Source organism: Streptomyces flavidovirens DSM 40150 (assembly GCF_000429085.1).
GTDB classification, from domain to species: Bacteria; Actinomycetota; Actinomycetes; order Streptomycetales; family Streptomycetaceae; genus Streptomyces; species Streptomyces flavidovirens.
Genome location: NZ_AUBE01000002.1, coordinates 271,510 through 385,321, shown reverse-complemented (window position 1 = coordinate 385,321; position 113,812 = coordinate 271,510). Strand labels below are relative to the sequence as shown.

Here is a 113,812-nt window from a genome sequence, read left to right as displayed (position 1 = left end):
GCAGCAGGATCGATCCTGCGATGCCGGCCTCACTGTCCGTAATGCCGCCGAACAGGTCGCCGATGCGGTAGTCGCGCCCGAGGCGACCGTCGTACCAGGTACGGAAGGGGCTGAGCACGGCCGCCGTCGCTCCGACGAGAGCGAGGATCCAGCCGAGGACGCTGCGGAACATCGCGCCTCCTTGGGGTGGCTCTCGGTGACGACGCTACGCCCACGGTGCGGCGGCTGCCAGTCGCGGGCGGGTCGCCGCAAGGGCACCTTCGCCCCGCCGACACGTGTTTGCAGGCGTGTCCGGCGCCCCATAGGGTGACGTGCGCTTGTCAATCAAGAGCGCCACATTTTACGAATTCAACGGGGGTTGAAGCGTGCAGCTTCGCCATGTCCGCGCTGTCGCCGTCTTCGGTATCGCTGTCTTCGCACTGACCGGAGCGCGTGGTTCCGGCGGTGGTGGCTGCGACAACAACAGCAGCGGCAGCAGCGGTGGCAGCAGGTTCGACGGTTCGAGCAGCAGCAGTAGTAGCACCAGCAGTAGCGGCGGTTCGAGCTACACCAGCGGCGACACCACGACCGGCAGCAGCACCACCAGTGGCAGCACGACCAGTGGTTACACCACCGGCTCGTCCACCACCACGGGCTCGACCTCCGGCAGCCGCGGCAACACCAACATCACGGACGTACGGATCGACTCCTGCGTGTACGACCCCTCCCGCGGCATCGTCGCCGCTGTCAGCGCCACCAACAGCAGCTCCTCCGAGAACTACACCTACACCTTCACGGTCAGGTTCACCGACCCGAGCGGTGCGACCATCGGGACGCGCCACCCCAGCATGTACATGGTGCTCGCGGGCCAGACCGACAGGCTCGATGTCGCCACCCCGTACGTCGCCCGGGCGGGCGAGACCTCCGGCGGCAAGTGCGCGCTGAGCAACGTACGGCGCATCTCCGGCTGACGCGGCACGCCCAGGGCCTAATACACCTAGCGATACACCTAGCGCGTACGGAATCCGGACCGGCGGGCGGTGAAGAGTTCCGCCTGCCGGTCCGACGGCAGATTGCCGAGCGCCACCAGATGCGGTGCCTGCGCGAGCGCCTGATGGCGCGCTCCCTCCGTCGCCGCCCACACCGCCCGCACCGTGCCCTGCACGGCCTGCGTCGGGTACGACGCGATCACCTCGGCCGCGCGCACGGCCGCCGCCACTTCCTCCCCGCTCGGGACGACTTCCGACACCAGTCCAGTCTCGTACGCGCGCCGCGCCGACACCCGTTCGCGCGTCCCCATCAGCGCCATCCGGGCGACCTCCCCGAACGGCATCCGCTGCGCCATGTGGATCGTCTCGTACGCGCTGACCATCCCGTACGTCGTGTGCGGATCGAAGAAGGCCGCGTCCTCGGCGGCGACGACGAACTCGGCCTCCCCCAGCAGGTAGAACGCCCCGCCGCACGCCATTCCCCGTACCGCCGCGATCACCGGCTTCCACAGGTCGTTCGCCTTCGGCCCGATGGAGAGGAGAGGATCGTCGATGGAGTACGGCGACGGAGGCTGAGGAACGTCCACTCCCCGGTCGATTCCGCTGCAGAAAGCCTTGCCTCCCGCGCCGGTGAGCACGACGGCCCGTACGCTCTCGTCGAACCGGAACTCCCGCCAGACCTCGCCGAGTTGGCGGGCTGCGCCCAGGTCGATGGCGTTGTGCCGCTCCGGCCGGTCGAGGGTGACGACCGCGACGCCCGTGTCCTTGTCCCGTTCGACGCGGACACCGCTCACGACCGCTCCAGCAGCCACTGAGGTACCGTCACGCCGCTCGCGCCCGCGCTCGCGCCCGCGCCCTTCGTGAACGCGGCCTGCACTTTCGCGCCGATGCGCAGCCGCGCCGGATCGACGGAGTCGAGTGCGGCGCCGGGCTCGGCGACCACATTTCCCACGAGCCGGATGTGTGGGGCGTCGGCCAGTTCCACGACGACTGCGTTGTACGGGGCCTGGGCGGCGTAGGCGGGCAGAAGTGGCGGATGTGGCATGACGTACGACCAGATCCTTCCCTTGCCGCTCATCCGCTGCCATTCGCTCTCGAACGACTGGCAGTGCGGGCAGCAGGGCCGGGGCGGAAAGCGCAGCTCGCCGCAGCCGGTGGCGGCGCAGGCCTGGACGCGGAGCTCGCCCTGGGCGGCGTACTCCCAGAAGGGGGCGCCGTCGTCGTCGACAACGGGAACCAGCAGGCGGTCACGGTCACGGTCGGGGTGGTGGTCGCTCTCAGTGTGGCTGTCGCGCATCTCTCAACTCCTCAGCAGCAGGGCCGACGTCGGGACACCCTCGCCTGCCGTGACCAGGCAGGTGGCGGCGTCCGGTACCTGGGCGGTGCTGGTGCCGCGCAGTTGCTTTACGCCTTCGGTGATGAGGTTGAAGCCATGGACGTACGCCTCGCTGAGCCCGCCGCCCCCGGTGTTGATCGGCAGCCGTCCGCCGCTCTCCAGGGCGCCGCCTTCGGTGAACGCCGCACCTTCTCCCCGCCCGCAGAAGCCGTAGCCCTCCAGGGACAGCGGGATCAGCGGTGTGAAGGCGTCGTAGATCTGGGCCACGTCGACGTCGTCCGGGCCGAAGTCGGCCTGCTTCCAGAGCTGGCGGGCGGCGGTCCAGGCGGGGCCGGTGAGAGGATCGTCGTTCCAGTAGTTGACCATGCCGTGGTGCTGGGCGGGCAGGCCTTGGGCGGCGGAGTGGACGTATACGGGCCTGCGCCGGCAGTCGCGGGCGCGCTCGGCGCTGACGATCACGCACGCCAGTGCGCCGTCCGTCTCCAGGCAGTTGTCGAAGAGGCAGAGCGGGTCGCTGATCCAGCGCGAGTTCATGTACATGTCGCGGGTCAGGGGCCGTTCGTACATGATCGCGGCCGGGTTCTGGTTCGCCCGGTTCCGGCAGGCCAGGGCGACGTTGAAGAAGTGGTCGCGGGTGGCGCCGTACTGGTGCATGTACCGGCGGGCGAGCATGCCGATCTCGTCGGCGGGGCGCAGGAGGCCGAAGGGGCGGGTCCACTGGGCGGGGGTGGGGAGCTGCGCGGTGGTGTTCTTCCAGGGCCGCGGCCCCGACCCGCGCTTGCGCGAGCGCCACGCGACGCCGACGCTCGCCTGGCCGGTGGCGATGGCGGCGGCGAGGTGGGCGACGGTGGCGCAGGACCCGCCGCCGCCGTACCCGACCTTGGAGAAGAAGGTGATGTCTCCGGCGCCGATGGACTTCGCCACCTCGACTTCGTCGGTCTCCTCCATGGTGTACGAGGCGAGTCCGTCGACCTCGGACGGGGCGATGCCCGCGTCGTCGAGGGCGGCGAGGACGGCGCGGCAGGCCAAGGTCTTCTCGGACTCGGGGAGTTGCCTGGCGAAGGGGGTCTGTCCCGTACCGACTATCGCTGTCGCGTCCTTGAGCGTCGCCACGTCCGGGCACCTCCGCGATGGTCATGACTGCCGTCTCTTACTGCTGACAGGGCGTCAGGCTACCGCTAATCTGACGGTTAGTCAGCTAGTGGTGTGGGAGGGCTTGCCATGAGCGCAGCGGACGGCGGGGACGGCGGGGACGGTGGCGATGCCGGGGACGTCGAGTGGAGCAGCATCCCGGAGCTTGTGCGGAGTGCGGCGGAGCGGTACGGCGAGCGGGAGGCCGTGGTCGAGGGCCGGACGCGTGTCTCGTACGCCGGACTGGGCGAGCGCGTCGAGCGGGCGGCGGCGGCCTGCATGGCATCCGGCGTCGAGCCCGGCGACCGGGTCGCGGTCTGGGCGCCCAACACCCTCGACTGGATCGTGTCCGCTCTCGGCGCGGTGACGGCGGGCGCGGTCCTGGTCCCGCTGAACACGCGCTTCAAGGGCACGGAGGCGGCGTACGTCCTCTCCCGCAGCCGGGCGAAGCTCCTCTTCATCACCGGCACGTTCCTCGGTACGTCGTACGTGGCGTCCCTGCGCCGGGCGGACGTGGACCTGCCGCACCTGGAGCGGGTGGTGGTGCTGGCCGACGCGGCGCCCGACGAGTACCCCATGTACCGCACGTGGAAGGACTTCCTGGCGTCCGGCGAGGCGGTGTCCTCGGCGGACGTCCGTGCCCGTGCGGCGTCGGTCACGGGGTCTTGGCCTTCGGACATCGTCTTCACGTCGGGGACGACGGGCCGCCCCAAGGGTGCGGTGATCACGCACGCGCAGACGCTGCGCTGCTACGCCATCTGGTCTGAGCTGGCCGGCCTGCGCGAGGGCGACCGCTACCTGATCGTGAACCCCTTCTTCCACACCTTCGGCTACAAGGCGGGCATCATCGCCTGCCTGATGCGCGGTGCGACGATGGTCCCGCAGCCGGTCTTCAACGTGGACACGGTCCTGGCGAACATCGCGGCCGAACGCATCTCGGTCCTGCCGGGCCCGCCCACGCTCCATCAGTCACTCCTGGACCACCCGTCCCGAGACGCTCACGACCTCTCGGCCCTGCGCCTGGTGGTGACGGGCGCGGCGGTGGTCCCGCTCCGGCTGGTGGAACGCCTGCGCGGCGAACTCCACATCTCCACGGTCCTCACGGCGTACGGCCTCTGTGAGGCGTCCGGCATCGTGACGATGTGCCGCCGGGGCGACCCGCCGCAGACCATCGCGTCGACATCGGGACGCGCGATCCCCGGCACGGAGGTCCGCGTCCTGGCGGCCGGGCCCGGCACGCCGGGGGAGATCCTGGTCCGGGGCTTCAACGTCATGCGCGGCTACTACGAGGACCCGGCCGGGACGGCCGCGGCCATCACACCGGACGGCTGGCTGCGTACGGGCGATGTGGGCGTACTGGACGAGGCCGGCAACCTCCGCATCACGGACCGGGTCAAGGACATGTTCATAGTCGGCGGCTTCAACGCCTATCCGGCGGAAATCGAGCGGCTGCTGGGCCTGCACCCGGACGTGGCGGACGTGGCGGTGATCGGCGTCCCGGACGCGAGGCTGGGCGAGGTGGGCAAGGCGTACACGGTCCGCCGCCCCGGCTCCACGCTCACATCGGACGACCTGATCGCCTGGTCGCGCCGCGAAATGGCGAATTACAAGGTCCCGAGACAGGTCGAGTTCGTCAGCGAACTGCCGAGGAACGCGAGCGGCAAGGTCCTGAAGGGGGAGCTGCGGGCGCGGCGACTGTAGCGGCGCGGGGGGGCACGCGGCGGGGGGTGGGGTCGCCGAAGCCCCCCGCCCCCTGCCCCCGCCCCCGGACACGCGGCGGCCGCGGTGGCTCCCCCTCCGGGCCACCGCGGCCGTTCCCCGTCGAATGAAGTCTCAGTTGACCGGCTCGCTCGACATGTGGTCGTCCAGCGGCTTCACGACGTCCTTCTCCGCACCGGACATGTGGTCGTCCAGCGGCTTCAGGATGTCGCTCTCGGTGCCGGACATGTGGTCGTCCAGTGGCTTGGGGCTGCCCGTCGGCTGCTTCGCATCGCTCATCGTCGCTCCAAGGTTGTCGGCGAAACGGTCAGGTGAGCCCGCCCGGCAACTCCCCCGAGGGTCGCCGGACGGGCTGGGACCGTACAACTTAGTTGGCCGGTCCGTGCGTCAATCCGTCTGCCCCCCGACGCGACGGATCGATAGGAATGAGAGTGCCGGGCAGCGATAAACGAACGATGAACGCCTTGGTGGGGACGCGCCTCTAGGCGGCGGTCGCGGCGGTCGCCAGCAGAGAGCGGACCTCGGCGGCTTCCGGGGAGCCGAGCCCTTCGAAGATCGCGAGTGCCTCGCCCCAGCAGGCCCTGCTCCGGTCCACCTGGCCCAGGTGGTCGAGCGCCCTGCCGAGTACGGTCAGGACCGTGCCCCGGCGCCACTCGCCGCCGATGCCGCGAAGAGCGATGGCCTGCTCGGCATGCGCTGCCGCCAGGGTCGGGCGACGTGCGGCGAGGTGTACTTCGGCGAGCCTGAAGTGGGTCACTCCCTCCCACAGCGGCTGACGGTTCTCGTGGAAGATGCCGAGGGCCTGGGTGAGCTGTTCGAGCGCTTCGCCGAACTGCCCGGCCTGGGTGAGGGCCATCCCGAGTGCGTAACGTCCGTTCGCCAGCCGCAGGGTGAGGCCTTGCCGGTCGTAGATGTCGACGCCTTGCTTGGCCAGCTCCACCGCGCTGGTGGTGCGGCCCATGGCCAGGTGCGCGCGCGACAGGTTGCACAGCGCGCTGGCCTCGCTCGGCCGGTTTCCGTCGGCGCGGAAATTGTCTATGGCCAGTTGGAGGTACTTCTCCGCCTCGCTGTAGCGCTTCTGGTAGACCGCGATGAATCCCCTGATGTTGGGCGCGTAACCGCCCGGAATGGGATCTCCGTGCGCCAGGGCCATCGCGGCCTCGGCCTCGGCCTCCGCCTGGTCGAAGCGGCCCGCGATGTGAAAAACGTGCGTCAGGGCGGTACGAGCACGCCCCTCTGCCCGGAGGTTCTTCGCGCGCCGGGCGGCAGCGAGCACCAGGTGCGTCGCGTGCTCGTACCGCCGGAAGTTCGCACCGGACTCGGAGAGGTCCTTGGCGGCCAGCAGGAGGTCCACGGCACGCTGGACGGACGCGGCGCCCGTGGACTGCTGGGCGCAGGCCAGAATGCATTCGGCCTCGGTGTGGAGCCAGTCGAGCGCCTCGCTGCGTTCAGTGAAGTGCAGGCCCGCTCGCCCGGTGGGCTCCAGGTGCGCCACCAGCCGGTCCCCCGGCCGCTCCAGTGCGTACACCGCCGCCGCCGTGGCCAGGTAGAAGTCCAGCAGCCGCGACAGCGCCCGCTCCCGTTCCACCGGCGGTTGTTCGTCGCGTTCCGCGCAGGCGCGGGCGTAGAGGCGGACCAGGTCGTGGTAGCGGTAGCGGCCGGGGGCCGCGGATTCGAGGAGGGAGGTGTCGACCAGGGATTCCAGGAGGTCTTCGGTGTCCTGGACGGGCTGGTTCAGTACCGCCGCTGCCGCCGCCAGGGAGATGTCCGGGCCGTCCGCCAGGCCCAGCAGGCGGAAGGCACGGGCCTGCTGCGGCTCCAGTTGGCCGTAGCCGAGCTCGAACGTGGCCTTGACCGCCAGGTCGCCGGCCTGGAGTTCGTCGAGGCGGCGGCGTTCGTCCGCCAGCTTCGCCGCCAGGACCGAGACCGTCCACGTGCGGCGGGCCGCCAGGCGGGAGGCCGCGATGCGGATGGCCAGGGGGAGGAAGCCGCACGCGCCCACGACGTCCAGCGCCGCCTCGCGTTCGGAGCCGACCCGCTCGGCGCCCACGATCTTCGTGAAGAGCTGGAGGGCCTCCTCGGGGGACATGACGTCCAGGTCCACCAGGTGCGCCCCCGCCAGGTCCACCATCCGCGCCCGGCTCGTCACCAGTGCCGCGCAGCCCGTCGTGCCGGGGAGCAGGGGGCGGATCTGCGACGCGTCGCGGGCGTTGTCCAGCAGGACCAGGATGCGGCGGCCGTCGAGGGTCGAGCGGTAGAGGGCCGCGCGTTCGTCCAGCGTGTCGGGGATGGCGGTGTCGGGCGTGCCCAGGGCTCGCAGGAACGCTCCCAGGACGGTCTCTGGTTCCGCCGCGCGCGAGCCCGCGCCCTGCAGGTCCACGTACAGCTGGCCGTCCGGGAAGTGGGAGCGGGCCGCGTGTGCCACGTGCACCGCGAGGGTCGTCTTGCCCACGCCCCCGATGCCGGCCAGCGCCGAGACGGCCATGACGCCGGCCTCCGCCGTGGCCAGGCGGTCGCTCAGGTCGCGTACGAAGGACGAGCGGCCCGTGAAGTCCGGCACGGAGGCCGGGAGCTGTGCGGGCCGTACGACCGCCGGGGCCGCCGACGGCGCCGGTTCCACCGGGCGGGCCAGGTCCGCGTCGGCCTCCAGGATGCGCTGCTGGAGGTGCGAGAGCTCGGGGCGTGGGTCCACGCCCAGCTCGTCGGCCAGGAGGCGGCGCGTATCGGCGTACACGGCGAGGGCTTCCGCCTGGCGGCCGCTGCGGTAGAGGGCGAGCATGAGGAGTTCGCGCAGGCGTTCGCGCAGGGGGTGGGCGGCCGTCAGGGCCGTCAGCTCCGCGATCGCCTCCGCGTGGCAGCCGACCTCCAGGTCCAGGTCGAGGCGGGTCTCGGTGAGCTGGAGCCGCCATTCCTCCAGCCGCGTCCGCTGGTTCTCGGCGTACGGGCCGGGGACCGACGCCAGCGGTTCGCCGTCCCACAGGCCGAGCGCCTTGTTGATCAGGGTGCGGGCCTGGCAGCGGTCGCCGGAGGCGCGGCACTTCTCCGCGTCGGCGGCCAGGTCCTGGGCGACGGTCAGGTCGAGGGAGTCGGCGCCCGCCCGGATCGCGTACCCGCCGGACTCGCTGACGAGCACCCCCGGCTTCAGCGCCTTGCGCAGCCGGGAGGCGTACGTCCGTACCGCCGCCAGCGCCTGCGACGGCGGCTCCTCGCCCCAGATGGCGTCGATCAGCTCGGACGCGGTCGCGGTGCGGCCGTCGCGCAGGAGGAGGGCGGCCAGCAGGGCTCGTTGCTGCGGCGACCCGGTGTTGAGGGACTCGCCGCCGCGCCAGGCGCGGACGGGCCCGAGCACGGTGAAGCGCACAGGCTCGTCCGCGGGCGCGTCCGCGGGCGCGGGCTCGGGTGCGGTCTGGGGTGCGGCCTGGGGCTTGGGTGCGGCGGCCTCCGGTTCGTGGTGCCGGTGCTGCCGGCCCGTTCCCCGCTGGTTCTCGTGCCGGGTGTCCCCGTCGGGCTGCGGACCGGAAGCCGGAGTCCGCTGCTCCGGTGCCCGAGGTACGCCGTCCATCGCACTCCCCCTATTGCCTCTGCTGCCGTGTGCGGTCAGCCCTACCGCCCAGTCGCCCAGTCGCAGGAGCCAGTTTGCCTTGTCCATGGCGAATGCGTCAGCACCGGAAGGCGCCTGCCCATTTCCCACCCGCCTCTACCTAGCTGACGGATCGTCAGATCAGCGCTACCTTGGATCGCATGGAGACCTTCCCGAAGATCATCTCGGTGGACGACCACACGGTTGAGCCCCCCAACGTCTGGCGGGACCGGCTCCCGTCCAAGTACCAGCACTCCGGTCCCCGCGTCGTCCGCGCCCCCCTGAGGGAAATGAGCTTCCTGGGAGGGAAGTTCGCGCCGGTGATGGGTGCGAAGGGTGACGACGGGCCGGTCGGCGACTGGTGGGTGTACGAGGACCTGCACCGCCCCCTGACCAGGCTGGACACGGCGGTCGGTTACGACAGGGACGAGATCAGGCTCGAAGTCATCACGTACGAGCAGATGCGGCCCGGATCGTACTCCGTGCCCGACCGCCTCGCCGACATGGACGTCAACCACGTCCAGTCGGCCCTGTGCTTCCCCACCTTCCCGCGCTTCTGCGGCCAGACGTTCACCGAGGCCAAGGACCGCGAACTGGGGCTGCTCGGCGTCCGGGCGTACAACGACTGGATGGTGGAGGAGTGGTGCGGTCCGGATGCCCACGGCCGGCTCATCCCCCTCACCCTCATCCCGCTCTGGGGCGCCGAACTCGCCGCCGCCGAGGTCCGCAGGAACGCGGCACGCGGCGTCCGCGCGGTCGCGTTCTCCGAAATACCCCCGCACCTGGGCCTGCCGTCCATCCACACCGACGAGTGGGACCCCTTCCTCCGCGCGTGCGACGAGACCGGAACGGTCGTCGCGATGCACATCGGCTCCTCCAGCAGGATGCCGTCGACCTCGGCCGACGCCCCGCCGGCGGTGGGCTCGACGATCACCTTCGCCAACTGCTGCTTCTCGATGGTCGACTGGCTGATGAGCGGCAAGTTCGAGCGCTTCCCGAACCTGAAGGTCATGTACGCCGAGGGGCAGATCGGCTGGATCCCGTACATCCTGGAGCGCGCGGACGTGGTTTGGGAGGAGAACCGGGGCTGGGGCGGGGTGGCGGAAAAGGTGCTCCGGCCACCGTCTGAGCTCTTCACCGAGCACGTCTACGGCTGCTTCTTCGACGACGCCTTCGGGCTGCGGAACCTCGACGCGATCGGCGTGGGCAACGTCCTGTACGAGACCGACTACCCGCACTCCGACTCCACCTGGCCCAAGTCACGGGAGGTCGGCGAACAGCAGATGGGCCACCTGGACCCGGACGTGGTGGACCGGATCGTACGCCGCAACGCGATCGAGCTGCTGGGGCTGACGGGGGAGGGGCTGTGGGCGGGTTGACCGGGGGAAACCCAGCTCAGCGGCTGGCGGCGCATCTCATCCCGCACTTCCACCACGCGCGCGGCCAACTTCCGGAGATCGACCTCCTCGGAGCGAGACGCGCACTGTCTTGCCGACGTGTGGTCTCGGGTGCCAGGTGACTTCACCGCCGAGCCGGCGCATCACGAACAAACCCCGGCCGCTCTCCGCGTCCTCTTCAGGCTCGGAGAACGTGTCGAAACCCGGGAAATCGGCCACCGGGTCGGACACCTCGATGACCAGTGCGCCGCACTCCAGCATGACGAGCCTGAGGCGCAGTTCGTGCCCCACGCGCCGCCCGTGGTTGATCGCGTTCGACACCAGCTCAGAAACGATCAGCACGGCGTCATACGTGTCCCCGGCCCACCCCCAGATGGCCAGTCGGCGTAAGGCGTGCCGGCGTGTGAGAGCCACCGAGGCGTACACCATCGTGTAACCCATGGACCACTCTTTGGCTCTCCCTTTCGCCTGGGGGCTATGAGGAGCAGGACTGCTGGGGAGCGACATGGTGCCTCCTGCTTGCCCGGCCAGGCGGGCGTTTGGAGTCAACCCACAGCTGTGGCTGGGGGCGTGGCTTCTGCCACACCCCTCAGACTGGACCGGTGGACCGGTCCAGTCAAGAAATTGTCAGAGTCCGTACCCCATCGGGTAGTTGTCCGTGCGCTCCCACAGATCGGACGGCGTGACACCCTCCTCCACCACGAGCGGACGGTCCTCGTTGTCGTAGGCCACGTGCAGGTCCACCGCGACGGCGAGCGGGACCCTCTCGCCGAACCGGTCGGCCTCGGCCTCCACTGCCAGTCGTACCCGCGTCAGATCGCAGGCCCGCACTGGCGCCCGCCCGGTGGTCCGGGTCACGTAGTGCGTCGTTCCCTCTGCGATCGGTCCGGTCTGCGCCAGTCGTGGGCACGCATCGGCCACGTCCAGCGGGAACCATGCGGTCACCAGCGTCATCGGAGTCCCGTCGTCCAACAGGACAAGGCGGTCGCGCCGCAGTGCGGTGGCGCCGTCTGGCAGCTCGAGCAGTTCGGCGACATGGCGCGGAGGCTCCTCCCGCGTCGGGGTGCCGAGCCTGCGGAACGGGTGGGCTCCGGTCGTGCGGGTGCTGCCCGGTCTGCGGTTGCCGGCCGGGCGGGCGAGCGGCGTCTCGGTGACGCGGAAGCCGTGCCCCTGCTTCGCGACGATCAGTCCGTCGTTCCTGAGGATGTCGTACGCCTTGATGACGGTGGCCCGCGAGACGCCCCACTGTTCGCACAGGTCGCGGCCCGACGGCAGAAGTGCGCCTGCCGGGAACTCGCCGTCCGCGATGCGCTGCCGCAGTGAGTCGGCGATCTGCTCGTACTTCAAGGTCGGCATCGAGATGTACTCCTGTTCACTGGACAGGTGGACCGGTCAAGGTGGAGCATCCCTCACATGGGAACGGCCCCTCAAATCGCGCCCGAGATCTACGACTTCTACACCGACACCTTCGACGAAGCGACCCGCCTGACAGCCACTGCCGACGGCGCCCTCGAACTCGTCCGTACTCAGGAGATCCTTCGACGCCTCCTGCCTCCGGCTCCGGCGACCGTCCTCGATGTGGGAGGCGGGCCCGGCATTCATGCCCAGTGGCTCAGCGCCGACGGCTACAAGGTCCATGTCGTCGACCCCGTCGCCCGGCACGTCGAGCAGGCGGCAGCCCTCGGTGTTGGCGCGGAGATCGGGGACGCGCGGCAGCTCACCGCCGACACTGGTTCGTACGACGTGGTTCTCCTCCTCGGTCCGCTCTACCACCTGCTGGAGCGTGCGGACCGTGACCGTGCGCTTGCCGAAGCAAGGCGGGTGGTGCGGCCGGGCGGGCTGGTTGCCGCAGCAGCAATCGGGCGGTACGCGTCGCTGTACGAACACGTGGCGACCACGTTCCTCGGTACCGAGCGGGTCCGCGACGCCGTGGCGGACATCCTCCGCACCGGCCGCCATGAGCCCGGCCGGAAGGGGTTCACGGCCGCCTACTTCCACACCGCCGAAGGCCTTGAGGAGGAGATGGTGGCCGCCGGCCTGGAAGGCGTCGCCGTACACGGCATCGAGGGTCCCGCGTGGTCGTGCCTGAAGGCGGCCGAGCAGCACAGCGGTGAGCGGCTGATCGGATCCCCCATGTTCGTGGCCGCACTGGAGTCCGCCCGGTTGGCCGAGCCGTACCCCGCACTTCTTTCCTCCAGCTCACACATGCTCGCGACCGCGACCGCCGGCTCGCTGACCGGCTGTCGGCGCGAAGTCGGTTGACTCTCCGCGCTCGATGGAGCGCCGTGCGTACCGGTGGGGCGGGGGTGGTGGTACTGGGTGGCGCATGTGAGGGCGTCACGCCGGCTCGACCTGGTGCGGGGGCGGGCGCACGATGGTAGGAGGAGACGACGAGACGACTGGAGGTGGCGGGCGATGACTACGTTCATGGACGTCCACCACGACATGAAGGGCATCACGGCCGAGCAGCTCTCGGCGGCACACCGGGCAGATCTGGCGATCGAGGCGGAGGAGGGAGTGCACTTCGAGCGAGCGTGGGCCGACCCCGACGCGGGCGTCGTGTACTGCCTCTCCGAAGCGCCCTCTGCGGACGCGGTGAAGCGCGTCCACGAGCGAACCGGTCACCCGGCCGCCGAGATCCACCCCGTACCGCTTTCTGTCTAGTGCCGTAACCGCATAGGTTCGCCGGGGCGGCCACAACTGGAGCCTCTCCGGGCACCCCGAGCGGCACCCCGGCCGCCTACCACCGCACCCACGGCGTGCGGTACGTCCACGGCTGGCAGGGGGGCCTGCGTTGACGTCTTCTCCAGCCGGTGGTCATTCGATCCCAAGGGGCCCGATGCCCAGATCCTCACGCATGCGGCGGCGCATCTCAGCCATGGCCGTGCGGCGCTGTTGGATGAGGACCGTGTCCTCGGCGGAGCCGACTGTCACCCCGCGGGTATAGGCGTCGCGTATCCGGCGCAGGCTGTGGAACGCCTCGTTCCCGGCCGCGACAACGAGCGGCGGACCCACGAGCCAGAGCTGCTCGCTTGCCGTGTGCAATCCGGTCCCACGGAAGGCCTCACGCACCGCCGCGTCACGCGCCGACTCGGACATGTGATCGCCCAGCGCGACAGCCCGTATCTGTTCCCCCGCGTCCTTGAGGGCGGAGGTGTACTCGGTGTACACGGCGCGCCGCACTTCCAGAGCGTGTCGTGCTTCCTCGCGCCGCCACCTGTTGCGATCGGCGATCAGGGTGGCGGCGATGCCGATAGCGGCACCCACCAACGTGGAGAGCAGAGGCATCCAGTTCATGCGCCGCATGATGTCTGAGCCGCTGCCGCGACACCAGCGGTTCCTCACTGTCCGGCCGGGCGGCTGTCGGCTGAGGCGGCGCTCCTGCGGTCCAGTCGCAGAGCACCCTCTACGCGTGGGCCACCTGGACCCGGACGTGGTGGACCGGATCGTACGCCGCAACGCGATCGAGCTGCTGGGGCTGACGGAGGAGGGGCTGTGAGCGGGCGCGGGCCCGAGTCCTCAGCGCTGAGACGGCGGCCTGAACCGGTACGCCCGCACGGTGTCCCGCAGCCGGGCCGCCTTCCCCCGTACGACCTCGGTGGGCAGCCCGTCCTCGGGACGGTCGGGCACGCGGGGCTCACTCCGGCAGACGCGGCACAGCCCGCCGGGCAGCGATCCGGGTGTACCGGGCGCGCCGCAGTCGGTGCACTCCATGACGTACGTACCGGTGACGGGCGGGGGCGGCAGCGGCGGCAGCTTCGCCTCAAGCCGTGAACGTACGAATCCGTACGGGTGCTTCACCGGGTCCGGCAGCAGCAGCGTGATCGCCAGCGCGAGCTGCGTCTCGGTCGCCCCGCGCCGGAACCACTCCCCGGCGAGCGGCGCGAGCGCCTGGCACTCGGCGGCGGAAAGCGCGAGCCGGGGCTCACGGCGGCCGAGCCGGGCGAGGGCGTCGTGCCCCTGTACGTCGGGCTCCGGTGCGGCCGCGGCGTCGGCGTAGCCGCTGGTGGGGACGTGGTCGCAGAGGTAGGCGTTCCACCAGGCGTCGGCCCGTGGGGTCCGCGTGAAGAAGGTCCGAAACACCCACCGCACCTCCTCGCCCTCGCACACCGCCTGGCGCACGCGGCGCAGGTGCCCGGCCTCGGAGAGCCTGTTGAGCGCGGTCCCCACGGCGCACTGGCCGTAGTCGGCCAGCTCCCTGGCCAGCGTCTTGACGGAGATGTCGGCGCCTTCGGGAAGACGGTCGATGTACGCGGCGATGGCCGCTTCACGCTTGGGCAGATGTGCGAAGTCGCCCTTGCGGCGCGGTTCTTCGTCGGGCGCGCACCGCTTTCCGAAGCCGGGGTTGGCCATGGGATGGGCGGGGGCGTGCAGAGCGGGACTAAACTGCGAAACAGCCATTGGGTCGACCTGCTTTCGAACTGATGGTCAGACCCCTGTGCGGTGTTGGCGCACCCACGGGGGTCGTTCTATGAGGCGCACCGTACACGGCAACCGCACTGCGTGGCGACCCGATCACAAAAGGTCACCGCTCGGCAGGCGTGCGGCAACAAGGTGGGGTGGGTGGGTAGTTCCCTCCGTCCCATTCCTCGCAAAAGCGTCTCGACCCTCGTCCCCCGAAGCTCAAGTCACCGTCAGTGGCCGTCCAGGGCGCGCCGGGCGCGATTGATCACCGCGTGCGCGTCGGAGCCGTACACGGCGGATTCGTTCAGGGTGGACCAGACCTTGGAGTAGACGGCGATGGCGGCGGCGTCATCGATCCAGAGCTCGGCGTGCCAGTCCTCCACGATGGCCAGGCGGTCGTCGAAGATCCAGAACCCGTTGGCGGGTGGAATCCTCAGCGAGGCGGAGAAGGGGACGATGCCGAGCTCCACGGTGTCCAGCCCGATGACTCCGGCCAGCCTGTCGAGTTGCGCGGCGAGTACCGGGGGCGGGCAGACCTGGGCATGAAGTGCCGCTTCCCACATGACGATGCGGTACTTCGTGCCGGGCCGGTACAAGCTCTCCTGCCATCGCAGGCGTGCTCGTACGGCGTCCTCGGTGTCACGGGGCGACTGCTGCAGTTCGGAGTAACGGCTGAAGATGTTCCGGGCGTAGTCGGCGGTCTGGAGGGCGCCGACAACCATGGAGTTCTCCCAGGCGCGGAACGTCGTGGAGCGCGCGAACTCGGTACTGATCGCGTCCTGGACAGCGCGGTGTCCGGAGGCGAGCTGCCGACGCCAGGACCGGATGTGGGATTCGAGGCCGGCCAGCCGAGCGAGCAGCTCTTCGGCTGCTTCCGGGTGACCGGTGGCCTCGGCCCAGGAGCGCACGTCCTCGGCAGTGGCGGTCTGTCTCCCGTTCTCCAGCTTGCTGACCTTGGAATGCGGCCACCCGAGGTGCTGGGCGAGCCGAGACCCGGTGAGCCGACCTTCAGGGGAAGATTCGCGCAGTTCACGGAGGCGCACTCCGAGCGCGGCGCGAGCTTGTTGGAAGTCGGTGCTCACCAGGTCTCTCTCGCTACTTTGAGGCGGACACTCCGGCCGCGAACGATTCGTACGGTACGGCGTAGTGCCAGGCCGCATCACGCACTTGCGCGTAACGGTTGACTGCCGCAGGTTCAGTGATCAGCTCGACGTCGATCAGGTTGTCGGCGTCGTCGAAGCGGAGCAGGGCGACGAGCCGTGAGTCGATGAGCCAGAAGTCCTCTTCGGGCAGGTTCAGCCGTTCCGCGTCGGTGCGCCACAGGTTGCGGATGTCCTCACCCACCGAGGAGTTCCGCTTCGCGTTGTCGAGCAGGTAGAGCTGGCCGGGCGTCGGCGGGTCGTCGACGACGCGCACCCGCTCGAACCGCTTGCCCAGGGCCGACTGCTCGCGACGCTCGGCGCACCACTCGGGGTTGGCGCCGTCCCACACCACGGGCTCGCCCCTCATGAACTGGCCGTACGTGTCCGATACTTCGTCGGACGCGTATCGGCGCCGTGTTTCGAGCCGCCATGCGGTGTGCTTGAAAGAAGTGAAGAGCTTGTCGAACTCGTCCAGTCCGATGATGTCCGGCACTCGGTCTGCCTCCTTGGGGCCGAAGTCGATCAGGAGCTCTCGCGGTACGACGATGGCGGTCTCTCCTTCGGAGAGATGCTGAAGCTGCGTTGTCTCGTCGGGATCGGTGAGCGGTGGTCCGTGGACGATGATGTCCCCGGTGTCGAGGTCCTCGTGGACCTACGGGCATCCGTTCACGCCGCTGCCCGTGCCGTTGAAGCGCAACCGCCTCATAGCGGTCTCCTTTCCCTCGGGTGTCGATCCACTGCTCAGCATCCTGGGGTCACCGCTTTCGCGGTACAGCTTGTTGCCGGCCTTGTGGGAAAGATCGAGAAAGTCTGCGCGGCTTTCGAGAAACATGGAGAAACTTTCGCGCTCACCGTGAACGACTGTCCGTAACGTCCCATCCCCGTAGTCCAGTACAGGGCGGCGCAACCGCCCGCGCCCGCTGAGACGGACGGGCCCGATGCGCGTATGAGTCGTACCGGGGTTGCCGAGCGGAACAACCGAGTGAGGCCGTGATGACGGATCTGGGGCAGGGCCTGTACGCGCCCTTCGTGCGAGAGCGCTCCACCGGCTATCCCATGACAGCCGGCGCCGTGCGCCTGGCCCGGATACACACCCGCCGGCAGCTCACGATGTGGCGTTGGCCGGGGGATGTACAGGATGCCGTGCTGATCGTCTCCGAGCTGGTCACCAACGCCGTCCATCACGGCCGCAAGGTCGGCCACGAGCTGTGGGTGCGGCTCGCGGTGCTGGAGGACGGGGCGCTGCTGATCGACGTGTCCGATCCCGTCGAGGCGTTCGCCCGGTTCGGCGAGGACGGGGAACCGGCAGAGGGTGACGAACGAGGGCGCGGCCTGCGGCTCGTACGGGACGTCGGTGGGGAGGTGAGCTGGTTTCTCCGCCGGCACTGCGGCAAGACGGTCCGCGTGCGACTGGCGTCCGCCTGACCGGCCCGGCCTGATGAGCCGAGCCGGCCGCACGCCTCGAACCCCTTGCCTGATGGTCCGTCAGGTATGACGATGGCCCTTCCGTCCGCCAGTGACGGGTCATCAGCTCCGGAGGGGTTCTCATGGCGCGGGTCCTGCCCGAAGGGCGGCTGTCGTACGGGATGCAGCTCCCGGTCCAGTCGCAGAGCACCATCTACGCGGAGACGTGGGAGGCGGAGGCCGGTCCCGAGGACCTCGTCGAGGTGGCCAGGGCCGCCGACCGCTCCGGCTTCGCCTATATCGCGAGCTGCGACCACGTGGCGATCCCGCGCCGCCTCGCCGACGCGATGAGCACCGTCTGGTACGACCCCGTCGCCACCCTCTCCTTCCTCGCCGCCGCCACCGAGCGCGTTCGGCTGCTGAGCCACGTCGCCGTGGTCGGCCTGCGCCATCCGCTCGTGTCCGCCAAGCAGTACGCGACGCTCGACCACCTCTCCGGCGGCCGGCTGGTCCTCGGTGTCGGCGCCGGGCACGTACGGGAGGAGTTCGACGCGCTCGGTGCGGACTTCGACGGGCGTGGGGGCGTACTCGACGAGACGATCGACGCGCTCAGGGCGGCACTGGGGCCGGACGAGTACCCCGAGTTCGCGGGGGAGCGGTACGCCTTCAGCGGGCTCGGGCAGCGGCCTCGCCCCGCGCAGGAACGCGTGCCCGTGTGGGTCGGCGGGTCGTCGCCCGCCGCCGTGCGCAGGGCTGCCCTGCGCGGCGACGGCTGGCTGCCGCAGGGCGATCCGCGTGACCGGCTGCCACGGCGGATCACCCGGCTGAGGGCGCTCCGCGAGGCGGCGGGGAGCGTTGCCCCCTTCACCGTCGGCGCCATCACCGAGCCGCTGTACGTCGGCGACGCGGCCTGGAACGTCGGGCGGCGCACGGTGACAGGGAAGCCGGAGGCGATCGCCGAGTCGCTGCGCGCGTACGGGGCGATGGGTGTGGACCAGATCCAGGTGCGCTTCCGCAGCCGAGGCCGCACGGAGCTGACCGACCAGATGGCGGCGTTCGCCGCCGAAGTGGCCCCGCACCTGAACTGAGGGAGACCTGGTATGGGCAAGCTGGACGGGCGTGTCGTCGTCATCACGGGCGCGGCGCGCGGGCAGGGCGAGCAGGAGGCGCGGCTCTTCGTGGCGGAAGGCGCGAAGGTCCTCCTCGCTGACGTCCTGGACGAGCAGGGCAAGACGCTCGCCGGGGAACTGGGGGAGAGCGCCGCGGCGTACGTCCATCTCGATGTGAGCCAGGAGGCCGACTGGGTCGCGGCGGTGACCGTCGCGAAGGAGACCTTCGGGAAGATCGACGGGTTGGTCAACAACGCGGGGATCCTGAGGTTCAACGAGCTGGTGAACACGCCGCTGGAGGAGTTCCAGCAGGTGGTGCAGGTGAATCAGGTCGGCACGTTCCTGGGGATCAGGAACGTGGCGCCCGAGATCGAGGCGGCGGGCGGCGGGACGATCGTCAATACGGCGTCGTACACGGCTCTTACGGGCATGGCCTTCGTGGGCGCGTACGCCGCCACCAAGCACGCCGTCCTCGGGCTGACGCGGGTCGCGGCCGTGGAGCTGGCGGCGAAGAAGATCCGGGTCAACGCCGTGTGTCCGGGGGCTGTGGACACGCCGATGACGAACCCGTCGGCGCTCGATCCGGCGGCCGACCCGGCGGAGTCCAGGGCCGCCGTGGACGAGCTCTACCGGAAGTTCGTACCGATGGGGCGGATGGGGCAGCCGGAGGAGGTGGCGGCGCTGGCGCTGTTCCTGACCGGCGACGACTCGTCGTACATCACGGGGCAGCCGTTCGTCATCGACGGCGGGTGGCTGGCGGGCGTCAGCCTTTTCTGACGGCTCTGGCGGCTCTGGCGGGCGCCCGACCTACCTGACGGCGCATCAGGTGTTGACGGCCCGAAGGGGCAGTGGAACAGTCGTGGGCATCCATAACTGACGGTGTGTCAGTTTCTCCGAAGGAGAAGTACCTTGGAATTCGGGCTCTTTGTACAGGGGTACGTGCCGGCCGCGCGTGCCAAGGCCGACCCCGAGGCGGAGCACAAGGCGCTGATCGAGGAGACCGAGTACGTCATCCAGGCGGACAAGTCCGGCTTCAAGTACGCCTGGGCCTCCGAGCACCACTTCCTGGAGGAGTACTCGCACCTCTCCGCGAACGACGTCTTCCTCGGATACCTCGCCCACGCGACTGACCGGATTCACCTCGGATCGGGGATCTTCAACCCGCTGGCGCCGGTGAACCATCCGGTGAAGGTCGCGGAGAAGGTCGCGATGCTGGACCACCTGTCGCAGGGGCGCTTCGAGTTCGGCTCGGGGCGCGGGGCCGGCAGCCACGAGATCCTCGGCTTCATGCCGGGCATCACCGACATGAACCACACCAAGGAGATCTGGGAAGAAACGATCTCCGAGTTCCCCAAGATGTGGCTCCAGGACGAGTACGCCGGCTTCCAGGGCAAGCACTGGTCGCTGCCGCCGCGCAAGATCCTTCCCAAGCCGTACGGGAAGTCTCACCCGGCCATGTGGTACGCCGCCGGGTCGCCGTCGTCGTACGCCATGGCCGGGAAGAAGGGGCTCGGGGTGCTGGGCTTCAGCGTCCAGAAGGTCTCCGACATGGAGTGGGTCGTCGAGTCGTACAAGAACGCGGTGAAGGAGGCGGAGCCGATCGGCGGCTTCGTCAACGACAACGTGATGGTGACGTCGACCGCTATTTGTGCGGAGACGCATGAGAAGGCGGTGGAGATCGCGGTGGGCGGCGGGCTGAACTATCTGCAGTCGCTGCTCTTCCGGTACCACGACACGTTTCCCCGGCCGGAGGGGATTCCGGAGTGGCCGGAACTGCTGCCGGAGTACTCGGCGGAGATCATCGAGCTGCTCATCGCCGAGGAGCTGATGATCTGCGGGGATCCGGACGAGGTGCTGCGGCAGTGCGAGCGGTGGGAGCGGGCGGGGGCGGATCAGCTTTCGTTCGGGTTGCCGATCGGGGTGTCGCCGCAGGACACGATGACGACGATCAAGCTGATCGGAGAGCACGTCATCCCGAAGATCGACACGGACCCGGTCCACCGGACGACGCGGTTCCGGCAAGCGGCGCCGGCGAGCTGAGCGCGGCGGCGGTGCGTGCGTCCGCTGCGCGGGGCCTTCCCCGACCCGCCCCTTCCCGCTGTGACACTTTGCGGCTCCGCCGCGTGAGGGGCGCTGCCCCAGACCCCGGACGCCCTACGGGCGTGTCCTCAAACGCCGGACGGGCTGGATGGTGCTCAGCCACTTCCAGCCCGTCCGGCGCTTGAGGACCGGGGCCTGAGCCCCGGGCAGCGGCCAAACCGGCCCGCACTCGCACCCCGAGCCCGCCCGCGCGGCCCCCCGCCCCACCACCACCATCACCCGAAGGGACTCCCATGCTCGACCACCTCATCCGCGGAGCCACCGTCGTGGACGGCACCGGTGCCCCCGCCCGCGTCGCCAACGTCGGCATCCGGGGCGGCCGGATCGCCGTGATCGCCGCGCCCGGCAGCGTCGACGAGCCGGCCCGTACCGCCGAGAACGCCGACGGCTTCGTACTCGCCCCCGGCTTCATCGACCCCCACACCCACTACGACGCCCAGCTCTTCTGGGACCCGTACGCCACCCCGTCCCTCAACCACGGCGTCACCACCGTCGCCGGCGGCAACTGCGGCTTCACCCTCGCGCCGCTGCACCCCGACCGCCCCGAGGACGCCGACTACACGCGCCGCATGATGTCGAAGGTCGAGGGCATGTCCCTCGTCGCCCTCGAAGAAGGCGCCCCCTGGAACTGGCACAGCTTCGGCGAATACCTCGACGCCCTCGAAGGCCGCATCGCCGTCAACGCCGGCTTCATGGTCGGCCACTGCGCCCTGCGCCGCCACGTCATGGGCGAGGCAGCCGTCGGCGGGCAGCCCACCGAGCCGCAGCTCGCGCGCATGGTCCAGCTCCTCCACGACGCGATGGACGCCGGCGCGTGGGGCCTGTCCACCACCCAGTCGTCCACCCACTCCGACGGCGACGGGCAGCCCGTCGCCTCCCGCCACGCCAGGCCAACCGAACTCATCGCTCTCTCCCGCGCCGTCGGCGAACACGAGGGCACCCAGCTCGAGGCGATCGTCGCCGGCTGCCTCGACCAGTTCACGGACGACGAGATCGACCTCCTCGTCGACATGACCACCGCCGCCGGCCGGCCCCTCAACTGGAACGTGCTCACCATCGACGCGGCCGTGCCCGAACGCGTCCCCCGTCAACTGGCGGCAAGCGGGAGGGCCCGGCAGGCGGGCGGCCGGATCGTCGCCCTCACCATGCCGATCCTGACCCCCATGAACATGTCCCTCGGTACGTTCTGCGCCCTCAACCTCATCCCCGGCTGGGGCGACATCCTCGCCCTCCCCGTCTCCGAGCGCATCGAGAAGCTGCGCGACCCGGACGTACGCGCCGAAATGCTCCGCCGCGCCGACAGCAAGGAGGCCGGCGTCTTCCGTCGCCTCGCCAATTTCGAGCGGTACGTCATCGGCGACACGTACTCGGACGCCAACGAGGGCCTGAGCGGCCGCGTCGTGCGCGACATCGCCGCCGAACGCGGCCAGGACCCCTTCCACTGCCTCGTCGAAATATGCGCCAGTGACCGGCTCCGCACCGTCCTGTGGCCGATGCCGGCCGACAACGACCCGGCGAGCTGGGAACTGCGGCAGCGCACCTGGCAGCACGAGGACGTCCTGCTCGGCGGTTCGGACGCCGGGGCCCACCTGGACCGGATGTGCGGGGCGCCGTACACCACGCGCTTCATCGGCGACTGCCTGCGCGGCCGCGAGCTGGTGCCGCTGGAGCAGGCCGTGAAGATGCTGACCGACGACCCCGCCCAGCTCTTCGGGCTGCGCGAGCGCGGACGTATAGAGGAGGGCTTCCACGCGGACCTCGTGCTGTTCGACCCGGAGCGGATCGCGGCGGGCCCGGCGACGCTCGTGCACGACCTGCCCGGCGACAGCCCGCGGCTCGACTCGAAGGCGATCGGCGTCGTGTCCGTACGCGTCAACGGCGTCGAGGTGATACGCGACGACCAGGTCACGGGGGCGGTGCCGGGCACGGTGCTGCGCTCCGGCCGGGACACCAGGACGGTGGCGACCAAGTGAGCGGGGAGGAACCGCCCGGCCGGCCGCAGCGGCTGTTCATCGGCGGCGAGTGGACAGACCCTGACGGCGGCCACTACGAGGTCATCGACCCGGCCACGGAAGAAGTGGTGGGGCTCGCCCCCGAGGCGAGCCGTGAGCAGGTGTACGCCGCCGCGTCCGCCGCGCGGGACGCCTTCCCGGCCTGGGCCCGCACCGCCCCCGAGGAACGCGGCGCGATCCTCGACCGCGCGGCAGACCTGATCCAGCGCGACTCGGCCGCGTACGCCGGACTCGCCCGCGCCGAGACCGGCGCCACCGCCGCGACCGCGCTCGGCATGCAGGTCGCCGTCGGCGCCGCCCGCTTCCGGCGGTATGCGCGCGGGGCGCTGGAGCCCGTGGAGCGCGGGCTGCCGCCGCAGGTCAGTCCGGCGGGGGCGATGGGGAAGGCCGGGGTGTTCGGGGCCGTGGCCGTACGCCAGCCGGTCGGCGTCGTCACCTGCGTCACGTCGTACAACAACCCCTGGGCCAACGCGGCCGGCAAGGTCGCGCCCGCGCTCGCCATGGGCAACACCGTCGTCGTGAAGCCCGCCCCCCAGGACCCGCTGTCCGTCTACCGCATGGCGGCGGCGCTGGCGGAGGCCGGCGTACCGCCCGGGGTCGTGAACGTCGTCACCGGCTCCGGGCCCGCCGCCGGTGAGGCCGCCGTCGACTCGCCGGACGTCGACATGGTCAGCTTCACCGGGTCGACGGCGGTGGGGCAGCGCATCGCGGAGGTCTGCGGGCGCGGCATGAAGCGTCAGCTCATGGAGCTGGGCGGGAAGGGCGCGGCGGTGGTCTTCGACGACGCCGACCTCGACTCCGCCGTCCTGGGCATCGGTACGTCGTTCTCCTTCTACAGCGGGCAGATCTGTACGGCGCCGACGCGCGTGATCGCTCAGCGCGGGATCTGCGACCGGCTCGTCGAGAAGCTGACGGGCTACCTGCGTCTGCTGAAGGTCGGCGACCCCGGCGCCCCGGACACGGTCGTCGGCCCGGTGATCTCCGCAGCCCACCGCGACCGCGTCGAGTCGTACATCGACCTGGGCCGCAAGGAGGGCGCCCGGCTGGTCGCGGGCGGTGACAGGCCCGCGTACCAGAAGGGTTTCTACGTCGCCCCCACGCTCTTCGCCGACTGTACGAACGACATGCGCGTCGTCCGTGAGGAGATCTTCGGCCCGGTCGTCGTGGTCGTCCCCTTCGACGGTGACGAGGAAGAAGGCATCGCGCTCGCCAACGACAGCGACTACGGGCTCGTCGACTACGTCTGGTCGGGGGACGCGGCCAAGGCCTTCCGGGTCGCGCGGCGGCTGCGCGCGGGCGGTGTCGGGGTGAACACCGTCGGGCGCAACATGGAGGCGCCGTTCGGCGGGTTCAAGAAGAGCGGAGTGGGGCGGGACGTCGGCTCGTACGCGCTGCACGCATACAGCGAGACTCAGGCGATCGTGTGGACCGGATGAGCCCTCCAGAAAACGTTTGGGAAACTTTGAAAAAGGGCAAAATGGACAGCGTTGCGATTTCCGCACCTCGGAAGTATTGGTCTGCGGCCTGGCAATGGCCGCCCCCGGTTCTGTGAGAACCTTCAATCCGCAACCACTGAGGCGCTCGACCCGCGAAATTCAAGGATCTTTGAGCGGAGCGTTTGCCTCCGGATGTGGAAAACGCACGGGCTAACGTCCCGCATATGACTCAGGTAGACATGCGGCCCCAGGCCGGAGACACGGTAAGCGGCGCCTCCTCGGTGGAGAGTGGCGTACGCGAGAAGGGCCTCGGCGGCAATTCCGTCGGGCTCGTGGGCAACGCCGTCATCGGCATCTCCACCGTGGCACCCGTCTACTGCCTCACGGCCACGCTGGGCCCCACGGTCGGCGAGGTCGGGCTGCAGATGCCCGCGATCTTCCTCGCGGGGTTTCTGCCCATGCTGCTGGTGGCCTTCGCATACCGCGAGCTGAACAAGGCCGTACCCGACTGCGGCACGTCCTTCACGTGGTCGGTCAAGGCCTTCGGTCCCCGCGTCGGCTGGATGTGCGGCTGGGGCCTGCTGGTCGCCACCATCGTGGTGCTCTCCAACCTCGCCGGCGTGGCCACCTCCTTCTTCTACTTGCTCCTCGGTGAGCTGACCGGCAGCGCGGACGTCGCCGCGCTGGACGACAACAAGGCCGCGCACATCCTCACCACGCTGGTCTTCATCGCCGCCGCCACCGCGATCAGCTATCGGGGCATCACGGCCACCAAGTGGGTCCAGTACGCCCTGGTCGGTCTCCAGCTCGCCGTCCTGGTGATGTTCGTCTACATGGCACTCACCAAGTCCGACGAGGTCGCCAACTCGATCGACTTCTCCTGGTCCTGGATGAACCCGTTCGGCGTCGAGTCCTTCGCCGCCTTCACCGCGGGCCTCTCCCTCTCGATCTTCATCTACTGGGGCTGGGACGCCTGCCTGTCGGTCAACGAGGAGAGCACCGGAAGCGCCAAGACGCCCGGCCGCGCCGCGATGCTCGCCATGGTCGTGATCGTCGTGTCGTACCTGATGGTGGCCATCGCCGCCCAGATGTACGCCGGTGTCGGCGAGAAGGGCACCGGCCTCGGCAACCCGGAGACCTCGGACAACGTCTTCGCCGTCCTCGCCGAACCGATCATGGGCTCGGGCATGGGCATCCTGCTCTTCGTCGCCGTGGTCGCCTCCGCCGCCGCGAGCCTGCAGACCACCTTCATCCCGGTGGCGCGCACCGCCCTGGCGATGAGCACCTACCAGGCCATGCCGGCCTCGTTCGCCAAGGTCCACCCGCGCTTCAAGACCCCCGGCCGTGCCACGGTCGTCGCGGGCGTCGCGACCGGCGTCTTCTACTCGGTGATGACGCTTGTCAGCGAGAACGTCCTCGTCGACACGATCTACGCGCTGGGCCTGATGATCTGCTTCTACTACGCGATCACCGCCTTCGCCTGCGTCTGGTACTTCCGTGGGGAACTGCGCCACTCCCTGCGCAACCTGATGATCAAGGGGATCTTCCCCGGCGTCGGCGCGCTGATGCTCACCGCGGTCTTCGGCCAGACCCTGTACGACATGTGGGACCCGGCATACGGCAGCGGCAGCTCGCTCTTCGGAGTCGGTTCGGTCTTCGTGATCGGCGTGGGCCTGCTGCTGCTCGGCGCAGTGATCATGGCCGTCATGCAGCGCCGCAGCCCGGCGTTCTTCCGCGGCGAGGTGCTGACGACGGACACCCCGGCGCTGGTCGTCGAGGACTGACCCGTCCGAACTCCCGCTGCATACCTGAGTCACGAGAGGGCCGGGGAAGCCGAATACGGCTTCCCCGGCCCTCTGTCGTGTCCAGCGACGTTCAGGCGGGCGGACGCCCGGCCTGGCTGAGGCTCTGGAGCAGGGCGTTCCAGGCGGTGGGGGTCGTGCTGAGTACGGCGTGGGCCGGGTCCGCGCTCTCGGTGAGCAGGACCGTGCGGTCACTGGCAGCCACGTGTACGCAGGACTCACCCTGTCCGCAGAACGAAGACTTCTGCCAATCGGCCTCAGCGGATTGCATCAGTTCCCCTTCACAAGTCGTGGGTCAGTTTGTGGATGAGCTCGCGTGACGCGGAGGGCTCCAGGGCTACGGCTTCCATACGGGCCAGCAGAGCCCGGTACATCTCCAACTGGGCCTCGGCGTCAACAAGCGCCGGACCGTGCGACTGATCCAGCGAGACGGTGTCGAGCTGGGGCACGGGCCCGTGCGCGTACAAGATCGTCTGCCCGGTCAAGCAGCGCCTGTCGCTGGAGGCGGTGGTTCACGCGGTGCTCAACCTCGGTGCGCGAGAACTCTGGGACGACCTGCCGGAAGATCTCGCGGGCGTGGTCGGTGATTTGCAGCAGACCCGGAATGTGCGACGTGGTGGCGGACTGCAGCCGGGTCGAGTGGTGTTCCAGCTCGGCAAGGTCCAGCAGTGGCGTCGGGAGTACTTCTCGGAACGCGCGTCACGGTCCAACTCCCGACAGCGATCGGAAACTTCCATGGCCACCGTAACCCCGCCCTGGGCCTACACCCTCCACCTTCCGCACGATCCCCGCGCTCCCGGAATCGCCCGAGCGACGGGGCCTCCACCTCGTCCAGGCGTGCGCGGACAGGTGGGGTGGTTACCCCCTCGGCGGGGCGTACTACCCAGGGCGGCCGGGCGGCGGCAAGCTGCTGTGGGCGGAGTGCGGGCGCAAGGGTGAGGACTGGTGAGGCCGCCCGCGTTGCCGGTGGCGTCGGTTGCTGTCAGCGGCGGCCGGAAGCGGGACCGAGGAAGACGGGGTTGGTCATCGCCGCCAGGGCTCCCGGCAGGGTGGGGACCTTCGGTGCGTGGCGGACTTCCGCGCGTACGTACGTGGCGTAGTGCGGTGTCGTGCGCCATTCCACCGTGCCTGCCCCGGACTCCGGCAGCGGCGCGGTGTGCAGCGTGCCCTGGTCGGTGACGAAGTGGGCGGTGCAGCCCGGTGCGCCGGTCACCTCCAGGCGGACGGTGACGGGGGTGTCGGCGTCGACGTCCAGCCGGTCCCCGATGCCCGCGTGGCGGGCCCGGCCGCCCGAGGCGCCGAAGGTGAGGGACACGGCGGAGGATTCGGTGATGTAGGAGTGGCCGGCGCGGATGCCGTCGAGGATCGCCTCTCGGGTGAGGTCGTCGGCCCGTACGACCGTCTGCGGCATACCGACGAGCTGCGGCTCGCGGTGGGCGTCGCTGCTGCCCATGGCCGGGGTCCAGCCGCGGCCGCTGGTGAGCGTGCTGTCCCAGGACGCGAGTGCGACCTCGTCCTCGGGGGTGTACGGCCCGTTCCACACCTCCACCGCGTCGGCGTCCCCGAACCCGAACTTCCAGTTGCACCCGATGCAGGTGGCGTGCGGATGCGCGGGCACGACCAGGCCGCCCGCGCGGCGGATCTCGCGGGCGTAGTGCCCGAAGCGGTTCTCGCGGGCGCGGTAGCGCCAGTCGACGAAGGTGCCCGGCTCGGTGCCGACGGCGACGACATGACCGTTACGGGTGGTGACTTCCTCGCCGGTGAGGATGAGCAGGTCGTCACCCCACAGGCCCTGCCAGGCGCTGTGAGCGGCGTGGGTGTTGTGCTCGCTGGTGTTGATGAAGTCGAGCCCGGCGGCGCGGGCGGCTGCGGCAATCTCGGCCGGGGTGCGCTTTCCGTCGGAGTACACGGAGTGCAGGTGGCAGTCGCCCCGGTACCAGGCGCGCCCCCGCCCCCTGGCCCGCTCGGGCGGATGGACGGCGGCGGGGGTCCTGCCCGGTGCGCCGTACCGGAGCGTGATGGTCACGGCGTACGGCAGTCCCTCGGGGGCGGTCGTGTACGGGCCCAGCACGATGTTCCAGGTCCCCGCCCGGACGGGGCCCGCGATGTAGCCGGGCGTCGCGTCATCCGCGCGGATGAAGAACTCCGACCGCGCCCCGCCCGACCAGCCGCGAAAGCCCCGGCCGCCCAGGCCGGTGCCGCGCTCGTCGAAGATGCCGATGTCGAGGGCGTTGCCCTGGGTGCCGGGCGGCACGGGAGTTCTCTCGTACGCGTACGAGACGGCGATCTCCCGTACTCCGCGCGGCACTTCCACGGGCAGGTAGACGTAGTCGGGGGACCCCGGCGGGAGTGTGCCGCGTACGGTCCGGGTCTCCTCGCCGCCGGGCGGCGCGGCATTCGCGAAGCTCACGCTGCCCAAGGTAAGGGCGGCGGCGGCGCCGGTCACGAACAGTCCGCGCCGGCCGATGGTCCGGCCGGATTCGCTTGTCGGTCCGGTCATGCCGGCATCTCCCGAGGTTGAGCGTCGAGGGTGCTTCCTGCGTCCTGCGGGCGTACGGAGACCCTGGTATTGAGCCGTGAACTCCCCTGCAACGGAAGGGGTTCGGCAGCGGACTTCTACGATGAGATCCGGTTGATGCCGATCACGATGAGGAGCTCCGCATGCGGATTGCCACCACGATCTTTCTCACCGACGAGACGATCACGCCGGTACGGCTCGCACGCGAGCTGGAGCAGCGAGGCTTCGCCGGCCTGTACCTGCCCGAGCACACCCACATCCCGGTGTCGCGCGAGTCGGCGTACCCGGCGGGCGGTGAACTCCCGCGTGAGTACGGCCGTACGCTCGACCCCTTCGTCGCCCTCGGCCAGGCCGCCGCGGTCACCGAACGGCTCGGCCTCGGCACCGGCATCACCCTCGTGGCGCAGCACGACCCGATCGACCTGGCGAAGCAGGTCGCGACGCTGGACCACCTCTCCGGCGGCCGCTTCACGCTCGGTGTGGGCTACGGCTGGAACAAGGAGGAGGCCGCGGACCACGGCGTGGAGTGGACGACCCGTCGCGAGCGGACGCGGGACCGGATGGCGCTGATGCGGGCGCTGTGGTCCGAGGAACCGACGGCGTACGAGGGCGAGTTCGGTGCGGTACGAGCGTCGTACGCCCACCCCAAGCCGGTGCGGAAGCCGCGCGGCCCGGTGACGGGGCCGCGCACGCTGGTGGGCGGGGCGGCGGGTCCGAAGCTGTTCTCGCACATCGCGGAGTACGCGGACGGATGGCTGCCGATCGGCGGCCGGGGCCTGACGGAGTCGGTGCCGGTGCTGCGTACGGTCTGGGAGGAAGCGGGGCGTGATCCGCAGTCGCTGCAGGTGGTCCCGTACGCGGTGAAGCCGAGCGCCGGCAAGGTGGCGCACTACGCGGAGCTGGGCATCGAGGAGCTGGTGCTGCAACTGCCGCCCGCGGGGGAGGCGGAGGTTCTTCGCGTACTGGATGAGTACGCGAGGTTTATCTGACGTTTATGTGGCCAGTGCCGTCCGGCCCTCTGTGCCGCGCGCCCGGGCGCCGCTACCTTGGCCTTTCGGCATGGACAGCGCCCGGCCGCCCCGGCCGGACCTCGGGGGAGAGGGAACGCACGTGCAGAAAAGTCCGTTCAGCATTGTCGCGATCATTTTCGGCGTGGTGGCACTGTTCTTCTGCCCGCCGCTCTTCGGCGTCCTCGGTCTGGTATTCGGCGGGATCGCCAAGTCCAAGGACGAGCCTCTCGCGGTTACGGGCCTGATCGTCGCGGGAGCCGGCCTGGCCCTCGGCATGGTGCTGGGGTTCCTGGTCTTCAGCTCGATGTCGACGCCGTGAGGCCCTGAACCCTCGCCGGACCACCACGGGACGGAGTGCCTGTCCGCGTCGCTCGTATGCTCGGACGCATGACGACGAGCGCGAGCGCACCGAGGGGAAACGGGAACGAGGACGGGAACGGAAACGGAAACGAGGACGGGCCAAGGTCCGGTACCGTTTCCGCTTCCGGGAACGGGCAAGAATCCACCGGAGCCGCCACCGCAACACCCCACAGCCACGCCCCCACCCCCAACAGCATGCGGCGCGCCCTGAAACGTGCCCGCGACGGGGTCGCTCTCGACATCGCCGAGGCCGCCGTGCTCCTCCAGGCACGCGGTGACGACCTCCGCGACCTCACCGCCTCCGCCGCACGTGTACGCGACGCCGGTCTTGACGCCGCCGGGCGTCCCGGCGTCATCACGTACTCGCGCAAGGTCTTCATCCCGCTGACCCGCCTGTGCCGCGACAAGTGCCACTACTGCACCTTCGTGACCGTCCCCGGCAAGCTCCGCCGCGACGGCCACGGCATGTTCCTCTCGCCCGACGAGGTACTGGACATTGCCCGCCGCGGCGCCGCGATGGGCTGCAAGGAAGCGCTGTTCACACTCGGCGACCGCCCCGAGGAACGCTGGCCCGAAGCGCGCGAGTGGCTGGAGGCCGAGGGGTACGACGACACCCTCGCGTACGTCCGCGCCATGGCCATCCGCGTGCTTGAGGAGACGGGGCTGCTGCCCCACCTCAACCCCGGTGTCATGTCATGGACCGACCTCCAGCGGCTCAAGCCCGTCGCCCCCTCCATGGGCATGATGCTGGAGACGACCGCGACGCGCCTGTGGTCCGAGCCCGGCGGCCCGCACCACGGCTCCCCCGACAAGGAGCCCGCCGTACGCCTGCGGGTCCTCGAAGACGCCGGCCGCTCCAACGTCCCCTTCACCACCGGCCTGCTCATCGGCATCGGCGAGACGTACGAGGAGCGCGCCGACTCCCTCTTCGAGCTCCGCAAGACCGCCCGCGCCTACCACGGCATTCAGGAAGTCATCGTCCAGAACTTCCGCGCCAAGCCGGACACCGCCATGCGCGGCATGCCCGACGCCGAGCTGGAGGAGCTGGCCGCCGCCGTCGCCGTGGCCCGCCACATCCTCGGACCGAGCGCCCGCATCCAGGCCCCGCCGAACCTCGTCGACTCCGAGTACGCCCTCCTCATCGGCGCCGGCATCGACGACTGGGGCGGCGTCTCGCCGCTCACCCCCGACCACGTCAACCCCGAGCGCCCCTGGCCGTACATCGACGAGCTCGCCGCGAAGACCGCCGCCGCGGGCTTCGCGCTGCGCGAACGGCTCACCATCTACCCGGAGTTCATCCAGCGCGGCGAGCCCTGGCTCGACCCCCGGTTGCTGCCGCACGTACGGGCGCTCGCGGATCCGGAGACCGGGCTGGCGCGCGAGGACGTACGGCCGACGGGTCTGCCGTGGCAGGAACCCGACGAGGGCTTCAACGCGGCAGCGTCGGCAGCGTCGGCGACCGGCACCGGCCGCACCGACCTCCACCGCACCATCGACACCACCGGCCGCACCACCGACCGCCGGACCGATTTCGACGACGTGTACGGCGACTGGGACGCGCTGCGCGAGGCCGCCGCACCCGGCATGGTGCCCCAGCGCATCGACACCGACGTACGCCAGGCCCTCGCACAGGCCGCCGACGACCCGGCCAAGCTCACCGACGACGAGGCCCTCGCGCTCCTCCACGCCGACGGCCCCGCCCTGGACGCCCTCACCCGCATCGCTGACGAACTGCGCCGTGACGTGGTCGGCGACGACGTCACGTACATCGTCACGCGCAACATCAACTTCACCAACGTCTGTTACACCGGTTGCCGTTTCTGCGCCTTCGCGCAGCGCCGCACCGACGCCGACGCCTACACCCTCTCCCTCTCCCAGGTCGCCGACCGCGCCGAGCAGGCGTGGGACGTCGGCGCGGTCGAGGTGTGCATGCAGGGCGGCATCCACCCCGATCTCCCCGGCACGGCGTACTTCGACATCGCGCGCGCCGTGAAGGAGCGCGTCCCGGACATGCACGTGCACGCGTTCTCTCCGATGGAGATCGTCAACGGCGCGACCCGCACCGGCATGTCGATCCGTGAGTGGCTGGCGGCGGCGAAGGAGGCCGGGCTCGACTCCATCCCCGGCACCGCCGCCGAGATCCTCGACGACGAGGTGCGCTGGATCCTCACCAAGGGCAAGCTGCCGACCGCGACGTGGATCGAGGTCGTGAAGACCGCGCACGAACTGGGCATCAGGTCTTCGTCGACCATGATGTACGGGCATGTCGACCAGCCCCGCCACTGGCTCGGCCACCTGCGTACGCTCGCCCGCGTTCAGCAGGAGACGGGCGGCTTCACGGAGTTCGTGACGCTGCCCTTCATCCACACCAACGCGCCCGTCTACCTGGCCGGCATCGCCCGGCCCGGCCCCACGGACCGCGACAACCGGGCCGTCACCGCCATGGCCCGCCTTCTCCTCCACCCCCACATCACCAACATCCAGACGAGCTGGGTGAAGCTGGGCGCCGAGGGAGCGGCCGAGATGCTGCGCTCGGGCGCGAACGACCTCGGGGGGACGCTGATGGAGGAGACGATTTCCCGGATGGCGGGCTCCAGTTACGGCTCGTACCGCTCCATCCAGGACCTCGTCGCGATCGCGGACGCGGCGGGCCGCCCCTCGAAGCCGCGCACGACGCTGTACGGGGACGTACCGCAGGAGCGACAGCAGGCGGCGGCCGCGTCGGACGGTCACCTTCCGCAGTTGCTGCCGGTGCTGGAGTGAAGCGGCATTAAGGACGCGTCAAGATTGCTGGAACCCGGCAATGTTTTCTGTCAGTCGCGCATGAGACGATCCCTCTTGTTCAGAAGATCGGCGCGCGCGGGGGAGGCGAGCGGGATGACAGTTTTTCTCGGTCTCGGCATTGCGGGGATCGTGCTGCTGGCTCTCTCGTTGATCTTCGACGGGATTCTGGAAGGGCTTTTCGGGGGAGTCCTCGACGGCCTTTTCGACGGGCTTCTTTCACTGCCCGTCATCGCCGGGTTCATTTCGATGTTCGGCTTCGGCGGCGCCATCATGCTCGGCACCACGGGTCTGGGAGCCGCTGCGGCCACGGGAGTCGGGGTGGCGGCGGGGGTCGCGGCCGGCTGGCTCGCGTGGAACTTCAGCCGCGCGCTGATGCGTGACCAGACCGACGCCACCCCGCGCGGCACCGACCTCGTCGGCACCGCCGGGTCCGTCGTCACCGCCATCCCCGCCGACGGGTACGGCGAGGTGATGCTGCGGCTCGGCGGCCAGCCGGTCAAACTCGCGGCCAAGAGCGCGGTGCCCGTCGCACGGGGCGCCGAGATCTGGGTGGAGGCGTCCCTGTCGAGCACCTCGGTGACGGTGCGCCCCGTCGAACGCTGACACCGGTCCGCCCGGCCCTGCGTGACCCAACAGTCCTGCTTACGTTACGTTCCACTCCAACTGCTGCCGTCCCCTGGGAAGGCAGGGGGGAATTCATCATGAGTCCAGTCGTCATCGCTGTCGTGGGAGTCGTCGTACTCCTCGTCATGCTGGCCCTTGTCGTCATCACGCGCTACAAGGTCGCCGGCCCCAGCGAGGCCTTCATCATCACCGGTCGGCGCGGCAAGACGTCCGTCGACCCGGTTACCGGGCATACCTCCACCGACAACAGCGGCCAGAAGGTCGTCGTCGGCGGCGGCGTCTTCGTCGTGCCGTTCGTACAGCAGAAGTTCACCCTCGACCTCTCCAGCCGGCACATCCCGATCTCGGTGCGCGGCGCCGTCACCCTGCGTGGTGTGAAGGCCAACCTCGAAGGCGTCGCGATCGTCAAGGTCGGCGGCAGCGAGGACGCGATCCGGGCCGCTGCCCAGCGGTTTCTGCAGCAGCAGGACGGCATCGTCGGCTTCACGCAGGAAGTGCTGTCCGGTGCGCTGCGCGCCATCGTCGGCCGGATGTCGGTCGAGGACATCATCCGTGACCGCGCCGCCTTCGCCGGTCAGGTCGCCGAGGAGGCCGAGGCGAGCCTGTCCGGGCAGGGCCTGATCCTCGACGCCTTCCAGATCCAGGACATCACCACCGAGGGCTCCTACCTGGAGGACCTGGGCCGCCCCGAGGCCGCCCGCGCCCGTCAGGAGGCCGACATCGCCGAGGCCATCGCCAAGCGGGCCTCGGAGCAGGCCAGGCTGAAGGCGGCCGAGGAGATCGCCATCGCCGAGCGGACCTTCTACCTCAAGCAGGCCGAGATCCGCGTCGAGACCGAGGCCGCCGCCGCCAAGGCCAACGCCGCCGGCCCGCTCGCCGACGCCGCACGCCAGCAGGAAGTACTCGCGGAGCAGGAGAAGGTCGCCGAGCGCCAGGCCGCGCTGACCGACCGCGAGCTCGACACGAAGGTCCGCAAGCCCGCCGACGCCGCCCGTTACCAGGCGGAGCAGGAGGCCGAGGCCCGTCGTATCGCGCAGGTCAAGGAGGCCGAGGCGGACGCCGAGCGCTCCCGCCTCACCGGTGAGGGCGAGAAGCTGCACCGCGCGGCGCTCGCCGAGGCCGTACGGATCGAGGGTGAGTCGGAGGCCGCCGCCATCGCCGCGAAGGGCTCGGCCGAGGCCGAGGCGATGCGCAAGAAGGCCGACGCGTTCGCGCAGTACGGTGACGCGGCCGTCCTCCAGATGCTCGTCGAGGTGCTGCCGCAGGTCGTCGCCAAGGCGGCCGAGCCGATGAGCGCAATCGACAAGCTGACCGTGATCTCCACGGACGGCGCGAGCCAGCTCTCCCGTACGGTCACCGACAACGTCGCCCAGGGCATGGAGATGCTCAGCTCCACCACCGGGGTCGACCTCGCCGAGCTGCTCAAGGGCATCACGCAGCGCGGCACGAAGCCGGCGCCGGCCGACGCGAACGGCCAGATCCCGATCACGGACTGACCCGAGGGCGTGTCCTCGAACGCCGGACGGGCTGGATGGTTGCCCCCTGTGCGACTTTCAGCCCCTCCGGCGTTTGAGGAGCGCGGTCCGGTGCGGAGCCCCGGTTCAGCGCCGCAGGCACCGCACCCGCCCGCACCCCTGCCCCCTGAACACCTCGTTCCCCTTCGGTTACAGTGCTGCGCCAGACGCCACGTCGTTCGTACGCCGGCACACACGCGAAGGGCAGAAGCGGTGAGCGCACCACTCACATCCGTATGGGGCCGTGCCGAGCAGCAGGACTTCCGCAGCCGGGTACGCGGCTGCCTGCTCGGCGGCGCGGTGGGCGACGCGCTCGGCGCCGGAGTGGCCGCCCTGAGCCTGGAGGAGATACGTGCGGCCCACGGCATGGACGCCGTCACCGACCTCGTCCCCGCCTACGGCAGACGCGGCGCCGTCACCGCCGGCACCCAGTTGACGCTCTTCACCGTCGACGGCCTCATACGGGCCCAGGTACGCCGCGACACCGGCGCCTGGCACCCGCCCACCGACGTACACCGCGCGCACCTGCGATGGGCTGCCACCCAGCGCGACTGGGGCCCGGACGAACGCCGCAAGGACAACGGCTGGCTCGCCCGCGAGGAGTGGCTGTACGCCCGCCGCGACCCGTCCCGTGAATGCCTGACCGGCCTCGCCGACGAGACCATGGGCACCCTCGACCGGCCCAGAAACCCCACGGCCCGCGACTCCGGCGCCGTCACCCGCTCCGCGCCCTTCGGGCTCCTCGTCGGCTGGGAGCCGCAGCTCGTCTTCCAGCTCGCCGTCGAATGCGCCGCCCAGACCCACGGCCACCCCACCGCGTACCTCTCCGCCGGGGCCTTCGCCGTCATCGTGCACGGCCTGGCGCGCGGCGAGACCGTCGACGCCTCGGTCCAGCGCGCCCTCGTCCAGCTCGCCGCCCGCCCCGGCCACCAGCCCGTCACCGACGCGCTCAAGCACGCACTCGGCGCCGTGCGCCAGGGGATGCCGTCCCCGGCCCGTGTCGAGTCCCTCGGCGACGGCCGCACCGCCGAGGACGTACTCGGCGTCGCCGTCTACTGCGCCCTCGTCGGCGAGGACATCCGCCACGGCCTGCGCCTCGCCGTCAACCACGGTGGCGCCTCCGAGGCCACCGGCGCGCTGTGCGGCAGCCTGCTCGGCGCCCTGCACGGCGAGACCGCGCTGCCGCCGGGCTGGGTGGCGGAGCTCGAAGGGCGCGCCACGGTCCTCGAACTCGCCGACGACTTCGCGATGGAGATGACCCAGGGCCCCGCCCTCCACGGCCCCGCGATCAACGCTCCCGGCTGGCTGTCCCGTTACCCGAGAGCCTGAGCGCGCCCTTTCCCCTTCCGGCAGGGGCCGGGACCGCCGCACCCGCCGACGAGCCGTCGCCGCCGCCGTCACCGTCCCCGTCGTCGTCCGAGTTGATGCGCGCCAGCACCGCATCGCGCTCCGGAGTGTCCTCCGGCTTGATGAAGCCGATCACGACGAACAGCACCAGCGAGACGGCCAGCGGCACCGACACCTGGTACTGCGTCGCCACGCCGTCCATGCCGTAGTTCACCACCCAGAAGGCGAACAGCCCGCACGCCCACGACACCAGCGCGGCCGTCGGACCCGACTTACGGAACCGGGGCAGCAGTCCGAGCATGAACGGGATCGCGATCGGCCCCATCAGACCGGCGACCCACTTGATGACGATCGTGATGATGTCCTTGAACGCCGGCGAGTTGACCTGCGTCGCGATCGCCATCGACAGCGCCAGGAACGCCACTGTCGACAGCCGGGCCGCCACCAGACCGGCCCGCTGCGACCAGCCGCGCGCCTTCGCGGAGAGGGCGGGCGCGATGTCGCGGGTGAAGACGGCGGCGATGGCGTTGGCGTCCGAGGAACACATGGCCATGGTGTGCGAGAAGAAGCCGACGATGACCAGGCCCAGCAGGCCGTGCGGCAGCAGTTGCTCGGTCATCAGCGCGTACGAGTCCGAGGCGTCCGGCTTCTGCGCGTCGACCAGCAGCGGCGCGCACCACATGGGGAAGAAGAGAACCAGCGGCCACACCAGCCACAGGACCGCGGACAGCCGGGCCGACCGCGTCGCCTCGCGTGCGTTGGCCGTGGCCATGTAGCGCTGGGCCTGGTTCCACATGCCGCCGGAGTACTCGAAGGTCTTGATGAAGAGATAGGCCAGCAGGAACATCATGGTGAAGTCGCCGGTCAGCGGGTCGTTGTGGCTCTCCGGGAGCTCGTCCCACACCGTCCACAGCGAGCTGAACCCGCCGAGTTCCGCCATCACCGCGATCAGCATCGCCAGCCCGGCGAAGAGCTGGATGATGAACTGCCCCAGCTCCGTGAGGGCGTCGGCCCACAGACCGCCGACCGTGCAGTAGATGCCGGTGATGACACCGGTGATCAGGATGCCCTGGTTGAGGGAGATGCCGGTGAAGACGGTCAACAAGGTGGCGATCGCCGCCCACTTGGCCGCCACGTCCACGACCTTCAGCAGGACACCGGACCAGGCGAGCGCCTGCTGGGTGGGCAGGTTGTAGCGGTTCTTGAGGTACTCCAGCGGCGAGGCGACATGGAGCTTGGACCTGAGCCGGTTGAGCCTGGGAGCGAAGAGGCTGGACCCGATCGCGATGCCGATCGCGATCGGGAAGGACCACGTCACGAAGGATGTGACGCCGTACTTGTAGGCGATGCCCGCGTAGCCGGTGAACATGACGGCGCTGTAGCCGGACATGTGGTGGGAGATGCCGGACAGCCACCACGGCATCTTCCCGCCGGCCGTGAAGAAGTCACTGACGTTGTCCACGCGCTTGTGGGACCAGACGCCGATCGCGACCATGATTCCGAAGTAGCCGATGAGCACGGCCCAGTCGAGACTGTTCATGCCCCCTCCAGGGGTCCGCCATGTGAACGGGTTCCTGCTTCGTCAGTACGTCCGATTGGGCGGTGACCCCGTGCGGGAGCGGGGACTTTGGGGATTGAACCGGTTTTTGGGGCGACCGGTCAAGGCTTTCCTTAGCCAAGTATGTGAACTCAGATCAGGAAGCGGAACCTCTTTGCCTGTTCTTGACCTGCCGGGTCGTTGTCGTGAACGCGATGGCAGCCACACGATGGGCGGGCGCTTCGTCAGGCGCCTTACATGCGGCAGCGGCCGCGCGGGATGCGGGTCCCGTGCGGCCGGAAGATGGAAGGGAGGGGGGAGGGCAGCGACTGCTACCGCATCAGCTCACCCGCGTTGACGAGCAGCGACTGGCCCGTGATCGCGCGGGCCCGGTCCGAGGCCAGGAAGGCCACGGCCTCGGCCACATCACCGTCCGTGGCCGGCTCGGGCAGCGCCATGCGCTCGGTGAGCCGGCCGAGCACCTCCGGCTCGGGCACACCCTCGCTGTGCGCGGTGTACCGGACGTACTCCTGGACCGGCGGGCCCCACATCCACCCCGGCAGCACGGTGTTGACCCTGATCCGGTGTGGCCCGAGTTCGCGTGCCATTGAGTACATCGCCGAGGTGAGCGCGCCCTTGGAGGCCGCGTACGCCGTCTGCTTCACCTGGGACGGTGCGGCGATCGCCGACTGCGTACCGATGATGACTACCGAGCCGCCCCTCACCTTCAGGGCGGGCAGGCAGGCGCGGGTCATCCGCAGCGTGCCGAGCAGGTTGACGTCGAGCACGCTCTGCCAGGCGGCGAGGTCGGCGTCCTCCACGCCGCCGAAGTGGCCGTCCCTGGCGGCGACATGGGCCACCGCGTCGATCCGCCCGAAACGCTCGACGGCGAGCGCGGCCAGCGCCTCGCACTGGTCCTCGTACGTGATGTCGGTGGCCAGGTGGGCCGTGTGCCCACCGGCCGGGTCGATCTCGGCGGCGCACGTGACGAGGTTCGCCTCCGTGCGGGCGCCGAGCACCGCGTTGCCGCCGTCCCGTACGACGGCCGCGGCGATCCGGTGGCCGAGCCCGGTGCCGACGCCCGACACGACGACGGTCTTCCCCTGAAGGGGCGTGAGCGGCATCATCCGTCGCCTCCGCGCTCTGGATATCTATCTGACGAAGCGTCAGAGTAGGCCGGTCCGGCGGCGGAAGGAAGGGACCGGCAGCATGGACGACGAAGGCACGCGCAGTGAGGTGTACGCGGAACTGGCCGGCGTGGGGCCCTACGGGGTGCGGCCCGGACACGCCCTCATCACCATGGTCGAACCGCACCCGGGCCACGAGTACGCGTACAACCGCTGGTACGAGGACGACCACTACATCGCGGGCGCGATGGCCATGCCCTGGATGTTCGCCGGGCGCCGCTGGGTCGCCACCCGCGACCTCCAGCTCCTGCGCTACCCGGCGAAGTCCGCCGTCGCGCGGCCCGTCACCACGGGCTGCTACCTCTCGACGTACTGGGTGACGCAGGGGCGCTACGACGAGCACATGAAGTGGACCGTCGGCATCAACCGTCGGCTCAACCGCGACGGGCGCGTGTACCAGGACCGTAAGCACGTCTTCACGGCCTTCCAGGACCACGAGGCGACCGTCTACCGCGACGGGGCGGCCGGGCCGCGTGACTTCCACGCGCTCGACCATCCGTACCGGGGGCTGGTGCTGGAGGTCATCGACGCCGAGGGCCCGGAGCGGCGGGCGGAGCTGCTGGAGTGGCTGCGGAGCACGCATCTGCCGCAGCGGCTGGCGGGGACACCGGACTCCGGCTCACCGGCCGCGATGGTCACGGTCTTCCGGCCGACGCCGCTGCCGGGCGACCGGATGAGTTACGTGAAGCAGGTGGAAGGGGTCGACACCCGGCTGACCCTGCTCTGGTTCCTGGAAACCGACCCGCGCGAGGCGTGGGAGGAGCGCTTCGGCGAGCTGGACAGGGAGGTGGCGGCTTCCGGGCTCGGGCGGGTCGAGCTGGTGGCGCCGTTCATCCCGACGGTGCCGGGGACGGACCGTTACGTCGCCGAACTGCGCTGAGGGTGCGGCCGCGTCACGCCGAGCCGCGGGTACGCCGGAGCCCCCTCGGCCAGGACGGCGGACCGGTCGAGAGGGCTCACTGCGGTCGTGCTCGGCGCCTCAGCCGAGGTGGAACGTCCCCTGGCCGACCCCGCCCACGAACGCGCTCCAGGAGCCGGGGGCGAAGGTGATGGAAGGGCCCTCGGGCGCCTTCGAGTCCCGCACCGCGACAGCGTGCGCGACCGGGGACTTGACCTCTACACATGCGCCGTTACCCCCGGAGTACGAGGACTTCGTCCAGGTGTCCGTAGCGCCCTGATGGATTGCCATGTTCACTCCGTTTTGCTGGTCGAGGAGAGTGAGACGCCAACGTTCTTGCTGGCGTGATCGACGCTACTCGCGAACTACCTCACGTGAAGCGGCCGTTCACCCGACCGGATGGCATATTCCATGATTGGCTTCCGCTGCGGGGCGGCCACGGTGTACCGTTCCGGTTTTCCCGGCGGAAGCGCTGCTTCAGCGGGCGTATTCCTTCGCGATGTTCGCGATGAAGTGCCGCGAGGCCTCGACGTTCAGCGCCTGGGCGCGCAGATGCTCGTACATCACGCTGTACTTCTGTACGTCGTTCGCCTTCTCCAGATACAGGTCGCTCGTCACGCCCTCGATGTAGACGACGCTGGAGTCGGCCGCGTCCGGGAACTCCAGGATCGCGTAGTGGCCGCTGATGCCGGGATGCGCGCCCATGTCGAACGGAAGTATCTGGACCGTCACGTGCGGCAGCTGGGACTGCTCCACCAGATGTTCGAGCTGCTCCCGCATGAGCTGTCTGTCGCCGACGACGCGGCGCAGCGCGGCCTCGTCGATGACGGCCCACAGGCGCAGCGGCTGATCGGCCGTGAGGATGCGTTCCTGTCGGCGCAGTCTGACGTTGACCCGTTTCTCGACGTCGGAGACGGCCGTCTCGGGGAGCGCGCCGGTGATGAGCGCCTCGGCGTACCGCGGCGTCTGGAGCAGGCCGGGGACGATCTGGGGGTCGTACACGCGCAGTGAGGCGGCGTCCGTCTCCAGGCCGATGTACACGCTGTACGGGATGTCGCCGAAGGCGTGCCACCAGCCCTGCTGGCGGGAGTCCTTGGCCATCTGCATCAGCGAGTCGACGATACGGTGGTCCTCGACGTCGTACACGCCGCACAGGTCGCGTACGTCGCGCTGGCTGATGGAGCGGCGGCCGTTCTCAAGGCGGCTGATCTTCGACTGGGAGACCAGCAGGCGCTCCGCGACCTCCTCGGCCGTCATGCCCTTGAGCTCGCGCAGCCGACGGAGCTCCTGGCCCAATCGGCGGCGCCTGACGGTGGGATTGACGTTGGACGCCACGGGAACTGCACCTCCGGCTGATGCGTTGTGCGTACGTGCCGCTGGCACGCTCTACTGCGCAGCAGACTGCCACCAATGGTCATGTCCGCGCTGGGAAACGCCCACACAGGGTGCCGACGCGAGCGCGCGGGGTGGCGGTCCGGACCGTCCAGGATGGCCTGGGGGACCGGGTCCACTACCCCGCGCGCTCTGGTGCGGCTCCCGAACCGGGTCTTGGGGACGTCGGTGCGGCGTTGGTCGTACGAGTGGTGCTCAGGTGCGGCTCACGTGCTGCCGGCGCTGCCGGGTCCTGCTGGGTCCTGCCGGGTCCTGCCGGGTGCTGCTGTCCGTGCCGCGGCGGCGCGGCTCAGTGCGCCGCGACGCGCGCCATGCCGTCGCGACGTGACGGTGGCTGCCGCGATTGCGACTGCATCGGTACGGCCGACTGGGGCCGGCCACCCGGTGCGGGTGCTCGGCGCGGCTGTGCGGCCACACCGTTCTGGACGTCCATCACGGCGTGCGCCACGAGTCCGCCCATGGGGTCGTGCCTGATCAGGTCCCGGAGCCGGGAGCGTGATGAGCGCCCCTCGTTGCCGGGGTAGAGGTGCTTGCCGAGCCCCACTGCGTGAGCGAGCGCGGCGAGCGCCGCGGTCCGCGGGTCCGGCGGGACGCCGGTGCGGATCGCATTGTCCAGCCGGGACCTGATCTCCCGGCAGATCACCGATTCCGTCGCCTGGTAGCGAGTCGTCGGCAGCACCCCGCACATCTGACCCGCCACGGCATGCACCATGCCGCACCGTTCCAGATGCGAGAGATACGTCTGGCGGAGCCCCAGTCGGGGTCCGCCGATCCAGTGGACGGCCCGGACCGGGCTGCCGCGCCTGCGCAGCAGTTCCAGTGCGGAGTCCAATGTCGGATCTCCTGTCGGCCGTGCCATCACCACGGCGATACGATCCCCGTCTGGGGCTATCCGTCCTGCCAGAGCCAGCTCTACTAGCTGTGCCCCGGCCAGGCCGAGGTCGAGCGACTGCGGCTGCGCTGTGGTACCCGTTGTCGGGTCCAGAGCGAGCAGCAGAAGCTCCTCCGGAAGTGTTCTGCGGCTCCTGCCCATCCATGCCTCCCCGCGTGGATGAATGACAGGGTGACCCCTCTCACATTCATCTGTCGAGAGCGCCTGGGTGCTTCGTACGGGAACCGGCAGGTATGTCGTTCTCGTCTAGCGAGGGAGGCCGGGGTCTCAGACAGGACACTGGTACATGGTTCGGACATCGGACCGCGGACAGCGGGCGTGTGCGCGAGCGCGTATGAAGGAGGCATCGGTGGCGGGCGAGTCCCCCGACAAGTCGGAGCAGCGGAAGTCGTCGGGGGAGACGACCCCGGGCGAACGCGATCCGCGGCTCGCCGTTTTCCGGGAATCGGCCGCGAGGCCGGAGCCGGAAGGCAGCGACCGCGTGGACCAGCCGACGGCAGTCTTCAAACTGCCCCCGGAAGAGCGGCCGCCGGCCCCGGAGACGCTGGAGGCCGCGGAGGCAGCGGAGGCGGCGGAGCCCCAGGAGGCGACAGAGGCCACGGAGACCCCGGAAACCACGGAGACGCCCCGTGAGGGCGATGCGCGCCTCCGGGCGGCGGTGGCGGCGTGGGTCGCCACGACGGACGACGCGGAGGGCCCCGGCGCCGGCGCTCCGGGCGCGGGCCGCGACGGCGCGCGGGCGGCTGCCGCAGCCGAGGCGGGCCGTGCCGGTGGCCGGGCGGCTGCCGACGCCGAGGCGGGCCGTGACGGCGGCTCCTCGGCCGCAGCCGTGGAGACGAGGCCTGGCGCTGCCGAGCGCCCGGCGGGCGCGCCGGACCCGGACGGGAAGGTCGACCGGCCGTCGCCTGCCGACGCCGACCGTGACGCTTCGGGTGCGGGCCGTGGCGGTGATCGGGCGGCTGCCGACGCTGAGACGGGCCGTGGCGGCGGCTCCTTGGCCGCAGCTGGGGAGACGAGGCCTGGCGCCGCCGGGCGCGCGGTGGGTGCGCCGGACCCGGGCGGGAAGGTCGACCGGCCGTCGCCCGCCGGTGCTGACGCTTCGGGCGCGGGCCGTGCCGGTGGTCGGGCGGCTGCCGACGTCGGCGCGCGAGGCGACGGGCGTACGCCGGACACGGCTGAGGCCGCCGCCGAGCCGCTGAGCGGCGCCCGGCGTGACGACGCCGAGGCGCCGGTGAGCTCGCCGGACGTGGCCGAGGACACCCCCGGCTTTGACACCGGCCCGCGGGTCGGCTCCGACGGTTCGGGTGCGGGCCGTGAGGGTGACCGGGCGGCCGCACGGGCCGAGGGTGCGTCCAAGGGTGACGCTGCGGCGCGGAGTGACTCCGACGGCTCCGGTACGGGCCGCGAGGGTGGCCGGGCGGCTGTCGGCGTCGACGGTGCGTCCAAGGCTGACGCTGGGGCGCCGAGTGGTTCGGGTGCGGCCGGTGCGGGGCTTGCGGGTGGCGGTAGTCCGGCCGTGGCCGGTGGCGATGAGTCGTCGCGTGGTGCTGAGCAGGCCGGGGGCGGTGTCGATCAGGCCACTGCCGTGTTCAAGGCTGTGCGGCCGCGGCAGGCCGTGGACGAGCCGACCACCGCGCTGAAGGCCGTGGGCAAGCCCGAGTCCCCCGTCGAGCGCACCAGCAAATTCGTTCCGCTGAAGCGGGACGATGTCAGGCCGCCGGCCGGCAGGCCGCGCAGTACCCCTGCCGCAGCCTCCGCACCGGCACCGGCACCGGCACCGGCGCCGGCACCCGCCCCCGCGCCCCCGTCCGCCGCCCTGCCGGAGGCGGAACGTACCCGGCAGCAGCCGCTGCCGCCCAAGCCGCCGCTCGACCTGCTGGCCGAGCTGACGAACACCCCGCCCCCGCCGCAGACCCCGGTCAGGACCGCCGTGCGGCGGATCAAGATCTGGGCGCCGCTGGTGGTGCTGCTCGTGATCATCTTTGCGGTCGTGCAGTTCCTGCGGCCGCTTCCCTCGCCGACGCTGGCGCTGACGGCGAAGCCGACGTACACCTTCGGCGGTGACGCGCTCAGCATGCCGTGGCCCGAGCAGGGCCAGTCGGCCGTCGAGGTGCAGGGCGTCGGCAGCATCGGTACGCACGGGGAGCAGAAGCCCGCGCCGATCGCGAGCGTCGCCAAGACGATGACGGCTTACGTGATCCTCAAGGGGCACCCCCTCAAGGGCAACGAGACCGGCCCCAAGATCACGGTCGACGCGCAGGCCGAGAGGGAGTCCAAGCACAAGGACGAGTCGACCGCCCGGATCAACGAGGGGCAGCAGTTCACCGAGCGGCAGATGCTCCAGCTCCTGATGGTCCCCTCGGGCAACAACGCGGCGCGGCTGCTGGCCCGCTGGGATGCCAAGTCCGAGGAGGAGTTCGTCAAGAAGATGAACGACGCCGCCAAGGACCTCGGCATGAAGAACACGACGTACACCGACCCGAGCGGCCTTGAGGCCACCACGGTGAGCACCGCGACCGACCAGCTCAAGCTGGCCAAGGCGGTCATGGAGAACGACGTGTTCCGCGAGATCGTGAACCTGCCCGAGGTCGAGATCCCCGGCATCGACGGGAAGATCTACAACAACAACAACATCCTGCTCCAGCCGGGAGTCAGCGGCATCAAAACCGGGTCCTCCACCCCCGCCGGGGGCAACCTGCTGTGGTCGGCCAACACCGTCGTCGACGGCAAGGAGCGCCGCATCGTCGGTGCGGTGATGGGCCAGGAGGACGCCACGACGCTCGACGGCAAGCTGCAGCTCGCGATCAGCAGGAGCCTCAAGCTGATCCAGGCCGCCCAGCGGGACGTCACGTCGGCGACCGTCGTGAAGAAGGGCGATGTCGTCGGTTACGTCGACGACGGCCTCGGCGGGCAGACGCCGGTCGTGGCGACGAAGGACCTGAAGGCCGTCGGCTGGCCGGGCCTGAAGGTGGAGCTGACGATCTCCGACGCCGGGAAGCCGCTGCCGCACGCCGCGAAGGCGGGTGACGAGGTCGGTCAGGTGACCGTCGGCTCGGGACCGGGCCAGGTCAAGGCGCCGGTCGCGCTCCAGAAGGACCTGGTCGAGCCGGGCTTCGGTGACAAGCTGACCCGCGTCGGCTGAGCCGGCGTTGGGCCGATGAGCGGAGTGCTGCCGCCGGACGCGGGAACCGGCGGCAGCACCGCGTGTACCGCGTGTTAGCGTCCGGGCAACTACGGGACGCGGGGACGGCGTCCTTGCGCATGTCGGGGGCTGTTGGTACCCAGGGGGAGACGGGGAGAGCCGTAATGACCACCGCTGAGCCCACGCGCGCCGAGGGCGGGGACGGGGACGGGAACCTGGACAGGCACGGGAACCTGGACAGGCACGGGAACTTGGCCAGGCACGGGCACGAGGGCGGCCCTAACGGGCGTGCCTCCGGTGCGCGCACCGGTATACAGGAAGGTATACGCCCGGAGCAGGCACCGCGCCCACAGGTGCGCCCGTCGCCGGGCAGCCGGCCCGCGCCGGACGCCGACCGCCCGCGCCGCGCCCTGCGCCACCCCGTGACGATCGCGACGGCCGCCGCCGCGGTGGCCCACGTCGTGTGGTTCTTCTTGTTCGCAAACAGCGGCGGCGACCTCGCCGCGCAGGACGCCTGGGCCGAGTTCGTCGGCCGCCACCCGGACTCCGCGTACAACCTCGCCTGGTACGGCGGGATGCACCCGGTGTCGTACAGCGTGGTCTCGCCGTACCTGATGTCCGTCCTCGGTGTCCGTACGACGATGATGATCGTCGGCACCGTGTCGTCGGCCCTGACCGCGCTGATCCTGGTCCGCGTCAAGGCGGTCCGCAACCCCATGTGGTGCGCGCTCGCCGGAGTCTTCGCCTTCCTCTGCAACGCCCTGTCGGGCCGTGTCACCTTCGGCCTCGGCATGATGTTCGCGATCGGCGCGGTGGCCGCGGTCTTCTGCTGGCCGCGCCGCTGGGCGGCCAACCGGTGGGCGAAGGCGGCCGTCGCCGCCCCACTCGCCGGGCTCGCCACGGCGAGCAGTCCGGTCGCCGGCCTGTTCCTCGGCGTCGTGGCGGCCGCGCTGTTCCTCAACAAGCGCCGCCCCGGCGCCTACGCGCTCGGCCTCGCGCCGGTCCTCGTCGTCGCCCTGTCCTCCTGGCTGTTCCCGTTCTCCGGTACGCAGCCGATGTCCTTCGCGACGGCTTCGCTGCCGTGCCTGTTCGGCGTACTGATCCTCGTGCTCGTGCCCGGGGACTGGAAGACGGTCCGCACGGGAGCCGCCGTGTACTCCGTCGGGGTGCTGCTGACCTGGCTGATCGACTCTCAGATCGGCAGCAACGTGTCGCGCCTCGCGATGGTGTTCGCGGGCGTCGTGCTGCTGGCCGCGCTGCCGTTCGCCGTGCCCCGCACGGCCAAGTGGTACGCCCTCGTCGTGGCCTTCACCGGCTTCAACGTCTGGATCGGCTTCAAGACCGTCGACGACGTCATCCGTACCGCGCCGGCGGCGTCCTGGACGCGTGAGCTGGCCCCGCTGGTCAACCAGTTGCAGGAGGTTGGCGCGGAGAAGGGCCGGGTCGAGGTGGTCCCGGCCAGCAGCCACCGGGAGGCGTCGGCGCTCGCTCCGTACGTCAATCTCGCGCGCGGCTGGAACCGGCAGGCCGACATGGAGCGCAACCCGCTCTTCTACGACGACACGCTCCACTCCGACACGTACCGCGAATGGCTGGACCGCTGGGCCGTGCACTACGTCGTGCTGCCGACGGGCGGCGCACCGGACTCCGGAGCCACCCAGGAGTACGAGCTCGTACGCGCCGGGCAGCCGTACCTGGAACGGGTCTGGTCCGACGCCAACTGGCAGCTCTTCCGCGTCGACGACCCGACGCCGCTGGCCGACCCGCCCGCGACCGTGGACCGCGCGGGCGCCGGCGAGCTGACGATCCGGGTGAAGAGCGCGGGCCGGGTGCTGATCCGTATCCCGTACTCCCCGTGGCTCGGCCTGGTCGACGCCGAGGGCGAGCGGGTCGAACCGCCCGTCGAGACCCCCGAGTCCAAGCTGCGCGGAGAAGGGGAGGCGACCCGCGAGTTCACCAACGTCAACGGCTGCCTGATGAAGGCGGAGGAGGACGCGGCGGGCGACGAGTGGACGCAACTGCTGGCGCCACGGCCCGGCGTGTACCGGCTGGCGGCGCCGTACGGCCTGACCAGGGGCACGGCCTGCCCGGAGGAACTGCGCTGAGCCGCGAACCCCGGAGCCCCGCAGGGGCGTCCGGGCCCGGGGCCACCCGCTGGACAGGCCCTAGATGCGCTTGGCGCTGCGCAGGGTGCTCGCGTAGTAGCCGTTGCCGTCCAGGCGCGACGTGCCGCCCTTGTCGCCGATGGTCGGGCCGTTGACCTCTTCGCGGCTCGACACGAAGATCTTGTGCCCGTCGGTGTCGTGGCCCATGAAGATGCCGACGTGGTCGATCCGGTCCTTGGTGCGCCCGTCGAGCTTGAAGAACACCAGGTCGCCGGGCTGCAGTACGTCGATGGACTTGGGCCGGGACTCGGGGCCGACCCCCTTCAGCTCGATGACGTCGGTACCGAGCTTCGAGCGGGCCATGCCATTGGCGGTACGCGGCAGGCCGTCGCCCAGCTTGTCGGTCGCCATCAGCGGGAAGCGGGCACGGTAGCCGAGGACGGTACGGATGAAACCGGAGCAGTCCATGGAACGGGCACGCATCGCTTCGGGCTGCATCGTGGTGCCGTTGCGGAAGGTGTACGGGATGCCCAGGTAGTCGTAGAAGTCCGACTCCTCCAGGCGGTAGTCGTTACCGGGTGTGCCTTCGGGGTTGATGGGGCCGAAGTTGGCGTCACCGGCGTACGAGATGCCCTCGGAGTCCTTCTTCACAGGCGCCTGGTCGACGTACTGGAAGGCGATCGCGAAAAGGTCGTCCTCCTTGCTGCCGAAGAACTCCTTGAACCAGTCCTTGAACCACTGCTCCCGCTCGGCGCCCTTGCGCCACGGCTCCGGCATCAGCCGGACCCAGTCGTCGGTGACGACACGGGACTTGGTACTCGCGGGCTCCGTGAAGGAGCGGCTCGGGCCGGTGAGCGTGGCGGTGCGCGCCCCGTCGGTGAAGGTGGCCAGGATCTCGCCGCCCTCACCGCGCAGGAGCGTACGGGCGGGACTCCGCAGCCGTTCCCAGGTCTGCTTGCCGGAAGCCAGGCCCGCGCCGGAGGACTTCAGCGCCGGTGTGTCGGTGACCGCCTGGATGGCGGGGGCCTTCGCCTGCTCCTCCTTGCGCAGTTCCACGGTGAGGTACGCGCTGCCGGCGAGCAGGGCGATCACGGTGGTGGCGTGCAGGGCGCGGCGCGGGCCGCGCTTGGTCTTGGCACTCATGGGTCAGCTCCGTTCGGGACGGTCGACGGTCAGACGGACGGCAGCGCGCCGAGCAGGATTCCGGCGGTGAGGACGACGTACGCCATGAGCGTCACCGAACCGGTGGCGAGCAGGGTCGCGCCCTTGGGCTGGCGGACGAGCTGATAGGCGATCAGGCCGGGGACGATGAAGCCGAGCGTCTGGTTGGTGTACATCAGCGGGAATTCCATCGACAGCACGATCATCAGCGTCGCCTGGAAGAGGACACCGGTGAGGACGACGGCGGAGAACAGCCGCTTGCCGTAGAGGATCACCACGCGCTGGACGGCGAGGGTGGCGACGTACGTGAGGACGGTGACGCCGACGACCATGGCCGCGCGCTGGAGGTCCTCGACGAGCGTGAGGGCCAGCCAGCCCGGCGTGATCATGCCGCCGGGGGAGAGATTGGTCGTCAGATAGCAGACCAGGGAGAACATCAGGCCCAGCGCGATGCCGATCGCGGCGATCTCGGGCGTGAGTACGGAGGGGATCAACGGGGTTCTCCTGGGTTCTGCTGCTGGGCCTCAGTCACCGGCCGGGCCGGCTCGAACATGCCGCGCTGCGGCGGCCGTGGTGCGGGCTCCGCCGGTGCGGAGGGCGGTGCGGACTGGTACAGCGCGGGCTGCTGCGCCCGCTCCTGCGGCTCGTACGGGACGGGCGGCTGCTGGTGCTGCTGGTAGCGCGCCTCGTACGCCTCCGAGTACGGCTGGTACGGGTCGATGTACGGCTTGTACTGCTGAAGGGCGAGCGTCTCGTCGTCCCGGACAGCGGGCCGCGCGGACGCGGCGGGTGCCTGCGCGTCGGCAGGCGAAGCGGCCGGTGTACGGGCGGACGGGCCGGCCGCCACATCGACCGGGGTCTCGTCGGCCGGGAGCTCGGCGAGGTGCTCCAGCAGTACCTCGCCCTGGCCATGGATGTTGCCGATCGCGACGAGCGAGGAGTCCGGGCCGAGTTGACCGAGCAGCCGGCCCATGAACTCGTCCGCGGCACGCCGGTCGCCGCCGAGGTCGACCGCGCGGTCGCGCCATTCGGCGGGGATCGCGTCGATGGCGCTCTTCGCCGGGTGGCCGATGACGAAGACCTTGTCCGGCTGGAGGTCCGGGATGATCGCGCCCATCTGTCCGTTGCGCTCGACGCGGTCGGGCCGGCAGTTGATGACCACGTTCAGCGGCCGGCTGATGGCGTCCAGGTCCAGCAGCTGGTTGATGTTCATCAGCGTCGACTCGGGGTCGTTCGCCGCGAAGACGTTCGCGAACCGCAGCCGCTTGCCGTCGGGGGTGGCGTACCGCTCGACGGAGAGCACACCGGGGTCCGGCGGGGCATCGTACATGCCCTTGAGGGCGGTCTCGCGCTCCACGCCGAGGAGTCCGGCGACGGTCAGTGCGATCGCCACGTTCTCCTTGAAGGTGAACCAGCTGAAGCCGCGCAGCTCCTCGTCGCTGACGGTCTCCGGATCGGCGTAGATCAGCTCGCAGTCACGCGCGTCCGCCTCCTCCTGGAGGATGTGGAAGCGGTCCTGCTCGGCCGTGACGCAGATACCGCCGTGCGGCATGGAGCGGGACAGCGAGCGCGCCACGTCGTCGAGGGTCGGGCCCATCTCGGCCAGGTGGTCCTCACGCACGTTGCACAGCACGCCGATGGTGGACCGGATCAGCTTGGACTGGTTGATCTCCTGGAGCGCCGGCATGACGGCCATGCACTCGATCACCAGGGCGTCCGGGTTGTACGACGCGGCCCGCCGCACGATGCCGATCTGCTCCACCACGTTGGCGATGCCGAACTTGCGGTAGACGGGCTCCTCGGTCGCGTCCGGGTGGATGAACCGGGCCGCCGTGCCGGTGGTCTTGGCGACGGTGACGAGGTCACCGCCGCGCAGCGCGCCCGCGCACAGGCGGGTGATGGAGCTCTTGCCGCGGATGCCGTTGACCAGCACGCGGGTGGGTATGCGTTCGAGGTTGATGAAGTGCCGGCGCTGTTCGACGACGCCGGCGGCCAGCAGGACGCCGCAGCACACCATCAGAACGGTGTAGAGGAAGAGCACGGCCCGATCAGTTCCTTCCGGCGGTGGCGGCGGCTGGTGCGCCGTCCCGCTTGCGCTGTTCCTGGAGCTGCTGGCGCAGGAGTTCCAGGCTGCGGATGACCGCGCCCACTTCGTCGTGGTGGCGCGGGTAGAGCACGGTGCGGCGGTCCCCGTCGGCGAGCGCCTCGGCCTGGCGGGCGAGTTCCCGCAGCGGTCGTACGACCACGATGTGCAGCCACCCCAGGCAGGCGGCGGCCGCGGTGATGCCGAGCAGACCGGCCAGGACCGTGCGGTTCTGGAGGCTGTACTCGGGGATGGCGAGACCGGAGGCGGGCTGCCAGCTCACGACGGTCCAGCCGAGGGACTTGGCGGCGCCCCCGCCGACGAACGGCGCGGCGGCGGCGAGCTGTACGCCGTCCCCGCTGTCGCGGTAGAGGACACCGCCGGCGCGGGCGCTCAGACCGACCTTCTGGTTGCTGCCCGCGACGAACGAGTCGAGCCGTTCGTCGGTGAGCTTCTCGAAGGCGCGGTAGCCGGTGTTGCCCGCGATGATCTGCCGCTTGTCGTCGACCACCCGGACCTGGCCGAGGCCGGGCCGCTTGAGCAGCGAGTTGATGAAGTCGATACGGAACTCGCCGACCAGGCGCGCTCCGTCACGGCCGGGGATCTCGGCCTGACCGGCGATGACCGGCTCCTTGCCCGAGTCGTTGACGAGGCCGAGCAGCTTTTCGGCAGGCAGCTTGCCGGCCTCCTGGCGCGGCGTCTCGCCGGCGCTGGTGATGACCTTGCCGTCGGCCGACATGACGTACAGCGACTCGTAACGAAGATGCTCGGTGCGGGTGCGCTCCAAGACCTTCCGCATGTCGTCGGGCGACGTGCGGTCGCCGATGAGGGCCGCCACCGACACGAGGTCCGCGTGGCCTTCGTTGAGCGCGCGCCGGACCCGGTCGGTGAGGGTTTCGGTGCGCTCGCGCTGGTCGTTGACCATCTGCTCGGGTACGACGACGGTGGAGTCGGCGCGGTTGAGCAGCAGCAGCATCGGAGCGGACCAGGCGAGCAGCAGTACCGCGCAGACGGCGATCAGTCCGCGGCTGCCGAACCGGCCCGCCCTGCGCCGGCCCTCGGTCGCGGTGCTCTGCGCGGACTCGCCGAGGAGCTGGCGGCGTACCCGCTCCAGGGCGTGTCCGATCCGGGCCGCCTCACCGTGCGACGGAACGTTCACCGGGCGGGTCACGTCGCCGCGCGTGAGCCGCCTGCTTTCCAGGAAGAGCCGGATCAGCGGACGCTGGACCGTACCGAGGAGCAGAGCGACCGCCAGGGCGCCGATGACGAGCAGCGCGCCGGCGGCGAGCAGGCCGAAGAGCGGTCCGGCGGAACGGGTCGGGTCCTCGGCCACCTCGACCATGGCGACCACGGTCAGGCACGAGGCTGGTGGCGACGGTGCTCTCACCGGGCTCGGGGCCGACGAGGGTCGCGTATCCGGCGACGGCGCGGTCGCCCTGGAACTCGGTGCCGTACAGGCTGCCGCTCACGCCGAGGAAGCCGCCGGAACCGGGCTCCTTGGACTTGAGCGGGTGCTGCGCCGCCTTGTGGGCGGCAATCTTCGCGAAGGACTTCAGCTGCTTGTTGGACCGCTTGACGCCGTCGCGCTGCAGGTCGGTCAGTACCTGCTCCGGCTCGGGGATGCCGTCGCTGCTGAGGACGCGGCCCTCGGTGTCGACGACCGCGATGGCGCGGAACTGGCCCAGCGCGATGCCGGGGAAGCGCAGGCTGTTGGACGCGATCAGCAGTTGCTGGGGGCGGCCCTCCCAGGAAAGCAGGGCGAAGGAGAGCAGCCGGGTCTCGCCGTTCTGCAGCCGCACCATGCGGGGGCTGAGCCCGTCCTTCTCACGCAGCTTGCTGGTGTCGACCGCGGTCACCGGCACGTTCTCGCCGCGGGCGGCGAGCAGCTTGCCGGACTTGATCTCCAGTACGGCCGTGCCCGTCCACTTCTGGTAGACGCTGCCGATCTTGTCGAGTACGGCGTCGGGCGAGACCGGCTCCGAGGCGCTGAAGAGACCCGCGGTCCGGTTGAGGTCGGTGACGCTCTCGTCGATGGAGGCGCGCAGCGCGACAGCGCCGTCCTCGGCGAAGTGCTGCTGGGAGGTCAACACGGCCTTCGGTACGAGGTCCTGGTCGGCTTTTCCGAGGCCCAGGGCGGTGATGCCCGCCAAGGTGAGCAGCAGGGCCGACAGGGCCGCGATGGGCGGGCGTATGCCTCCCAGGAGCGACATGTCGGCCCGGCGACGGACCTTGCGCCGCCGCGCCGCGGGCGAAGCGGCCATGAGTGTTCACCTTCAGATTCTGGGTAACTGCGGGTAGACGGGTGAGCTGGGTGCGGCGCGCGGGCAGCGTGAGCTGCGTGGGTGTGACGCCGCGCGGGCGCCCCCGGGCGTCATGACTCACGAGGGCACGGGGATGGTTGTACGAAATCGGCCCGGTGTGACGCGCGTTACGTCCGGGTTACGGTCCTGTCAGCCGGGCAGCCCCTGGAGTGGCTTCAGGCCGTCCTTCGAGGCTCCCCGGTTGAACATGGTTCCCTGCGTGCGCTCGAAGGCGAGCCGGTAGCGGGCGCGCTCCTGGTCCGACAGGTCCTTGTTGTCGCGCAGCGCCTCGGCGACGTTCACCAGACGGTGGTCCTTCACGCCGGGCGTCTCGCCGCCGCTGTCCGCCCCGGCGCCCGGCGCGGCCGCGTCGGCCGATTCCTCGGGGTCCGGCGGGATGGTGACGAGCGTCGGCACGAAGCGTGCCTGCACATCCCATCCGCCGTCCTTCTTGCGGAACTCGAACCAGCCGATGGCGCCTTCCTCGGTGAGGCCGCTCGGCACGTCGTGGCGGGCCAGCTGGTTGCCGAGGCCGTAGGCGAACCAGGTGCCGTCGACCTTCTCCATCGGCTGCACCACGTGCGCGTGGTGTCCGATGACCAGGTTGATGCCGGTCTCCTCGGCGAGCCTGCGGGCCAGCTTGAGCTGCGGTGCGCTGGGGTCCGGGTGGTGCTCGCGGCCCCAGTGGATGCTGAGGATCACCACCTCGGCTCCGGCCTGGCGGGCCGTCTTCTCCGCTGCCGCGATGCTCTTGAACGAGTTCTCGTTGGCGAGCCACGGCTTGTCGGCGGGCACTTCACGGCCGTTGAAGCCGAACGCGTACGAGAGTTGGGCCACCTTGACGCCCTTCACGTCGAGGATGAGCGGCTTCTCGCTCTCCTCGCGGCTGCGCGCGGAGCCGGTGTGCTTGACGCCGGCCGCGTCGAGGGCGTCGAGTGTGCGCTTCACGCCGGCGGGCCCGTGGTCGAGCGTGTGGTTCGACGCGGTCGAGCAGGTGTCGTAACCCGTGTTCTTGATCGCCGTGGTGATCTGCGGCGGTACGAGGAAGTCCGGGTAGCTCTGGAACGGTCCCTGCGGCCCGCTCACGACCGGCTCGAAGTGGCAGATCCCCAGGTCGGCTTTGCTGATGACGGGCTTCACCCCGGCCATGGTCGGGTCGAAGTCGATTCCCTTCCCGCCCGCCTCCTTGGCGTCCTTGCGCGCCTGGTCCGTGAGCTGCGGGTGGATCAGGATGTCGCCTGCCGCCGCGACGGTGAACGTCGGAGCACCCGCCGCCCCGGCGGCGTCGTCCGTGTCCAGGAGGCCGCACCCTGTGGCTGTCGCCGCCAGAAGGCATAGGGCGACAGCGCGGGTTATGCCGGGCAAGTAGGGATGTCTCGTCACGATGGTATTTTCGCCGCTCTATGACACGGATCCCGGCCATGAAGCTCACCATTTTGGTAACTCTGCTGGTCACGGCTGCGACTGTGGCCTATGTCACCATGAATAATTCCTCGGAAAAGGGCATTTCACACTCAAGGGACAGATCGCCTGATGGCTCCCGTAACGCCCAGCAGGGAATCGATCTGGAGCGTCGCGTCAACGACTTCGCCACCGACGTCGTCGCGGATTCCGGTTACCGCCCGCCGACCCGTGCGGAGCGGCGCACCGTGGCCGAGGGCGTCGGGCTCCTCGTCGACGGGCGGAGCGCCGACGCCGGCCGCAGGCTCGCCGAGGTCGACTACCAGATCCGTACGCTGACGGACCGCGCCACCGGCCGGCGGTACGCCGAGATCGCCGACGCGGCGGGGGAGTCCCGTCGCGGCTGGGGCCGCGTGTACGTCGCACTCGGCGCACCCGTCCGCTGGTCGGTGCAGGTTCCGCATCCCGTGGCCGACATGGGCAGCGAGCGGCTCGGGTCCGCCGTACTGACCGGGCAGTCCGGCGGCGTACTGGTGGTCGCGGGGGCGCACCGGAAGGCGGGCCGGGGTGACGCGTCCGATGTCGCGCACCGGCGCGACACCGTCTTCCACGCGGTCTGCGACGAACTCGCGGAACGCCGGCTGCCGGGCGTGCAGCTGCACGGCTTCGCGGACAGCACCGAGCCGGACTACGACGTGATCGTCTCCACGGGCCTGGGCACGAGCACCGAAGCGCGCGAGAGCGGCCGCCGCCTGGCGCGGGCACTGGGCGGCCGGGACTTCACGGTGTGCCGGGCGTGGGCGCGCAAGTGCGTGCTCGAAGGCCGGACGAACAAGCAGGGGCGGGACGCCGCCGACCTGGAGGTGCCGTTCCTGCACGTGGAGTTCAGCCACTCGGTTCGCTCCGACGCGGCGAGCGCGGGCCGCGCGGTGGCGGCGGTGCGCAGCACGGTGGAGGCCTGGACTTAGGCCCGCGACCGGGGCTATGGCGCCACCGGGCGCCGCCCGCCCGCTACTGGACCGCCCCGTAAAGCCCCCCGCCCGGCGGCGCCGCGCACACCGACGGGACGCGCGGTGTGAGCAGTTCCCGGTGCCGGAGCGTCTCGTCGTCGAGCTGCTGGAGCAGGCCGGACAGCAGCTTCTTGTCCGCCGGCGCGGCGAGGAACTCCAGTACCGCGCGGTGGAAGGCGTCCCGTATCCCCGGCGGCATCGCGTCCGACGCGTCCGCGCACAGCCGCCTCGCGCCTGTCAGCGTCTCGTTGACCGCCCGGTTCGCCCAGGCGTCGCCGTACGAGCCGGCGGAGATGGGGAAGAACGGCCGGTTGCGCTCGGGCACCGCCTTCGCCCAGGTGGCGCGCGCCTGGTCCCCGGTGAGGAAGGTGAGGAGCGCCCGCGCGCCCTCCGTGCCGCGGAACAGCGCCGCCATGTCGCCCGCCACCTCGTACGCGCCGCGCTCGTTGCGGAGCCCGGCGACTGCCTTCGACGTCGGGACGTACGCGATGTCCTTGCCGTACAGCCGCCGGATGAAGCTGCCCTGGTGCTCGCGCCGGCATCCGTCACCGGACCGTTTCAGCAGCCCCTTGTGGTCGTTGCCGTCGAAGTCGTTGCTGAGAGCGGCGTCGGCCTGCGACCCGCCGCCGAGCAGCCGGCCCCATGTCTCCCAGGCCTCGCGGACCTCCGGGCTGCCCCATGGCAGTTCGCCGGTCGCCCACTGTTCGTAGACCGCCGGGCCTGACTTCTGGAGCAGGATGTCCTCGATCCAGTCACTGCCGGGCCACCCCGACGTCGCCCCGGAACCCATGCCGACGCACCAGTCGCCCCGTTGGGCCGAGCGGCCCGGATAGTGCCACACCACGCTCTTGAGGTCGACCTTGACGGGGGTCCAGTACGTGTTCTTGCGGCCGCGTACGGTCAGTTCGGGAGCCCATGGTTGCGGGGAACGCTCGCGGACCTGCTCGGGAAGCGGTACGAGCACACCCTGGTGCGCGTATTCCGTGAGCTCTCCGAGGCTGTTCAGTATGGCGATGTCGGGCGGCGATCCGGCCTGCACCTGGGCGAGCAGCGTCTCCCTCAGGGACGTCGTTCCCTGGTAGTCGTACGTGATCCCGGACTTCAGCGTGAACTCGTCGAGCACCTTCTCGAAGCTCTCCTCCTCGTCGCCGGTCCACGGACCGAGCACGCTCACGACCGGAGGCGGCTCCTCGGCGCAGGCGGCCGAGGTGAGCGCGAGCCCCGCGAGAAGGCCGAGGGTCAGCAGCAGCCGGGTGGCGCGGCGGCGGGCGCGGCGCGGGCGGTTCACCGGTGGCCTCCCGTGCGGCGCCGGGCAACGGCGTACTCGTCGAGCAGCGATTGAAGCGTCCACAGGATGACCCCCGCCATCAGCACGGCCGCGAGCGGAATGAACACCGTGCCGCGGGCCCAGACCTCGGTGTTCCCCTCGCCCACGGCCTTCTCCATGCCGGACTCGGCGTCGGTGATGGCCTTCACCTGCGCGTCGGCGGAACCGGTCGGCGTCAGTGGGCCGGCCGCCTCCTGCATCCGGGTCTGGCTCGCGTGCGCCTGCCACGTTCCGAAAGCGAGCACGGGAACGGCCGCCAGCAGCAGCGTCACCGCCGCCAGGGGGATGCTCAGCCGCAGCCGGAAGCGCTGCCGCAGGAACACCTGGGTGCCCACCAGCCGTACGCCGAGCAGCACACAGGCCGCGACCGCCACCGGCCAGGCCAGGAGAGGCGCGACGCCCCAGTCCTCCTGGTGGTCCAGCGCGGCGCTCTGCCGGGCCTGCAGTGCGGCGATCCGGGCGAGGATGCCGGTCTCCTGGGCGTACATCATCCCGCGCGCGTACGCGAGGTTGGCGCTGCTCAGCTTCGGCCGGTTCGATTGGGCCAGCGCCCCGTCGATGCGCAGGACGTAGCTGTCGACGATCCCGGACGCGATACGCAGCGTCTGCTGGTCCTCGCGGTTCAGGGCGCCGGTGGCGGCGGCCCGCGCGAGGCTGCTCTTCGCCTCGGCGACCTGGGTCCGGTACTCCTCGCCGCGCGGCAGGATGTCCGGCCATTGGTGCTTGTGCTTCTCGGTCCGGTAATCCAGGTGGTCGTCGGCGGTCATGTGGGCCTTCAGGAGGGAGGCGCGGGCCTTGGCCAGTTCGACGACGGCGGGGCCGGTGCGGTCGCGGATCGCCACCGAGTCGCTGTGGACTTCGTCGTACGCGCCGAAGAGCGCGCCCCCGCCGACGACGGTCAGCGCGACCAGCCATACGAGCTGACGGCGCAGGTACCCGACGGTGCTGACGCCGTCGGCTCCGCTGGCGGAACGCCAGAACTGGCGCGGCAGGTGTCTCATGACTCGCGGTCCTGCGGTTCGGGGTCCTGTTGCTGGGGGTGCTGTTGCGGGGGGTGCTGTTGCTCGGGGGCCTGCGGCTCCGCGTCCTGGGGCTCGCGCCGGGGCCTGCGCCGCTGCGGCAGCATCGTGCTGTGGGCGCGCAGCACCATCGCCGACTTGATGTCGAGTGGCCGGATGTCCCGGCGTATCTCCACCTCACCGGCCGCCGCGTCGATGATCCGTACGACGTCGCCGAGGCGTTGCAGCATGGGCTCATTGCCCATCGCGTGAGCCCGGCGCACGGCCTCCCCCCAGGCGGCGCGGGCGCGCGGCTCGTCACCGGCGCGCTGGGCGGCGCGGCCCTCTTCGAGGCCGCGGACCAGGGCGTCGTGGTGAGCGTAGTGCGCCACCTTGGGGTCGTACGCGCTGTAGAGGTCGCGGTGGCGGGTCCAGTGGACCAGCAGCGGGCGGGCCGGCGGAAGCCGCGGCGGCGGCGCGGCCCCGTCGTGCGACGGCTCCCGCACCACCTTCAGGTCGGCCAGCCACAGCGCCCGGTCGACGGGCTCCTGCGGCGTACGGGAAGCGGCGACGCACACCAGGTACTCGCGGGTCTCGTCACCCCACGGCGGCGTACGGAACTCCAGGCACCGCTCGCCCGCCGTCACGCGCTCGGGCAGCAGGTCGCGGCGCGTGGGGTGGACCTGCTGGACGGTCAGCGGGATGCTGCCCGGTCGGTGGGTGAGGCGCAGCCGCAGGCCGGTGAGGTACCGGCCCGCCGACTCGGCGGTGACGGAGCGGAACTCGCCGGGCAGCGCGTCGAGGTCGCGTACGGCGTCGGCCCTGCCGTCGAGGCTGTCGGCGACGAGCTGGAGCTCGTCGGGGTCCCAGTCCTCGCCGATCCCGATCGCGTCACAGGTGAACAGCCCTGCGCAGGCCGTGAGTTCGGCGGCAAGCGCGTCCGGTCGCTCGTGTTCGTTACGGCCGTCGCTGAGCAGCAGCGCATGCCGGATGGCGGGTCCGGGGCGGCGCCCGAAGAGCTCACGGGCGAGCGCGAGCCAGGTGCCGATCGCCGTGCCACCGCCCGGCACCAGGCGTTCGATGGCGTCCTGGGCCTCCATGCGGGTGGTGGCGTCGGCACGTACGAGAGCCGCCGACTGGCGGAGGCCCTTCGGGTAGACCGGCTCCGCGGTGTGGCGTCCGGCGACGATCGCGAAGTACGTGCCGTCGGGCAGCGCGCGTACCGCCTCCGCCGCCGCGTCCTGGGCGGCCCACAGCTTCTCGCGCGGGTAGCCCATGGAGGCGGAGCAGTCGAGCAGCAGCACCTCGGCCCTGGCCGGGGACGACGGGAGCGGCGCCCCGTCCTGTCCGGCGCCCGGGTCCACCGTCACGGTCACCACCGCGCACATGCGCGTCCCGCCCTCAGCCCCGCGGTCCGCCGAGACGTAGGGCTGCTGGCTCACTTCGAGGGAGACGGTTCCCGCCGCTGACGCTCCTGGGGCGCCTTCCGCGTTTCTCTCGTCCTGCGGATCTGCTGTGCCGTCCTGAGCCATGCGTGCTCCTTGTGTGTCCAGCGCAGTGGCCGAATCCCGTTGGCCAGGTCGAGCAGCGCGTGCGCCCGCACGTCGCCGGCCTGCTGGGAGAGGCTCCGGTACGCCTCCTCCAGGCGTCCGCGCAGTCTGTCCTCGCTGAGTTCCTGGTCCTGGACGCGTTCGCGCAGTCGCTCCAGCCGCCGCGCACTGGCGCCGGCGTCCGGGCCGCCGGGCGGCCCGAGGACCCAGTCGAGGACGACCTCCCTGATGTGCGTCTCCAGCCGCAGCACCGCGTGCCGGTCGGTCAGCCCCTCCTCCTCCCGCAGTTGCGTGACGCGGGCGAGCGCGGTGACGAGGGACTCCAGGGGTGGCGGTGAGCCGTCCGGGGGCCGCCGGCCCGCCAGGATCCGTACGATCGCGGTCCGCGCGGCGGTGCGGTGCCGGGAGTCCTTGGGCACCTGCTCCAGGATATCCAGGGCCTTGTCCCGCTCCTCCCGCGCGAGATGGATCCGCGCCAGCCCGAAGGCCGCGCTGCCCAGGGAGTGGTTGCGCAGCCACACCGCCTCGTAGTAGTCCCTGGCGCGGTCCGGTGCGCCGAGCCGTTCGTGGCAGTAGCCGAGGGCGAGCTTCGGGGCGTACTCGCCGGGGAGCGAGTCGTAGACGAGGTCGAACTCCTCGCGGGCGTCGGCGATCCGGTCGTCGTCGAGGTGCAGCAGCCCGGTGTGCCAGCGCAGGCGCCAGTCGTGCGGAGCCATGGTGCCCACCAGGTCGGTGGCGAGGGCGAGTTCGGCGCGAGCCCGCTTGTGGTGGTGGACGCGTCCCCCGGTACGGCGGGCGAACTCCCGGCGGGCCAGGCCCAGGTGCAGGCGGCAGCGCAGGAGGTGCAGCTCCGGCGACGGCTTCCAGTCCGCAAGCAGTTGCAGCAGGCCCGGTGCGTCGTACGAGATGCGGGCCAGGGAGGCCGCGTGGGGGTCGTCGGGGTCGGCCTTCGGCACGGGAAGGCCCGCCGCGACCTCGTGGGGAGACGGCCGGGCGGCGTTGAGGGGGAGGCGGTGGGTGCCGTACGCCCAGGTGTCGAGGGCGGGGGCCTGGCCGAGACCGCCGTCGAGCGCGGCCGACGCCGGGTCGAAGAGACGGGACGGCTCGAAGGTCTCCGTACCGAGCCGCAGGGAACGCAGTTCGCGGATGACACCGCGCAACTGGAGCGACATCTCGGCGGCCGTGGCGAACCGTTTGCGCGGCTCGTCGTCCGTGGCGCGGGCGAGCGCGCGGTGCAGCGACTCGGCGCCGAGGCCGGGGGCCGGGTGGTGCGCGGAGTCGGCGAGCTCGCGCAGGGTCATGCCGACGCTGTAGAGGTCGGACTGGGGGTACGCCCGGCCGTCCTGCTCGACCTCAGGGCCCTTGTAATCGTCGGTGTACGGTCCGGGCGCGCCGAACTCTCGCACCCCGCCCACATCGATGATCTTGATGCCGTCGCCGCAGTGCATGACGTTGTCCGGCTTCATGTCGCCGTACACCTTGCGCTCGTGCGTGTGCAGATAACCGAGCGCGTCGAGGATCCGGATCCCGTAACTGACGATGAACTCGTGCACGCGCGGCCCCGCGAACGGCTCCTCGTCGCGCGCGATCCGCTCCGCGATCTGGTGCAGCGCCATGCCGCCGGCGAACTCCATCACGATGTAGTCGGTGCCGGTGGGGCGGTGCGTCGCGTAGTTGATGACGCGGATGATGTCCTTGTGGTTGAGGTCGGTGAGGTGCCGGCGCTCGCGCAGCGCGACCTCGCGGGCCAGCGAACTGTGCTGGTTGCGCAGGCCCTTGAGGGCGACCGGCCGGTTGTAGAGCTGGGCGTCCTCGGCGAGATAGACCCAGCCGAGGCCGCCGTGCGCGATGGGCCCGACGACCTGGTACTGGTCGGCGAGTAAGTCGTCGCGGGAGAGCTGGGGCTGGAGCGCGTACGGCGTACCGCAGCTGCAGCGCCCCTCTGCCGTCACTACGCCGATGAGCTCCCCGCAGTCGGGGTTGCCGCACCGCATGACGTGGGAGGAGGACCGGTCCTCGACGGGCTCGACGAGGAGGGCGGGGTCGGGGACCTCGACGACGGGGAGGTCCATGAGGCGGTCGCCCGCGTCGGACAGGACGAACTGGGCGCTGCCGGCGGCGCTTCGCTGCGCCGCCCCGGCCCCGGCCCCGGCCCCGGCCCCGGCCCCGGCCCCAGCCCCGGCCCCAGCCCCGGTCCCGGCCTCCGCCGCCGTCTCCGCCTCGGCGTCGACGGGCAGGCCCGTGAGATCGCAGAACCCGGTTTCGGTGACCTGTCCGGTGCAGCCGGGGTGCGGACACGGTCTCATCTGTCCCCCTCCGTGCGGGTCGCGAGCGCCTTGCGGGCCTCCTGTACGAACCGGTCGACCGCCGCCTCCGCCACCCTGAGCTCGCACGGCCCGCCGGTCAGCAGCCGCTGCGCCTCCTGGTGCAGGGACGCAGCCGCCTCGGTGATTCCATGGGCGGCGAGGCGCGCCTGGTGACCGTCGAGGAGGCCGCGCAGGTCCTGGTGGCGGGCGAGCTGCCGGGTCAGCACCCGGTGGGCGGCCTCCGCCTCCAGGAGGGCGGTCTCCGCGGTCCTTTCGACGTACGACAGCTTGACGAGGAAGCCGGTCGTGCCCTGCCGCGGATCGGCTTCGAGGCGGGCCGCCTTGAGCTCCAGGTCCGGGGCGTACCGGGGGACGGGCGGGAGGGGACTGACGCAGGTGGCCGCTCGCCGGCGTAACTCCCGCGCGAGTTCTTCCGTACGGGCGAGAGCGCCGATGCGGCGGCCGACGCGCTCCAGCCAGCGCTGGGGGCGGGTCGGATCGAGGAGGAGTTCGTACGTACGGTCCAGGGCGGGCGATTCGAGCTGCCGGAACACGAGCAGGAGACGCCCGCCGCGCCGTACAAGCGTGTGCAGCAGCTCGACCGTCTCCAGCGGCTGCAGGGCGTCGTCCACACCGCGGGCCACGGTGGTCAGCGGCAGGGCGTCGGCCGCGATGCGCGCGGGCATCGGCAGCAGGCCGGGGCCGTCGAGCGCCATGCCCTCGGCGATCTCCTGGGCGATCTGCGCGGGCGTCTTGTCGCGGACGTCGACGGCCAGGTCGAGGCTGCCCGCGCGGGGGGTGGTGCCGGCGCCGTCGGGGCAGGAGGCCGTGACGGAGGTGCGGGGAGAGCGCTCGCGGTCGGCGAGGGTGAGGGTGGTGAGCAGCGCGAGGGCGGCGGCCTGGTCCTCGTCCCGTACGAACGTGATCTCCACGTCGGCCAGGTCTTCCTCACCCGCCAGCCAGCGGGTGAGCCAGCGGGCGAACCCGCGGTCGGGGAAGGTCCGGGGGGTGGGGCGGGGGGTTTCGTCGGCGAGGCCCGGGTGGGTGGGGCGGCCGGGGCTGGTGGTGAGGGCCGCTGCCTGGTCGGGACTGTCGTCGGGGCTGTCGTCGGGGCTGTCGTCGAGACCGCCGTCGAGCGGGGCCGGACCGCCGTCGAGGGCGGTGGGACCGGCGGCGAGGGTTGCCGGACCGGCGGCGAGAGTGGCGGGGTGGGCGGCGAGGGTGGCGGGGTCGGCTGTGAGGGTGGCCGGGACCGGGGGCCGGCCGCTGACGAAGCGCTCGCGCACGAGGTCGAGGTGCTTGACGATCGTGCCGGTCGGGATCATGTAACCGTGCCGGTAGTGCGCGCCCTCGCGTTCGGAGTCGAGCTTGCTGACGACGATTCCGATGACGCGGCCGGTGCGGTTGTCGACGACTCCGGCGCCGCTGAAGCGCCGCATGAGGGTGTCGGCTTCCGTGACCGGATCGATCTGCACCCACTCGTCGCCGGGTCCGCCGTGGCCCTTGATGAGCGCCTCGGCCCACTTGCCGCCGCTGATGCGCGAGGGGTAACCGGCGAAGTGGACCCGGCGGTTCCAGATGGGCGGCTGCCGGTGGAGGGTGACGTTCGAGGTGACGGGTGGCGGCCCGGCGAGCTGGAGGAGTGCCAGATCACCGCTGTGGTCGTCGGCGCGGGGCACCCAGTGCTTCGGTACGACGGTGGCGCGCAGACCGGCCGGATCGCCGCCGCCGGAGCCGGGGAACTCGACGATCACGAACGGATGGTGGTCGTCGGTCCCGGCGATCCTGATGACATGGGCGCAGGTCAGCACGAGTCCGTCGCCGAGCAGCACACCGGCCCCGAGCACCTGGCCGCGCGGGTCGCCCATGCGCAGCCGGGCGCGCCAATTCTCTTGATCAGTACGGAAGTTGGTCTCACTGATCGATGCCCCCATGCTGTACCAGCATAGTCGCGGTAGGTGACAATGGGGCCTCGGCTGCAGCGGGGGGATGTGAGCAACTTGAACATGGACGACGCGGCGCAGGGTGTGGAACTGGCGGACGTGATCAGCCAGGTACGAGCCGAACTGGAGGAGTCTCAGCGCCGGGGCAGGGAGAGTGGGCTGCGCTTCCGGGTGGACAAGGTGAGCCTGGAATTCACGGTCCAGGTCCGCCGCGAGACCGGCGGCAAGGGCGGGCTACGCATCGGGGTGGTCACGGCGGACGCGGGCAGGACGACGGCGAACGACAGGACCCACCGCATCCTGGTGGAACTGCAGCCACGGGGCCGGGACGGTGACGACTGGGTGGATGTGGGCGGCGATGCGGCAACCGATCCGGAGGACGACTGAGGAGCGGTGCGGGGCGCGGGGCTGAATACCGCGCAACCCGTGTCCCGCGCCGGTGACCTCATGCATAGTTGGTGCCTTAAACCACTGGCCGACTGTCGAGGATGATCCACAAGCTCCACAGGCCTCCACGGACCTCCACAGGCCTCCGCAAGCTCCACAGGCTCCACAGGCTCATAAGCTCGGGCGCGAGAAGGTCCTCATGGTGTGCGAACGGTGCGGTGGCGGACAAAGGGCAGCGCTGCCGGGCATGGGCTGCCCGGTCTGCGGGGCAGTCGCGGGTGACGGCCGGGTGGCGAGCGGTTCCTGGGTCGCCCGCGAGACCGTGGCGGGCCGGCTGTCCACACTTTCCCGCGCCCGGAAGGCGCTGCTGGTGACGGCAGTTGTCGTCGCACTGGCGGTGCTCGTCACGTCGGCCACGCTGCTGGCCGACACGGACGGCGACAGCGACGGCGGTACGTCGGGCGGCCCGGCGGGCAACGCGGACGACCTGGCCCGCGGAGTACCGACCCGGATCGGCCCGACCGGACCGCCCGGCACTCCGGCCGCGCCGCCGGGCACGGCGAAGCCGGCCCCGAGCCGGGACCGGAGCAGCCCGGCCGCCACGCCCCGCCCCTCGGAGAAGGAACCGAAGGCCCCCAAGAAGCCGCCGCCCGTCCAGCATCCGCACCCCTCCTACACGGCATGGGCGGGACCCGGTTGCTCCTCCGGCCACTACGAGGAGTCAGGCAGGTTCGAGAACGGCGACGCGGGCTGGTACACGGTCAAGTCCGGCGGCTGGGATGACGGTTCCTGCGACGGACGCTTCTCCGCCGTCCCCATGTCGGGCTCTCCCGACAAGGACCGCGACAACTCCGCGACCTGGTCCTGGCGGGTCGGCGACAACTTCGACGAGTGCGCGCTGTCCGTGTACGTACCCAAGACCCACCGGGACACCGACGTGTCGGGCAACCCCACGTTCTACCGGCTGCTCGCCGACCCCGACGACAAAGAGTCGGCGTACGCCGCCTTCGCCGTACGCCAGACCGTCCACCGGGGCAGCCTGGTGTCGGTCGGAAGCTACGAGGTCAGGGACGGCCGGCTCGCGGTACAACTGCTCGACCGGGGCCGTGACTGGGGCGACGCCGACTTGGTCGGCGCCCACCACGCGGCAGCCCAGATGAAACTGACCTGCCGCGAGTAACCCCCCCAGCCGCCCCCAGCCACTACCCCAGCCGCCAACTCACCCACCCACCCACTCCCCAACCGATGCCTCAGACCCCCGACGTGCCGTCGATGCGCTCCCGCAGGAGGTCCGCGTGGCCGTTGTGCCGGGCGTATTCCTCGATCAGGTGCACGTAGATCCAGCGGAGGCTTATCTCCTGGCCGCGGTACTGCACCGTCTCTGTCAGTGCCCGCCCGGCACTGATCTCACGACCACGCGCGATCTCGCCCCGCCAGACCCGCAGCGCGTCGTCGATGCCCCGCCCCTCGACGAGCCCGAACCCCCTGTCGGCCCCATCGCCGCCCGTGCCGTCGCCCTCGCCGTACACCACCGGGACGTCCAGACCCCCGACCACCCGCTGGAACCAGTCGCGTTCGACCTCGGCCATGTGCTGGACAAGCCCGAGCAGCGTCATGGACGAGGGCGCGACAGAGGCCTCCCGTAACCGCCGGTCGTCCAAGCCCTCGCACTTCATGACGAGCGTGGCCCGTTGAAACTCGAGCCAGCCTTCCAGTGTGGTCCGTTCGTCGGCGTTCATGGGCGGGATCGGACGTCCGCCAAATGTGTCGGCATTCATGTACGCAAGACTGCCACCCACCACTGACAGCCCGCCCTGCGCCCGGCGCCAAGACGCGGGACGCAGGGCCGCCAGTCCCCTACTCCTACTCCTACTCCTACTGCACGTCGACGTAGTCGCCGGCTGCCGAGACGGCCGGGGTGGTCGTCGTACCGGCGAAGCTCCAACGCCAGTAACCGTCCGTGGACGCGGTGACGGTGGTCGTGAGCCCACCGGTGCTGGAGGTGTTCACGGTCTTGACGGTGCTGTACGTACTGGTGCCGGCCTTGCGGAACTGAAGCTTGACCGGCTGGGCGGTGTAGCCCGCGTAAGCGCCGGTGTCCCAGTTCGCGCGGGACAGCTTGCCGGTCACGGTGAGCGTCTTCCCGCTGGCCACCGGCTCAGGCCCCGCGTTGACGGTCAGCGTGGAGTGCCGCTGTACGCGGGTGGTCGTGTAGGCGTCCCTGATGGCCCGGCTGTCGTCCTCGGCCCACACCTCGACACCAACCTTCCACGTCCCGGCGTCGGCGTTGGTGAGCCACCAGTCGGGCTCGAAGGTGAACGTCTTCGAGCAGGTCGAGGTGGTCGAGCCGGCGGCGACGCAGTCGGCCGGAGTGGTGTCCTGGTCGGGCGTAATGAAACCGTCGGGGTTGTCGGGATCGGAGCCGCGCCACAGGTAGAAGTCGGCGTCCCAGATGCCCGAGGGGTCGGTGGCGGTCACCGAAGCGGTGATTGTGGTGTCGGCGGTGCCGACGACTATGTTCTTGCCGCCGTTGACGGCGACGCCGGTGATCTGGATGTCACCGACGGTCTCGTCCGCGTACGCCGCGGGGACGGTAAGTCCACCCAGTGCGGCGGCAGCGGTGAGTACAGCGAAGATTGCGCGCTTGCGCATGAATCTCCCCAGAGTATGAAGACGCACCCGCCGGATACACGACACGGCGAGCGAATGAGCGGCCCACTGTAAACACCCACCCACGCCTCCACAACGCCGGGTCAGTCACCACTCGCGCACTGCGTCGGCGTGGCTCTGTCCGTGATCGCGAGACGGCCCTCCTGACGCTCTCGCTCGTCTCTTCCCCGTCGCCGCCCATGGCGCCCCAGCGGGCGCCGCCTCGCCTGATCCAAGCGAACGACGTAGTCCGGCACGGCGAGTTCGAGCAGCGTCGTCTCAAGGTGCGGGGGAGTCATCGGAACCAGGCCGCACCTCCGAAGAGTCGTGCGTTGTCCAGAGCACAGCACCGACAGTGGACGAGGATCAATACCCCTAGGTCTGCGATGGCCTTCTCGCGGCCATCGGGGGTGATCCATCGGTGCGGCAGTAGCCCGGCTCGTACCGCGTGCCCACGCGCCACCTTCGAGGACACCGCCCCAGAATCCGAGCCGGAGCCCGAGGCGCGGAGAAGTCAGGCCCGGAGCCCGTGCGGGATGATGCGGAGTTGTGCGGGGATCAACTCCCTGCCCGCTAACGCAAATGGCCCCGGACGAGGAGCCCGAGGCCGAATGGAGCGCCTCCCTGGGGGATCCCCAGGTCAGAGCGGCAATGCGTTGTGCCCCGGCAGGATTCGAACCTGCGGCAGCCGCTTTAGGAGCGAGGTGGGGCCAGTTGGGCCGTGACCTGCCGCATGACGGCTTCGGTGGATGTCTGCTGCCGTCCCTGCCGGTCACCGGGGCTCCCCGTGACTCCCCGCCCGATCTGGCGCGGACTGCAGTTGATGGAACTCTCATGAGAACGGTCAGCAACGGTGGCCCGTCAGCCTCCTGGGTTGAGGGGCCACCGTGAGCGGGCGAATGTCAGGCAGCCGCAGCGGCCAGCTTCGGGTTCGGGCCGTGCTCATTCTCCTCCGGCTTGCCGTCGCTGGCCAGGAAGACCAGCAGGACGATAGCTCCCACCAGCGGGACCAGGGCGATGAGCAGCCACCAGCCGGAGCGTCCCGTGTCGTGGAGGCGACGGACGCTGACTGCGAGGCTAGGGAGCAGGACGGCGAGCTCGTAGATCACGGCGATGACGCCGGTGCCAAGGAGGCTGATGTCGATGGCCATCAGCGCGATATAGATGATCAAGCTGATGAGCGTGAACATCCAGTATTCCTGGCGGCGGGCGCGCCCGCTGAATGCGGCGTACTTCTTGAGGACGTCGATGTACCAGTGCATGGGTCCCCCCAGGGACGAGCGGTGGGGGCCGGTCCGAAAGAACAAGCCAGCGCGGAATGTAGATGGCCTGATGTACACCGGTCAAAAAGTTATCGGGCAGCGGCCGATCGGTGACCAGGGATGGCCGATAAGTCCCGAGTTCACCTACTTTGAAATCCGTGATCTCGTAACGGATCAGGCCGGTCCCGGCGAGGCAGCCGTCGATGATCTGCCACGGTGTTGGATCTTTCCAGCTTGGGCTTTGCAGCAGCCTCCGGGTGGACGTTCGACGCGGGGCGCGAACCGTAGGCATGGAGGGGCAGTGGTGCCGACATCCGGCCGGCGCCGCCGCGCTGTCTGCATCTCCGCCTGGGCGCGCGTGACATGGCCACAACCAAAGCGAAGGGCCAGTTCGAGAAATTCACCCTCTGAACTGGCCCTTAGTGCTGTGCCCCCGGCAGGATTCGAACCTGCGACACCCGTTTTCTCTGATCAAGGTCGTGACCTGGGGAAACTCCGCCATGACCGCGTTTGACCTGGAGAAACATGTCTCGGTGGTTCTTGCAGGTTCCCAGGGTTTCCCGGCCTTATGTGTGCTGAATCCGTTCCGGGCCGACTGCAGGGGGGCGACCTCGTGCCACAGGTCGCGGGCGCGCGCGGCGTGGCCAGGGGGAGGCACAAGACGCGGAGGAGTACGCGCCCGTGTGGTGGATCATCACCACGTTCACGGGGCCCCAGTTGCCGTGCTGGTCGCGGTTGTGGGCGCGCCAGGATCCGTGTTCGACAACGCCAAGTCGTGCGTTCTTGAGAACGGACAGGAACTTGTCCGCGGACAGAGGGGTGGCCACCTTCGCTTCACCGTCACCCGGTGCGTCAGGGGCGGTCGGCCGTGCCCGGGGGCGCCGGACCGGTCCCTCGAGGACGAAGGGCACTTCGCTGCCGGCGGAGGGCCGTCCTGACAGCGGCCGGAGTCTAACGGCTCCCTGCGGCTCACCCACCTCGTCGGATCTGCTGCCAGGAGGGCCAAAAACAGGAGATGGCAGGACGAAGGTCCACAAGGCCGAGTACGTTCGACTCGGCCCGCTGGCTGCCGGACGGCATCGGGGTTACGCCGGCCGTCTCTCGCCCTCGCGACAGGAGTCGTTGCCCCATGACCTACCGGTTCAACCCGCCGCCCACCTGGCCCGCCCCGCCGGAGGGGTGGAGCCCGCCACCGGGCTGGGAACCGGATCCCGCATGGCCCACACCCCCAGGCTGGCAGATCTGGATCCTGGAAGGGGCCGTGCCGCAGCCGAGCGCACCCGTTCCTCAGCAGTCCCCCTACGGTCCCCAGGCGACGGTCCCGGCCACAGGTGGGGGTCTGTTCGGCCGGCGCCGTAAGCAAGCGGAGTCCGAGGCGGCGCGTCTGGCGGGCGAGCTGGCGCTGATGGAAACACAGGTACGCGGACTACAGGAAGACAACCGTCACCTGACGGAGCAATTGAGTCGTCTCATCGGAGCCGACAGCGCTCAGATAGCCGCCGAACAGCAGCGACTGCGCCGCGCGCATGAGGAGAAGCTCCAAGAGATCGGACGGATCGACGCTCTCCTCGACGAGAAGATAGAGCACGCCGCCGAGAGCGCCGCGCAGTCCCTGGTTGACGTGCGCCGCCAAGCCGACGACATGGCTCGCCAGACGGCGGAGGCCGAACAGCGCCTCACGGCCGCGCGCCGGCATCTGGTGCTCACCGATGAGACGCGGATGCTGCAAGAGGCCGGCATTTACGAGTACCGCCATCCGCTCGCCGACGCGCTCGCCTACAAGGACCGGCTCGACAGTCTCAAGGCCCGCTACAAGCAGTTGGCGAGGGACGATCGGGCAGTGCTCGGGAACCAGTACTGGATGGTGGACGGCTCAGCTGCCAAGGGCCGCAAGATGGTCCGTGACTTCTCCAAGCTGATGCTGCGCGCGTACAACGCCGAGGCGGACAACGCAGTGCGCGGCATGAAGCCGCACCGGCTCGACTCGCTGATCGACCGGCTCGGCAAGACGCGGGAGTCGATCGCCCGGCTCGGCGCCACCATGCAGATCCGCATCGGCGATGACTACCACCAGCTGCGGGTCCAGGAGTTGGAGCTGACGGCGGACTACCTGGTGAGGAAGGAGACCGAGCGGGAGGAGCAGCGAGAGCTACGAGCCCAGCAGCGCGAGGAGGAGCGCCTGCAGCGTGAGATCGAGCGCGAGCGGCAGCGGCTGGAGAAGGAACGCAGCCACTACGAGGGCGCCCTGCGCCGCCTGCGCTCCGGCACCGGCGATGAGGCCGCCATCGCCGAACTTGAAGAAAAACTCGCCGAGTTGGGCGCCGAACTGGAGACGGTCGAGGCCCGCGAGGCCAACATCCGGGCCGGATACGTCTACGTTATCTCCAACGTCGGAGCGTTCGGCGAACGCATGGTCAAGATCGGTATGACCCGGCGCCTCGATCCCATGGACCGCGTCATCGAACTCGGGGACGCGTCCGTCCCCTTCCGCTTCGACGTACACGCCCTGATCTTCAGTGAGGACGCCGTCGGCCTGGAACGCCGCCTGCACCAGGAGTTCGAGTCCCGCCGCGTCAACCGGGTAAACCTACGCCGGGAGTTCTTCTACGTCACACCGGCAGACGTACGCGCCGCCCTGCAGCGGCTCGCCGGACAGCACCTCCTGGAGTTCCAGGACACGCCCGAGGCTCCTGAATGGAGGGCCAGCCAGACCGCTGTCGGGCGGTGACGGGCTCGACTCAGTCAACCTCGTCGGGTGCGTCCAGACGGCAGGCGGCGCCATCCAGACTGATCCAGGTGACCTTGGAGGTACTTCCCGCCGCGAGGTGAGCGGTCACTTCTCCGGTTGCGGTGATCGCGAGCCACACGGACACCTACACCTCGCTGATGCCCCAGTTCGAGCAGGAGGCCGCCGACGCCCCCGTGGGGTCGGTAGAAAACCCCGTAACCAGGATGTCGCCTAGCGTTACGTCCCCGCACACACGAAAACAGCCCCTCGGAGATCACTCCGAGGGGCTGTTCGAAGCTCCGTGCCTGGTCAGGCACTGTGCCCCCGGCAGGATTCGAACCTGCGACACCCGCTTTAGGAGTTTTCCCAGGGCAGGGCTGTGACCTGCGCAAATGCAGCGTGCGGCACGCTTGACCTGGGAAGATACCCCTCTGTAGTTCTCACGTGTTCACGGGGTTTCCCGTCCTCATGTGTGCTGAATCCGTTCCGCTGGGCCAGATGCCTGACGGTGCATCAACTGCGCCGTAACTTGAGGCCGGACGCCTATGCTGACGTGCCGCAGCGGTTCCGACCTGCCAAAGACTCACGAACCGCCCTGTCAGGTGTGCCGGGCCCCGGCAGCCAGGGGCGCACTCAGCGCCGTCCCACCGGGTGCGACCCTCCCATCACCCCGCCCACCGGGTGCGACAGCCCGTGGGGCCGCGACCCGACTGGCGGTCAGGTATGGGCGCAGGGCCGTCCGGAGGCGTCAGGCGATGAGTACGCTGTTGCCAAACTCAGAGACGGTCGACTCCGCGGGAAGGATGACCTCGGTGACCTCGCCGCTACAGGCCGACCCTGAGTACATGTACGCGACTGTGTCCGTGTGGTTGGAGACGCTCAGGGGCCGGCGGTCCGAGTCGTAGCAGCCGCTGGGCCATTCGTACGCGGTGTCGTTGATGATGAGCATTCCATCGGCCGCGACGGCGGAGCCCGGGACCGCGAAGACCAGCATTCCCGCCGCCACCAGGGAGCCGACCGTGAGTGCGATACGAGGCATGGGCATTCCTCCTGCCTTCCGGGCTGCCGTCCGCAGCCCTCACGAACACCAAACATACGCGATCACGCACAGAGCGTCACCGGGCGTGTGGGACTCAAGATTCCCCGCGCACTGCGCCGTTCATGCCGCCGTATCAGGCGGCGGACCGCAGAGACCGTCCAGCTCGGGACGGGCCCTCGGCGGGGGTAGGTCAGGCAGTGCGGCGGCGGTGCAGCTCGAAAGCGGAAGCCCAGTGTGGGTAGTCCTCGATCAACTTGCGGGTGTACAAGGCGGTGAAGTTGTTGTCGAGCCCCCGTACGCCCTGGGGGAGGCTCAACGCAGTGCCTCGAAAACGGCCTTGACAGGGCGGTTCGTGAGTCTTTGGCAGGTTCTGTCGTCGCCTGATGGTTAAACGGATATCAGGTCACGAACCGCCCTCTAAGGTCAGTGGTGGTCGGATCGTGGCGCTTGGGGCTTGCGGTGCTTGCCGGTTCCTGGGCCGAGGGGATTGGGTGCCGACCCCGGAGCGGGGGAGCTTTCCGTAGTGTCCGGGTGGAGGATGCGCTGTGCTTCTGCGAGGTTCGACGCGATGGTGTGCAGCTCCCACGCATGGCCGTTCCACCTCTCGATGGCGCGGGGCGCATCGGGATTCACGTGGGAGCCCTTCGGGCCTTCGCTGTTGGTGACCGGCGTGGCGCGCAGTCGGCCGATCTTCGCGTCACGGCGCTCCGCCCAGTTGGACAGCGGCTCGTCGTTCATCGCGCTTCCCTATGGCTCGGCGGTTGCTCTCTCAGGAGGGTAGCGGCCCTCTTCGGCGCCGATGGTCAGGCGAGGGGGTGCTGCCAGCGCAGTGCTGGGGTGTCGCCGATCCAGTACGTGTGGGCTTTGGCGGTGATGTGGAGCTGTACGGCGGTGATGTCGGGGCTTCCCGCGTCCTGCCATGCGGTGAGCGCTTGCTCGATGTCGTCCCATAGGGCCACGGGGCCACCCTGCCGGACGGTCCAGTTGTCGCCGTCAGAGGTGAACTCGGCGAAGGACTCGCGCTCGGGATCGAAGACGTACAGGAGCTGGGCGCCGTCGTTCGTCGTTGCGCGGACGAACTGTGCGCTGGGGGCAGCGAGCTGGGCGAGGAAGGCGGGCATCCACTCCTCCAGCATGGAGGGCGCCACCCTCGCCTCCCGGACATTGTCGGCGTAGGCGGTGCGGGCGGACAGGTCGCCGGTCACCGGCACCACGGCTTGCGAGCGTGCCTGCATGAACGAGGAGCGGCCGATGATCCGGCCCGCGGCGGTGCCGTCCTCGCCGACGGTGACCTTCGCGAGGCCGGTGCCGTAGGACCACGCGCCGCCGACGGTGGCCAGGATGGTCCCGCCGGGCCTGGTCTGCCTGATCCAGGTGTAGGGGATGCGGCGGACGGCGCAGGTGGCGATCACTCGGTCATACGGAGCGCGGCGCGGGTGTCCGAGAAGCCCGTCCCCGGTCACCGTCCAGGTCGAGAACCCGGCCGTTTCCAGCGCGGCATCTGCACGGGCCGCCACGGCCGTGTCCACCTCGATCGTCGTGACGTTGTCTTCGCCGAGGCGGTGGCACATCAGCGCGGAGGAGTATCCGGTGCCTGTGCCGATCTCCAGGACGCGGTGCCCGTCCTCCACGTCGAGGTGCTCGATCATGTCGACGACGGTGACCGGAGTGGTGGAGGAAGAGGTGGGCGAGCCCGCGACGAGATCCGTGGTCTGGTCGGCGGTCAGGTGTCCGTCGAGCTGGGTGGTCAGGGACTGGTCGCTGTAGGCGATCTGTGCCCACTCCGCCGGGTCGGCTCCTACAGCGGTGACCGGCCGCCATCGGCCGCCGTCCACGGGAAGGAAGACGCCGGGGTTCAGGAAGAGTTCGCGGGGTACAGCCTCCACCGCGGCTCGCCACTGGGGTGTCTTGAGGACGCCGGCCTTCTCCAGCCGGTCGGCCAGGGCACGCCGCTCGCGCGCGGTATCGGTCATGGGGATTCTCCTTGTGTCAGCAGGTCAGCGAATGCGGCGGACATCTTGAGTCCGGTGTTCTCCTCCAGCCACCCCCATTGGCCATTCGGATTCAGCTCCAGCCACCAGTAGTCACCCGCCCGGTCCACGGCGAGGTCAAAGCTCCCGGACACCAGCCGGAAGTGGTCCAGATAGGCAAGGAGGGCCTTGGCCACGAGGTCGGGCAGGTCTACCACGGTGTAGGAAAGGGCGGAGTAGTCCTTGCGCCAGTCCAGCAGGCCGGAGTCGATCCGTACGGCGAACACCCGCCGGCCGACCACCAGCACCCGTACGTCGGCAACCTTGTCCACGCGGGCCTGGAACAAGTGCGGCGTCACGCGCACGCTGTCGTCGATCTCGGCGGCCGTGACCGGTTCCGCCCAGCCGGTCACCGGAACGCCATCTCGCTCGTACGGGGTCCACCGCAGCGTCTTGTAGATCACCTGTCCGTGGGCCGTGATGAACACGCGTGCCTCGACCGGATCGTTGGTCACGAGCGTCGGCGGGACCGTAAGACCGAGGCGCTGAGCGAGGGCGAGCTGAGCGGGCTTGTAGTCGGCGGCTGCGTTGCGGAGTGGATGGTTGACCCACAGCGGACCGTCGAGGGCGTACAGCGTGCCTCCCAGCCCGTAGCGGACCTGAGCAGCCGCGAACCGCGCATCGTCGTCGCCCAGGTGCTGGAAGGCGGGCCAGACGGGCCGGCGCCAGTACACCGCCCGTAATCGGGACAGGTCGGTGGTTCTCGACGGGGTACGGACCTGCCCGGCCACAGGGGCCGGGCAGGTGCCGAACCGAGCCGAGACCGTCAGCTCCCCGCCGATGTCGGCGGGATTGAACCTGACCACCGGCACACCTCGCCGGTTCAGTTCGGCGATCACCATGTCGGCGGTGATGTCGTCCGCTTCGGTGACCACCAGGACCGGCCTCTTCTCGGTCGCGTTCATCAGTCCTGCTGGCTGTCCTGGTCGTGGCCCTGGTCGGGCGCGGAGTCGGAGTTCGTGGTCGTGGAGGTCTCGGTGCCGGAGCTGGTGCCGTGCCGACCCATCTCGACCACCTGGCCGAGACGGTCGCGGTACACGCCGGTCTGCGTGCCGGGGTCGATGGTGACCGTGGCGTGCGGGCGGCGAACGGTGGTCGGGTACGGCGCGAGTCGGCCGACACCCCAAGGGCGGGCGGGGATGAGCTGTTCAGCGGAAGTGGTCACGAAAGCTCCTCAGAGTCGGTTCGGGTGGACTGATGGAGTTGGCGCTATCGGTGCTGTTACGCGAGGAGCACCGCGTACGCGCCGAGCGGCTCGGCGGTGTCGCCGTCGCCCTCGTCGTCGGCGGCGCCGTTTTCCCCCGGCTCCTCGGCGATCTCGATGTCGCTCTCGACGACGTCGGGCTTTTCCGTCTCGGTCGTCTCGGTGATCGCGCGCATCGCGTGACCTCCTTTTGTCGTCGTGCCCGTGCCCGGCTGGGCTCGGGGTGGCCCGTCCGTCACTACGGAGCGGGCACCCGCCATCGGTTGGGCTGCCGGCCGTGATGGGTACCGGCGCCTCGGGAAGTCCCCGCCGGTGGCGGAAGTCGTCGTTACTTCGGCAGGAAGACGCCGAGGGTCAGTGCCATGAGCACGCCCATCACGGCCAGGTAGGTGTAGAGGGCGTGGACCACGGCCGGGTTCTGCTCGCGGATGACCTTCAGGGCGGCGAACCCAGACTTGCCTTCGGCCTGCGCCCGGAACCCGAAGGCGGAAATCCGCAGGCACGTGCGCTCGGCCGGCATGTCGGCGCCGCCCATTTGCTCGACCATGGCGTCAACGGCGTCATAGGGCTCGAAGAGTCTCTGCATGGCCAGGTAGGTGCGGATGCGGCGCAGGCTCCAGAACTCCGACATGGCTTCCTGTTCCTCATTTCTGTGGGGTGTAGATCTGCGCCTCCCGAACAGGGGCGGCTCAGGGGAGGTCTACGACGGTGACCTTGCGCAGCTCCCGAATGAGCTGGGAGGCCAGCACGGTGCGCAGGCGGTCGTCTCCGTACTTCAGCCACGGGATCGTGCCGTCGGTCCGCCATCCGGTTCCGGTCCACTGGTAGGCGACCCCGGACACGCCCCAGAGCCGAGGCAGCTTGACGCGCAGTGGAACGAAGCGGTCAGAGTGCGGGCACTGCTCGACCGCCACCCGCGCGCACCCCGCGCACACCGGGGGCATGTTCGTGAGCGAACCTTCCGGCCACGTCGGCGGGTCCTGCGGCATGCGCCAGTCCAGGAAGAGCCAGCCGTCCTCGTTGCGGCTCGCGGGCTCTGAGCACACCTGGCAGAGCAAGTCGTACATGCATTCGCGCTGACGGTCGGCGTTCATGAGGTTGTAGAGCGGCCTTCCCTTGCGGGAAGTGCGCTCAACGCGCGCCCAGAGCACTCCTCCTCGGTCGCGCTCGCCGGGCTGCGGCACCCTGTACGCGAGTCGTGGCTCCGGAGTGAAGTGAATGATCAGGTCGTTCTCTGGCCCGCCCTGTTCGTCGTCGTAGGCAACGACGAATGGCGTCACGGTTGGCTTGGAGAGCATCTTCCTAGGCACTGAGCGGCTCCTTCGAGTCCGCCGGGGAGGCTTTCCAGCCTTCACGCGCCAACAGAGCCAGGAGGTCACGAGCCGTCTGGGCCGCGTGCCTGGCGCTCTTCCGGGACGGCTGGCATTCTTCGTCGGCAAGGGTCCGAGCTCGGTTGACCATCTCGCGGACGACGGCGCGGCCCGTGTCCAACTGCGCCTCCGCCTCCTGTGCGAGGGCGGAGAGGTAGCCCTGAAGCGTGAGTACGGTCGCGTTAAGCTCGCCATCCTCAGCCTTGTCCAGGTGGCTGCTGAGCACGTAGTCCGCCGTCTGCTGGATGGCCTCGGCCGTGATGGGCGTCGCCGGCTCGCTGCCCCGGTCCTGGACCTGCTGGCGCCGCATCGCGTCGAGAAACCGCAGGAGGAGGTCCGTGTCCGGCTGCACCTCCTCTGACACGGCGAATCCGCGCTCGGGCAGGGCGTGCCCCCATGCGGAGCCGGTCTCACGGCGGTCGGCGGACCCGCGAAGCGCGAGGCCGCGGGGAACGATGGAGAAGGACACCCGCCGCTTGGCGTGCCTGGCCATCAAGCGCTCCCCTCGGTGCGGAGATCGGCCCAGACGACCTTGCCCCAGGCGCGGTAGTCGACGCCCCAGTTGTCCGCCACGCTGTCAACGAGGAGCAGGCCGCGGCCGGCTTCCTCGTCCGTGTTCGGCGTTGCGGCAGCAGGCTTGGTCCGAGACTTGTCGGATACGGCCACCCGGACTCGGCCCCCTGCGGGGCGTTCCACGCTGACGCGCACGCTGTGGCAGTGACTGTGCTGCACAGCGTTCGCTACCAGCTCGGAAACGATGAGCTGCCCGTCATCGATCAGGTGGCTGAGCTGCCACGTGTGCAGGGCGGCGCTGACCAGCAGCCGAGCTTGGCTCGCGGATTCCGCCTCACACGGCAGCGTCTCGCTGTAGCCAGGGGAACCGGTGGCGTTGGGCCTTGTCGCGATCATGGTCACGAGGTCTTCCCTCCGGGGATGGTGGAGCAGCCGACCCCTCGGGGCGGGGTCGGTTGCTCTCCTCCGTGTCGCCGGGCTGGAGTGCCGTGGGAGGGCAGGCTGCCTGGCGACTCGGACCAGTCAACGACCGAGGGATGCTGAGAAACAGGAAGGAGTGTGTTCCGTTCAGGCGGCACCGACCGGAAAACTTTGCGTTCGCATTACTCCCGCTCTGGTGCGGGATGTACTGGTGCGGCTACGTTCGGTTCATGGGAGCGAACGCCATCCTGAGACGCCGGATGGAGGAACTTGGTCTCACGCAGGAAGAGTTGGCACGTCGGATGAACCAGGCCCTCCAGGAGATCACCGGGAAACCGGGGGATGTCTCGGCGCGTACCGTCCGCAACCTGCTGGGGGGCAAAACCAAGCGGCCTATCGGACGCAACTGTGCCGCGCTTGAGAGGGTTTTCGGGTGCCCGACTGAGGACTTAGGGTTCAGCCCACCACGCACCGCAGCTCCGCAGGAGGACCCCGTGCGGCGTCGCACCTTCATCACTTCGGCCGCAGGCACCACGGCAGCCGTTGCCGCACCAGCCCTCGCCTCCCCCAAGCGCGTTGGCCACAGCGACGTGGCCCGCCTTGAGGCAAAGTTTGCTGCGATCGTCGCCCAGGACCATCGGTACGGCGGGCGCGTGAGCATCGAGACCCAAGCCTCTGCCCTGGCAGGCGAAGCGCTGTCGCTACTCCAGCGGGGAGCTACCAGCCAGAGAGTGCGGAGCAGCATCTACACGTGCGCCGCGTCGTTCACCTCCAGCGCCCTATGGGCAGCGATCGACGGCCGCCGGTTCAATGAGGCGCAGCGCTATCTCGACCGCGCGTCCAGCCTCGCCGCGATGTCCGGAGATCCTGCCATCCAATTCCGCATCTGGTCCCATGCCGGCAGCCTCTATCGGCACCTCGGCCGTCCCATCGACGCCCTGGCCGCCAACGACGTGGCACGCACCCTCCCCATCACCAGACGCGACCCGCTCTTTGCCTCGCTGGGGCACGCACGCCATGCGGCGATCTTCGGCCTGACCGGTGACCGCATCGCCGTGAGGCGATCTATCGACAAGGCCCAGGCCGCCTACGGGCGCGCGGAACCCGACATCGAGCGGCCCACATGGATGACGGCCTTCTTCGATCAGGCCGAAATCGAAAGTCTTGCCCTCACCGCACACCTCGGCCTCGGCGACTACGCACGGGCCGAAGCACACGCTCACCGGAGTATCGCGCTGCTCCGTCCCCACATGCAGCGAAGCCGGGCTATTGCCACCGCCCGGCTCGCGCACGCCCAGCTTGGGCAGGGAGACCTGGAACCCGCTGTCTCGACCGCCATGACCATCACCAGCGGCGCCAGCAGCTCACACCCTCGGGTGGCTCGAATGCTCAACGAATTCGGCGACAAGCTCCGCTCCGCAGCGCTGCACAGCAAGGCAGCCGAGACTTGGGACCAATACATCCATGACTTTCGAAGGGACGCCTCGTGAAGACAGCGGGCATCGAACTCCGACACTTCTCTGAGGTGGAAGCGGTCTGGGACACGTTGATCGGGATCTACGCCGAGGTTCGAGCCGACCGTCTCCACGACCCTCACTACTCCGTCGAACGGTACGGCGAGCGCCTGGCTCGCCATGCCACGGAACCAGGCTGGGAAGCTGTCGTCGGGTATGACGGAGAGGAAGCTGTCGGCTACATCTACGCCAACCGTATCGAGCATGACGATCGCTGGTGGAAGCGGATCAACCACCCACTGTCCGAAGCCATCACCCAGCCCTCCACCCTGGCCATCAAGGAACTGATGGTCCGAGTGCCGTGGCGCAAGACAGGAGCCTCACGGCGCATCCACGACTCCCTCCTCGCACATCGCGCCGAGGAGCAAGTGACCCTTATGGTCAACCCCCTGGCCGGCGACGGAAAGGTCCACGGCCTCTACGAGTCATGGGGGTACAAGGACATAGGGCAGTCCCAGCCCTCACCTGATTCGCCGGTTCTCATGGCCATGGTGCGCGCCCGCCGCCAAGCAGGCTGAAGAGCGAAGGGGCACCCCGGCCGTCCGTCGCCAGTGGACAGCGAAGCGCCCCTCCGCCCGAGCAGCCGCCAGATGGAACCCATGACGTGCGCCGACACCGCCTAACTCCGCGGCCTTGCGTGTCCCGTTTCGGGACGGCTACCGTGCCGCCCGCGTTCCTCAGGCTGCGTCGTCCTCACGGCCGTAGCTGAAGGTGTCGACGCAGAGGGCTGCGAGGACGTGGCGCCGATGGGTCGCCTGCGTGCGGCCCGTGCTCGCTTGTTGGGCTGGGTGGTGATGCGCCAGTTGAGGACCTCGGCGGGGTGTTCTGCGGTGTCGAGTTCTCGGTGGGCGACGACTTCGGCCAGGAAGCGGCGGGGGTTGTGGCCGGCGGTTTCGGCGCGGGCGAGGGTGGTGGTCAGGGCGATCCAGGACGGGTCGGTGAGGATGCGGTCGGCGTGGTCGGGGATGGCCGCACGAAGATCGTCCTCGTAGCGGCGGATGGTTGTGGCGCGGGGAGCGCGTCGGGCGAGGTCTGCCAGGACCGGCTTGGCGGCCCGCTGGTAGCCGGCCTGCAGGTGGCGGAAGGCTTCCTCGGCTGCTGCGACCTGCTGCTGGTGGCCGCGTTGCTCGTGCCACTTCGCGGCGGCGCGCGCCAGGTGGAGGGCGGCGAAGACCAGGGCGATGGCGAGGCCGCCCGGCTCATGGGAGGCGTAGGCGAGCTCCTTGGCGGCCTCGCGCAGGGCGGTGGCGGCCTGGTGATCGGCGCGGACCGTCGAGCGGCGCGCGCGGTCGAACGCCCGCGCTGCCGCATGCAGTTCCGCCCGATGCGGGCCGGAGGTGGCGCTCGCCACGTTGTACAGGGCGTCGCCGAAGGCGGCCAGGTGGCCCTGGGCGGCGGCTTCGTCGCCGGAGTTAAGGATGGTGTGGGCGGTGTGCAGGGCGCTGGTGGTGTGCCGCCATGCCTCGTCGGGGTCCGCCACATGCTGCGGGCGGTCGGCCACATTCTGGGTGGGAAGGCGTTCGCGGAGGCGGTTGATGGACAGGTCGGGGGCGAGTTTAGAGCCGCCGTACCAGACCGGTTCGTCTTGGGCGGTGTCGCCGGGGGCGGCGAGGCTGTAGCCGATTACGTCGCCGGTCTCGGGGCCGATGCGGGTCTTGACCTGGATGCCCAAGGACTGCAGGACGGTGAAGTAATCCTCCACGGTGCGTACGGCGGCAGCCACGGCGTATGCCTGTTCGCGCAGCCACTGGCGGGCGGTGACCTGCTGGCCCTGGCGCTGGGCCTTGGCGCGCTCGGCGCCGGTCGGTGTGGGCGGTGCGGTGAGGTCGCCGGACTTCAGGCGGCGCAGTCCGAATTCGGCTTCGATCTTGCGGCACTCCTGCTGTGCCCGCTGGCCGTCGCGGTGGGTGCGGGGGCGGCGCCCGTCAGCGCGAACGGTGGTGGCCATGATGTGGATGTGGTCGTCGGCGTGCCGTACCGCGATCCACCGGCATGCTTTCTCGTCGCCCTCGGGCGCGATGCCTGTGGCGGCCACGATGCGGCGGGCGACTTCTGCCCACTCGGTGTCGGTGAGGTAGCGGTCGCCGGGTGCGGTGCGGACCGGACAGTGCCACACGTGCTGCGGCGGTTTGTGGCCGCCCAGTTCGCGGGTCCGCAGGTCGACGTGGTGGTCTAGGCGCCTGGCGAGCTGGGTGTAGGTGGCCTCAGGGTCGCGGCCGGGGTCGGGGGCGCCGGCCATGTCCCAGGCGGCGACGATGTGCGGGTCGGTGTGCTCGTCGCGGCGGCCGGGGCCGAAGAGGTAGACGATCAGTCCGCGTGTGTCGGAGCCGGTGGAGACGTCAGGCACCATGCGCAGTGCCCTCCGCCACGAGCTGGTCGATCAGCCGGTAGCTGCGCTGGACTGCCTGGTCGACGTGGTCCAGCACGACGTGCGCGTGCTCGGGGATCGCGCCCCGGTGGATGGCCCCGGTGATCTGGTTGAGGTTGCGGCCGACGCGGTTCAACGCGATGGTGTGTGCCTCCATGGCCTCGATCAGCGGGCGGATCGGATCGTCCTCCGGGCTGCCGGCCATGCCCGCCTTGCCGAGGGCGACGGCGAGCGCGGCGTCGCCGACGAACCCGGCGAACTTCTGACCACGCCGCTCGGCCTCCTTGGCGATGACGCGGACTGCGGTCGGGGTGAAGCGGATGGTCTTTTCCTGGTCGCGCTTCTCGGTAGTGCGCTTGCGGTTCATCAGCGCGGGCAGCACGGGGGCATCGATCTCGCGCCACGAAAGCTGCTCGACGGGCGGCTGGGCATCGGCGGGCGGTCGGGCATCGGCGGGCGGCTCGGCGGGCGGGGCGGGGCAGGCGGCAACGGGCGGGGGGCTGGGCTCGGGCATTCCCACCCCAGGCTCGGGCGCCCCCTGGCGCCCGGCCTCTTCCCCCGCCACCCCTGGGGCGGGGGCAAGCGCGGACGAAGCCTCGTTAGAGGCTCGTTCGCTCCAGCTTGCTGCTGATCGTCGGGCCAGGCCGAACAGACCCCTGCGGCGGTGGGTAAACGTGGTGTTGGTGGCGTGGTTGTCGGGCATGGGTGGTGCTCCAGTGGCGTGTGGGCAGGGCGACGTCACGTCCGTCACGTCCGTTGCGTGGCTGGTCAGCACAGGTACGGCCAGATGCGCAGGTACGGAGTGATCCGTATTGGCAAGGAAGATCGTCCCCGCGCTGACCTGCGCGGGGACGATCGTTACGGAGGGAGACGGACCCAGGGGAAGGTGGGTCAGCGGGCTCGGTTGGGGCCGGTGATGCCGCCGGGCGGGCCGATGGGCAGCGTGCCGGTCGGGGCAGCGGGCGGCTTGCCGTGTGCGGGCGGCGCGGGCGTGAACTCGTGCCCGGGTGCGGGGACCGTCTGGGCGGGGCCGGGGCAGTAGCGCGCCCAGGCGTCGAGGAACTGGTTGCGGGCGTACGCCTTTGCCTGCCTGCCGTTCTCGAAGCGCTGGTTGCCCGGACTGATGCCGAAGTCCCTCAGCAGGTTGGCCAGGTGGTGGGCGTTCAGGCCCTTGGTCCCGTACTCCGCCCACGGCGCCTCGGCGTCCTGGACCAGCGCCGCGAGCACATCCTGCGTACGCAGGGCCTCCTTGTTGCCCTCCTGCTCGAAGACGCGGCGGATGTCCCGCAGCAGCCGCGTCTTCAGGCTCGTCTGCTCATCCTGGACGACCTCGTGCCGCGTCATCGCCAAGCAGGCCGCACGCGCCTGCGCGGGCCAGTGGCCGCCGGCCAGGTCGGCGACGATGACCAGCGGCTCCCAGGTGTCCGCAGCCCGGTCCTCGACCGGCATCTTCGGCACGTAGGCCGCAGCGGCACTCCGCAGCGGGGTTAGCCACGCGGTCAGCCGGTCGCGCACCGCGTGCAGTTCCGGCACGGAGTACCGCGAGCGGAACGGGGTGATCCGCTCGCCCGGCTTGCGCTTCTGCATGCGGATGACGACCGCCCGGTCCATGATCGTGTCGGGCAGGTCGCCGATGCCGGCGAGGGCTGCCATGGCGAAGGTGGGGAACGCGGTGGGCTTGTGCTCCGGTCCGGAGATGCGCCAGGCGGGCCGGTTGCGCTGGTGCCCGGCGTTCAGCAGGCCGCGCAGATCCTCCTTCTCGCCCGCCTTGGGGCCGAAGATGGTGTCGGCCTCGTCCACCAGCAGCGTCGGCGGGTTCTTGCCGATGACACGGAAGACCACTGCCGGTGAGGTGTTCACCGTCATCATCGGCTGGTGCACGGTCTCGTGCAGCACGTCCAGGACACGGGACTTGCCGCACCCCTTCGTCGGCCCCACCACCGCCAGACGCGGCGCGTGCTGAAGGGCGGGCTGGATGTGAGAGGCCGCCACCCACAAGGTGACCGCCGTCAGGGCTTCCTGGTTCGGCAGCACTACGTACCGGCCGACCGCCGCCCGCAGCTCATCCAGCAGCGCGGCCCCGTCTGCGTCCGCCTCGACGCTGGGGCCTTCCCGGTCCCCGGTCCCCGACCCGGCGTCGGGGACCACGGTCCCCGCAGACTCGTGGGGACCCCGGTCCCCACCATCTGCCCGGAACGTGGTCCGCTCGTCCGGAATTCGGGGACCGCGTTCGGGGACCGGCTGACCGGAAGTCTCCACCTGGTCCCCGACTTCCGGTCCGCTCCCGCCGGAACCAGGCGACTGGTCCGGGCGCAAGGCGACCTCTGGTCCGCCCGGACCGGCGTGGTCCGCGTCGTTTGGTCCGGTCCGCACGCCGCTGACCTGCGCGTATTCCGCGCCGGGTGATATCCGGTCCGCGACCGGAAGGTTGGTCCGCGTCTCGCTGGCGGACCGGCCCCTGCCTTCCGGCGCATGCGGACCAACAGCACTGTGCGACTGGTCCGCGGTCCCCGAGGCGGCGGGGCGTGACTCCGCCCGGCCCCCGTTGCGCCAGGGGATCCCCTGGCCGGGGACCGCAGGGGCAGGCCAGACGACCTTGGGGGATGCGTTCGATGCGGCGGGGGACGTAGAGTCCTCCATAGACGTTCCTCTCTGGTGAGGGGCAGGACGGGCTAGGTCCGCCCCTCACCGGCTCAATCGTTCAGGGATGGGCGATGCGTAGGGGAATCTCCGACCCCTGGCGTTGGCGCGCCGAGGGGCCGCTCTGTTTCCCCGTGAGTCATGCCGTCAGGTCGTACGAGGTCTGCTGGTCGAGCCAGGCGTCGACCTCGCGCCAGCGGTAGCGCAGGTGCCGACCGACCTTGTGAACCTTCGGGCCGATACCCCGGTACTTCCACTGGTAGAGGGTCTTCACCGGCACCCCGAGGTAGGCCGCGATCTCAGCGGGCGTGGCGAGCGCGCCGCGCTCGGCGACCGTGGCAGGGCGAGGGAATCCGTTGGGCAAGTGCACTCCATATCAGTTTCGGGTGACGGGCATGGGTAAGAAAGCCACACGCTTCGAGCTCTGTCCACATGCCTCTCTGGGCATTCCGCAGCAGCCCCGAATGGCGGGGCAACCGAAGAGGGCATAACTGTAAGAGCGAATCGCCGGTTGACCAAAAAGTTCGCTGGCCCGTCCGGTTCGCGCTCGAAAAATCCGCGTACGTGCTCAGTGATCCGTCTCAGGGAAGTGGCAGGCCACAAGCCTGCTGCGGCGCCTGCCAATGCCCCGCCGCTTAAGCGGCGGGGACCATACCACGCGATTTGCGATACACCGAACCGCCCATTCCCGCCGAGGTCCCGTGCGCCTGCGAGTTCTGTAGAGTTCTAGAACTAACTATTGCCATGGACGCCGATTTCGAGTTACAGATATCCGTCATGGCTACTTACCCAATCGAAATCGGACCGGCCGGAATCGGCACCGCTCGCAATATCGAGGCAGCCCGTGTGGCGTGCCGCCTCACCCAGCGGCAGCTCGCCGAGCGCTGCACTGCGCTGGGCCGCCCGATGACCAACAACGTCGTGAGCCGCACCGAACGTGGTCGTCGCCGTTGCGACGTGGACGACCTCGTCGCCATCGCCAACGCTCTCGGCGTCTCGCCGCTGGCGCTGCTGCGGCCTTCCTCGGTCGACTTCTCGACCGCCGTGTCCGGCGGCGTCGCGGAAGGGGTCTGATGGCGCGCGTCTGGATAGAGGACCGCATTGGGCATGCGGCGTACGTGCGAGCTGTGGCAGCGGCCAAGCAGGTAGGCCGCACCCCTCCTGGGCGCTACCGCGTGCGCTGGTATGACCCGGACGGCAAACCCAAGATGAAGACCCTGACCCGAAAGGTCGATGCCGAAGCCGAGCGGACGAGGGTGGAGTCCCGGATCGCCGATGGCACCTACCGCGACCCGGCTGCGGCACGGGTGAAGTTCGCCGAGGTGGCGGAGTCCTGGCTGGCTGCGCAGGTCCACCTCAAGCGATCAACTCGCAACCGCTATCGAGGCGTTCTCGACGTCCATGTGATCCCCAAGTGGGGCACCACGCCGCTTGACCGCATCCGTTTCGAGGACATCGCCGAATGGTTGGCGGACATGCTGTCGGGTGAGGCTGCGGGAGGAAGAAAGCTCAGCGCACGCTCGGTGCGCAAGGCGTATGTCGTCCTCAGTCGGGTACTCGGCTTCGCCGTCAAGTCCCGTCGCCTGGCGTTCAACCCGGCATCCGGCGTTCCCTTGCCAAAGCCGGTACCGGCTGACCACGTCTACCTTGACGACCTCCAGGCCGAAGCGCTCGCCGACGCGGCGGGAGCGTACCGGGTTTTCATCCTGCTGCTGGCCTACACGGGGCTGCGCTGGGGCGAGGCGTCCGCGCTGAAGGTGGGGCGCGTCGACCTCGATGCCTGCCGGGCGCACATCGTTGAGGCGTACGTCGAGGACAACGGCAAGCTCTACCTCGACTCGCCGAAGAACCACGAGCGCCGATCCGTCCCGATCCCTCGGTTCCTCGCCGAGGAGCTGAAGCACCACGTCGAGGGGCGAGGGGAGGGGGAGCTGCTGTTCACCGCTCCGCAGGGCGGACCGCTGCGGGCGCGCAACTTCCGCCAGCGGTTCTTCGCGCCGGCGGTCACCAAGGCGGGCCTTGGCCACCTCAAGCTCACCCCGCACAAGCTGCGGCATACGGCCGCCTCGCTCGCCATCGCCAGCGGAGCGGACGTCAACGTCGTCCAGACCATGCTCGGCCACAAGTCCGCGACCCTGACGCTGGACACGTATGGCCACCTCTTCCCGGACCGCCTCGACGAGGTCTCGAAGAAGATGCACAAGCGCCGCTCCAGGCAACTGGCCAAGGCCAAGGCCAAGCTGGAGAAGGCAGAAAAGAAAGCGCGCAAGGCTGCCGCGACTGTGGCCGTCCTCGAAGACGCTGCCGCGTGATGGGGAAGGACCTCGCCTGCCGGGCTGTCGCGCCGAGTGCATGACAGCCCGATCCTGCGCCGTTGGCTGAGCGCAAGCCAGTGGCGCAGACGGGCTTGCTAGTGCTGTGACCACATAGGGTCGCCGGGCGACATGCCGGGCAAGGTCGCCGACTTCCTCCACGCCGCTGACCTGGAGCCCGTCGAGCGTGCCGTGCTCGACCAGGGAGTAACCGTGCGGCTCGGCCAGGGCTACACGCTGCGCGTCACCGCCGTTCCTGCCGTGCACCGTCAGCTCCTTGCCCGCTGTCTGCCTCTCGACGGCGGCCAGGGCGTCCCGGCGGTCCCGGCCCAGCGCAAGGCCCGACGCGAGTACGAGAACCGGGTCAGTGCACTCGTGCCGCCCGGACCATGATCGTTCTCAGCGCCAACGGCTGTACCGATGCTCCAACCGCCGTCAATAGATCCGCCCGGACGGGTGTATCTACTTCTCGACGAACTGGAAGTCCTCCAGCAGGGTGGGGCCGTCCGGGCCCATGGTCAGCGCGTTCTGGTTGTTGTCAACGGGCTGGCCATCGTTCGTCGTCAGGACCATGTTCCTCGTGGTGATCTGCGGTCCTGCGGGTCCGGCGGTGTAGATGGCGACCGGGGTGCCGCTGGCGTCCACGACGGTCAGGGTGGCCGGGATCGTGTTCCCGCCGACGGCAACCAGCACGGTGGTGCCCCCGCGGGCGCCCAGCGTTACGGTGGCCGGCTTCGGCTGTGGCTTCGTGTTTGAGGGTGCCTCGGTCGGCTTGGGGTTGTGCTTGTCGCTCATGTCAACATCCTCCAGAAATCAAGGGGGTACCAGCTCGCCTCACCATACGAACAAGACGCAGATTCGCAGGCTTACCCCGGGCCCGAACACCAACTGTTGTCAAGGCGCCCGGGCGGGAAGCGCGACCGCCCGGGCGCCTGGTCGTGTTCACCGCACCCACTCGTACTCGTCGTCAGCGTCCCATCCGGCGTCGCGGTCGCCTTCGAGCAGATCGTTGATCCCGTCCTCGGTGAGGACATCGCGCACATCGTCCATGGACATCATGGTGCCGAGCAGTCCCCGGCCGTTCAGGCGGCCGTGCCGAAGCCGGCCGCGGCCGGGTCCGTCTCGCGCAACGGGGCGAAGTCCACGTCCAGGTTCGGGTCGTACGCCTGCGGCTGGATACCCAGCTCGTGCGTGCTGTACTCGCCGAACCAGTTGATGTGCTCGGTCAGGTACGGCGAGCGAGATATGCGCCAGGTCCTCCCACTCGATCGTCCAGCCCTCCTCCAGCAGATGGCGGACGATCTCGGCGATGTCCAGGGCGCTGTGGAAGATCACCGCGTTCGTGAGCAGTGCGTTGCATTTCATCGCCTTCTCCTGATCGACGGGGTCGTTGTCGGCGATGACGCCGCGGTTGCCGAAGCCGACCCACTGGGAGAACCGGTTGAACGACCGAGTCCAGTCGGTCCGGGCACCGACGCCGCCAACCCGGCGAACCTATGCAGTCAGAGCACTAGAGCCTGTTTGGTGGGTCGGTGACAATCCGGGCAGCCGATCGTTCAGAGCAGTGTGGGGCGGGGAGATCTCACCGATACAGAATGGGCGCGACTTGAGCCGCACTTACCGAAGAGCGTCGGCCGGGGCGGGCGGTGGAAGGATCACCGGCAGGTCATCAACGGGATCTTGTTCCGCCTGCGGACCGGTATCCCGTGGCGGGACCTTCCGGGTCGGTTTGGAAGCTGGCAGACCTGTTACGACCGGCATCGGCGCTGGTCAGCGGATGGCACTTGGCAGAGGATCTTTCGGAGTGTGCGGGCCGATGCCGACCAGCAGGGCCGCATTGACTGGTCCATGGTGAGTGTGGATTCCACTGTCTGCCGGGCACATCAGCATGCCGCTGGTGCTCGCAAGGAGCCTCCACGGGTGCGTGGCGGGCGCAGCTGGCCCGTTCAGCACCGGTCAGATGAGGCTCTGGGGCGCTCACGCGGGGGCTTGAGCACGAAAATTCACTTGGTTGGTGAGGGCGGGCTGCGGCCCCTGTCTTTGCTGGTGACGCCAGGCCAGTACGGCGATGGCCCGCAGATGATCCCCGTATTGGAGCGTGTACGTGTCTTCCGGCACTGCGGGGGGGCACCCGCGCACTCGACCAGACCACGTCAGCGGCGACAAAGCATACAGTTCCCGCCGCAACCGACGTTACCTGCGCCGCCGTCAGGTCAAGCACACCATTCCCGAGCGCCGTGACCAGCGGGCTCATCGACGACGTCGTGGCAGCAACGGCCGCAGGCCCGCCGGTTTCACCCCGATGCACTATGCCCGCAGGAACGAGGTCGAGCGCCTGATCAATCGGCTGAAGTCCTTCCGGGCCGTGGCCACCGGGTTCGGCAAGCGAGCCTTTGTCTTCCACGGCACCGTGACTGTTGCGGCTGTGAGGCTGTGGCCCCGCTCGTGACGGGCTTGCCCGCTTGTGGCCATGGCAGATTCTCGCCCTATCACGCTGTGCTCATGCGCTCTAATCTCTGGTGATCGCCTTCGCTGGGCTTCGGCGCAGCGGGCACAGGCGACTACCTCAGCACGTTCCGATGCCCGGAGGTGTACTGCATGGTCGATACCGCGGTGAAGTACGGAGCCCTTCAACTGTCCTTCGCGAACCAGTTTTCGTTCGCATGGAACGACAAGGACACCGGGTCGAAGTTCAAGAACGACATCGCCTTCTGGAGGCCCGGCCGTTTCTCTTCCACTGCCCGTCCACCGGCAGTCGGGAACCTGGTCGTCAAGGACTTCCACGACCCGCACGGGCGGTTCAACTACCTGTTCCTGGACGAGGCCGCAGCCGGCGGGCAGATGCTCAAGGCGCCGGTGGACTACCGGTTCCTGTGGAACGACAGGGGGACCGGGTCGAAGTTCTACGGCACGATCTGGCGTCCGATTCCGCCGCCCGGCTACGTGGTACTGAGCGACCTGTTCTGGCCCGGGCGGGACAAGCCGCCGCTCAATGCCGTCTCCTGCGTCCGCAAGACGCTCGACGGACGGAACTATGTCCGCCCGGCCGAGATCGGCCATGAGGTGTGGAACGACCGCGGGTCCGGGTCGAGCGGCGACGACATCGCCCTGTGGTCGATCGACGCGCCGCCGCTGTTCGACAACGACGGAGAGCGTCTGATCGTCCCGGTCGGCGGCTTCACCTACGTCCAGCACTACAACACCCCTTCGCCGAACGAGGTGTGCTGGGTACTGGACCTGCCAGCCGTGGTGGAAACCAACCCTGGCCCCAGCACCCCACAGCTGACAAGCTATGCCAGGCCACCGGCCACCGAGCAGATCACCGACCGTGTCCTGACCGTCCCGCACACCATGGTCAAGGACCCCGACCGCGACGCGGCCTGGCAGTACACGAACTCCCCCTTCTACAAGGTGCGGCGCAAGCGCCGGTTCACGCTGATCGTGCACGGCCACAACACCACCTCGCAGACCCAGACGCCGGAAGAGGAGGTGACCACGGGCGTGACCAAGGAGAAGTCGGAAGCCTTCAGCGTCAAGACTGGCATCTCGGTGACCACCAGCGGTGGCGTCTCTCTCGGTTTCGCCGAGGCCAGGACCGAAATCAGCATCTCTCTGGAGATGGGCTACGAGTCCAGGACCTCCCTGAGCATCTTCGAGAGCAAGACACTCAGGCGCGGCATCGCGATCGCCCCGAATTCAGCGGGCGCCCTGTGGTGCGACCACCACGAACTCAACCTGGTCCGCGCAGACGGCAGCGTCGTCGGCACCGGGCAAGACATGGACATGAACATCCCCAGCTACTACTGGGCAGCATTCCCACAGGGATCCGGAGGTGGGCCAACGGGCGAACTGGACCTCGCCGAGGCACAGCACCAGGTCTGGCAGGCCCCCGCGCCCGACACGGACTTCGAGCTGCTGGCAAAGGCTGGCCCCCCACCCGGGGCCGTAGACCCTCTGCCTGAAGAGAAGGCCAGCACCTGACCGGCCCACCGCGCTCGGCAAGTGAGGGGTAACGGACGAACCATCTGTTACCCCTCAACTTGCCCTTCTGGCCCGGTCGCAGCTACCTCCTAAGAAGCCGACCCAACAGGATCCCGACCCATCAGACACGCCCTAGGTCGCGCACCAGCCACGGCGAGGACGACATCGCCCTGCTCATGGCCCGCGTCCAGGGCCTAGCAGGATCCCGTGCGCGACCATTGGCTCGTCGGGACAGTGGAGGGTGCATGGACATCGCCAGATGGGCGTCTCTTGGAGCGGTCGGGGTCGGGTTCGTAGCATTCATCGGCTCGCTCCGAAGCACCGTGAAGGCCCGCGTCAAGCAGATCGAAGACGACTACATCGGCCGTTACTGGCACCTTCTCGATCTGCTTCCCGCGGAAGCCTTGGTCAACCAGCGTCCGCGAAGAACATCTGACGAAGCCCGCCGCGTGGCTCGCCTCTATCTGCGCCTTTGTGAAGACGAGATGACCCTCCGGGCGATTGGGTGGGTCAGCCGCGACACCTGGAGCGAATGGCGGGGCGGGATCCGTGCTCAACTTCACCGGTGGCCAGTCGCAGACGAGTGGCAGCGCATGAGCACCGGGGACCTGGCCCAGGCAACCCGTGACCAGTTTGAACGCCTTAGGCGACTGGACAGCAATCCAGGCTATGACCCTTGCGAGCGGATTTGGGTCATCCGCAAGTGGCGTGGCCTGTGAGGCAGCGATGCTGATCGATCTCGGCCAGCACGATGGCGGAGTGAGACAGGGCGGCCAGGCTCACCGATGCTCCCGCCAAGCCTGGTCCATCGCTTCGGCCGCAGCCTTCTCTGCAAGCTGCTCGATCTCCTCGGGCACCTCCCGCTCGTCGAGCACGAAGAGTCGACCGCCCACGAGCGTCGTTGTGGGCTGCCAGCCGAGACGGCGGCCCGCCTCTCGGGCTGCACGCCGGACGTCTTTCAGCTCGCCCATCTCCGCGAGGTGGTCGGCGCCCAGGATCAGTTGTCCGTAATAGCCCTGGTACTGCGGCTTGAGGCCAGCCCTCATCAGCGACTCCAGGCGGTCGACGAGGTTTTGGTGCCGGCGCCGGGCCAGCTCGTCCTTCGCGGGCATCGTCTGCTGCTCCCCACCCTCCGCGCGCACCCATGTGTGCCATATATGTGCTGCGAGACCGGAGGCCCTGCCGCCCACTCGGACGACAGGGCCTCTGACCTGGTGTTTCTCGGTGCCCCCGGCAGGATTCGAACCTGCGACACCCGCTTTAGGAGAGCGGTGCTCTATCCCCTGAGCTACGGAGGCGTGGCCCGGTGGTGTGGGCCGAGGGTTAGCGTACCGGGTCGGGGGGCCGGTGTGGGAATGGGTTCTGCGGTGTGGTGGCGGTGGGGTCGTGGTGGGGGGCGGGAGAAAGGTGGGCCATGCATCGACCTTGACCGGGGGTGGGGGCGGGCGTAGCGTCCAGGGGGCTGAGCAAGCGCTTGGAGAGGTTCTTTCGTGCCGAACAGTGATCCGTTGCGCGCCGCCGAAGCCGCGCTGACCGCCCCCGGGGCGCCCTTCGAAGTCGTGCGTGCGGAGGACGGGAGTCCGCTGTATGCCGGTGGGCCGCGGACGCTGCGGGAGTTTGTCGAGGCGGTCTGGGCGTACGGGGATCAGGCTTTTCTCGTGGCGGAGAGCGGGACTTATACGTACGGCGAGTTCTTTGCCGCTGCTTCAGCTTTGGCCCGGCGGTTTGTCGAGGAGTACGGGCTTGCTCCCGGAGATCGCGCCGTTATCGCCATGCGTAATCACCCTGAGTGGCAAGTCGCCTTCTGGGGCGCCCAGTTGGCCGGGCTCGTCGCCGTGCCGCTGAATGCCTGGTGGACCGAGGCGGAGTTCGCGTACGCCCTCGACGACTGTACGCCGCGCGTCGTACTTGTTGACGGGGAGCGGTTGGCGAGGGTTGAGGCGTGGCTCGCGGGAAGGTGGGGTGCGCAGCGGGACGGGCAGGAGGGGCGCCCGGAGCGGCCGCGGGTTGTTGTGTTTCATGGGGGCGGCGGGAAGTGGGGTGAGGCGTACGAAGGGATTCGGGCGGCTGATCCGCTGCTCGGGCCGCCCGATGTCGACGTACGGGCCGAGGACGACGCCACGATCATCTACACGTCGGGCACCACCGGGCGGCCCAAGGGCGCCGTCGCCACCCACCTCGCCCAGGCCGGCGCCGCCACCCACCCCCGGTTCCACGCCGCGCTCTCCGCGCTCGGGCGCGGGCAGGTTCCGGGGCAGGGTTCAGCCCCCGTATCGCTCATGACGTTCCCCTTCTTCCATGTCGCCGCTTTCACCGCCCTGTACTCCGTCATGGCGGCCGGCGGCACCCTCGTCCTCATGCGCAAGTGGGACGCCGCGCAGGCGCTCGCGCTGATCCGCGAGCACAAGGTCACGCACTACGCCGGTGTCCCGGCCACCGCCCTCCAGTTGCTCGACGCCGCCGAAGCGGCCGGGGACGAACTGGCGAGCCTCACCATGCTCAACACCGGCGGGGCCGCCGCGCCCGCCGAGCTCGTAGGGCGGCTCACCGCCCGGTACGGCGAGCGCATCGAGCCGCGCAACGGCTACGGGCTCACCGAGACCAGCGGTGGAGTCCTGGCCAACTTCGGGGCGGCGTACCGCGCGTGTCCCGGCAGTGTCGGCCGGCCTGCACCGGGCGTGGAAGTGCGCATCGCCGGCCCGCAGGGGCAGCCGCTCCCCGAGGGCGAGGGCGAGGGCGAGGGCGAGGTCGGTGAGCTGTGGCTGCGCGGGCAGTCGCTCATCAGGGGGTACTGGAACGACCCCGACGCGACCTCGCAGGCATTCGCCGACGGCGGCTGGTTCAGGACCGGGGATCTCGCGACCGTGCGCGACGGCCGCGTCAGCATCGTCGACCGCATCAAGGACATGGTCATCCGCGGCGGCGAGAACGTGTACTGCGTCGAAGTGGAGAGCGTGCTGCACGACCATCCGGACGTGCTCGACGCCGCCGTGCTCGGCGTCCCGCACCCCGTCCTCGGGGAGGAAGTCGCCGCCGTCGTGCAGTTGCGGCCGGGCGCCACGGCCGGCGCGGACGAGCTGCGCGCACACGTCGGCAAGCACCTCGCCGCGTTCAAGGTGCCCGCCCATCTGCTCGTACGGGACGAACCGCTGCCCCGCAACGCCACCGGGAAAGTTCTCAAGAGGGAGCTGCGCACCACCGCGGGCCTCCTCGTCAGCGGCGGGTGACGCGCACCCGGAAGTTGCCGCGCGCGTCCTCGTCGGTCACCGAGATCCGCACCCCGTACTGCCGGTCCTTGAACGTCTCGCCCTCCCCGAACGGCGCGTCCGACAGCTCCGCGTGCACATTGGGCCGCCGCGTGCAGCCTCCGCTGTCGCGCTCGCTGTCGGCGACGGTCACCGGGCCGTTGCCCGTGTCGACGTCGGCGTCGACCCGGTAGATCAGGACGCCCGCCTTGCAGACGGCCTCGTCGTTGCCCGCCCGGGTGCGTACCTCCACCGCGTATCCCGTCTTCTCGGTCAGGGGTACGAACACCAGCTTCGCTCTGCCGTCGCCCCCGCCGCGCGCGGCGAGCGGCGCCAGGACGTGCTCGCTGGTGCCGGGCGCGGACGCGCAGCGGATCTGTTCGCTGTCGAGCCACCCCAGCTTCCACTTGTGCCAGCCCAGCAGGTCGTTGTTGGCGCCCCAGTCCTCGGACATGATGTCCCAGTGCCCGACCGCGCCCCCGCCGTCCACGGTGTAGAGGTCCGGCAGCCCGAAGACGTGGCCGTTCTCGTGCGGCAGCACCCGGTAGCCGGTCTCGCCGTACGAGCCGGAACCGTCGTCCTGGCGGCTGTAGACGAACGACGTGTTGGCGAGCGGGACACCGTCGGCGCGCGGCGCGTCGTCGTTGCCGGAGAAGGTGACGGACAGGACGGTGTCCAGGGCCGAGGGGCCGGCGTTGGGCGTCACCAGGACGTTGACCAGGTCGTACGCGCGGTAGTTCACCCGGTCGTCGGTCTTCGCGATGATGTCCTCGACGAGACTGCGGTAGCCGGGTTCGTACGGTGAGCCGCGGTCTATCCCGTACGCCGCGAAGGGCATCGGCATCCGCACCCAGTCGGTGAACGGCGTGACGGGCCGGTAGCGCAGCCGCCCGTACGAGCTGGTCGCGAACCACTTCGTCGTCTGCGGGAAGAACTCCTCGAACCGGTCGCGCGCCGGGCTCTTCCCCGGCGCGTCGGAGAAATCGATCATGAGGGTGAGGGCGCGTACGTCGCCCGTGGAGCGGGCGAATCCGGGCGGCGTCGGCAGTCCTTCCGACATCTGTACGCCCATGGTGCCCGAGATTTTGCACGGCTTGAGGGCGGCTTCGTCGGCCACCGACACCGCCTGGTCGGCGGCGGCCACCGGGCCGGCCGACGCCTTCGACCCGTCCGCCAGCGGGGAGTCCGCGGAGGTCAGGGAGGTGAAAGCGAGGCCGGTGAGGGCGGCCACGCTGACTATGTGGCGGGGCTTGCGTATCCGGGGGCGGGTCTGCTGCATAGATTCGCCTTCGGGTCCGCGGCAGCCGGCCGTCCCTGACTGCTCTCGTTCGATCACCCTGTGCCGGGGGCCGTCCGGGCGCCCGCTGGGTGGCCCGATCGTGGGAATTTCCGGGCGCGGCAGTGATGTGGGTCACAAGTGCGACTTCGGGAAATAACCGGGGACGGTCTCCCCGTTTACGCCTGTGTTCGCCGAAGCGGGGACTCGGTCCCCGGTTCGGGTCGGTCCTCGATTACGTACGAGGATTACTTAGGGGAGGGAGCGCCGTGGTCACCGTCACCCGCACCGAAACCGCGCAGCGCACCGAAACCGCGCAGCGCACCGAAACCGCGCAGCGCACCGAAACCGCGCAGCGCACCGAAACCGCGCAGCGCACCGAAGCCGCGCAGCGCCCGACGACGCGGTCGGCGCGCCCGCGTGCCGACGCCGTGCGCAACCGGGAGCGGATCGTCGCGGCCGCGCGCGAGATGTTCGTGGAGTTCGGCCCCGAGGTGCCGCTCGACGAGATCGCCCGCCGCGCGGGCGTCGGCAACGCGACGCTGTACCGCCACTTCCCCGACCGCGACGAACTGATCCGCCACGTCGTCGTCTCCGTCATGTCCCGCACCACGGACCAGGCGGAAGCGGCGACCGCCGAAGAGGCCGACGCGTTCGACGCGCTGCGCCGCTTCGTCCACGCGGCCGCCGACGAACGTATCGGCGCGCTGTGCCCGATGCTCTCCGGCGGCTTCGACAAGGACCACCCCGAACTCCTCGCCGAGCGGGGGCGCCTCGAAGAGGCCGTCGACCGCCTCATGACGCGCGCCCGGCAGGCCGGGCGGCTCCGCGACGACGTGGCCGTCGGCGATCTGATGGTGGCCCTCTCCCAGCTCACCCGGCCGCTGCCGGGCAGCGCCTGCATGAACTTCGACCAGTTCGTACACCGCCACCTGCAACTTTTCCTCGACGGCCTGGAGGCGCCGGCCCGCTCCGTGCTCCCCGGCTCTCCCGCGACCTTGGAGGACCTGCGCCGCGAGTCGTGACGCTCTCCGGGCTCCCGCCCCGGCCCACACAATTACGTACCTTTTCGCCTCTTCGCACCCTTAGGTGGATACCTCCATGCCAAAAACGCCCGACACCGTCCTCCCTGACCCCAACCGCTGGAAAGCGCTGGTGTTCATCGCCCTCGCCCAGCTGATGGTCGTGCTCGACGCGACGATCGTGAACATCGCGCTGCCGTCGGCCCAGCAGGACCTGGGAATCTCGGACGCCAACCGCCAGTGGGTCATCACGGCGTACGCCCTGGCCTTCGGCGGCCTGCTGCTCTTCGGCGGGCGCATCGCCGACCTGTGGGGCCGCAAGCGCACCTTCGTCGTCGGCCTGCTCGGCTTCGCCGCCGCCTCCGCGCTCGGCGGCGCCGCCACCAACGAGGCGCTGATGCTGGGCTCGCGCGCCCTCCAGGGCGCCTTCGGCGCGCTGCTCGCCCCGGCAGCGCTCTCGCTGCTCGCGGTGACGTTCACCGACGTACGGGAGCGGGCCAAGGCGTTCGGCATCTTCGGCGCGATAGCGGGTGGCGGTGGCGCGGTCGGCCTGATCCTGGGCGGCTTCCTCACCGAGTACCTGAACTGGCGCTGGACCTTCTTCGTCAACATCCCCTTCGCGATCGTCGCCGCCGCGGGCGCGTACTTCGTGATCCGCGAGCCCGCCGGCGGCCGCAACCGCTCGCCGCTCGACATTCCGGGCGTCGTGCTCTCCACGCTGGGTCTGGTCGCGCTGGTGTACGGCTTCACGCGCGCCGAGTCGGACGGCTGGGCGGCGGGTGCGACGATCGGCCTGTTCATCGCCTCGGCCGTGCTGCTCGCCGCCTTCGTGGTCGTCGAGTCGAAGGTCAAGTCGCCGCTGCTGCCGCTGCGCGTGCTGATGGAGCGCAACCGCGGCGGTGTCTACGCCTCGCTCGGCCTCGCCGTCATCGCGATGTTCGGCCTCTTCCTCTTCCTGACCTACTACCTCCAGATCGTGAAGGGCTACTCGCCCGTCATGACCGGCTTCGCCTTCCTGCCGATGATCGCGGGCATGATCACGGGCTCGACCCAGATCGGCGCCCGCCTCATGACGCGGGTCCCGCCGCGCCTGCTGATGGGCCCCGGCTTCCTCGTCGCGGCGCTCGGCATGCTGCTGCTGACGCAGCTGGAGATCGGTTCGTCGTACGCCGGACTGATCCTGCCCGCGCAGCTGCTGCTGGGTCTGGGCATGGGTACGGCGTTCATGCCGGCCATGTCGCTGGCGACGCACGGCATCGAGCCGCGTGACGCGGGCGTGGCCTCGGCCATGGTCAACACCTCGCAGCAGGTGGGCGGCGCGATCGGTACGGCGCTGCTGAACACCATCGCCGCCAGCGCCACCACGGCGTACATCGCCTCGCACGCCGCCGGTGCCACCAACGAGCAGCTGCTCCAGGCGCAGGCGATGGTGCACGGCTACGCGAGCGCCATCTGGTGGGCGGTCGGCATCCTGGTCGTCTCCGCGACGATCGCGCTGACGCTGATCAACACCGGCCGTCCGGGTACGACGACGATCGCCGGCGGGGGTGCGGACGCGGACGCGGGCGCCGAGGGCGAGGTGAAGATCCCCGTCATCGCGCACTGACCTTGGGGTACGGGTGACCTTTGGGTGCAGGTGACCTTCGGGCACAGGTGACCTTCGCGTACAGAACAGCCGGCCTGCCCTGGCGCCGCCTCAGCGGAGCCAGGGCAGGTCCGCTTCCGTGTCCTTCGGCTGGAGTCCTTCGGCCATGACCTGCATGATCTCGCCGAGCTGCCGCACCTGTTCGGGCGTGAGCCGGTCGAACATCGCCTGGCGGACCGTGGCGACATGGCCGGGCGCGGTCTGCTTCAGGACCGCGTACCCCTCGTCCGTCAGTACGGCGTTCTGCCCGCGCCGGTCGGACGGGCAGTCCTCGCGGCGCACCCAGCCGTTGCGCTCCAGGCGGGCGACGGCGTGCGAGAGCCGGGAGCGGGTGATCTTCGCGATGCGGGCGAGCTCGGTCATCCTCAGCCGCCGCTGCGGCGCCTGGGAGAGCTGTACGAGCAGGCCGTAGTAGACGTGCGGCATGCCCGCGTCGCGCTGGAGCTGGCGGTCGAGGTGGTCCTCCAGAAGCGTGGTTGCCTGGAGGTAGGCGCGCCACGTGCGCTGTTCCTGTTCGCTGAGCCAGCGGGGTGCCGTCGTCATGCTCACCACTCTACGACCCGCTTCTTGAAACTTAAACTAGATGCGGTTGGCGTCATATACGAGCAGAGCTTGCTGCGCGGCGCCCGGCGCGCCCGTCCAGGACTTCCCGGACCGCGGGCTCGACCACGGGGCGTACGTGCCGCTCGTCGAGATCTACCGGCGGCCGACATCCCCGTACTCCAGATTTCCATGCCCACCCTCGACCCGCGGCGGCTGATGGGCATCGGGCGCAAGCTCGCGCCCCTGCGGGACGAAGGTGTACTGATCGTCGGCAGCGGCTTCTTCTCCCACCCGCGCACCGAGCACTTCGCGCCGCTGTTCGTGACGATGGGCGCGGCGGAGGGCGAGCTGGGGACTCAGCGCAAGGTGATCGACGGCTTCTGGATGGGACTGGCGAAGCGGTCGGTGCAGTTCGGCTGAGGCCGAGGCCGGGCCGAAGCCGAGTCCGACGCTCAGTCCGCGGTTCCCAGCTCCTTCTCGTACCAGGCCACGTCCCAGTAGCGGCCGAACTTCCGGCCGACCTCCCGGTACGTACCGACATGGTGGAAGCCGAAGCGGGTATGCAGACGGTCGGAGGCTTCGTTGGGCCGGGCGATGCCGGCGTACGCCCTGTGTACGTCCTCGCCCTCCAGGGCCTCGAAGAGGGCCTTGTAAAGGAGTGTGCCGATGCCAAGACCCCCGGCGTCGGGCGCGCAGTACACGCTGACCTCCACCGAGGTGGCGTAGGCCGCCTTCGCGCGGAACGGGCTGCTCGTCGCATAACCCAGAATGCGGCCGGAACGGACATCGCGAGCAACCAGAAGGCGGTGCGGGCCGTCTTCAGGGTGAGAGCGCAGCCACGGGCGGCGCTGCTCGGGCGTGAAAACGGCGGTATCGAATGTGATCGCCGTCTCACGGACGTAGTGGTTGTAGAGGTCCGTGAGGGCGCCGAGGTCGGGCTCGGCGCCCGGTGTGACCTGCACCTCTGTGTACGGCTGCGGCATGCGTCCCCCATCGGCGGTCCGACAGGGTACTGCAAGATCACGAAATTGAATGCACTCCATGGGAATTCTGTCCGGATTCCGGTCGTTGTTTCCATCGGAGGCAGGGCACCCGTAGGGAGTCCGGCAGCCAACCAACCGCGACCTACTTACGCAAGGGAGCACGCATGGCAACCCGTGCCGTCGCCCGTCGTCAGACCGCCACCGGCGGATCCGGCGGGGTACGCAGCGTTCGCGCCGCAGGCGGGGAGATAGCCGACCGTGACCTGGTCGGCATGTACCTCGACGAAATCGCACGGACGCCGCTGCTCGACGCCGCCAAGGAAGTCGACCTCTCACAGACGATCGAGGCGGGTGTGTACGCCCAGCAGATCCTCGACAAGGAAGTGACATCAGCCGTCGCCTCGCCGGGGGAGAACGGGGCGGACGGAGCTTCCCGCGAGGAGCTCGAAGCGCTGGTCGCCCAGGGTGAGCGCGCCAAGGACCTCTTCATCCGCTCCAACCTCCGCCTTGTCGTCGCTGTCGCGCGCCGCTATCCGCGCAGTGGCCTGCCCCTGCTCGACCTGATCCAGGAGGGGAACGCGGGCCTGGTGCGCGCGGTCGAGAAGTTCGACTACACCAAGGGCTTCAAGTTCTCGACGTACGCGACCTGGTGGATCCGGCAGGCCATCACCCGGTCCATAGCCGACCAGTCCCGCACCATCCGGCTCCCCGTCCACCTCGTGGAGGAACTGGGCCGCATCCGGCGCGTGCAGCGCGAGTTCAACCGCATGCACGGGCGTGATCCCGAGCACGAGGAGATCGCGGCCGAGCTGGAAGCCAAGCCGCAGCGCATCAGCGACGTCCTGGACTGGGCGCGTGACCCCGTCTCGCTCAACATGCCGGTCGACGACGCCGGCGAGACGCAGTTCGGAGACCTGCTGGAGGACACCTCGGCGGTCTCGCCCGAGCAGTCGGTGCTCTCGCTGCTGCGCAGCGAGGAACTGGAAAACCTCATAGGTCACCTCGACGAGCGCACGGCCTCGATCATCCGCATGAGGTACGGCATCGAGGACGGCCGCGAGCGGACGCTGACCGAGGTCGGCAAGCAGCACGGCCTGACGCGCGAGCGGATCCGGCAGATAGAGAAGCACGCTCTGCTGGAGCTGAAGCGCCTGGCCCACGACACGGGCTTCGAATCGGCGGCGTAAGCGCTCCGGGCGAGCGCGTTACGTGCCCTTCCCGGGCCGAGCCCCGGCGCACTCCCCCCGGCGCCGGGGCTCCCGGCTGCGCGGGGGCAGGCGGCGCAGGCGGCCGCCGCGCCCCGCGCCCCAGCCGTGCATTCGCCGAGCCGTGCGCCGTAATCACTCCCCGCCGTAATCACTCGCCGCTGCTCTTGCTCCCGGCTGCTACGGCTCCCGGCCGGCGGTCGCGCGGCTGATCCGGCCGCCGAGCTCGGCCAGGAAGCCGACGAGCTCCGGCGGCCCCGACACCGTGAACTCGCAGTCCACCAGGGCGAGCCGGACGCCCAGCCACTCCATCGAGTCGGTGGAGGTGACATCGATCCGGCAGCGGCTGCTGTCGCCCTCCACCGGCTCCGGCGTCCCGAGCGAGCCCGGCAGCCGGGCCGCGACGAACTCGGCGGGCGCGTCGAACGTCGCCACCACCCGGTACTGCGACTGGAAGCGGTTGAGGGACTGCCGGATGAACTCGGCGGCGTTCCCGCTCGGCAGCCCGCGGGGCGTGAAGCGTGCCCCCGTGGCGAACGGCTCGCTGACCCGGTCTACGCGGAACGTACGCCAGCCGTCCCGGTCCACGTCGTACGCGACGAGATACCAGCGCCGCCCCGTGCTGACCAGCCGGTGCGGCTCGACCAGACGCTTGCTCCCGGTCCCGTCCCCCGAGCGGTAACCGAACCGCAGCCGTTCCTGCCCGGTGGCCGCACCCGCCATCACGGTGAGAGTGTGCGGGTCGATGGTCGCGCCGTCGCCGCTGGTCAGCGGGATGGTGGCGGCCTGGAGCGTCGACACCTGCCGGCGCAGCCTGGACGGCAGCACCTGCTCCAGCTTCGCCAGCGCCCGTACGGACGCCTCCTCGATCCCCTCGACGGCGTGCCCGGCCCCCGCCCGCAGCCCCACGGCGATGGCGACGGCCTCCTCGTCGTCGAGCACCAGCGGCGGCATGGCCTTGCCCGCGACGAGCCGATAGCCGCCGTCCGCGCCCATCGTCGCCTGCACGGGATAACCGAGCTCGCGCAGCCGGTCGATGTCGCGCCGCACGGTCCGGCGGCTGACGCGCAGCCGCTCGGAGAGCTCACTGCCCGGCCATTCGCGGGGCGCCTGGAGGAGCGAGAGCAGTTGCAGCAGCCGGGCCGGGGTGTCGGTTGTCATGTTTCAAGGATGGCGCGCAAGTGGGACACGATCCGTCCTACATGAGCCCTAGTCTCGCTCGTATGACTTCAACAGCCCCGCCCGATCGCCGCCGCTGGTTCGCGCTCGCCATCGTGATGACCGCCGCCTTCATGGACCTCGTCGACGTGACGATCGTCAACATAGCGATCCCCAGCATCCGGCAGGACCTGGGCGCCACCTTCGGCGCGATCCAGTGGATCACCGCGGGATACGCCCTGGCCTTCGCCGCCGGGCTGATCACGGGCGGCAGGCTCGGTGACATCTACGGCCGCAAGCGACTCTTCCTGATCGGCATAGGCGGCTTCACGCTCGCCTCCGCGCTCTGCGGATTCGCCGGCAGCGCGGACATCCTCGTCGCCTCCCGCATCCTCCAGGGCGCCATGGCGGCCCTGATGGTGCCGCAGGTCCTGTCGATCGTCCACGCCACCTTCCCCGCGCACGAGCGCGGCAAGGTCTTCGGCCTCTTCGGCGCGATCGTCGGCCTCGGCGCCGTGTCGGGCCCGATGCTGGGCGCGCTGCTCACCGAGTGGAACCTGTTCGGCCTGGAATGGCGGCCGATCTTCCTGATCAATCTGCCCGTCGGTATCGCGGGCCTGATCCTGGGCATCCGCTTCATCAGCGAGTCCAAGGCCCCCAAGGCGCTGCGCCTCGACCTCGTCGGCGTAGCACTCGCGACGCTCGGCCTGCTCATGCTGATCTACCCGCTCATCCGCGGCGAGGAGCTGGACTGGCCGCTGTGGGGCCACCTCTCCATGATCGGCAGCCTGGCGGTCTTCGCGGTCTTCATCGCGTACGAGCGCTACAAGACCCGCAAGGACGGCTCGCCCCTCGTCGAGCTCTCCCTCTTCAAGGTGAAGAGCTTCGCGGCGGGCATCGCGGTGCAGCTCACCTTCGGTGTGGCGCTCGGCATCTTCTTCCTGGTCTGGACGCTCTACATGCAGGTCGGTCTGGGCTGGAGCGCGCTGCACGCCGGCACGACGGGCATCCCGTTCTCCATCGCGGTGTCGCTGGCGGCAGGCATCTCCGTACAGAAACTCGTCCCGCGCTTCGGCCGGAAGGTCCTGCAAGCGGGCGCGCTGACGCTGGCGGCCGGACTGCTGCTCTACATCTGGGAGGCCGACCGGTACGGCATGGCCATCCACTCCTGGCAGATGGCGCTGCCACTCGTGGTGATGGGGCTGGGCATGGGCCTGATCGTGGCGCCGCTGACGGACGCGGTGCTGTCCGAAGTGCCGCGCGAGCACGCGGGTTCGGCGTCCGGCCTGATCAACACGATGGGGCAGATGGGCAACGCGCTGGGCCTGGGCCTGGTGTCGGTGGTCTTCTTGGGCGTCATCGACGACGGCCTGGCGCTGACCGCGGTGGGCATGGCCTTCGTCGACGCGTTCCAGAACGCGCTGTGGTGGACGGTGGCGGTGCTGGTAGCCATCTTCTGCCTGATGTTTGCGCTGCCGGCCAGGCCGCGGGTGGGGGCCGAGGGCGACGCCGTCGCCGACCTGGACACCTCACCGGCCAAGGAGCCGGTGCTCACACCCTGACGTGTACGCCGTGTAAGCCGTGTACGCCGCCCGACGGCGCCCGTGTCTCACCGACACGGGCGCCGTCGGCGTTTGAGCCCGAACATGTCCGATTGCTTGCCCGAATCTGTTTACATGGCCGAAAACTGGTCGTAGTCTCCCAGTGAAACCACAGGTTCGGGCAGCGAACGGATGTAATCCCACATGTACGCACCGGAGCGCCAGCAAGAGATCCTCCGCCTGGCACGCGAGAGCGGACGAGTGGACGTGCTCTCCCTGGCCGACACCTTCCGGGTCACCGCCGAGACCGTCCGCCGCGACCTCAAGGCCCTGGACCGCGCGGGCCTCCTCCGCCGCGTACACGGCGGAGCGATCCCCGCCGGCCGCCTGGACTTCGAGCCGGACCTGGCCGAGCGCGAGTCGACCGCCGCCGACGAGAAGGACCGCATCGCACGGGCCGCCCTCGCCGAGCTGCCGGACGCCGGCAGCGTCATCCTCGACGCCGGCTCGACGGTCGCCCGCCTGGCAGCCGACGTACCGCTGGAGTGCGGACTCACCGTCGTCACCCACGCGCTGCCCGTCGCCGCCCGCCTCGCCGACCACCCCGGCATCGACCTGCACCTGGTCGGGGGCAGGGTCCGCCACCGCACGCGCGCCGCCGTGGACGCATGGGCACTGCGCGCGTACTCCGAGATCCGCGCCGACGTCGTGTTCCTCGCCACCAACGGCTTCTCGCCCGACAGCGGCCTCACCACCCCCGATCTCGCCGAGGCGGCCGTGAAGCGCGCGCTCGTCGCGGCCGCCCGCCGGGTGGTGCTGCTGGCCGACTCCGCCAAGCACGGGCAGGAGCATTTCGCCCGCTTCGGTGACCTCACCGACGTAGACCTGCTCATCACCGACACCGGTCTGAGCCCCGAAGACGCCGCCGCCATCAAGGCAGCCGGCACCGAAGTGCAGTGTGTTTAGGAACGACATGATCCTCACCATCACCCCCAACCCCAGCCTGGACCGGACGTACGAAGTCCCGGCCCTGGAACGCGGCGAAGTGCTGCGCGCCACCGCCGACCGGATGGACCCCGGCGGCAAGGGCGTCAACGTCTCGCGCGCGGTAGCGGCGGCCGGCCACCGCACCATCGCCGTCATGCCGCTGGGAGGGGCGCCGGGAGCACTGGTGGCCGAGCTCCTCAACGCTGACGGCATCGATGTCGCTCCGGTGCCCGTAGCCGGCCACACCCGCTCCAACATCTCCATCGTCGAGCCGGACGGCACCCTCACCAAGATCAACGCGCCGGGCCCCGAACTCTCCGCCGCCGAATCCGAGTCGCTCCTCACCACGGCACAGGACCAGTCGGCCGACGCCCGCTGGATCGCCTGCTGCGGCAGCCTCCCGCCCGGCCTCACCCCCGCGTGGTACGCCGAACTGGTGGCCCGCGCCCACCAGGCGGGCGCCCGTATCGCCCTGGACACCTCGGGCGCATCCCTCCTCGCGGCACTCCGTGAACGCCCCGACGTAGTGAAGCCCAACGCCGACGAACTCGCCGAGGCCGTGGGCCGCCCCCTGACCACCGTCGGCGACGCGCTGAAGGCGGCGCAGGAACTGCGGGACGCCGGAGCACGCACGGTGCTCGCCAGCCTGGGAGCCGACGGACAACTCCTCATCGGCAGCGAAGGTACGTACTACGCCACCGCTGAAGTCACCGTCATCCGCAGCAACGTAGGGGCGGGCGACGCTTCCCTGGCCGGCTTCCTGGCGGCGGGAGGCGAGGGCCCGGACGCCCTGGCCTCAGCGGTCGCGCACGGCGCGGCTGCCGTGCAGCTCCCCGGCAGCGTCATGCCGGCGCCCACCGATCTGGACCTGTCAGCAGTCACGGTGACCGCGGACATTCCACTGAGCCGCGCCCTGACGGAGCCGGCCCCCACACCTCGTCCCCCGCACTGCGAGCGAAGGAACCCGCGATGAGCCAGATGATCACCGCGGACCTGGTCGATCTCGACCTGTCCGCCCACACGAAGGAAGAGGCGGCGCGTTCGCTCGCCGAGCGCATGGTGGCGCTCGGCCGCGTGACCGACCTCGACGGTTTCCTCGCCGATGTCGCGGCGCGCGAGGCGCAGATGCCGACCGGCCTGGACGGCGGTATCGGCATCCCGCACTGCCGCAGCGAACACGTCACCGAGCCGACGCTCGCCTTCGGGCGCAGCGCACAGGGCGTCGACTTCGGCGCCCCGGACGGCCCGGCGGACCTGATCTTCCTCATCGCGGCCCCGGCGGGCGCGGACGACGCGCACCTGACGATCCTGTCGAGCCTGGCCCGCCACCTGATGGACGAGGACTTCACCGCCGCACTGCGCGGGGCCGGGGACCCCGCGTCGACAGCGGCCCTGATCCGCGGCGAGGACGCCCCCGCCGCGCAGACCGAGGTGCCGGGAGGGGACGCGGTGGGGCGCTCCCCGCAGGGTGTCGAACGCAACCACCGCGAACGAACCAACGCGCTGCCCGAACGTTCGGCACCCGAGGAGACGCCCCAACGCGGCCCCGCCCCAGAAGCCACGGCCTCCCCGGGCACCGCCCCCGAAGCCACCACTTCCCCGGGCACCGCCGCACCGTTCAGGATCGTCGCCGTAACGTCCTGCCCCACCGGCATCGCACACACCTACATGGCCGCGGAGGCACTCGAACGGGCCGGAAGCGATGACGGCGTCGAGCTGGCCGTCGAGACCCAGGGCTCCGCCGGCTTCATCCGCCTTGACCCCGCCGTGATCGCCGCCGCGGACGGCGTGATCTTCGCGCACGACGTCCCCGTACGCGACAAGCACCGCTTCGCGGGCAAGCCGACGGTCGACGTAGGCGTAAAGGCGGCCATCAACCGCCCGGCCGAGCTCATAGCCGAAGTACGCGCCAAGTCGGAGCGCGGCGAGGTCACTTCGGCAGCGAAGGGCTCCCCGGTCGACGAGACCGGAGAACCGGGCGAAGGGTACGGAACCAAGCTCCGCAAGTGGCTCATGTCCGGCGTCAGCTACATGGTCCCGTTCGTAGCAGCAGGCGGCCTGCTCATAGCCCTCGGCTTCGCCATCGGCGGCTACGAGATCAACAAGGCGCCCTCCGTCATTGAGCACTTCGCCTGGACAGACACCACAAGCTGGGCCGCCCTGATGTTCCAGATCGGCGGACTGGCCTTCGGCTTCCTGGTCCCGGTGCTTGCCGGTTACATCGCGTACGGAATGGCGGACAGGCCAGGACTGGTCCCCGGCTTCGTGGGCGGCGCGATCGCCGTGACCATCAACGCCGGCTTCCTCGGCGGCCTGGTCGCCGGTCTCATCGCGGGCGCGGTGGTGATGGCGATCCAGAGACTCAAGGTGCCCGCCCCTCTCCGCGGCATCATGCCGGTAGTGGCGATCCCTCTGATCTCGTCCATCGTCGTCGGCTTCCTGATGTTCCTGGTGGTCGGCGAGCCGATCGCGAAGCTCCAGAGCGCGCTCACCGACTGGCTGTCCAGCCTCTCCGGCGCCAACGCGATCATCCTCGGCGTCATCCTCGGCCTGATGATGTGCTTCGACCTCGGCGGGCCGCTCAACAAGGTGGCGTACGCCTTCGCGGTCGGCGGCCTCGCCAACCCCAACGAGGGCAGCCTCAAGGTCATGGCAGCCGTCATGGCCGCGGGCATGGTCCCGCCGCTGGCGATGGCGCTGGCCACCGTCGTGCGCGGCAAGCTCTTCACCAAGGCGGAGCGCGAGAACGGCAAGGCGGCCTGGGTACTGGGCGCTTCGTTCATCACCGAGGGCGCGATCCCGTTCGCCGCGGCCGACCCGCTGCGCGTGATCCCGGCGGCGATGGCGGGCGGCGCGGTCACGGGCGCGCTGTCGATGACCTTCGAGTGCACGCTGCGCGCCCCGCACGGCGGCATCTTCGTGGTGCCGCTGATCGGCAACCCGCTGCTCTACCTGATCGCCATCCTGGCCGGTACGGCGGTCAGCACAGCCCTCGTCGTACTCCTCAAGGGCCTGCGCAAAACACCGCAGCCGACCGACGCGACAGCGGCCACGCAGCCCAAGGTGGCGGTAGCCGCCTGACCCGCACCGCCTGACCCGCACAGCCTGACCCGTACCGCACGACAACGCCGCCCGGTCGGCGCCACCCCCGCTCACCGCACCTGCGCGCGAAGCTCCATCGCTTCGCGCGCGGCGCGCTCCGTCTCGTACACCTCGCACATGTGACGGCCGTCCGGCGTCGCCGTGTGCTCGACCTCCCAGAGGCTGACCTCGCTGCTGTCGCGCAGCAGGAACGCGTGCTCGTACAGCGTGAAGCCGGCGTCCCGGCCCTCCACGCTGCACTGGCGCCCGAAGGCCTGGGTGATCTGGTGGGCGACAGCGGTGCCCAGGCGCAGCGCCGCATCCGGCCCCGGCCGGTCGGCGTTCTCGGCGCGGCGGAGCACCCGGCGTGCGTGGTCGGCGGAGTTGTCCGGGATGAAGATGCGCGGCGCGGGGGACGGCCGCGTGGCCATGAGCGCGGCGAGGATCTCCAGGTCGGTGTCGAGCCCCGCGTCCTCGCCCTGCGGATCCCGCCCGTCCGCATCTGCACCGGACACACCGAACGCGTCGGCGGCGCCCTGGCGCGGCAGTCTGGACGCGGCCAGCCGGACATCGGCCGCCTCCGTGTACAGCTCGTGCTGCGTGGCGCCGTCGCGTCCCGCGTTGTGCGCCAGCTCCCACAGCGTGAGCGAGCTGCCGTCGGACAGCAGGAAAGCGTGCTTGAACGTCTCGCGGTGCAGCCCCGCACTGTGGTGCGAGGAATGCAGAGAAGTGCTGTGTGCCAGCGCCGATTCGAGCCGCTCCACCGTCGCGTCGGGCAGGTCGAACGAGTTGAGTGCGCGCCCCAGGAGTCGCTCGAGGTGCTCCTCGGTTGTCTCGTACGGATCGCTCAAGGGTTTCTCCAGGCCGTCGCCGCTTGTTACTTGCCGAGTGCTCAACGTAGCCCCTGGGTCTGACAACGTCGCCGGGGTTGAGCAAAACGAAGAGGGACCGGGCAAGGTTCCAGCACCCCCCGGCCAACTCACCACGGCGGTACGTCAGTAGAGGTCCCGGTACGCCGGGTAAACGCCACCGGGCCCCTCGACTCCCTCCGCCGCGAGCACGGCTTTCACCACCGCACGGGTCAGCGTGTCCGCCCCCGCCCCCAGCACCTCGTTGAGGGCGGCGACCCCCGCCTGCGCGGCGAACGCGGGCTCCGGCGAGTCGACAGCCGGCAGCGGCTTCGCGCCGGTGGACAGCGCGAAGACAGTGTCGCCGTCGGTGAGCAGATGCACGGGACGCACGGCACGCGCGAGCCCGTCATGCGCGGTCCCGGCGAGCTTCTGCGCCTGCGCCCGCGTCAGCTCCGCGTCGGTGGCGACGACAGCCAGGGTGGTGTTCAGCGGGCGGCCCGAGGAGCCGGCCGTGCGCCGCTCGGTCTCTGCCCGCGCCTCGGCCAGCCTGCGCTGCGCCGCCGCGTGCACCCGCGCCTGCGGATATTCGCTCCGCCCCTGGAAGTAACCCCCGTAGAGGGCACCGGTCAGCGGATCGACGACGGAACCGGCAGCGTTGACGACGACGAGCGCCCCCACCGTGATACCCGAGTCGAGCACCACGGAGGCAGTCCCCACCCCGCCCTTCATCGCACCGGCGACCGCACCCGTCCCCGCGCCCAGCCCGCCTTGAGCCACGGGCGCCCCGATGCCGGTACGGGCGGCATCCTCGACGGCGGCCCGGCCGGTCGCGGCGTCCGGCCTGGCCCGCCAGTCGCCGCCGCGCCCCAGGTCGAACAGGCACGCGGCCGGGACGACCGGCACCACCTGCGCCGGGTCGGGCCCGACCCGGAAGCCCCGGCCGTGCTCCTCCAGCCAGGCCATCACCCCGGACGCGGCGTCGAGACCGTAGGCGCTGCCACCGGTCAGGACGACGGCGTCGACGCGCTGCACCAGGTTGCGGGGGTCGAGAGCGTCGGTCTCGCGGGTGCCCGGGCCACCGCCCCGTACATCCACGGCGGCCACCGCCCCGCCCACCGGCGCCAGCACGACAGTGGTGCCGCTGAGTGCCCGCTCACCCGGCACACGCGCGTGCCCGACCCGCAGTCCGGCCACATCGGTCAGGGCGTCAGCCCTCGTCTGCTGTCCCATGAAGTCCTGCGTATCACGCGAGAGTCCTTCCGGAGGTGCGAGCCGGGGTTACGCCAGAGCCCTCCTGGGGTGCGAGGTGGCGGAGGCTGCCGAGGTATCCGGACCGGCCGTCCGCCGTACCCTGGAGACATGAGCACCGCCCCCGCCCACGGACCGCGCGATCCGGAGCAGACGACCGAGCAGAAGGCCGAGCGTAAGCCGCGGCCGAAGCCGGCGCTGGACTTCGGCGATCCACTGGACCAGCAATCAGCGGACGACACGGACCGAGGGTGGGGCGAGCGGCCTCCCGGCAGTGGCGGCAGCGCGGCCGATCTCGCCCGGTTCCTGGACGAGAAGCCGCCGCACCACCTCTGAGCGACCCGGGCTACGGCGTGTTGTCGTGGCCCGAGCCGCGCTGGGCGACGAGCGCGTCCCTGATCTGCTTCAGCAGTTCGATCTCGGTGACCTCCATGACCTCCGTGGTGGCCTCCTTCGCCTTGTCCCGTGCCGCCCGCCTCGCCAGGTACTTGGCCATGGGCAGCACCATGAGGAAATAGACGACCGCCGCGGTGATCAGGAAGCTGAGGGCCGCGCTGAGGACCAGGCCCCAGTTGATCGGGATGCCCTGCATCACGCCGTTCCTGTCCGGCTTGCACGGCTGCTTCAGGCAGGAGCTGTACTTCTCCAGGTCCTGCGTGCCGAACGCACCGACCAGCGGGTTGATCACACCCTTGACGATCGAGTTCACGACGTTGGTGAACGCGGCGCCGATGACCACCGCGACAGCCAGGTCGATCACATTGCCGCGCATCAAGAAGGCCTTGAAGCCCGCGAGAACGCTCTGCTTCTTCTCCTCGCTCACGAATGAGCCTCTTTTCACATGTACCGGGGGCGGAGCAAACAGTTCCGAAACCTACGTCAGCAGGTGGCGGCCCTGTCCAATCGCCTTCCCCGTACTGATGACATGAGAGTCCGTCAGTTCTGCTCAGCACAGCGTCACCGCCAGTTGGGACGTCGGGCCCACACCGGCCAGTGCGGCGGCAGTCGTGCGCGGTACGGACAGGACGACCAGCGCTCCGCCGCCCTCGCCGGCGGAGGTCTCGCGCGCCTTCGGAACCTCGGCCACGCGCGCACCCGCGGCCACCACACGTGCGTCCGGAGCCTCTTCGCCCGGCATCGGCGGGCCGCCCGCCGCAGCGATCACATCGACCCGGTCTCCCCTGCGCAGCAGCCGCACCGTCGCGGCGTCCGCGATCCGTACCGGAGCGGACACCATCTCCACCGGCGGCCGCTCGCGCCGCGGCGACGCCCCGGCCGCGTCGGCCCGCGCCTGATCCGGTGCCTGCGACCCCGCGTGTGCCGCACCCCCCGCACGCCCCGCGTCACGCGCCCCCGAAGCGGCCAGCGCGGCGGCCGTCATCGCAAGGCCGGCCGCCATCGCTCGCCTCCTGCGGCGCACCGCGCGCCGGAGCCGGTGCCTGCCGCCCCGCACCCGCAGCGGGGCGAACTCGGGCACACCGCACGGATCCGGACCGGGAAGGGGCGTCGGGGGAGTGGGGACGTAGGGGTAGAGGGACACGGTGACCACCGCCTGCAACGAGGAGTTCCGCCTGAACGCTCCTCACGATCCACGCTCCGCCCGGATCCCGCCGAGCCCTGTGGACTACCCCCGCACTGTGGACAACTTGGTCACCCACGCACCCCCACACCCGCGCACCCGACCCACAGGCCACACACCCCACACACCCACACACCGTCACACCCACCCGCGCAACCCCGCTGAGGCAGCGCGTCCCCCTAAGGCAGCGCGATCCCCGTGTCGATCCCGTCCAGCGCGTGCGAACACAGGCAGTCGCGCGCCTCGTCCGCAGGCAGCCCCGCCACCGCGTCGAAGAGCACGTCGCGCAGCCGGTCCACATTGGCCCCGAACACCTTGAGCACCTCTTCGTGGGAGACGCCCTCGCCCGTCTCCGCCCCGGCGTCCAGATCCGTCACCAGCGTCAGCGACGTATAGCAAAGCCCGAGTTCCCTGGCGAGCACGGCCTCCGGGTGTCCCGTCATGCCGACCACCGACCAGCCCGCCTCCGCATGCCACCGCGACTCCGCCCGCGTCGAGAAGCGCGGCCCCTCTATGACGACCAGCGTCCCGCCGTCCACCGGCTCCCACTCGCGCCCGCGCGCCGCCGCGAGCGCCGCCTTGCGCCCGTCGGGGCAGTACGGGTCGGCGAAGGTCATGTGCACGACGTTCGGCAGCTTCCCGTCCACCGGCGTCTCACCGTCGTAGAACGTCTGCGCGCGCGCCTTCGTGCGGTCCACGAGCTGGTCCGGTACGAGCAGAGTCCCCGGCCCGTACTCGGCCCGCAGCCCGCCCACCGCGCACGGCCCGAGCACCTGGCGCGCACCGACGGAACGCAGCGCCCACATGTTGGCGCGGTAGTCGATGCGGTGCGGCGGCAGGTGGTGGCCGCGCCCATGGCGGGGGAGGAAGGCGACGCGCCGCCCCGCTATCTCACCGAGGAAGAGCGAGTCGCTCGGCTTCCCGTAGGGGGTGTCCACCTCGATTTCGGTCACGTCCTCCAGGAAGGAGTAGAAGCCGGAGCCGCCGATTACGCCGATCTCTGCGTTCGCGTTCGCCATGGCGGTCACAGTAGCCGGGCGCGAAAACGCCGAGGACCCCGCCGTCGGAAACGGCGGGGTCGCACAGAAGCGTGGGGCCCGGGTGTGTCCTAGGCGGCCGAGGTGCTGCTGGAAGAGCTGGACGAGCTGCTGGACCCCGAGGACGACGAGGACGCGCTCGACGACGAAGCGGCCGGCTTCGAGTCGGACCCCGACGACGCGGACGACGTGCCGGCGGCCTTCGAGGACGATGTGGCCGGCGTGCTGCTCGACGAGGAGCCGCGGCTGTCGTTCCGGTAGAACCCGGAACCCTTGAAGACGATGCCGACGGCGGAGAACACCTTCTTCAGGCGCCCCTCACAGGCGGGGCACACGGTCAGTGCGTCATCGGTGAACTTCTGCACCGCCTCGAGGCCTTCGCCGCACTCGGTGCACTGGTACTGGTAGGTCGGCACTTGCTCCTCCTGGCACTCTCACTCAATGAGTGCTAACGACGTTCCATAGTGACGTATTCCGCGGGATCAGTCCACCGTCACAGGCACTCGGTGACTCACGCCACGTGCGGTGACCCGTCCCGGAGCCCTGGGTGCGAGCCGCGAGCGCAGTGCCACCAGGGTGGCCAGGGCGAGCGCGGTGCCCACCAGCGGCACCAGGAATCCGGCGCTCGCGCCGTTCGCGTCCGCCAGCCGTCCCGCGACGGTGACGCCTGCCGCCTGGCCGAGCGCGACAGCGCCGGTCAGCCAGGTGAAGGCCTCGGTACGGGCCGAAGCCGGCACCAGCGTTTCGACCATCGTGTAGCCGGTGATCAGCGCGGGCGCGATGCACAGGCCGACCAGCAGCCCCAGACCGGCGAGCAGCGGCACGGAGTGCACGGCCCACAGCCCGGAGGCGGCCAGTGTCAGCGCGGCGTACCCGACGATCAGGCGGCGACGGGGGCCGACCTTCCAGGCGATCGCGCCACACGCGATGCCGGCGAGCATGTTGCCCGCGGCGAACGTTCCGTAGAGCAGTCCGTTCACGCCGGGGTTGCCGATTTCCTCGGAGAACGCGGTCAGGGAGACCTGCATTCCGCCGAAGACGGCGCCGATACCGAGGAAGGCACCCGCGAGCACCCGTACGCCGGGCACGGACAGCGCGGACACACGCGGCCCGCCGGTCATGGACAGGCGGCCCGCCTGCGGCTGTGTACGCCGCTGCACGGCGAAGAACAGGCCGCCGACCAGGGTGAGCGCGGCCTCGGCGATCAGACCGGCCGCCGGATGCACACCGGTGCACAGTGCGGTCGCGAGAACGGGCCCGACGACGAAGGTGAACTCGTCCGTCACGGACTCGAAGGCCGCGGCGGTCGACATCAGCGGTGAGCCCTCCAGCTTGGCGGCCCACCGGGCCCGCACCATCGGGCCGATCTGCGGAACGGACGCACCGGTGGGAACGGCCGCGACGAAAAGGGCCCACATGGGCGCTCCCGAGAGCGCGAGCACCGTCAGCGTGACGACGGAAGCGGTGTGCACCAGAACGCCCGGAATCAGAACGGCGCTCTGCCCGAATCGGTCGGCGAGCTTGCCGCTCTGCGGCGCGAACAGTGCCATGGAAACGCCGGTGACGGCCGCTACGGCGCCCGCGCTTCCGTACGACCCTGTGGTGTGCTGCACGAGCAGCACGATGCCGATGGTCAGCATCGCGAAGGGCTGGCGTGCCAGGAACCCGGGCAGCAGGTACGTCCAGGCTCCAGGGGTGCGGAGCAGCTGGCCGTAGCCGGGGCGGGTGGTGGTGACCGTGTCGGACACGGTCCTTGCCTTTCTGCCGCCTGGTGACGCTCCCCTGTGCACGCGGATGTGTGGGCGTGCGGGAGCCGTCGAGAGCTGTCCTCTTGCGCAGGACCGGCGGTAGATACCAGGACACCCACTGGAGGGGGCCGGCCGCCGTACGGTCGCGCCAGCTCTGCGTCAGGCAGAGTTGGTCGATCAGTAGGCCTTCATGTTACAGGGCATCCGCACTGGCGCACCTGTGATTGCGTACGGATTGCGTCACACCGCCTGTGATCAGGCCGATCCAGGGAAGGTGCAGGGAGGTCAGTGCCGGGGCCCGTTCCCGTTCGTCCCCAGCCACCCCGCCAGCTTGCCGCCCTGTCCGACGGCCCGCAGCCGCCGCTCGGCGGCGTCCCGTACCGGATCGGTTGCCACCACGAGGAGCTCGTCGCCGCGCCGCAGCACGGTCGTCGGCAGCGGTACGAAGCTGGTTCCGTCCCGTACGACCAGGGTGACCGCGGCCCCGTGCGGCAGCCGCAGCTCGGCCACCTCCACGCCGTGCATCCTCGACCTCTCGGGGATCGCGACGGACAGCAGGTGCCCGCGCAGCCGCTCCAGCGGCGCGGACTCGATGCCCAGGTCGGCGGTCTCGGAGGGGTCGTCGCCGAGCCGCAGCCACTGCGCCAGCCAGGGCAGTGTCGGCCCCTGGACGAGGGTGTAGACGACGACCAGGACGAAGACGATGTTGAAGACCCGGTCGCTGCCCTCGATGTCCGACACCAGGGGGATGGTCGCCAGGATGATGGGCACCGCGCCGCGCAGTCCCGCCCACGACATCAGGGCCTGCTCCTGCCACGGGATGCGGAACGGCACCAGGCTGATGAGCGCCGACAGTGGCCGCGCCACCGTCGTGAGCACCAGCCCCACCATCACCGCGGGCCAGAAGTCGGCCAGCAGCTCGTGCGGCGTCACCAGCAGGCCGAGCAGGACGAACATGCCGATCTGCGCGAGCCAGCCGAGCCCGTCCGCGAACCCGCGCGTGGCCGGCCAGTGCGGCAGCTTGGAGTTGCCGAGCACCATCGCCGCCAGATAGACGGCGAGGAACCCACTGCCGTGCGCGATGGCTCCCGCGGCGTACGCCGATACGGCGATGGCCATGACCGCGATCGGGTACAGACCGGACGCGGGCAGCGCCACATGCCGCAGTGCGTACGCGCCGAGCCAGCCCATCGCGAGACCGATGCCCGCGCCGATCGCCAGTTCCAGCACGATCGTGCCGACCAGGACGTACCACTCGTCCACCGGGCCGACCGTCGAGAAGGCGACCACCAGGATGACGACAGGGGCGTCGTTGAA

At 70.1% G+C, this 113,812-nt stretch carries 101 protein-coding genes, 1 tRNA gene and 5 pseudogenes (2 of these 107 running past the window's edge); 43 read left to right on the top strand and 64 right to left on the bottom strand.

Features of this window, described 5'->3' with window-relative positions:
* Positions 1-172, bottom strand: partial view of a hypothetical protein gene (locus tag G412_RS40425; protein WP_028811006.1) — the 5' portion only. It extends 485 nt beyond the left edge of the window; 172 of the gene's 657 nt are visible here — the first part of the coding sequence; it begins with the start codon at positions 170-172; its stop codon lies off the left edge, out of view.
* A 193-nt stretch (positions 173-365) separates the two neighbouring features.
* On the opposite strand from G412_RS40425, the gene G412_RS33300 reads away from it, so the two are divergent.
* Complete coding sequence (locus tag G412_RS33300; RefSeq protein ID WP_051338129.1) at positions 366-950, top strand: hypothetical protein; 585 nt, start codon at positions 366-368, stop codon at positions 948-950.
* A gap of 38 nt (positions 951-988) precedes the next feature.
* Here G412_RS33300 and G412_RS0104480 read toward each other — a convergent pair whose 3' ends face one another.
* From G412_RS0104480 to G412_RS0104470, 3 genes are read right to left on the bottom strand one after another with little or no spacing between them, the layout of a single operon-like run.
* Positions 989-1,762: an enoyl-CoA hydratase/isomerase family protein gene (locus G412_RS0104480; RefSeq protein WP_037647614.1), complete on the bottom strand. Its 774-nt coding sequence runs from the start codon at positions 1,760-1,762 to the stop codon at positions 989-991.
* Positions 1,759-2,265, bottom strand: coding sequence for a Zn-ribbon domain-containing OB-fold protein (locus G412_RS40720; protein WP_051338128.1), 507 nt, complete (start codon positions 2,263-2,265; stop codon positions 1,759-1,761). The genes G412_RS0104480 and G412_RS40720 overlap by 4 nt, the downstream gene beginning before the upstream one ends.
* Before the next feature lie 3 nt (positions 2,266-2,268).
* On the bottom strand, positions 2,269-3,417 hold the full coding sequence (locus G412_RS0104470) for a lipid-transfer protein (RefSeq protein WP_028811003.1): 1,149 nt from the start codon (positions 3,415-3,417) through the stop codon (positions 2,269-2,271).
* A 108-nt stretch (positions 3,418-3,525) separates the two neighbouring features.
* Between G412_RS0104470 and G412_RS0104465 the strand changes: the two genes are divergently transcribed.
* The gene (locus tag G412_RS0104465) at positions 3,526-5,136 is read left to right on the top strand and encodes a FadD3 family acyl-CoA ligase (protein WP_051338127.1); all 1,611 of its coding nucleotides are present in this window, start codon (positions 3,526-3,528) and stop codon (positions 5,134-5,136) included.
* Between the two features lie 132 nt (positions 5,137-5,268).
* Here G412_RS0104465 and G412_RS40050 read toward each other — a convergent pair whose 3' ends face one another.
* Together G412_RS40050 and afsR are read right to left on the bottom strand one after the other, a co-directional pair.
* Positions 5,269-5,433, bottom strand: a complete 165-nt coding sequence (locus G412_RS40050; protein ID WP_167546441.1) for a hypothetical protein — start codon at positions 5,431-5,433, stop codon at positions 5,269-5,271.
* Positions 5,434-5,635: 202 nt separating this feature from the next.
* Entirely contained in the window at positions 5,636-8,716 is a 3,081-nt protein-coding gene (gene afsR / locus G412_RS0104455; RefSeq protein ID WP_028811001.1) for an SARP-family global regulator AfsR, read from the bottom strand.
* 179 nt (positions 8,717-8,895) lie between these two features.
* Here afsR and G412_RS0104450 point away from each other — a divergent pair, with 179 nt between their 5' ends.
* Entirely contained in the window at positions 8,896-10,113 is a 1,218-nt protein-coding gene (locus G412_RS0104450) for an amidohydrolase family protein (RefSeq protein WP_028811000.1), read from the top strand.
* Between the two features lie 36 nt (positions 10,114-10,149).
* On the opposite strand, the gene G412_RS0104445 is transcribed toward G412_RS0104450, so the two are convergent.
* Together G412_RS0104445 and G412_RS0104440 are read right to left on the bottom strand one after the other, a co-directional pair.
* Positions 10,150-10,572: an ATP-binding protein gene (locus G412_RS0104445; protein WP_028810999.1), complete on the bottom strand. Its 423-nt coding sequence runs from the start codon at positions 10,570-10,572 to the stop codon at positions 10,150-10,152.
* A gap of 186 nt (positions 10,573-10,758) precedes the next feature.
* Entirely contained in the window at positions 10,759-11,487 is a 729-nt protein-coding gene (locus tag G412_RS0104440) for a GntR family transcriptional regulator (protein ID WP_028810998.1), read from the bottom strand.
* A 57-nt stretch (positions 11,488-11,544) separates the two neighbouring features.
* Here G412_RS0104440 and G412_RS33295 point away from each other — a divergent pair, with 57 nt between their 5' ends.
* Together G412_RS33295 and G412_RS0104430 are read left to right on the top strand one after the other, a co-directional pair.
* Positions 11,545-12,393: a class I SAM-dependent methyltransferase gene (locus tag G412_RS33295; protein ID WP_051338125.1), complete on the top strand. Its 849-nt coding sequence runs from the start codon at positions 11,545-11,547 to the stop codon at positions 12,391-12,393.
* 153 nt (positions 12,394-12,546) lie between these two features.
* Positions 12,547-12,795: an SCO4226 family nickel-binding protein gene (locus tag G412_RS0104430; RefSeq protein ID WP_028810997.1), complete on the top strand. Its 249-nt coding sequence runs from the start codon at positions 12,547-12,549 to the stop codon at positions 12,793-12,795.
* Positions 12,796-12,948: 153 nt separating this feature from the next.
* On the opposite strand, the gene G412_RS0104425 is transcribed toward G412_RS0104430, so the two are convergent.
* The 4 genes and pseudogenes from G412_RS0104425 to G412_RS33290 all read right to left on the bottom strand — a co-directional run bounded on the left by G412_RS0104425 (position 12,949) and on the right by G412_RS33290 (position 16,383).
* Positions 12,949-13,428, bottom strand: coding sequence for a hypothetical protein (locus tag G412_RS0104425; RefSeq protein WP_244282849.1), 480 nt, complete (start codon positions 13,426-13,428; stop codon positions 12,949-12,951).
* A 222-nt stretch (positions 13,429-13,650) separates the two neighbouring features.
* Complete coding sequence (locus G412_RS0104415; protein WP_028810995.1) at positions 13,651-14,532, bottom strand: hypothetical protein; 882 nt, start codon at positions 14,530-14,532, stop codon at positions 13,651-13,653.
* Between the two features lie 233 nt (positions 14,533-14,765).
* Complete coding sequence (locus G412_RS0104410; protein WP_028810994.1) at positions 14,766-15,617, bottom strand: helix-turn-helix domain-containing protein; 852 nt, start codon at positions 15,615-15,617, stop codon at positions 14,766-14,768.
* Between the two features lie 13 nt (positions 15,618-15,630).
* Positions 15,631-16,383, bottom strand: a pseudogene (locus G412_RS33290) (DUF6879 family protein).
* Between the two features lie 287 nt (positions 16,384-16,670).
* Here G412_RS33290 and G412_RS33285 point away from each other — a divergent pair.
* The 7 genes from G412_RS33285 to G412_RS0104370 all read left to right on the top strand — a co-directional run bounded on the left by G412_RS33285 (position 16,671) and on the right by G412_RS0104370 (position 25,522).
* The gene (locus G412_RS33285; protein ID WP_051338124.1) at positions 16,671-17,102 is read left to right on the top strand and encodes an ATP-binding protein; all 432 of its coding nucleotides are present in this window, start codon (positions 16,671-16,673) and stop codon (positions 17,100-17,102) included.
* Positions 17,103-17,224: 122 nt separating this feature from the next.
* Positions 17,225-18,169, top strand: coding sequence for an LLM class F420-dependent oxidoreductase (locus G412_RS0104395; RefSeq protein ID WP_028810993.1), 945 nt, complete (start codon positions 17,225-17,227; stop codon positions 18,167-18,169).
* Positions 18,170-18,181: 12 nt separating this feature from the next.
* Positions 18,182-18,967 (top strand): SDR family NAD(P)-dependent oxidoreductase, encoded by a 786-nt coding sequence (locus G412_RS0104390; RefSeq protein ID WP_028810992.1) that lies wholly within the window; start codon positions 18,182-18,184, stop codon positions 18,965-18,967.
* Between the two features lie 132 nt (positions 18,968-19,099).
* Positions 19,100-20,230: an LLM class flavin-dependent oxidoreductase gene (locus G412_RS0104385; RefSeq protein WP_028810991.1), complete on the top strand. Its 1,131-nt coding sequence runs from the start codon at positions 19,100-19,102 to the stop codon at positions 20,228-20,230.
* Between the two features lie 293 nt (positions 20,231-20,523).
* Positions 20,524-22,263 carry an N-acyl-D-amino-acid deacylase family protein gene (locus G412_RS0104380; protein WP_028810990.1) on the top strand — a complete coding sequence of 580 codons (1,740 nt, stop codon included), beginning with the start codon at positions 20,524-20,526 and terminating at the stop codon, positions 22,261-22,263.
* Positions 22,260-23,738, top strand: coding sequence for an aldehyde dehydrogenase family protein (locus tag G412_RS0104375; protein WP_028810989.1), 1,479 nt, complete (start codon positions 22,260-22,262; stop codon positions 23,736-23,738). Before G412_RS0104380 ends, G412_RS0104375 begins: the two co-directional genes overlap by 4 nt.
* A 224-nt stretch (positions 23,739-23,962) precedes the next feature.
* The gene (locus G412_RS0104370) at positions 23,963-25,522 is read left to right on the top strand and encodes an APC family permease (protein ID WP_028810988.1); all 1,560 of its coding nucleotides are present in this window, start codon (positions 23,963-23,965) and stop codon (positions 25,520-25,522) included.
* Between the two features lie 91 nt (positions 25,523-25,613).
* Here G412_RS0104370 and G412_RS0104365 read toward each other — a convergent pair whose 3' ends face one another.
* From G412_RS0104365 to G412_RS0104355, 4 genes are all read right to left on the bottom strand, one after another.
* On the bottom strand, positions 25,614-25,811 hold the full coding sequence (locus G412_RS0104365) for a DUF397 domain-containing protein (protein ID WP_037647611.1): 198 nt from the start codon (positions 25,809-25,811) through the stop codon (positions 25,614-25,616).
* 10 nt (positions 25,812-25,821) lie between these two features.
* Positions 25,822-26,025 (bottom strand): Scr1 family TA system antitoxin-like transcriptional regulator, encoded by a 204-nt coding sequence (locus tag G412_RS41550; RefSeq protein WP_051338123.1) that lies wholly within the window; start codon positions 26,023-26,025, stop codon positions 25,822-25,824.
* On the bottom strand, positions 25,934-26,146 hold the full coding sequence (locus tag G412_RS41545; protein ID WP_483027165.1) for a Scr1 family TA system antitoxin-like transcriptional regulator: 213 nt from the start codon (positions 26,144-26,146) through the stop codon (positions 25,934-25,936). The genes G412_RS41550 and G412_RS41545 overlap by 92 nt, the downstream gene beginning before the upstream one ends.
* Positions 26,147-26,522: 376 nt before the next feature.
* On the bottom strand, positions 26,523-28,040 hold the full coding sequence (locus G412_RS0104355; protein WP_028810986.1) for a CehA/McbA family metallohydrolase: 1,518 nt from the start codon (positions 28,038-28,040) through the stop codon (positions 26,523-26,525).
* A gap of 161 nt (positions 28,041-28,201) precedes the next feature.
* Here G412_RS0104355 and G412_RS0104350 point away from each other — a divergent pair, with 161 nt between their 5' ends.
* The 6 genes and pseudogenes from G412_RS0104350 to G412_RS0104325 all read left to right on the top strand — a co-directional run bounded on the left by G412_RS0104350 (position 28,202) and on the right by G412_RS0104325 (position 35,679).
* Complete coding sequence (locus G412_RS0104350; protein WP_028810985.1) at positions 28,202-29,047, top strand: LLM class F420-dependent oxidoreductase; 846 nt, start codon at positions 28,202-28,204, stop codon at positions 29,045-29,047.
* Between the two features lie 121 nt (positions 29,048-29,168).
* Entirely contained in the window at positions 29,169-29,387 is a 219-nt protein-coding gene (locus tag G412_RS0104345; RefSeq protein WP_028810984.1) for a hypothetical protein, read from the top strand.
* A gap of 206 nt (positions 29,388-29,593) precedes the next feature.
* Positions 29,594-32,191 (top strand): annotated as a pseudogene (locus tag G412_RS0104340) (bifunctional FO biosynthesis protein CofGH); the annotation flags it as partial.
* Positions 32,192-32,305: 114 nt separating this feature from the next.
* Positions 32,306-32,815: a hypothetical protein gene (locus G412_RS0104335; protein WP_028810982.1), complete on the top strand. Its 510-nt coding sequence runs from the start codon at positions 32,306-32,308 to the stop codon at positions 32,813-32,815.
* A 98-nt stretch (positions 32,816-32,913) separates the two neighbouring features.
* Positions 32,914-34,332, top strand: coding sequence for a flotillin family protein (locus G412_RS0104330; protein WP_028810981.1), 1,419 nt, complete (start codon positions 32,914-32,916; stop codon positions 34,330-34,332).
* Positions 34,333-34,563: 231 nt separating this feature from the next.
* Complete coding sequence (locus tag G412_RS0104325) at positions 34,564-35,679, top strand: ADP-ribosylglycohydrolase family protein (protein WP_028810980.1); 1,116 nt, start codon at positions 34,564-34,566, stop codon at positions 35,677-35,679.
* Here G412_RS0104325 and G412_RS33275 read toward each other — a convergent pair.
* Positions 35,639-37,237 (bottom strand): sodium:solute symporter family protein, encoded by a 1,599-nt coding sequence (locus G412_RS33275; protein WP_051338122.1) that lies wholly within the window; start codon positions 37,235-37,237, stop codon positions 35,639-35,641. The two genes, G412_RS0104325 and G412_RS33275, sit on opposite strands and share 41 nt — an antisense overlap.
* Before the next feature lie 329 nt (positions 37,238-37,566).
* A complete protein-coding gene (locus G412_RS0104315) occupies positions 37,567-38,358 on the bottom strand; it encodes an SDR family oxidoreductase (protein WP_028810979.1) in 792 nt (263 codons plus the stop codon).
* An 85-nt stretch (positions 38,359-38,443) separates the two neighbouring features.
* Between G412_RS0104315 and G412_RS0104310 the strand changes: the two genes are divergently transcribed.
* Positions 38,444-39,301 carry a hypothetical protein gene (locus G412_RS0104310; RefSeq protein ID WP_028810978.1) on the top strand — a complete coding sequence of 286 codons (858 nt, stop codon included), beginning with the start codon at positions 38,444-38,446 and terminating at the stop codon, positions 39,299-39,301.
* A gap of 99 nt (positions 39,302-39,400) precedes the next feature.
* Here the strand turns inward: G412_RS0104310 and G412_RS0104305 are convergent, their stop codons facing one another.
* The 3 genes from G412_RS0104305 to G412_RS0104295 form a co-directional block, all read right to left on the bottom strand.
* Positions 39,401-39,610 carry a DUF397 domain-containing protein gene (locus tag G412_RS0104305; RefSeq protein ID WP_028810977.1) on the bottom strand — a complete coding sequence of 70 codons (210 nt, stop codon included), beginning with the start codon at positions 39,608-39,610 and terminating at the stop codon, positions 39,401-39,403.
* A 186-nt stretch (positions 39,611-39,796) separates the two neighbouring features.
* Positions 39,797-40,654, bottom strand: a complete 858-nt coding sequence (locus tag G412_RS0104300; protein WP_028810976.1) for a helix-turn-helix domain-containing protein — start codon at positions 40,652-40,654, stop codon at positions 39,797-39,799.
* 346 nt (positions 40,655-41,000) lie between these two features.
* A complete protein-coding gene (locus G412_RS0104295) occupies positions 41,001-41,744 on the bottom strand; it encodes a GOLPH3/VPS74 family protein (protein ID WP_028810975.1) in 744 nt (247 codons plus the stop codon).
* Positions 41,745-41,952: 208 nt separating this feature from the next.
* Between G412_RS0104295 and G412_RS0104290 the strand changes: the two genes are divergently transcribed.
* Entirely contained in the window at positions 41,953-44,745 is a 2,793-nt protein-coding gene (locus G412_RS0104290) for a serine hydrolase (protein WP_028810974.1), read from the top strand.
* Between the two features lie 164 nt (positions 44,746-44,909).
* Complete coding sequence (locus tag G412_RS0104285; protein WP_244282847.1) at positions 44,910-46,850, top strand: MFS transporter; 1,941 nt, start codon at positions 44,910-44,912, stop codon at positions 46,848-46,850.
* Positions 46,851-46,910: 60 nt separating this feature from the next.
* Here the strand turns inward: G412_RS0104285 and G412_RS0104280 are convergent, their stop codons facing one another.
* The 5 genes and pseudogenes from G412_RS0104280 to G412_RS0104260 all read right to left on the bottom strand — a co-directional run bounded on the left by G412_RS0104280 (position 46,911) and on the right by G412_RS0104260 (position 53,777).
* Positions 46,911-47,993, bottom strand: a complete 1,083-nt coding sequence (locus G412_RS0104280) for a C40 family peptidase (RefSeq protein ID WP_028810972.1) — start codon at positions 47,991-47,993, stop codon at positions 46,911-46,913.
* A gap of 29 nt (positions 47,994-48,022) precedes the next feature.
* Positions 48,023-48,505 (bottom strand): poly-gamma-glutamate biosynthesis protein PgsC/CapC, encoded by a 483-nt coding sequence (locus G412_RS0104275; protein ID WP_028810971.1) that lies wholly within the window; start codon positions 48,503-48,505, stop codon positions 48,023-48,025.
* The gene (gene pgsB / locus G412_RS0104270) at positions 48,502-50,052 is read right to left on the bottom strand and encodes a poly-gamma-glutamate synthase PgsB (RefSeq protein WP_028810970.1); all 1,551 of its coding nucleotides are present in this window, start codon (positions 50,050-50,052) and stop codon (positions 48,502-48,504) included. Before pgsB ends, G412_RS0104275 begins: the two co-directional genes overlap by 4 nt.
* Positions 50,053-50,059: 7 nt before the next feature.
* Positions 50,060-52,304 (bottom strand): annotated as a pseudogene (locus G412_RS41690) (cache domain-containing protein).
* A 240-nt stretch (positions 52,305-52,544) separates the two neighbouring features.
* Positions 52,545-53,777: a CapA family protein gene (locus tag G412_RS0104260; protein WP_425274443.1), complete on the bottom strand. Its 1,233-nt coding sequence runs from the start codon at positions 53,775-53,777 to the stop codon at positions 52,545-52,547.
* Between the two features lie 38 nt (positions 53,778-53,815).
* Between G412_RS0104260 and G412_RS33265 the strand changes: the two genes are divergently transcribed.
* Entirely contained in the window at positions 53,816-54,763 is a 948-nt protein-coding gene (locus G412_RS33265; protein WP_157839056.1) for a hypothetical protein, read from the top strand.
* A gap of 43 nt (positions 54,764-54,806) precedes the next feature.
* Here the strand turns inward: G412_RS33265 and G412_RS40710 are convergent, their stop codons facing one another.
* From G412_RS40710 to G412_RS0104230, 5 genes are read right to left on the bottom strand one after another with little or no spacing between them, the layout of a single operon-like run.
* Positions 54,807-56,093: an extracellular solute-binding protein gene (locus G412_RS40710; RefSeq protein WP_244282846.1), complete on the bottom strand. Its 1,287-nt coding sequence runs from the start codon at positions 56,091-56,093 to the stop codon at positions 54,807-54,809.
* Positions 56,090-57,133, bottom strand: coding sequence for a hypothetical protein (locus tag G412_RS40705; RefSeq protein ID WP_028810968.1), 1,044 nt, complete (start codon positions 57,131-57,133; stop codon positions 56,090-56,092). The genes G412_RS40710 and G412_RS40705 overlap by 4 nt, the downstream gene beginning before the upstream one ends.
* Positions 57,130-58,572, bottom strand: a complete 1,443-nt coding sequence (locus G412_RS33255; RefSeq protein ID WP_051338120.1) for a VWA domain-containing protein — start codon at positions 58,570-58,572, stop codon at positions 57,130-57,132. Before G412_RS33255 ends, G412_RS40705 begins: the two co-directional genes overlap by 4 nt.
* Positions 58,569-60,986 (bottom strand): tetratricopeptide repeat protein, encoded by a 2,418-nt coding sequence (locus G412_RS33250; RefSeq protein WP_051338119.1) that lies wholly within the window; start codon positions 60,984-60,986, stop codon positions 58,569-58,571. Before G412_RS33250 ends, G412_RS33255 begins: the two co-directional genes overlap by 4 nt.
* Complete coding sequence (locus G412_RS0104230) at positions 60,983-62,920, bottom strand: S1 family peptidase (RefSeq protein ID WP_078606781.1); 1,938 nt, start codon at positions 62,918-62,920, stop codon at positions 60,983-60,985. Before G412_RS0104230 ends, G412_RS33250 begins: the two co-directional genes overlap by 4 nt.
* 57 nt (positions 62,921-62,977) lie before the next feature.
* Between G412_RS0104230 and G412_RS0104225 the strand changes: the two genes are divergently transcribed.
* The gene (locus tag G412_RS0104225) at positions 62,978-63,316 is read left to right on the top strand and encodes a trypco2 family protein (RefSeq protein ID WP_244282845.1); all 339 of its coding nucleotides are present in this window, start codon (positions 62,978-62,980) and stop codon (positions 63,314-63,316) included.
* Between the two features lie 199 nt (positions 63,317-63,515).
* On the top strand, positions 63,516-64,496 hold the full coding sequence (locus tag G412_RS0104220) for a hypothetical protein (RefSeq protein WP_028810965.1): 981 nt from the start codon (positions 63,516-63,518) through the stop codon (positions 64,494-64,496).
* Between the two features lie 70 nt (positions 64,497-64,566).
* Here the strand turns inward: G412_RS0104220 and G412_RS33245 are convergent, their stop codons facing one another.
* From G412_RS33245 to G412_RS0104200, 3 genes are all read right to left on the bottom strand, one after another.
* Positions 64,567-65,055 (bottom strand): DinB family protein, encoded by a 489-nt coding sequence (locus G412_RS33245; RefSeq protein ID WP_244282844.1) that lies wholly within the window; start codon positions 65,053-65,055, stop codon positions 64,567-64,569.
* Between the two features lie 136 nt (positions 65,056-65,191).
* On the bottom strand, positions 65,192-65,968 hold the full coding sequence (locus G412_RS0104205) for a DUF5707 domain-containing protein (RefSeq protein ID WP_028810964.1): 777 nt from the start codon (positions 65,966-65,968) through the stop codon (positions 65,192-65,194).
* 899 nt (positions 65,969-66,867) lie between these two features.
* The gene (locus G412_RS0104200; protein ID WP_028810963.1) at positions 66,868-67,227 is read right to left on the bottom strand and encodes a DUF805 domain-containing protein; all 360 of its coding nucleotides are present in this window, start codon (positions 67,225-67,227) and stop codon (positions 66,868-66,870) included.
* Between the two features lie 1,459 nt (positions 67,228-68,686).
* On the opposite strand from G412_RS0104200, the gene G412_RS0104195 reads away from it, so the two are divergent.
* Positions 68,687-69,955 (top strand): SNIPE associated domain-containing protein, encoded by a 1,269-nt coding sequence (locus G412_RS0104195; protein WP_028810962.1) that lies wholly within the window; start codon positions 68,687-68,689, stop codon positions 69,953-69,955.
* Positions 69,956-70,703: 748 nt separating this feature from the next.
* On the opposite strand, the gene G412_RS0104185 is transcribed toward G412_RS0104195, so the two are convergent.
* The 10 genes from G412_RS0104185 to G412_RS0104135 all read right to left on the bottom strand — a co-directional run bounded on the left by G412_RS0104185 (position 70,704) and on the right by G412_RS0104135 (position 76,507).
* Positions 70,704-70,994: a hypothetical protein gene (locus G412_RS0104185; RefSeq protein ID WP_028810961.1), complete on the bottom strand. Its 291-nt coding sequence runs from the start codon at positions 70,992-70,994 to the stop codon at positions 70,704-70,706.
* Positions 70,995-71,417: 423 nt separating this feature from the next.
* Entirely contained in the window at positions 71,418-71,732 is a 315-nt protein-coding gene (locus G412_RS0104175; RefSeq protein ID WP_028810960.1) for a DUF6087 family protein, read from the bottom strand.
* 65 nt (positions 71,733-71,797) lie between these two features.
* Entirely contained in the window at positions 71,798-72,967 is a 1,170-nt protein-coding gene (gene tgmC / locus G412_RS0104170) for an ATP-grasp peptide maturase system methyltransferase (protein WP_028810959.1), read from the bottom strand.
* Positions 72,964-73,929, bottom strand: coding sequence for an ATP-grasp ribosomal peptide maturase (tgmB, locus tag G412_RS0104165; protein WP_028810958.1), 966 nt, complete (start codon positions 73,927-73,929; stop codon positions 72,964-72,966). Before tgmB ends, tgmC begins: the two co-directional genes overlap by 4 nt.
* Positions 73,929-74,189, bottom strand: a complete 261-nt coding sequence (gene tgmA / locus G412_RS0104160) for a putative ATP-grasp-modified RiPP (protein WP_028810957.1) — start codon at positions 74,187-74,189, stop codon at positions 73,929-73,931. Before tgmA ends, tgmB begins: the two co-directional genes overlap by 1 nt.
* 56 nt (positions 74,190-74,245) lie before the next feature.
* A complete protein-coding gene (locus G412_RS39555; RefSeq protein WP_157839055.1) occupies positions 74,246-74,404 on the bottom strand; it encodes a hypothetical protein in 159 nt (52 codons plus the stop codon).
* Between the two features lie 152 nt (positions 74,405-74,556).
* Positions 74,557-74,859: a hypothetical protein gene (locus G412_RS0104150; RefSeq protein ID WP_028810956.1), complete on the bottom strand. Its 303-nt coding sequence runs from the start codon at positions 74,857-74,859 to the stop codon at positions 74,557-74,559.
* A gap of 58 nt (positions 74,860-74,917) precedes the next feature.
* Entirely contained in the window at positions 74,918-75,538 is a 621-nt protein-coding gene (locus tag G412_RS0104145) for a hypothetical protein (RefSeq protein WP_157839054.1), read from the bottom strand.
* Entirely contained in the window at positions 75,531-76,091 is a 561-nt protein-coding gene (locus G412_RS0104140; protein WP_028810954.1) for a DUF6415 family natural product biosynthesis protein, read from the bottom strand. The genes G412_RS0104145 and G412_RS0104140 overlap by 8 nt, the downstream gene beginning before the upstream one ends.
* Entirely contained in the window at positions 76,091-76,507 is a 417-nt protein-coding gene (locus G412_RS0104135) for an ATP-binding protein (RefSeq protein ID WP_037647750.1), read from the bottom strand. The genes G412_RS0104140 and G412_RS0104135 overlap by 1 nt, the downstream gene beginning before the upstream one ends.
* Before the next feature lie 254 nt (positions 76,508-76,761).
* On the opposite strand from G412_RS0104135, the gene G412_RS0104130 reads away from it, so the two are divergent.
* Together G412_RS0104130 and G412_RS0104125 are read left to right on the top strand one after the other, a co-directional pair.
* Positions 76,762-78,021 (top strand): helix-turn-helix domain-containing protein, encoded by a 1,260-nt coding sequence (locus G412_RS0104130; RefSeq protein ID WP_028810952.1) that lies wholly within the window; start codon positions 76,762-76,764, stop codon positions 78,019-78,021.
* Entirely contained in the window at positions 78,018-78,563 is a 546-nt protein-coding gene (locus tag G412_RS0104125; RefSeq protein WP_028810951.1) for an acetyltransferase, read from the top strand. Before G412_RS0104130 ends, G412_RS0104125 begins: the two co-directional genes overlap by 4 nt.
* A 101-nt stretch (positions 78,564-78,664) precedes the next feature.
* Here G412_RS0104125 and G412_RS33240 read toward each other — a convergent pair whose 3' ends face one another.
* The 4 genes from G412_RS33240 to G412_RS33235 form a co-directional block, all read right to left on the bottom strand.
* Entirely contained in the window at positions 78,665-80,395 is a 1,731-nt protein-coding gene (locus G412_RS33240) for a relaxase/mobilization nuclease domain-containing protein (protein WP_051338118.1), read from the bottom strand.
* Positions 80,385-80,978 carry a hypothetical protein gene (locus G412_RS0104115; RefSeq protein ID WP_028810950.1) on the bottom strand — a complete coding sequence of 198 codons (594 nt, stop codon included), beginning with the start codon at positions 80,976-80,978 and terminating at the stop codon, positions 80,385-80,387. Before G412_RS0104115 ends, G412_RS33240 begins: the two co-directional genes overlap by 11 nt.
* A 326-nt stretch (positions 80,979-81,304) precedes the next feature.
* A complete protein-coding gene (locus G412_RS0104110; RefSeq protein WP_028810949.1) occupies positions 81,305-82,561 on the bottom strand; it encodes a DUF3631 domain-containing protein in 1,257 nt (418 codons plus the stop codon).
* Positions 82,562-83,192: 631 nt separating this feature from the next.
* Positions 83,193-83,417 (bottom strand): helix-turn-helix transcriptional regulator, encoded by a 225-nt coding sequence (locus G412_RS33235; RefSeq protein ID WP_028810948.1) that lies wholly within the window; start codon positions 83,415-83,417, stop codon positions 83,193-83,195.
* Between the two features lie 380 nt (positions 83,418-83,797).
* On the opposite strand from G412_RS33235, the gene G412_RS33225 reads away from it, so the two are divergent.
* From G412_RS33225 to G412_RS33220, 3 genes are all read left to right on the top strand, one after another.
* On the top strand, positions 83,798-84,127 hold the full coding sequence (locus tag G412_RS33225) for a helix-turn-helix domain-containing protein (protein WP_425274442.1): 330 nt from the start codon (positions 83,798-83,800) through the stop codon (positions 84,125-84,127).
* A gap of 53 nt (positions 84,128-84,180) precedes the next feature.
* Complete coding sequence (locus tag G412_RS0104090; protein WP_037647599.1) at positions 84,181-85,365, top strand: tyrosine-type recombinase/integrase; 1,185 nt, start codon at positions 84,181-84,183, stop codon at positions 85,363-85,365.
* Between the two features lie 132 nt (positions 85,366-85,497).
* Positions 85,498-85,758: a hypothetical protein gene (locus tag G412_RS33220; protein WP_244282842.1), complete on the top strand. Its 261-nt coding sequence runs from the start codon at positions 85,498-85,500 to the stop codon at positions 85,756-85,758.
* A gap of 69 nt (positions 85,759-85,827) precedes the next feature.
* On the opposite strand, the gene G412_RS41335 is transcribed toward G412_RS33220, so the two are convergent.
* Together G412_RS41335 and G412_RS33215 are read right to left on the bottom strand one after the other, a co-directional pair.
* Complete coding sequence (locus tag G412_RS41335; RefSeq protein WP_028810946.1) at positions 85,828-86,160, bottom strand: catalase; 333 nt, start codon at positions 86,158-86,160, stop codon at positions 85,828-85,830.
* A gap of 147 nt (positions 86,161-86,307) precedes the next feature.
* Positions 86,308-86,802, bottom strand: a pseudogene (locus G412_RS33215) (Tn3 family transposase); the annotation flags it as partial.
* A gap of 129 nt (positions 86,803-86,931) precedes the next feature.
* On the opposite strand from G412_RS33215, the gene G412_RS37680 reads away from it, so the two are divergent.
* From G412_RS37680 to G412_RS0104055, 3 genes are all read left to right on the top strand, one after another.
* Positions 86,932-87,814 (top strand): IS5 family transposase gene (locus tag G412_RS37680; RefSeq protein ID WP_106964006.1). Its coding sequence is split into 2 segments (ribosomal slippage): positions 86,932-87,480 and positions 87,482-87,814, totalling 882 coding nucleotides; the frame shifts between segments, so codons are not numbered across the junction.
* A gap of 149 nt (positions 87,815-87,963) precedes the next feature.
* Positions 87,964-89,346 carry a Vps62-related protein gene (locus tag G412_RS0104060; RefSeq protein WP_028810945.1) on the top strand — a complete coding sequence of 461 codons (1,383 nt, stop codon included), beginning with the start codon at positions 87,964-87,966 and terminating at the stop codon, positions 89,344-89,346.
* A gap of 245 nt (positions 89,347-89,591) precedes the next feature.
* Complete coding sequence (locus G412_RS0104055) at positions 89,592-90,065, top strand: hypothetical protein (RefSeq protein WP_028810944.1); 474 nt, start codon at positions 89,592-89,594, stop codon at positions 90,063-90,065.
* A gap of 60 nt (positions 90,066-90,125) precedes the next feature.
* On the opposite strand, the gene G412_RS0104050 is transcribed toward G412_RS0104055, so the two are convergent.
* Both G412_RS0104050 and G412_RS0104045 read right to left on the bottom strand, forming a co-directional pair.
* Positions 90,126-90,458 carry a hypothetical protein gene (locus G412_RS0104050; RefSeq protein WP_028810943.1) on the bottom strand — a complete coding sequence of 111 codons (333 nt, stop codon included), beginning with the start codon at positions 90,456-90,458 and terminating at the stop codon, positions 90,126-90,128.
* A gap of 113 nt (positions 90,459-90,571) precedes the next feature.
* Positions 90,572-90,644: transfer RNA gene (locus G412_RS0104045), tRNA-Arg, on the bottom strand.
* A 192-nt stretch (positions 90,645-90,836) separates the two neighbouring features.
* Here G412_RS0104045 and G412_RS33205 point away from each other — a divergent pair.
* Entirely contained in the window at positions 90,837-92,573 is a 1,737-nt protein-coding gene (locus G412_RS33205) for a class I adenylate-forming enzyme family protein (RefSeq protein ID WP_037647596.1), read from the top strand.
* On the opposite strand, the gene G412_RS0104035 is transcribed toward G412_RS33205, so the two are convergent.
* Positions 92,560-93,870: a M6 family metalloprotease domain-containing protein gene (locus tag G412_RS0104035; RefSeq protein ID WP_028810942.1), complete on the bottom strand. Its 1,311-nt coding sequence runs from the start codon at positions 93,868-93,870 to the stop codon at positions 92,560-92,562. The genes G412_RS33205 and G412_RS0104035 overlap by 14 nt on opposite strands.
* Positions 93,871-94,298: 428 nt before the next feature.
* On the opposite strand from G412_RS0104035, the gene G412_RS33200 reads away from it, so the two are divergent.
* Together G412_RS33200 and G412_RS0104020 are read left to right on the top strand one after the other, a co-directional pair.
* Entirely contained in the window at positions 94,299-94,892 is a 594-nt protein-coding gene (locus tag G412_RS33200; RefSeq protein ID WP_051338150.1) for a TetR/AcrR family transcriptional regulator, read from the top strand.
* Positions 94,893-94,968: 76 nt separating this feature from the next.
* Complete coding sequence (locus tag G412_RS0104020; RefSeq protein WP_028810941.1) at positions 94,969-96,495, top strand: MFS transporter; 1,527 nt, start codon at positions 94,969-94,971, stop codon at positions 96,493-96,495.
* 90 nt (positions 96,496-96,585) lie between these two features.
* On the opposite strand, the gene G412_RS0104015 is transcribed toward G412_RS0104020, so the two are convergent.
* A complete protein-coding gene (locus tag G412_RS0104015) occupies positions 96,586-97,077 on the bottom strand; it encodes a MarR family winged helix-turn-helix transcriptional regulator (RefSeq protein WP_037647741.1) in 492 nt (163 codons plus the stop codon).
* A 64-nt stretch (positions 97,078-97,141) separates the two neighbouring features.
* On the opposite strand from G412_RS0104015, the pseudogene G412_RS33195 reads away from it, so the two are divergent.
* A pseudogene (locus G412_RS33195) lies at positions 97,142-97,497 on the top strand (dioxygenase family protein); the annotation flags it as partial.
* A 32-nt stretch (positions 97,498-97,529) separates the two neighbouring features.
* Here G412_RS33195 and G412_RS0104005 read toward each other — a convergent pair.
* Positions 97,530-98,060: a GNAT family N-acetyltransferase gene (locus G412_RS0104005; RefSeq protein WP_028810938.1), complete on the bottom strand. Its 531-nt coding sequence runs from the start codon at positions 98,058-98,060 to the stop codon at positions 97,530-97,532.
* 164 nt (positions 98,061-98,224) lie between these two features.
* On the opposite strand from G412_RS0104005, the gene G412_RS0104000 reads away from it, so the two are divergent.
* Entirely contained in the window at positions 98,225-99,247 is a 1,023-nt protein-coding gene (locus G412_RS0104000) for a sigma-70 family RNA polymerase sigma factor (protein ID WP_028810937.1), read from the top strand.
* Positions 99,248-99,445: 198 nt separating this feature from the next.
* On the opposite strand, the gene G412_RS0103995 is transcribed toward G412_RS0104000, so the two are convergent.
* Complete coding sequence (locus G412_RS0103995; protein WP_028810936.1) at positions 99,446-100,426, bottom strand: helix-turn-helix transcriptional regulator; 981 nt, start codon at positions 100,424-100,426, stop codon at positions 99,446-99,448.
* A gap of 62 nt (positions 100,427-100,488) precedes the next feature.
* Here G412_RS0103995 and G412_RS0103990 point away from each other — a divergent pair, with 62 nt between their 5' ends.
* From G412_RS0103990 to G412_RS0103975, 4 genes are all read left to right on the top strand, one after another.
* Complete coding sequence (locus G412_RS0103990; RefSeq protein WP_028810935.1) at positions 100,489-101,985, top strand: MFS transporter; 1,497 nt, start codon at positions 100,489-100,491, stop codon at positions 101,983-101,985.
* A gap of 183 nt (positions 101,986-102,168) precedes the next feature.
* Positions 102,169-102,930, top strand: coding sequence for a DeoR/GlpR family DNA-binding transcription regulator (locus G412_RS0103985; RefSeq protein ID WP_028810934.1), 762 nt, complete (start codon positions 102,169-102,171; stop codon positions 102,928-102,930).
* A 7-nt stretch (positions 102,931-102,937) separates the two neighbouring features.
* Complete coding sequence (gene pfkB, locus G412_RS33190) at positions 102,938-103,924, top strand: 1-phosphofructokinase (RefSeq protein ID WP_051338115.1); 987 nt, start codon at positions 102,938-102,940, stop codon at positions 103,922-103,924.
* A complete protein-coding gene (locus G412_RS0103975; RefSeq protein ID WP_028810933.1) occupies positions 103,921-106,032 on the top strand; it encodes a fructose-specific PTS transporter subunit EIIC in 2,112 nt (703 codons plus the stop codon). The genes pfkB and G412_RS0103975 overlap by 4 nt, the downstream gene beginning before the upstream one ends.
* Before the next feature lie 71 nt (positions 106,033-106,103).
* Here the strand turns inward: G412_RS0103975 and G412_RS0103970 are convergent, their stop codons facing one another.
* Together G412_RS0103970 and G412_RS0103965 are read right to left on the bottom strand one after the other, a co-directional pair.
* Positions 106,104-106,883 (bottom strand): DUF6227 family protein, encoded by a 780-nt coding sequence (locus G412_RS0103970; RefSeq protein ID WP_028810932.1) that lies wholly within the window; start codon positions 106,881-106,883, stop codon positions 106,104-106,106.
* Between the two features lie 144 nt (positions 106,884-107,027).
* Positions 107,028-108,113 carry a P1 family peptidase gene (locus tag G412_RS0103965; RefSeq protein ID WP_028810931.1) on the bottom strand — a complete coding sequence of 362 codons (1,086 nt, stop codon included), beginning with the start codon at positions 108,111-108,113 and terminating at the stop codon, positions 107,028-107,030.
* A gap of 129 nt (positions 108,114-108,242) precedes the next feature.
* Between G412_RS0103965 and G412_RS0103960 the strand changes: the two genes are divergently transcribed.
* Positions 108,243-108,467 carry a hypothetical protein gene (locus tag G412_RS0103960; protein WP_028810930.1) on the top strand — a complete coding sequence of 75 codons (225 nt, stop codon included), beginning with the start codon at positions 108,243-108,245 and terminating at the stop codon, positions 108,465-108,467.
* A 10-nt stretch (positions 108,468-108,477) separates the two neighbouring features.
* On the opposite strand, the gene mscL is transcribed toward G412_RS0103960, so the two are convergent.
* The 6 genes from mscL to G412_RS0103930 all read right to left on the bottom strand — a co-directional run.
* Positions 108,478-108,954 (bottom strand): large conductance mechanosensitive channel protein MscL, encoded by a 477-nt coding sequence (gene mscL, locus G412_RS0103955; protein ID WP_028810929.1) that lies wholly within the window; start codon positions 108,952-108,954, stop codon positions 108,478-108,480.
* 123 nt (positions 108,955-109,077) lie between these two features.
* A complete protein-coding gene (locus G412_RS0103950; protein ID WP_341860524.1) occupies positions 109,078-109,530 on the bottom strand; it encodes a hypothetical protein in 453 nt (150 codons plus the stop codon).
* Between the two features lie 359 nt (positions 109,531-109,889).
* Positions 109,890-110,729: an S-methyl-5'-thioadenosine phosphorylase gene (locus G412_RS0103945; protein WP_028810927.1), complete on the bottom strand. Its 840-nt coding sequence runs from the start codon at positions 110,727-110,729 to the stop codon at positions 109,890-109,892.
* A gap of 89 nt (positions 110,730-110,818) precedes the next feature.
* On the bottom strand, positions 110,819-111,163 hold the full coding sequence (locus tag G412_RS37675; protein ID WP_078606776.1) for an FmdB family zinc ribbon protein: 345 nt from the start codon (positions 111,161-111,163) through the stop codon (positions 110,819-110,821).
* 66 nt (positions 111,164-111,229) lie between these two features.
* The gene (locus tag G412_RS0103935) at positions 111,230-112,495 is read right to left on the bottom strand and encodes an MFS transporter (protein WP_028810926.1); all 1,266 of its coding nucleotides are present in this window, start codon (positions 112,493-112,495) and stop codon (positions 111,230-111,232) included.
* A gap of 285 nt (positions 112,496-112,780) precedes the next feature.
* A protein-coding gene (locus G412_RS0103930; RefSeq protein WP_051338149.1) for a potassium/proton antiporter crosses the window boundary here: on the bottom strand, positions 112,781-113,812 show its 3' portion. Its footprint extends 477 nt past the window's final position; 1,032 of the gene's 1,509 nt are visible here — the last part of the coding sequence; its start codon lies beyond the right edge, outside the window; its stop codon occupies positions 112,781-112,783.

Coding starts and splice junctions, on each gene's coding strand:
- G412_RS0104310 (WP_028810978.1), top strand. CDS start 38,444: ATGGACGACGAAGGCACGCGCAGTGAGGTGTACGCGGAACTGGCCGGC.
- G412_RS0104330 (WP_028810981.1), top strand. CDS start 32,914: ATGAGTCCAGTCGTCATCGCTGTCGTGGGAGTCGTCGTACTCCTCGTC.
- G412_RS0104130 (WP_028810952.1), top strand. CDS start 76,762: ATGGGAGCGAACGCCATCCTGAGACGCCGGATGGAGGAACTTGGTCTC.
- afsR (WP_028811001.1), bottom strand. CDS start 8,716: ATGGACGGCGTACCTCGGGCACCGGAGCAGCGGACTCCGGCTTCCGGT.
- G412_RS33245 (WP_244282844.1), bottom strand. CDS start 65,055: ATGAACGCCGACGAACGGACCACACTGGAAGGCTGGCTCGAGTTTCAA.
- G412_RS0103960 (WP_028810930.1), top strand. CDS start 108,243: ATGAGCACCGCCCCCGCCCACGGACCGCGCGATCCGGAGCAGACGACC.
- G412_RS0103975 (WP_028810933.1), top strand. CDS start 103,921: ATGAGCCAGATGATCACCGCGGACCTGGTCGATCTCGACCTGTCCGCC.
- tgmB (WP_028810958.1), bottom strand. CDS start 73,929: ATGAACGCGACCGAGAAGAGGCCGGTCCTGGTGGTCACCGAAGCGGAC.
- G412_RS33295 (WP_051338125.1), top strand. CDS start 11,545: ATGGGAACGGCCCCTCAAATCGCGCCCGAGATCTACGACTTCTACACC.
- G412_RS0104205 (WP_028810964.1), bottom strand. CDS start 65,968: ATGCGCAAGCGCGCAATCTTCGCTGTACTCACCGCTGCCGCCGCACTG.
- G412_RS33250 (WP_051338119.1), bottom strand. CDS start 60,986: ATGAGACCGTGTCCGCACCCCGGCTGCACCGGACAGGTCACCGAAACC.
- G412_RS33220 (WP_244282842.1), top strand. CDS start 85,498: ATGCCGGGCAAGGTCGCCGACTTCCTCCACGCCGCTGACCTGGAGCCC.
- G412_RS0104390 (WP_028810992.1), top strand. CDS start 18,182: ATGGGCAAGCTGGACGGGCGTGTCGTCGTCATCACGGGCGCGGCGCGC.
- G412_RS39555 (WP_157839055.1), bottom strand. CDS start 74,404: ATGCGCGCGATCACCGAGACGACCGAGACGGAAAAGCCCGACGTCGTC.
- G412_RS0103945 (WP_028810927.1), bottom strand. CDS start 110,729: ATGGCGAACGCGAACGCAGAGATCGGCGTAATCGGCGGCTCCGGCTTC.
- G412_RS0104430 (WP_028810997.1), top strand. CDS start 12,547: ATGACTACGTTCATGGACGTCCACCACGACATGAAGGGCATCACGGCC.
- G412_RS0104220 (WP_028810965.1), top strand. CDS start 63,516: ATGGTGTGCGAACGGTGCGGTGGCGGACAAAGGGCAGCGCTGCCGGGC.
- G412_RS0104015 (WP_037647741.1), bottom strand. CDS start 97,077: ATGACGACGGCACCCCGCTGGCTCAGCGAACAGGAACAGCGCACGTGG.
- G412_RS0104175 (WP_028810960.1), bottom strand. CDS start 71,732: ATGAACGACGAGCCGCTGTCCAACTGGGCGGAGCGCCGTGACGCGAAG.
- pfkB (WP_051338115.1), top strand. CDS start 102,938: ATGATCCTCACCATCACCCCCAACCCCAGCCTGGACCGGACGTACGAA.
- G412_RS0104000 (WP_028810937.1), top strand. CDS start 98,225: ATGGCAACCCGTGCCGTCGCCCGTCGTCAGACCGCCACCGGCGGATCC.
- G412_RS0104230 (WP_078606781.1), bottom strand. CDS start 62,920: ATGGGGGCATCGATCAGTGAGACCAACTTCCGTACTGATCAAGAGAAT.
- G412_RS0104280 (WP_028810972.1), bottom strand. CDS start 47,993: ATGAGTGCCAAGACCAAGCGCGGCCCGCGCCGCGCCCTGCACGCCACC.
- G412_RS0104350 (WP_028810985.1), top strand. CDS start 28,202: ATGCGGATTGCCACCACGATCTTTCTCACCGACGAGACGATCACGCCG.
- G412_RS0104365 (WP_037647611.1), bottom strand. CDS start 25,811: ATGCAATCCGCTGAGGCCGATTGGCAGAAGTCTTCGTTCTGCGGACAG.
- G412_RS0104380 (WP_028810990.1), top strand. CDS start 20,524: ATGCTCGACCACCTCATCCGCGGAGCCACCGTCGTGGACGGCACCGGT.
- G412_RS0104295 (WP_028810975.1), bottom strand. CDS start 41,744: ATGGGCAGGAGCCGCAGAACACTTCCGGAGGAGCTTCTGCTGCTCGCT.
- G412_RS40050 (WP_167546441.1), bottom strand. CDS start 5,433: ATGAGCGATGCGAAGCAGCCGACGGGCAGCCCCAAGCCACTGGACGAC.
- G412_RS0103990 (WP_028810935.1), top strand. CDS start 100,489: ATGACTTCAACAGCCCCGCCCGATCGCCGCCGCTGGTTCGCGCTCGCC.
- G412_RS33285 (WP_051338124.1), top strand. CDS start 16,671: ATGACGGATCTGGGGCAGGGCCTGTACGCGCCCTTCGTGCGAGAGCGC.
- G412_RS0104005 (WP_028810938.1), bottom strand. CDS start 98,060: ATGCCGCAGCCGTACACAGAGGTGCAGGTCACACCGGGCGCCGAGCCC.
- G412_RS0103995 (WP_028810936.1), bottom strand. CDS start 100,426: ATGACAACCGACACCCCGGCCCGGCTGCTGCAACTGCTCTCGCTCCTC.
- G412_RS0104415 (WP_028810995.1), bottom strand. CDS start 14,532: ATGGCTGTTTCGCAGTTTAGTCCCGCTCTGCACGCCCCCGCCCATCCC.
- G412_RS0104465 (WP_051338127.1), top strand. CDS start 3,526: ATGAGCGCAGCGGACGGCGGGGACGGCGGGGACGGTGGCGATGCCGGG.
- G412_RS40705 (WP_028810968.1), bottom strand. CDS start 57,133: ATGAGACACCTGCCGCGCCAGTTCTGGCGTTCCGCCAGCGGAGCCGAC.
- G412_RS0104450 (WP_028811000.1), top strand. CDS start 8,896: ATGGAGACCTTCCCGAAGATCATCTCGGTGGACGACCACACGGTTGAG.
- G412_RS0103965 (WP_028810931.1), bottom strand. CDS start 108,113: ATGGGACAGCAGACGAGGGCTGACGCCCTGACCGATGTGGCCGGACTG.
- G412_RS0104135 (WP_037647750.1), bottom strand. CDS start 76,507: ATGATCGCGACAAGGCCCAACGCCACCGGTTCCCCTGGCTACAGCGAG.
- G412_RS0104060 (WP_028810945.1), top strand. CDS start 87,964: ATGGTCGATACCGCGGTGAAGTACGGAGCCCTTCAACTGTCCTTCGCG.
- G412_RS0104305 (WP_028810977.1), bottom strand. CDS start 39,610: ATGGCAATCCATCAGGGCGCTACGGACACCTGGACGAAGTCCTCGTAC.
- G412_RS33275 (WP_051338122.1), bottom strand. CDS start 37,237: ATGAACAGTCTCGACTGGGCCGTGCTCATCGGCTACTTCGGAATCATG.
- G412_RS0104335 (WP_028810982.1), top strand. CDS start 32,306: ATGACAGTTTTTCTCGGTCTCGGCATTGCGGGGATCGTGCTGCTGGCT.
- G412_RS0104055 (WP_028810944.1), top strand. CDS start 89,592: ATGGACATCGCCAGATGGGCGTCTCTTGGAGCGGTCGGGGTCGGGTTC.
- tgmC (WP_028810959.1), bottom strand. CDS start 72,967: ATGACCGATACCGCGCGCGAGCGGCGTGCCCTGGCCGACCGGCTGGAG.
- G412_RS0104355 (WP_028810986.1), bottom strand. CDS start 28,040: ATGACCGGACCGACAAGCGAATCCGGCCGGACCATCGGCCGGCGCGGA.
- G412_RS0104140 (WP_028810954.1), bottom strand. CDS start 76,091: ATGGCCAGGCACGCCAAGCGGCGGGTGTCCTTCTCCATCGTTCCCCGC.
- G412_RS0104395 (WP_028810993.1), top strand. CDS start 17,225: ATGGCGCGGGTCCTGCCCGAAGGGCGGCTGTCGTACGGGATGCAGCTC.
- G412_RS0104315 (WP_028810979.1), bottom strand. CDS start 38,358: ATGCCGCTCACGCCCCTTCAGGGGAAGACCGTCGTCGTGTCGGGCGTC.
- G412_RS0104200 (WP_028810963.1), bottom strand. CDS start 67,227: ATGCACTGGTACATCGACGTCCTCAAGAAGTACGCCGCATTCAGCGGG.
- G412_RS0104185 (WP_028810961.1), bottom strand. CDS start 70,994: ATGCCTCGTATCGCACTCACGGTCGGCTCCCTGGTGGCGGCGGGAATG.
- G412_RS0104150 (WP_028810956.1), bottom strand. CDS start 74,859: ATGTCGGAGTTCTGGAGCCTGCGCCGCATCCGCACCTACCTGGCCATG.
- G412_RS33265 (WP_157839056.1), top strand. CDS start 53,816: ATGAAGCTCACCATTTTGGTAACTCTGCTGGTCACGGCTGCGACTGTG.
- G412_RS33225 (WP_425274442.1), top strand. CDS start 83,798: ATGGACGCCGATTTCGAGTTACAGATATCCGTCATGGCTACTTACCCA.
- G412_RS0103950 (WP_341860524.1), bottom strand. CDS start 109,530: ATGGCGGCCGGCCTTGCGATGACGGCCGCCGCGCTGGCCGCTTCGGGG.
- G412_RS0104285 (WP_244282847.1), top strand. CDS start 44,910: ATGACCACCGCTGAGCCCACGCGCGCCGAGGGCGGGGACGGGGACGGG.
- G412_RS0104035 (WP_028810942.1), bottom strand. CDS start 93,870: ATGCAGCAGACCCGCCCCCGGATACGCAAGCCCCGCCACATAGTCAGC.
- G412_RS0103985 (WP_028810934.1), top strand. CDS start 102,169: ATGTACGCACCGGAGCGCCAGCAAGAGATCCTCCGCCTGGCACGCGAG.
- G412_RS0104425 (WP_244282849.1), bottom strand. CDS start 13,428: ATGAACTGGATGCCTCTGCTCTCCACGTTGGTGGGTGCCGCTATCGGC.
- G412_RS0104445 (WP_028810999.1), bottom strand. CDS start 10,572: ATGGGTTACACGATGGTGTACGCCTCGGTGGCTCTCACACGCCGGCAC.
- G412_RS40720 (WP_051338128.1), bottom strand. CDS start 2,265: ATGCGCGACAGCCACACTGAGAGCGACCACCACCCCGACCGTGACCGT.
- G412_RS0104050 (WP_028810943.1), bottom strand. CDS start 90,458: ATGCCCGCGAAGGACGAGCTGGCCCGGCGCCGGCACCAAAACCTCGTC.
- G412_RS0104370 (WP_028810988.1), top strand. CDS start 23,963: ATGACTCAGGTAGACATGCGGCCCCAGGCCGGAGACACGGTAAGCGGC.
- G412_RS41335 (WP_028810946.1), bottom strand. CDS start 86,160: ATGAGCGACAAGCACAACCCCAAGCCGACCGAGGCACCCTCAAACACG.
- G412_RS33240 (WP_051338118.1), bottom strand. CDS start 80,395: ATGGTGCCTGACGTCTCCACCGGCTCCGACACACGCGGACTGATCGTC.
- G412_RS0104020 (WP_028810941.1), top strand. CDS start 94,969: ATGCCAAAAACGCCCGACACCGTCCTCCCTGACCCCAACCGCTGGAAA.
- G412_RS0104440 (WP_028810998.1), bottom strand. CDS start 11,487: ATGCCGACCTTGAAGTACGAGCAGATCGCCGACTCACTGCGGCAGCGC.